Annotated in this window: 91 protein-coding genes, 1 tRNA gene, 2 pseudogenes and 1 riboswitch (1 of these 95 only partly in view); of the genes and pseudogenes, 49 read left to right on the top strand and 45 right to left on the bottom strand. The window is 68.1% G+C overall.

Features of this window, described 5'->3' with window-relative positions; all coding sequences use genetic code 11:
• Positions 1-113, top strand: a pseudogene (locus tag LC039_RS17850) (IS5/IS1182 family transposase); the annotation flags it as partial.
• A 655-nt stretch (positions 114-768) separates the two neighbouring features.
• Positions 769-3,078, top strand: a complete 2,310-nt coding sequence (locus tag LC039_RS17840) for an Ig-like domain-containing protein (RefSeq protein ID WP_226626990.1) — start codon at positions 769-771, stop codon at positions 3,076-3,078.
• A 234-nt stretch (positions 3,079-3,312) separates the two neighbouring features.
• Here LC039_RS17840 and LC039_RS17835 read toward each other — a convergent pair.
• The 3 genes and pseudogenes from LC039_RS17835 to LC039_RS17820 all read right to left on the bottom strand — a co-directional run.
• A pseudogene (locus LC039_RS17835) lies at positions 3,313-3,624 on the bottom strand (ATP-binding protein); the annotation flags it as partial.
• 530 nt (positions 3,625-4,154) lie between these two features.
• Positions 4,155-5,594, bottom strand: a complete 1,440-nt coding sequence (locus LC039_RS17825; RefSeq protein ID WP_226626989.1) for a DUF6880 family protein — start codon at positions 5,592-5,594, stop codon at positions 4,155-4,157.
• Between the two features lie 166 nt (positions 5,595-5,760).
• On the bottom strand, positions 5,761-6,072 hold the full coding sequence (locus LC039_RS17820) for an ETC complex I subunit (RefSeq protein ID WP_095881673.1): 312 nt from the start codon (positions 6,070-6,072) through the stop codon (positions 5,761-5,763).
• Positions 6,073-6,336: 264 nt separating this feature from the next.
• On the opposite strand from LC039_RS17820, the gene uvrB reads away from it, so the two are divergent.
• A complete protein-coding gene (uvrB, locus tag LC039_RS17815; protein ID WP_319003730.1) occupies positions 6,337-8,535 on the top strand; it encodes an excinuclease ABC subunit UvrB in 2,199 nt (732 codons plus the stop codon).
• Between the two features lie 84 nt (positions 8,536-8,619).
• Here the strand turns inward: uvrB and LC039_RS17810 are convergent, their stop codons facing one another.
• Both LC039_RS17810 and LC039_RS17805 read right to left on the bottom strand, forming a co-directional pair.
• Entirely contained in the window at positions 8,620-8,913 is a 294-nt protein-coding gene (locus LC039_RS17810) for a hypothetical protein (protein WP_226626987.1), read from the bottom strand.
• 142 nt (positions 8,914-9,055) lie between these two features.
• On the bottom strand, positions 9,056-9,325 hold the full coding sequence (locus LC039_RS17805; protein ID WP_226626986.1) for an I78 family peptidase inhibitor: 270 nt from the start codon (positions 9,323-9,325) through the stop codon (positions 9,056-9,058).
• A 117-nt stretch (positions 9,326-9,442) separates the two neighbouring features.
• Here LC039_RS17805 and LC039_RS17800 point away from each other — a divergent pair, with 117 nt between their 5' ends.
• Positions 9,443-9,844, top strand: coding sequence for an excinuclease ABC subunit B (locus LC039_RS17800; RefSeq protein ID WP_226626984.1), 402 nt, complete (start codon positions 9,443-9,445; stop codon positions 9,842-9,844).
• A 47-nt stretch (positions 9,845-9,891) separates the two neighbouring features.
• On the opposite strand, the gene LC039_RS17795 is transcribed toward LC039_RS17800, so the two are convergent.
• The 5 genes from LC039_RS17795 to LC039_RS17775 all read right to left on the bottom strand — a co-directional run bounded on the left by LC039_RS17795 (position 9,892) and on the right by LC039_RS17775 (position 15,770).
• Positions 9,892-10,428 carry an HdeD family acid-resistance protein gene (locus tag LC039_RS17795; RefSeq protein ID WP_226626982.1) on the bottom strand — a complete coding sequence of 179 codons (537 nt, stop codon included), beginning with the start codon at positions 10,426-10,428 and terminating at the stop codon, positions 9,892-9,894.
• 81 nt (positions 10,429-10,509) lie between these two features.
• Entirely contained in the window at positions 10,510-11,604 is a 1,095-nt protein-coding gene (locus LC039_RS17790) for an AI-2E family transporter (RefSeq protein WP_226627001.1), read from the bottom strand.
• 75 nt (positions 11,605-11,679) lie between these two features.
• Positions 11,680-13,206 carry a phospholipase D family protein gene (locus LC039_RS17785; RefSeq protein ID WP_226626980.1) on the bottom strand — a complete coding sequence of 509 codons (1,527 nt, stop codon included), beginning with the start codon at positions 13,204-13,206 and terminating at the stop codon, positions 11,680-11,682.
• 214 nt (positions 13,207-13,420) lie between these two features.
• Positions 13,421-15,244 (bottom strand): GMC family oxidoreductase, encoded by a 1,824-nt coding sequence (locus tag LC039_RS17780; protein ID WP_226626979.1) that lies wholly within the window; start codon positions 15,242-15,244, stop codon positions 13,421-13,423.
• 73 nt (positions 15,245-15,317) lie between these two features.
• A complete protein-coding gene (locus LC039_RS17775; protein WP_226626977.1) occupies positions 15,318-15,770 on the bottom strand; it encodes an Lrp/AsnC family transcriptional regulator in 453 nt (150 codons plus the stop codon).
• Between the two features lie 72 nt (positions 15,771-15,842).
• Here LC039_RS17775 and LC039_RS17770 point away from each other — a divergent pair, with 72 nt between their 5' ends.
• The gene (locus LC039_RS17770; protein WP_226626975.1) at positions 15,843-16,436 is read left to right on the top strand and encodes a LysE family translocator; all 594 of its coding nucleotides are present in this window, start codon (positions 15,843-15,845) and stop codon (positions 16,434-16,436) included.
• Between the two features lie 110 nt (positions 16,437-16,546).
• Complete coding sequence (locus tag LC039_RS17765; protein ID WP_226626974.1) at positions 16,547-17,509, top strand: acetyl-CoA carboxylase carboxyltransferase subunit alpha; 963 nt, start codon at positions 16,547-16,549, stop codon at positions 17,507-17,509.
• Positions 17,510-18,397: 888 nt separating this feature from the next.
• Here the strand turns inward: LC039_RS17765 and LC039_RS17760 are convergent.
• The 3 genes from LC039_RS17760 to LC039_RS17750 form a co-directional block, all read right to left on the bottom strand.
• Positions 18,398-19,300, bottom strand: a complete 903-nt coding sequence (locus LC039_RS17760; protein WP_226626972.1) for a DUF1206 domain-containing protein — start codon at positions 19,298-19,300, stop codon at positions 18,398-18,400.
• Between the two features lie 85 nt (positions 19,301-19,385).
• Positions 19,386-20,039, bottom strand: coding sequence for a GntR family transcriptional regulator (locus LC039_RS17755; RefSeq protein WP_092423177.1), 654 nt, complete (start codon positions 20,037-20,039; stop codon positions 19,386-19,388).
• Positions 20,040-20,073: 34 nt separating this feature from the next.
• Complete coding sequence (locus LC039_RS17750; protein ID WP_226626971.1) at positions 20,074-20,766, bottom strand: M48 family metallopeptidase; 693 nt, start codon at positions 20,764-20,766, stop codon at positions 20,074-20,076.
• A gap of 105 nt (positions 20,767-20,871) precedes the next feature.
• On the opposite strand from LC039_RS17750, the gene LC039_RS17745 reads away from it, so the two are divergent.
• Both LC039_RS17745 and LC039_RS17740 read left to right on the top strand, forming a co-directional pair.
• On the top strand, positions 20,872-21,189 hold the full coding sequence (locus tag LC039_RS17745) for a TIGR02300 family protein (protein ID WP_226626969.1): 318 nt from the start codon (positions 20,872-20,874) through the stop codon (positions 21,187-21,189).
• Positions 21,190-21,354: 165 nt separating this feature from the next.
• Positions 21,355-21,430: transfer RNA gene (locus LC039_RS17740), tRNA-Ala, on the top strand.
• A gap of 90 nt (positions 21,431-21,520) precedes the next feature.
• Here the strand turns inward: LC039_RS17740 and LC039_RS17735 are convergent.
• Positions 21,521-21,715: a hypothetical protein gene (locus LC039_RS17735; protein ID WP_226626968.1), complete on the bottom strand. Its 195-nt coding sequence runs from the start codon at positions 21,713-21,715 to the stop codon at positions 21,521-21,523.
• Between the two features lie 182 nt (positions 21,716-21,897).
• Positions 21,898-22,081, top strand: a riboswitch (cobalamin riboswitch).
• A gap of 70 nt (positions 22,082-22,151) precedes the next feature.
• On the opposite strand from LC039_RS17735, the gene LC039_RS17730 reads away from it, so the two are divergent.
• Genes LC039_RS17730 through LC039_RS17720 form a run of 3 tightly spaced genes read left to right on the top strand, consistent with a single transcriptional unit; the run spans position 22,152 to position 24,981 of the window.
• Positions 22,152-23,192 (top strand): ABC transporter substrate-binding protein, encoded by a 1,041-nt coding sequence (locus LC039_RS17730; RefSeq protein ID WP_226626966.1) that lies wholly within the window; start codon positions 22,152-22,154, stop codon positions 23,190-23,192.
• Entirely contained in the window at positions 23,189-24,232 is a 1,044-nt protein-coding gene (locus LC039_RS17725) for a FecCD family ABC transporter permease (protein WP_226626964.1), read from the top strand. Before LC039_RS17730 ends, LC039_RS17725 begins: the two co-directional genes overlap by 4 nt.
• Positions 24,229-24,981 carry an ABC transporter ATP-binding protein gene (locus LC039_RS17720; RefSeq protein ID WP_226626963.1) on the top strand — a complete coding sequence of 251 codons (753 nt, stop codon included), beginning with the start codon at positions 24,229-24,231 and terminating at the stop codon, positions 24,979-24,981. Before LC039_RS17725 ends, LC039_RS17720 begins: the two co-directional genes overlap by 4 nt.
• A gap of 198 nt (positions 24,982-25,179) precedes the next feature.
• Here the strand turns inward: LC039_RS17720 and LC039_RS17715 are convergent, their stop codons facing one another.
• Complete coding sequence (locus LC039_RS17715) at positions 25,180-26,451, bottom strand: NAD(P)/FAD-dependent oxidoreductase (RefSeq protein ID WP_226626961.1); 1,272 nt, start codon at positions 26,449-26,451, stop codon at positions 25,180-25,182.
• 268 nt (positions 26,452-26,719) lie between these two features.
• Here LC039_RS17715 and LC039_RS17710 point away from each other — a divergent pair, with 268 nt between their 5' ends.
• From LC039_RS17710 to LC039_RS17695, 4 genes are all read left to right on the top strand, one after another.
• Positions 26,720-27,661, top strand: coding sequence for a LysR family transcriptional regulator (locus LC039_RS17710; RefSeq protein ID WP_226626960.1), 942 nt, complete (start codon positions 26,720-26,722; stop codon positions 27,659-27,661).
• Between the two features lie 172 nt (positions 27,662-27,833).
• Positions 27,834-29,897, top strand: a complete 2,064-nt coding sequence (locus LC039_RS17705; RefSeq protein WP_226626958.1) for an NAD(P)-binding protein — start codon at positions 27,834-27,836, stop codon at positions 29,895-29,897.
• A 252-nt stretch (positions 29,898-30,149) separates the two neighbouring features.
• A complete protein-coding gene (locus tag LC039_RS17700) occupies positions 30,150-31,118 on the top strand; it encodes an extracellular solute-binding protein (protein WP_226626956.1) in 969 nt (322 codons plus the stop codon).
• A gap of 130 nt (positions 31,119-31,248) precedes the next feature.
• Positions 31,249-32,952: an amidohydrolase gene (locus LC039_RS17695; protein WP_226626953.1), complete on the top strand. Its 1,704-nt coding sequence runs from the start codon at positions 31,249-31,251 to the stop codon at positions 32,950-32,952.
• 130 nt (positions 32,953-33,082) lie between these two features.
• On the opposite strand, the gene proS is transcribed toward LC039_RS17695, so the two are convergent.
• A complete protein-coding gene (gene proS, locus LC039_RS17690) occupies positions 33,083-34,429 on the bottom strand; it encodes a proline--tRNA ligase (protein ID WP_226626951.1) in 1,347 nt (448 codons plus the stop codon).
• A 279-nt stretch (positions 34,430-34,708) separates the two neighbouring features.
• Here proS and LC039_RS17685 point away from each other — a divergent pair, with 279 nt between their 5' ends.
• The 3 genes from LC039_RS17685 to LC039_RS17675 all read left to right on the top strand — a co-directional run bounded on the left by LC039_RS17685 (position 34,709) and on the right by LC039_RS17675 (position 39,895).
• A complete protein-coding gene (locus LC039_RS17685) occupies positions 34,709-35,800 on the top strand; it encodes an AI-2E family transporter (RefSeq protein WP_226626948.1) in 1,092 nt (363 codons plus the stop codon).
• A 142-nt stretch (positions 35,801-35,942) separates the two neighbouring features.
• The gene (locus tag LC039_RS17680; protein ID WP_226626999.1) at positions 35,943-38,117 is read left to right on the top strand and encodes an RNA degradosome polyphosphate kinase; all 2,175 of its coding nucleotides are present in this window, start codon (positions 35,943-35,945) and stop codon (positions 38,115-38,117) included.
• 203 nt (positions 38,118-38,320) lie between these two features.
• Positions 38,321-39,895 carry a Ppx/GppA family phosphatase gene (locus LC039_RS17675; protein ID WP_226626947.1) on the top strand — a complete coding sequence of 525 codons (1,575 nt, stop codon included), beginning with the start codon at positions 38,321-38,323 and terminating at the stop codon, positions 39,893-39,895.
• A gap of 22 nt (positions 39,896-39,917) precedes the next feature.
• On the opposite strand, the gene LC039_RS17670 is transcribed toward LC039_RS17675, so the two are convergent.
• The 5 genes from LC039_RS17670 to LC039_RS17650 all read right to left on the bottom strand — a co-directional run bounded on the left by LC039_RS17670 (position 39,918) and on the right by LC039_RS17650 (position 43,314).
• Positions 39,918-40,379, bottom strand: coding sequence for a hypothetical protein (locus tag LC039_RS17670; RefSeq protein ID WP_226626944.1), 462 nt, complete (start codon positions 40,377-40,379; stop codon positions 39,918-39,920).
• Between the two features lie 55 nt (positions 40,380-40,434).
• Positions 40,435-41,436 carry an endonuclease/exonuclease/phosphatase family protein gene (locus tag LC039_RS17665; RefSeq protein ID WP_226626942.1) on the bottom strand — a complete coding sequence of 334 codons (1,002 nt, stop codon included), beginning with the start codon at positions 41,434-41,436 and terminating at the stop codon, positions 40,435-40,437.
• 4 nt (positions 41,437-41,440) lie between these two features.
• The gene (locus LC039_RS17660) at positions 41,441-42,124 is read right to left on the bottom strand and encodes a molecular chaperone DjiA (RefSeq protein WP_226626939.1); all 684 of its coding nucleotides are present in this window, start codon (positions 42,122-42,124) and stop codon (positions 41,441-41,443) included.
• Between the two features lie 99 nt (positions 42,125-42,223).
• Positions 42,224-42,703 (bottom strand): GNAT family N-acetyltransferase, encoded by a 480-nt coding sequence (locus tag LC039_RS17655; RefSeq protein WP_226626937.1) that lies wholly within the window; start codon positions 42,701-42,703, stop codon positions 42,224-42,226.
• Positions 42,700-43,314 (bottom strand): VOC family protein, encoded by a 615-nt coding sequence (locus LC039_RS17650; RefSeq protein ID WP_226626934.1) that lies wholly within the window; start codon positions 43,312-43,314, stop codon positions 42,700-42,702. The genes LC039_RS17655 and LC039_RS17650 overlap by 4 nt, the downstream gene beginning before the upstream one ends.
• A gap of 146 nt (positions 43,315-43,460) precedes the next feature.
• Here LC039_RS17650 and LC039_RS26880 point away from each other — a divergent pair, with 146 nt between their 5' ends.
• On the top strand, positions 43,461-43,589 hold the full coding sequence (locus tag LC039_RS26880) for a hypothetical protein (RefSeq protein WP_264179594.1): 129 nt from the start codon (positions 43,461-43,463) through the stop codon (positions 43,587-43,589).
• 66 nt (positions 43,590-43,655) lie between these two features.
• Here LC039_RS26880 and scpA read toward each other — a convergent pair whose 3' ends face one another.
• Entirely contained in the window at positions 43,656-45,791 is a 2,136-nt protein-coding gene (gene scpA, locus LC039_RS17645) for a methylmalonyl-CoA mutase (protein WP_226626932.1), read from the bottom strand.
• A 332-nt stretch (positions 45,792-46,123) separates the two neighbouring features.
• Here scpA and LC039_RS17640 point away from each other — a divergent pair, with 332 nt between their 5' ends.
• The gene (locus LC039_RS17640) at positions 46,124-46,588 is read left to right on the top strand and encodes a DUF4174 domain-containing protein (RefSeq protein WP_226626929.1); all 465 of its coding nucleotides are present in this window, start codon (positions 46,124-46,126) and stop codon (positions 46,586-46,588) included.
• 87 nt (positions 46,589-46,675) lie between these two features.
• Here the strand turns inward: LC039_RS17640 and LC039_RS17635 are convergent, their stop codons facing one another.
• The 7 genes from LC039_RS17635 to LC039_RS17605 all read right to left on the bottom strand — a co-directional run bounded on the left by LC039_RS17635 (position 46,676) and on the right by LC039_RS17605 (position 52,666).
• Positions 46,676-48,676, bottom strand: coding sequence for an acetyl/propionyl/methylcrotonyl-CoA carboxylase subunit alpha (locus tag LC039_RS17635; protein WP_226626926.1), 2,001 nt, complete (start codon positions 48,674-48,676; stop codon positions 46,676-46,678).
• Between the two features lie 180 nt (positions 48,677-48,856).
• Entirely contained in the window at positions 48,857-49,063 is a 207-nt protein-coding gene (locus tag LC039_RS17630) for a complement resistance protein TraT (protein ID WP_226626924.1), read from the bottom strand.
• A gap of 460 nt (positions 49,064-49,523) precedes the next feature.
• Positions 49,524-49,886 (bottom strand): hypothetical protein, encoded by a 363-nt coding sequence (locus tag LC039_RS17625; RefSeq protein WP_226626921.1) that lies wholly within the window; start codon positions 49,884-49,886, stop codon positions 49,524-49,526.
• 102 nt (positions 49,887-49,988) lie between these two features.
• Complete coding sequence (locus LC039_RS17620) at positions 49,989-50,132, bottom strand: hypothetical protein (protein ID WP_176806568.1); 144 nt, start codon at positions 50,130-50,132, stop codon at positions 49,989-49,991.
• 214 nt (positions 50,133-50,346) lie between these two features.
• Positions 50,347-50,703 (bottom strand): DUF6497 family protein, encoded by a 357-nt coding sequence (locus tag LC039_RS17615; RefSeq protein ID WP_226626918.1) that lies wholly within the window; start codon positions 50,701-50,703, stop codon positions 50,347-50,349.
• 79 nt (positions 50,704-50,782) lie between these two features.
• The gene (locus LC039_RS17610) at positions 50,783-51,121 is read right to left on the bottom strand and encodes a hypothetical protein (protein ID WP_226626917.1); all 339 of its coding nucleotides are present in this window, start codon (positions 51,119-51,121) and stop codon (positions 50,783-50,785) included.
• Between the two features lie 12 nt (positions 51,122-51,133).
• Entirely contained in the window at positions 51,134-52,666 is a 1,533-nt protein-coding gene (locus LC039_RS17605) for an acyl-CoA carboxylase subunit beta (RefSeq protein ID WP_226626915.1), read from the bottom strand.
• A 176-nt stretch (positions 52,667-52,842) separates the two neighbouring features.
• Here LC039_RS17605 and LC039_RS17600 point away from each other — a divergent pair, with 176 nt between their 5' ends.
• Both LC039_RS17600 and LC039_RS17595 read left to right on the top strand, forming a co-directional pair.
• Positions 52,843-54,075 carry a multidrug effflux MFS transporter gene (locus tag LC039_RS17600; protein WP_226626914.1) on the top strand — a complete coding sequence of 411 codons (1,233 nt, stop codon included), beginning with the start codon at positions 52,843-52,845 and terminating at the stop codon, positions 54,073-54,075.
• 39 nt (positions 54,076-54,114) lie between these two features.
• Positions 54,115-55,518, top strand: coding sequence for a helix-turn-helix domain-containing protein (locus tag LC039_RS17595; RefSeq protein ID WP_226626912.1), 1,404 nt, complete (start codon positions 54,115-54,117; stop codon positions 55,516-55,518).
• Positions 55,519-55,521: 3 nt separating this feature from the next.
• On the opposite strand, the gene LC039_RS17590 is transcribed toward LC039_RS17595, so the two are convergent.
• On the bottom strand, positions 55,522-56,103 hold the full coding sequence (locus tag LC039_RS17590; protein ID WP_226626910.1) for a hypothetical protein: 582 nt from the start codon (positions 56,101-56,103) through the stop codon (positions 55,522-55,524).
• Between the two features lie 411 nt (positions 56,104-56,514).
• On the opposite strand from LC039_RS17590, the gene gatC reads away from it, so the two are divergent.
• The 8 genes from gatC (at position 56,515) to LC039_RS17550 (ending at position 64,180) form a co-directional block, all read left to right on the top strand.
• Positions 56,515-56,802 (top strand): Asp-tRNA(Asn)/Glu-tRNA(Gln) amidotransferase subunit GatC, encoded by a 288-nt coding sequence (gene gatC, locus LC039_RS17585; RefSeq protein ID WP_226626908.1) that lies wholly within the window; start codon positions 56,515-56,517, stop codon positions 56,800-56,802.
• Positions 56,799-58,286, top strand: a complete 1,488-nt coding sequence (gene gatA, locus LC039_RS17580; RefSeq protein ID WP_226626907.1) for an Asp-tRNA(Asn)/Glu-tRNA(Gln) amidotransferase subunit GatA — start codon at positions 56,799-56,801, stop codon at positions 58,284-58,286. The genes gatC and gatA overlap by 4 nt, the downstream gene beginning before the upstream one ends.
• A 44-nt stretch (positions 58,287-58,330) precedes the next feature.
• A complete protein-coding gene (locus tag LC039_RS17575; RefSeq protein WP_226626904.1) occupies positions 58,331-59,023 on the top strand; it encodes a hypothetical protein in 693 nt (230 codons plus the stop codon).
• Positions 58,984-59,691 carry an N-acetylmuramoyl-L-alanine amidase gene (locus LC039_RS17570; RefSeq protein WP_226626997.1) on the top strand — a complete coding sequence of 236 codons (708 nt, stop codon included), beginning with the start codon at positions 58,984-58,986 and terminating at the stop codon, positions 59,689-59,691. Before LC039_RS17575 ends, LC039_RS17570 begins: the two co-directional genes overlap by 40 nt.
• Before the next feature lie 480 nt (positions 59,692-60,171).
• A complete protein-coding gene (ctaD, locus tag LC039_RS17565) occupies positions 60,172-61,845 on the top strand; it encodes a cytochrome c oxidase subunit I (RefSeq protein ID WP_226626901.1) in 1,674 nt (557 codons plus the stop codon).
• A gap of 112 nt (positions 61,846-61,957) precedes the next feature.
• Positions 61,958-62,707 carry a metallophosphoesterase family protein gene (locus LC039_RS17560; RefSeq protein ID WP_226626898.1) on the top strand — a complete coding sequence of 250 codons (750 nt, stop codon included), beginning with the start codon at positions 61,958-61,960 and terminating at the stop codon, positions 62,705-62,707.
• Between the two features lie 47 nt (positions 62,708-62,754).
• Entirely contained in the window at positions 62,755-63,249 is a 495-nt protein-coding gene (locus LC039_RS17555; protein ID WP_226626896.1) for a DUF2244 domain-containing protein, read from the top strand.
• Positions 63,250-63,268: 19 nt separating this feature from the next.
• Positions 63,269-64,180, top strand: a complete 912-nt coding sequence (locus LC039_RS17550; RefSeq protein WP_226626893.1) for a hypothetical protein — start codon at positions 63,269-63,271, stop codon at positions 64,178-64,180.
• A gap of 59 nt (positions 64,181-64,239) precedes the next feature.
• Here LC039_RS17550 and LC039_RS17545 read toward each other — a convergent pair whose 3' ends face one another.
• Positions 64,240-64,707, bottom strand: coding sequence for a GatB/YqeY domain-containing protein (locus LC039_RS17545; RefSeq protein WP_226626890.1), 468 nt, complete (start codon positions 64,705-64,707; stop codon positions 64,240-64,242).
• A 196-nt stretch (positions 64,708-64,903) separates the two neighbouring features.
• On the opposite strand from LC039_RS17545, the gene carA reads away from it, so the two are divergent.
• Both carA and LC039_RS17535 read left to right on the top strand, forming a co-directional pair.
• Positions 64,904-66,049, top strand: a complete 1,146-nt coding sequence (gene carA, locus LC039_RS17540) for a glutamine-hydrolyzing carbamoyl-phosphate synthase small subunit (RefSeq protein WP_226626887.1) — start codon at positions 64,904-64,906, stop codon at positions 66,047-66,049.
• A 97-nt stretch (positions 66,050-66,146) separates the two neighbouring features.
• On the top strand, positions 66,147-68,045 hold the full coding sequence (locus tag LC039_RS17535) for a glycosyltransferase family 2 protein (protein ID WP_226626886.1): 1,899 nt from the start codon (positions 66,147-66,149) through the stop codon (positions 68,043-68,045).
• A 4-nt stretch (positions 68,046-68,049) separates the two neighbouring features.
• Here LC039_RS17535 and LC039_RS17530 read toward each other — a convergent pair whose 3' ends face one another.
• The gene (locus LC039_RS17530; protein WP_226626884.1) at positions 68,050-68,694 is read right to left on the bottom strand and encodes a GntR family transcriptional regulator; all 645 of its coding nucleotides are present in this window, start codon (positions 68,692-68,694) and stop codon (positions 68,050-68,052) included.
• A gap of 146 nt (positions 68,695-68,840) precedes the next feature.
• On the opposite strand from LC039_RS17530, the gene LC039_RS17525 reads away from it, so the two are divergent.
• The 3 genes from LC039_RS17525 to LC039_RS17515 all read left to right on the top strand — a co-directional run bounded on the left by LC039_RS17525 (position 68,841) and on the right by LC039_RS17515 (position 71,070).
• Complete coding sequence (locus LC039_RS17525) at positions 68,841-69,485, top strand: pyrimidine 5'-nucleotidase (RefSeq protein WP_226626883.1); 645 nt, start codon at positions 68,841-68,843, stop codon at positions 69,483-69,485.
• A gap of 120 nt (positions 69,486-69,605) precedes the next feature.
• Complete coding sequence (locus LC039_RS17520; RefSeq protein ID WP_226626881.1) at positions 69,606-69,821, top strand: hypothetical protein; 216 nt, start codon at positions 69,606-69,608, stop codon at positions 69,819-69,821.
• Positions 69,822-69,876: 55 nt separating this feature from the next.
• Entirely contained in the window at positions 69,877-71,070 is a 1,194-nt protein-coding gene (locus LC039_RS17515) for a UbiH/UbiF family hydroxylase (RefSeq protein WP_226626879.1), read from the top strand.
• 28 nt (positions 71,071-71,098) lie between these two features.
• Here the strand turns inward: LC039_RS17515 and LC039_RS17510 are convergent, their stop codons facing one another.
• The gene (locus LC039_RS17510) at positions 71,099-73,048 is read right to left on the bottom strand and encodes a lytic transglycosylase domain-containing protein (protein WP_226626877.1); all 1,950 of its coding nucleotides are present in this window, start codon (positions 73,046-73,048) and stop codon (positions 71,099-71,101) included.
• Positions 73,049-73,188: 140 nt separating this feature from the next.
• Here LC039_RS17510 and dapA point away from each other — a divergent pair, with 140 nt between their 5' ends.
• The gene (dapA, locus tag LC039_RS17505) at positions 73,189-74,064 is read left to right on the top strand and encodes a 4-hydroxy-tetrahydrodipicolinate synthase (RefSeq protein WP_226626875.1); all 876 of its coding nucleotides are present in this window, start codon (positions 73,189-73,191) and stop codon (positions 74,062-74,064) included.
• Between the two features lie 125 nt (positions 74,065-74,189).
• On the opposite strand, the gene LC039_RS17500 is transcribed toward dapA, so the two are convergent.
• From LC039_RS17500 to LC039_RS17480, 5 genes are all read right to left on the bottom strand, one after another.
• A complete protein-coding gene (locus LC039_RS17500; RefSeq protein WP_413463848.1) occupies positions 74,190-75,539 on the bottom strand; it encodes a M16 family metallopeptidase in 1,350 nt (449 codons plus the stop codon).
• A complete protein-coding gene (locus LC039_RS17495) occupies positions 75,536-76,954 on the bottom strand; it encodes a M16 family metallopeptidase (RefSeq protein ID WP_226626873.1) in 1,419 nt (472 codons plus the stop codon). The genes LC039_RS17500 and LC039_RS17495 overlap by 4 nt, the downstream gene beginning before the upstream one ends.
• 102 nt (positions 76,955-77,056) lie before the next feature.
• Positions 77,057-77,578, bottom strand: coding sequence for a DUF3035 domain-containing protein (locus tag LC039_RS17490; protein ID WP_226626872.1), 522 nt, complete (start codon positions 77,576-77,578; stop codon positions 77,057-77,059).
• 50 nt (positions 77,579-77,628) lie between these two features.
• Positions 77,629-78,120, bottom strand: coding sequence for a signal peptidase II (gene lspA / locus LC039_RS17485; protein ID WP_226626870.1), 492 nt, complete (start codon positions 78,118-78,120; stop codon positions 77,629-77,631).
• A gap of 83 nt (positions 78,121-78,203) precedes the next feature.
• Positions 78,204-79,370, bottom strand: coding sequence for a serine hydrolase (locus tag LC039_RS17480; RefSeq protein ID WP_226626868.1), 1,167 nt, complete (start codon positions 79,368-79,370; stop codon positions 78,204-78,206).
• Positions 79,371-79,801: 431 nt separating this feature from the next.
• On the opposite strand from LC039_RS17480, the gene LC039_RS17475 reads away from it, so the two are divergent.
• Both LC039_RS17475 and LC039_RS17470 read left to right on the top strand, forming a co-directional pair.
• Complete coding sequence (locus LC039_RS17475) at positions 79,802-80,101, top strand: glucose dehydrogenase (protein WP_319003728.1); 300 nt, start codon at positions 79,802-79,804, stop codon at positions 80,099-80,101.
• A gap of 58 nt (positions 80,102-80,159) precedes the next feature.
• Positions 80,160-82,187, top strand: coding sequence for a pyrroloquinoline quinone-dependent dehydrogenase (locus tag LC039_RS17470; RefSeq protein ID WP_264179592.1), 2,028 nt, complete (start codon positions 80,160-80,162; stop codon positions 82,185-82,187).
• Between the two features lie 98 nt (positions 82,188-82,285).
• Here the strand turns inward: LC039_RS17470 and purH are convergent, their stop codons facing one another.
• The 3 genes from purH to LC039_RS17455 all read right to left on the bottom strand — a co-directional run bounded on the left by purH (position 82,286) and on the right by LC039_RS17455 (position 87,113).
• Positions 82,286-83,875, bottom strand: a complete 1,590-nt coding sequence (gene purH / locus LC039_RS17465) for a bifunctional phosphoribosylaminoimidazolecarboxamide formyltransferase/IMP cyclohydrolase (protein WP_226626864.1) — start codon at positions 83,873-83,875, stop codon at positions 82,286-82,288.
• Positions 83,876-83,894: 19 nt separating this feature from the next.
• Positions 83,895-85,643, bottom strand: a complete 1,749-nt coding sequence (locus LC039_RS17460; protein WP_226626862.1) for a heparinase II/III family protein — start codon at positions 85,641-85,643, stop codon at positions 83,895-83,897.
• 180 nt (positions 85,644-85,823) lie between these two features.
• On the bottom strand, positions 85,824-87,113 hold the full coding sequence (locus LC039_RS17455; RefSeq protein WP_226626859.1) for an RsmB/NOP family class I SAM-dependent RNA methyltransferase: 1,290 nt from the start codon (positions 87,111-87,113) through the stop codon (positions 85,824-85,826).
• A 100-nt stretch (positions 87,114-87,213) separates the two neighbouring features.
• Here LC039_RS17455 and LC039_RS17450 point away from each other — a divergent pair, with 100 nt between their 5' ends.
• Positions 87,214-87,426 (top strand): DUF1674 domain-containing protein, encoded by a 213-nt coding sequence (locus LC039_RS17450; protein WP_226626857.1) that lies wholly within the window; start codon positions 87,214-87,216, stop codon positions 87,424-87,426.
• A 190-nt stretch (positions 87,427-87,616) separates the two neighbouring features.
• Here LC039_RS17450 and dapB read toward each other — a convergent pair whose 3' ends face one another.
• The gene (gene dapB / locus LC039_RS17445; RefSeq protein WP_226626854.1) at positions 87,617-88,432 is read right to left on the bottom strand and encodes a 4-hydroxy-tetrahydrodipicolinate reductase; all 816 of its coding nucleotides are present in this window, start codon (positions 88,430-88,432) and stop codon (positions 87,617-87,619) included.
• A 156-nt stretch (positions 88,433-88,588) separates the two neighbouring features.
• On the opposite strand from dapB, the gene rbfA reads away from it, so the two are divergent.
• The 7 genes from rbfA to lpxK all read left to right on the top strand — a co-directional run bounded on the left by rbfA (position 88,589) and on the right by lpxK (position 94,632).
• A complete protein-coding gene (gene rbfA / locus LC039_RS17440) occupies positions 88,589-89,011 on the top strand; it encodes a 30S ribosome-binding factor RbfA (RefSeq protein ID WP_226626851.1) in 423 nt (140 codons plus the stop codon).
• A 2-nt stretch (positions 89,012-89,013) separates the two neighbouring features.
• Positions 89,014-89,769 carry a phosphodiester glycosidase family protein gene (locus LC039_RS17435; protein ID WP_226626994.1) on the top strand — a complete coding sequence of 252 codons (756 nt, stop codon included), beginning with the start codon at positions 89,014-89,016 and terminating at the stop codon, positions 89,767-89,769.
• A gap of 118 nt (positions 89,770-89,887) precedes the next feature.
• Positions 89,888-91,261 carry a TldD/PmbA family protein gene (locus LC039_RS17430; protein WP_226626849.1) on the top strand — a complete coding sequence of 458 codons (1,374 nt, stop codon included), beginning with the start codon at positions 89,888-89,890 and terminating at the stop codon, positions 91,259-91,261.
• On the top strand, positions 91,248-92,042 hold the full coding sequence (locus LC039_RS17425; protein ID WP_226626847.1) for an inositol monophosphatase family protein: 795 nt from the start codon (positions 91,248-91,250) through the stop codon (positions 92,040-92,042). The genes LC039_RS17430 and LC039_RS17425 overlap by 14 nt, the downstream gene beginning before the upstream one ends.
• Before the next feature lie 147 nt (positions 92,043-92,189).
• A complete protein-coding gene (locus LC039_RS17420) occupies positions 92,190-92,432 on the top strand; it encodes a DUF4170 domain-containing protein (protein ID WP_066108458.1) in 243 nt (80 codons plus the stop codon).
• 5 nt (positions 92,433-92,437) lie between these two features.
• Positions 92,438-93,646 carry a 3-deoxy-D-manno-octulosonic acid transferase gene (locus LC039_RS17415; protein ID WP_226626845.1) on the top strand — a complete coding sequence of 403 codons (1,209 nt, stop codon included), beginning with the start codon at positions 92,438-92,440 and terminating at the stop codon, positions 93,644-93,646.
• Positions 93,646-94,632, top strand: a complete 987-nt coding sequence (gene lpxK, locus LC039_RS17410) for a tetraacyldisaccharide 4'-kinase (RefSeq protein WP_226626844.1) — start codon at positions 93,646-93,648, stop codon at positions 94,630-94,632. Before LC039_RS17415 ends, lpxK begins: the two co-directional genes overlap by 1 nt.
• A 107-nt stretch (positions 94,633-94,739) precedes the next feature.
• On the opposite strand, the gene LC039_RS17405 is transcribed toward lpxK, so the two are convergent.
• Positions 94,740-96,179 carry an aldehyde dehydrogenase family protein gene (locus LC039_RS17405; protein WP_226626842.1) on the bottom strand — a complete coding sequence of 480 codons (1,440 nt, stop codon included), beginning with the start codon at positions 96,177-96,179 and terminating at the stop codon, positions 94,740-94,742.
• 168 nt (positions 96,180-96,347) lie between these two features.
• Between LC039_RS17405 and LC039_RS17400 the strand changes: the two genes are divergently transcribed.
• Together LC039_RS17400 and LC039_RS17395 are read left to right on the top strand one after the other, a co-directional pair.
• Positions 96,348-97,001: a peroxiredoxin gene (locus LC039_RS17400; protein ID WP_226626841.1), complete on the top strand. Its 654-nt coding sequence runs from the start codon at positions 96,348-96,350 to the stop codon at positions 96,999-97,001.
• Between the two features lie 232 nt (positions 97,002-97,233).
• On the top strand, positions 97,234-98,850 hold the full coding sequence (locus LC039_RS17395; RefSeq protein WP_226626839.1) for a mechanosensitive ion channel family protein: 1,617 nt from the start codon (positions 97,234-97,236) through the stop codon (positions 98,848-98,850).
• A gap of 6 nt (positions 98,851-98,856) precedes the next feature.
• Here the strand turns inward: LC039_RS17395 and LC039_RS17390 are convergent, their stop codons facing one another.
• Together LC039_RS17390 and glyA are read right to left on the bottom strand one after the other, a co-directional pair.
• A complete protein-coding gene (locus LC039_RS17390) occupies positions 98,857-100,479 on the bottom strand; it encodes an MFS transporter (RefSeq protein WP_226626836.1) in 1,623 nt (540 codons plus the stop codon).
• A 235-nt stretch (positions 100,480-100,714) separates the two neighbouring features.
• A complete protein-coding gene (gene glyA / locus LC039_RS17385; protein ID WP_226626834.1) occupies positions 100,715-102,010 on the bottom strand; it encodes a serine hydroxymethyltransferase in 1,296 nt (431 codons plus the stop codon).
• Between the two features lie 193 nt (positions 102,011-102,203).
• Here glyA and LC039_RS17380 point away from each other — a divergent pair, with 193 nt between their 5' ends.
• A protein-coding gene (locus tag LC039_RS17380) for an NAD kinase (RefSeq protein WP_226626831.1) crosses the window boundary here: on the top strand, positions 102,204-102,584 show its 5' portion. The gene runs 381 nt beyond the window's last position; only the first 381 of its 762 coding nucleotides appear in the window; its start codon is at positions 102,204-102,206; its stop codon lies off the right edge, out of view.

Raw genomic sequence — 102,584 nt, 5'->3', positions numbered from 1 at the left:
AACGCCTCATGGCCCGGGATTTCGACCGTCAGCTTGCGGAAGTCCAAGTCCGTATCGCCGTCATGAACGGTCACACCGCGCTCGGCATACCCGTTACTGTGGCCGTGGGATAAGTCCGTCTGGGGAAAGGGGGAGCCTGATCATCAGCCGATTTGTGCAACAGAGTCTTCGGCAGCACCGATCAGCGGCCAAAGAGGGCACGTCTGCACCTGATGGAAAGGTGACGCCGAGCGGCGGAAAGAGCGAAACATCTCGGTTAGGGATGTTCGCCGCCGCGACAAGCGCCGCAACTGAAGCGAGATTACGTTCGGCAGGCGCAAGGATTGGCGGCGGCTCGCATCCAGATACGACAGATGTCCGAAAGTTTTCCGGACCGTCATTGCTCCCGTCACAATCCTCGTCTTCTGGCTTTGAAAATGATTGCACCTCGAGTCGAGTTGGGCGTTTCGAGAACAGCGCACAATGTAAGCGGGATCATTTGCACGCAAACTGTAAACGAACTGTTCTCGATATTGCGCGGCGCGTCTCCAATTGGGTGACAATAATCATATTGGCGTAATAATGTTGCTAATATTTCGTATTGTTTGAAGGGTTTAAATACTTCAAGTTATTCAGCACAACCATTCCGAGAAGATTGGCCGGAAGCCTCGACACGCTGCATCCTTGTGACGGATGCGGTTCAGTACCTAGTGCATCGCCATCCACTATTCATTCAGGTCCGGCCCCCGTTTTGGCGCTGCATTTCTAACTTTCCGGGGAGGAGAGAAAATGGATTGCGTTCGCAGCATAACCTTCGTCATTCCGGGCGTTAAAGGGGCGCCAGATGTTCAGATCACGGCAGTGGAGATCGACGGATCGATCGAGTTTACCGTCGAGGTCCTGACCTCTGCCGAGGGCGTGACAGCCGATCTTCGCGGGCTTTTCCTGAACGTGAATGACGAGTCCGTTCTGGCGGGCCTAGGCTCCACCGGCTCCGATGTGACCGAACTGGCGACCGGCGACGTTATCGACCTCGGCAACGGGGCGAACATGCGCGGCAAGGCCAAGGGCTTTGATGTTGGTGTCGAATTCGGCGGACCGGGCATCGGCAAGGACCACGGCGACATCCAGACCACGACGTTCACCCTCTCCGGCGAGGGCGAGTTCACCCTCGACGACATCGCGAACGTCGAATTTGGCGTGCGTCTGACCAGTGTCGGGGTCTTCGGAAGCGATCGCGACGGTTCGGCGAAGCTGACCACCATCGCGCCCGCCGCGCCGGATGCCCGGGACGATTCCTACGACATCTTCGAGGACGGCCGCCTGGGGCTGGACGATCCGGCGAGTGTTGCCCTGGGCGTTCAATTCGACGTTCTCGACAATGACACCGACGCCGATGGTGACACGCTGACGATCACGCAGGTCTTCGGAGCGATGCATGGCACGGTCGAGATCATCGACGGCGACGACGCTGATCTCCTGCCGGGTGACGCGATCCTCTACACGCCGGATACCGACTACAGCGGGCCGGATGAGTTCACCTACTGCATCACTGACAATAACGGCGGAACGGATTTCGCCACCGTGGCCGTAGCCATTGAGGCAGTTGCGGACATTCCCGACGTGTCCATCCAGGCGTTCGCCACCGAGAACGTCAACGAAATCCGCCTCGTCGTCACCGCGACGCAGACCGACGACGACAACTCCGAATTCATCCGGCAGCTTGTCAGCAGCGCGCTGCCGGAGGGCGTGACCCTGTCGCCCGCAGGACCCGAGGTGATGGCGCCGGGTCAGCAGACCACCTTCATGCAGGATTACCTTCTGACCCTGCCGCTGGACACGGATGCGGATTTCGACCTGACCTTCACGGCGACGTCTGAAGAGTTGTCCAACGGCGACACGGAGACCGGATCGGCGACGATCGACATAACCTACGAGTACAACAAGCTGCTGAGCGCGGTCGCCTTCGAAGCGGACAACCAGAGCATCTGGAATTCGGGCGACGCCTTCCAGTTCATCGACGACAGGTTCCTGGGGTTCGACACCGGCAGCTTCGACAACCGATTGGACGTCGGCCCCTTCTTTGCGGGTCTAGAAGGGCACATAAAACTCGGCTTCCAGTCGACGCTGGTGTTCGACGGTGGCAGCATCGACGCGACGGCGGACTATGAGGTCTGCGTCGAGACCAACTACAACACCACCGTGGACGAGCTGCTCATCGAAACCAGCGCCAACCTGACCGACGCAGGCTTCATGACCGAAGGTCCGTCGGGCAGCTACAACCTGAGCTTCCTGTGGGATATCCTGCTGCAGGCCTATGCCGGGGTGGAGATCAGCTTCGGAGAGCTCGGCTCGCTCAAGGAAACGATCGACTTCCCAGGCATCGCAATTGGCCCGGGCAGCGCCTCGATCATCGATATCGACAGCAGCGACCTGGCGGGCTCGATTGATCTACCGTCACCGTTCGATGTGCTCTCGATCGATTTCGCCTGGCCGGAAATCAGCGCCGTCGGCACGGCACCGCCGCTGGATCCGGTCGAGGCAAACGGGGCAAGCAACAACTTCCTGCAGTTGAACCTCGATGTGGATCAGCTGATCTTCACGCTGCTCGGGGTTCCCAATCCCCTGAACCCCAGTGTCGACCTCGGCCCGTTCTATGCCAGTCTCGACATCCTGAACGTCGTCGCAAGCGCAGGGCTCAACTTCCTGCAGGAATTCCAGATGTCCATGGGGGATCTTGTCGGGGTGCTCGCCTTCGAGGATGGCAGCAACCAACTGTTCACTATCGGGGATAGCCTGCAGATCAGCAATGCCTCAGCCATTGATGCCGCGGGCGATGGTGACGGCGATGTGGAGTACGAGTTCACGGTCATACCCGAGTCCGAGCTGAGCAATCTGACCGAACTCGGCTTTAATCTCGGTGGGGCGGTCGAGATCCTCTCCGCCGAGGCGGGCTACGATATCTTTGGCTTCAGTGACAGCGTCAGCCTCGGCCCGCTGTTCGAGTTCGGGTTCACCGAGCCCATCGCAGATATTGATGTCTTCAATGACACTTTCAATCTCGCCTTCGAGGCAGAGCAGATCCTGGCCTACGCCTGAGTCTGCCGCGTCTGACGGGCAAGGGCCGTCCCGCTTTCTCTTCGAGCTGGCGACATGGACGGCCCCACCGGCTCAACAGGTCCTTGCGCCGAGTTCTGGTCCGAGCGCAACGCCTCGCGCAAGCGACGTGGCTCCCTCTCGATCTGGTTCGATCCACAGATTTGTTGATTTCCACCCAGAACTGACCCGGGGGTTCCGTCGAGAAGTGACCCACCTTGGATTATGATGAGCGGGTCATGTTTGGGTCAAGTCAGGGCTTCCCTCCCTCATTTTCCGCGTTGCTGCAGCCGCGCTGTCCTTGAAGCGGAAGCTGTCGTTTCCGGTCTCGAGGATGTGGCAGCAATGGGTCAGCCGATCGGGGAGCGCGGTGGTCATCTTGGCGTCACCGAACACTGTGGCCCACTCGCTGACGCTGAGGTTCGTGGTGGTGATCACGCTGGTGCGCTCGTAGAGCTTGCTCGGCAGATGGAAGAGCAAGGCGCCTCCTGAAGCGCTGAACGGCAGGTATCCGAGCTCGTCTAGGATCACCAGGTCGAGGTGGTTGAGCAATCGCACTCGCCCGATCCCGGGAGGGCTCGAAGATCGACCGGAGGATTTTCCGCGAGGGCGCCTTGGGGCAGCAGCGCGCTTTCAGCGCTGTCCTGCCTGACCGGGCCGAGCGGCCACCGTCCGCAATTTGCGGCTTGGGCCCATTCTGGCGGCCCGCTCGACCGTTCGGTTCCTGCGCTGAGCGAGCGCTCTGGGCTCTCCGGCAAAGGTTCGCTACCTGCGCGTAGCGGACGCCCTGGGGGCACACGCCCGACCGCCCGTTCTCTGCGCTCAGGTGTCATTCAAGGAATACTTCTTAGGGTCGCACGCTGCAGTGCTCAGTGGGGGGTCGGCCTCGAGCAACTGGAAGTCGTGAACCCAATGCGATCGCGCATCGCCGCGGCGATAGCGCTGGATGCCCGGCAAGCCTCAAAGCCGCGGACAGTCGATCCCAGCCAGGAGCGCTCGAAATGGTAACTCTCTGCACGCAGATCAAATACTGAGGAATGATCCGTGGCTGCTGTCGGACACGTGATGGCCCGAGGGAGCTACCCTTCCCGCAAACGCTCCCAAAACGCTGATTTCCTCGCGTGAGTCGCACGCAGCGCTTCAAGATAGTCCGCGTGCGATAGGTGCATGCCGTAATCGAGGATCTCGGCGTCCGCGGCGGCACAGTCCATCAGGTGCCGGGCGGCGTGGCCATAGCGCCCGGAGCGGGCCCTACCCAGCGCGAAGTCGATCATCGCGCGCCACAGCAGCGCGGCGGCAAGCGGGTGGCCGGGGGCGAGGGCGTCGGCCAGCGGAGTGAGGATCTCGTAGGCTTCGCCGTCGATCTCCTCGCTGCGGGCTTCGATCAATTCAGCCGCCAGCGGCAGGTCGGGGGCCTGCAGGCAGTAGGCGAGCGCTTTCTCGACCGGTTTGCAGGCGAGGACGATGCGGCGCGCGGCGTCCTCGGCCTCGATGTCCTCGAAGTCGGGCAGAAGCTTGAGGTGGCGGCGCAATGCGTCGGAGCAGAGCCGCCGCTCGAAGCGGTTCCAGAGCGCGGCCCGCAGGTCGTCCTTGCGGCCGAGCGCCTCAAGGCAGGCGAAATGCGCTGCGTCCAGTTCGGGCGTGTCGAACCACGGATCGCCGCTGTCGCCGGGGAGAGCGGCCTCGATCAGCCGCAGAGCGTCTTCGGGGCGACCTGCCGCCAGCAGCCGGGTCGCGGCGGAGGGAGCGATCGTCGAGTAGGTCAGCTGCTCGGGGCTGTATTGCGCGAGCCAGCTGTCCACGTCGCCCTCGGCATCTGCCACGTCCTGCAGGAGCATCTCCGCCGTGCGGTTGCGCCCGGCAAGGGCGCGGTCAGCGCGGGCATCGCGGTCGGAGATGAAATCGTAGCGGGCGAAGTCGGCATCGGTCAGCGGCGCTTCGCAGGCCGCTTCGGCCAGTGCCTTGAGGCGGGACAGGCCAGCGCCCCCGAGAGCCTCCGCCAGCGCGGGTACGGCATGATCAAAGGCACCGTAGCCATCGTCCGAGATCGCCTCGAAGACGCTGTCGGCCAGCGCTTCGGGGTCTTTGCTGAGCTTGGGACCCAACTCACTGATCGCCGCCATCGCCTCGCGCATGACGTCGCCGATGGTGCCCCAGCTGTCGTCTGTGCGCTCATGGATGCCGGCAGCGAGCTGCAGCTGCGCCCAGAGCAGATCGAAAGCCGCGTCCGGTGCATCGGGCGCGATGCTGGTCTCGATGAGCGTCGTCAGCTCCGCCAGTTCCTGCGCCAGCTTTTTCTGTGCCTTGCGGGAGATGAAGCTGCGGCCGCGGCGGATCGAGGCGAAGCGCTTACGCACGTCGGCGGTGATCGCCTCCGGGCCCAAATCGGCGGAAAGCGCCATGCGCACCCGCCGCTGGCGCGCAGCGTCGCCTTTCACCGCCTCGAGCAGCAGGTCGGCCAGCGTGTCGGCACCCAGCGCGAGGAGGTTCTTCTTGTTCAGAGCCTTGCCTGCCGCCATCGGGATCCTCCTCGTATGCAATAGCCTTGCGCCGGATCATGCGCCTGGCCGCGCGCTTTGCAAGCATGCGCTAGATATGGAAAGGACGCCCAGCGGGCGCCCTACATGTAGTTTCCGGGAAAAACTCAGCCTTCCGTGGGAAAAACTCAGGTGTCTCTTACAACCCTCAGTGCGTCCAGGCGCTCCGGCGGTCGACCGCGAAGTTCTCGGCATAGCCGCGGGCGCGGAGATTGGGCTTTCGCTTGTTGGGCTCGTTCACCTGCGCCTCGATCCCATGCTCGGCGGCATAGGCCAGCGCGGCCTCCTTGCTGTCGAACTTCAGGCGCACCTGGCTCTGGGTGTCCGAGGACGACGTCCAGCCCATCAGCGGGTCCACCTCGCGCGGGGAGGCGGGGAAGAATTCGAGAATCCAGTCCCTCGTCTTGGCTTGTCCCGAAGACATCGCCGTCCTGGACGGCTGGTAAATCCGTGCGCGCATGGAATCCCTCCTGACATTCATTGGCGTTATCGGGAATTTAGACTGCCGGGGCAAGAGATCGCGGCGCGGCAGTGCGGCAAATCTTCTCGAACCCTTGCGTCTCGCCCATAGAAGAGGAACATTTAGCGAAAATGCCAGCCCCCTCACCCCGAGTCCCCTGCCGCCCGCGGCAGCCCCCGGGGCAGACCCCTTGAAACCGCTGCGCGGCGCGACACGTTTTGCAGGCGCCCGGAGATCCCCCGAGATGACCGCCGAGATAACCCCATGCCCTATGCCCATTCCGACAAGTCGACCCCGATGATGCACGCTCCCGCGCCGGATGTCCGGACGCGGGAGAAGCTCGAGGGCGGCATCCGCTTCCGCATGCAGACCGAGTTCGCCCCGGCGGGCGACCAGCCGACGGCGATTGCCGAGCTGGCGCAGGGGGTCAATGACGGCGAGCGCAGCCAGGTGCTGCTCGGGGCCACCGGCACCGGCAAGACCTTCACCATGGCCAAGATCATCGAGGAGACACAACGCCCGGCGATCATCCTCGCCCCGAACAAGACGCTGGCGGCGCAGCTCTACGGCGAGTTCAAGGGCTTCTTCCCGGACAACGCGGTCGAGTATTTCGTCTCCTACTACGACTACTACCAGCCCGAGGCCTATGTGGCGCGGTCGGACACCTACATCGAGAAGGAAAGCCAGATCAACGAGCAGATCGACCGGATGCGCCACTCGGCCACCCGCGCTTTGCTCGAGCGGGATGACGTGATCATCGTCGCCTCGGTGTCCTGCATCTACGGCATCGGCTCGGTCGAGACCTACGGCGCGATGACCCAGGACCTGCACGCCGGCAGCGAGTACGACCAGCGCAAGATCATCGCCGATCTCGTGGCGCAGCAGTACCGCCGCAACGACGCGGGCTTCTCGCGCGGGGCGTTCCGGGTGCGGGGGGACTCGCTGGAAATTTGGCCCGCCCACCTTGAAGACCGGGCGTGGAAGCTGTCGTTCTTCGGCGAGGAGCTGGAGAGCATCACAGAGTTCGATCCGCTGACCGGCGAGAAGACCGGCAGCTTCGATCGCATCCGCGTCTACGCCAACTCGCACTACGTGACGCCGAAGCCGACGATGCAGCAGGCGGTCATCCAGATCAAAAAGGAACTGCGCCAGCGGCTCGACCAGCTCGTCTCCGAGGGCAAGCTGCTGGAAGCGCAGCGGCTTGAACAGCGCACCAATTTCGACATCGAGATGCTGGAGGCCACCGGGGTCTGCAATGGCATCGAGAACTACTCGCGCTACCTCACCGGCCGCGCCCCGGGCGAGCCGCCGCCCACCCTCTTCGAGTTCATTCCCGACCACGCCATCGTCTTCGCCGACGAAAGCCACGTCTCGGTTCCGCAGATCGGCGCCATGTACAAGGGCGACTACCGGCGCAAGTTCACCCTCGCCGAGCACGGCTTCCGCCTGCCCTCCTGCATGGACAACCGCCCGCTCAAGTTCGAGGAATGGGACGCCATGCGCCCGCAGTCGGTCTTCGTCTCGGCGACCCCGGCAAACTGGGAGCTGGAACAGGCGGGCGGCGTCTTCGCCGAGCAGGTGATCCGCCCCACCGGCCTGCTGGACCCGCAGGTCGAGATCCGTCCGGTGAAGATGCAGGTGGACGACCTGCTCGACGAGATCCGCAAGGTGACGGCGGACGGCTACCGCACGCTCTGCACCGTGCTGACCAAGCGCATGGCCGAGGATCTCACCGAGTACCTGCACGAGCAGGGCATCAAGGTGCGCTACATGCACAGCGACATCGACACCATCGAGCGCATCGAGATCCTGCGCGACCTGCGGCTCGGCACCTTCGACGTGCTGATCGGCATCAACCTGCTGCGCGAGGGCCTCGACATCCCCGAATGCGGGCTGGTGGCCATCCTCGACGCCGACAAGGAGGGCTTCCTGCGCTCCGAGACCTCGCTGATCCAGACCATCGGCCGCGCCGCGCGGAACGCCGAGGGCCGGGTGATCATGTATGCCGACCGGATCACCGGCTCGATGGAGCGGGCTCTGGCCGAGACCGAGCGCCGCCGCGAGAAGCAGATCGCCTACAACGAGGAACACGGCATCACCCCGGCGACGGTAAAGAAGAACGTCGACGACATCCTTGCCGGGCTCTACCAGGGCGACGTGGACATGAACCGCGTCACCGCCACCATCGACCCCAAGCAGCAGGGCTCGAACCTCGAGGCGGTGCTCGAGGGGCTGCGCACCGACATGCGCAAGGCCGCCGAGAACCTCGAGTTCGAGGAGGCCGCGCGGCTGCGCGACGAGGTCAAGCGGCTTGAGGCGGTCGATCTGGCGATCCACGACGACCCGCTGGCGCGGCAATCGGCGATCGAGGCGGCCTCGGAGGCGGCGGTGAAGTCGAAGGGCCGCTCCACCGCGGGTCGCCCCGGCCAGCGCGGCGGCAACGTGAAGCGGCGCAAGCGCTGAGCGGCATCTTCGAAATAGCAAAAGGCCCTCCCCACGGCGCGTGGAGAGGGCCTTTCTTGTTGGAGCTCTTTAGGATCAGGGCGATCAGCCGTCGTTCTTCTCGTCCGGCGGTGTCACGTCGACGTCGGGCAGGGTGACCTCGGCCTCCTTGGTGTCGACCTCGACGTCGACATCCGGCACGGTCACTTCTTCGGTCTGGGTGCCGACCTCGACCGAGCCCACCTCGGCATCGACCTCGGGCATCTCGCCACCTTCGACCGAGACATCCACGTCAGGCAGGCTGCCCTCGTCGGTGACGTCGAAATCGATCATGTAGGCGCCGACGCCGATCACGACGGCGGCGGCAGCAACGAGGGCGACAATGGATCCGGTACGCATTTCAGGTCCCTTCCGGTTGTTGGCTCCGGCGCGGTGAGGCGCCGTGATGTTCGGTAAAGGAACCGTGAGAGCGGCACAGAGGTTCCGAAAATATTCTACGGAACCAATGTGTTATTTTGCGCGTTCAAACGCGCCACGGCGCTCAGCCGCAGAAGGCGCGGAGGATCTGCCCGGTGCTGTCTGTTTCGATGTTCAGACGGTCGGGACGGAAATCCATGGTCATCGGCTGTCCCGGGCTGAGGATGCGCAGCTTCTCCCCCGGCGTGAGCCCCAGCTCCTCGACCGACTGGCCGATGCGGGTCTGGTAGGGTGCGGCGCCGCAGCTGTCCTCGCCGTCGGCCCCGGTCTCCGTCTCGCTGCAGCCTGCGAGACCGGCACAAAGGCCCAGCACGATCGCGATCCGTCCCATCATCTTCTCTCTCCTTGGGTGTTGTTTCAGACAGATAGGTCTCGCGAGCGTGTGTCTCAACGCCGCGCCGATGCGAATGTCGCGCTTGGCCGGTGGCACGATCGGGAGTAGCCTTTCCCCATGCGCCGGTTCCTGCTCCTTTCCCTCCTCGGCCTCGCGGCCTGCGGCACGCCCTACGAGCGCTGCACGCGGGACGCCGCGCGCTTCTACGCCGACGCGCTGGAGGAGCAGAGCCGGATCGCGCGCGACCTGGCGCGCGGCTACACCTATGTCACCGAATGGGAAACCCGCCGCCGCTGGCAGCTCTGCGGCGCCTACGGCGAGCACCCGCACTATTGCTGGCGCACCGACACCGAGCCGGTGACCCGCCGCGTGCCGGTGAATGCCTTCGAGCTGCGCCGCCGGGCCACCGAGATCGAGGCCGCCCTGCCCCAGCTCCGCCGCGACGCCGCGGCGGGCCAGGCGGAATGCCGTCAACGCTTCCCCGAAGAGGTGGACCCCGCGACCGTGCACGCGGACTAGACGCTAAGCCCCGGCCCCGTGGGGCCGGGGTCGGGGCCGGGCCGCGCTCAGGCCGCGGGCTTGCGCAGTTCGGGATGCTGCTTGAGCACCAGCCCGAAGGCTACCAGCGCCACGCCGGTCGACAGCAGCTCGACCGAGAGCAGCACGCCCAGCACCACCGCCGCCGAGGACGGGAAGTTGGTGAAGATCATGATCGCCAGGATCACCGAGATCGCGCCGCTGATCAGCAGCGCCAGCTTGTAGCGGCCGTCGCCGACCGAGAAGGCATAGACCACCTTGGCGATGCCGCTGACCAGGAACATGATCGCCGCGACCAGGGTCAGCGAGACCAGGCCTTCGAGCGGGTTGGCCAGGAAGCTGATGCCGAGCCAGAGGTAGATGATGGTCAGCAGGATGGCGAGCAGGCGCTCCTTCATGCGAGTGACGCGAAAGATGCTGATCGCCTGCACGACGCCGATGATCAGGAAGAACCAGGCGACGATGGTCTGCGCCGCGACCGAGGCGGCAAAGGGGTTAAACAGCGCGAAGATCCCGCCGAGGATGCTCGCGATACCGAGGATGATCCACATAAGCCAATGCTGCATTTCCAAATTCCCTGAATATCACCCGGCGCGAGACCGGTGCCCCGACGGTGCGCCCGCGATCACGGTTCTGTCAACCTCCCGTTAACGTTCGGGAAGTTCACTCTCCCGGGTGACGTGTTCGGGCCCCTCCGGGCCATCGACCCGCTCGGCCAGCAGCAGCGCCAGCCAGCGGGTGTTCGAAAAGCTGGCCAGCACGATGGCGAGGATCGAGGTCAGCGGCACCGCGAGGATCGCGCCGGGAATGCCCCAGAGCGTCGTCCAGAGCGCCAGGGCCAGCAGCACAACGAAGGGGCTGAGGTTGAGCTGCCGCCCGATCAGCCGCGGCTCGATGATATTGCCCAGGGTGATCTGCACCGCGGTCAGCGCCGCCCCGAGCCCGAGCGTCATGCCGATCGAGCCAAACTGCGCCAGCGACAGCGCCACGGGAAAGGCCACGGCCAGCAGCGAGCCGACGTAGGGGATGTAGTTCAGCACCCCGATGACCACCGCCCAGAACAGCGCGAAGTCGACCTCGAAGGCCCAGAGGATGCCGTAGGAGATCGTGCCCAGCACCACGTTGATTAGCGTCTTGAAGGCGAGGTAGCGGCTGATTTTCTCGTTGATCGCCCCGACCACCGCCAGCACCCGCTCGCTCTTCTCTGGCGAGCGCAGCCCGGCGGTCAGCCGGCGCTGGAACGAGCGCCGCTCGACGGTGATGAAGGCGGCGTAGATCACCACCATCAGCACCACCGAGCCGAGGTTGGTGAACCCGCCCAGCACCGCCAGCGAGAAGCGCCGCAGGTCGATCTGCCCCAAGGTCTCCTCGGTGATGCGGTCCCAGAGCGCATCGTCCTCGAAGTGGAAATACCCCGCGATGCCGTCGACCATGCTGCGCAGGTTCTCCTCGTAGGTCGGGGCCACCGCCATGATCTCGCGCACCGTGGCCGAGACCACCGCCGCCAGGATGAAGACCACCGCCGCGGCGAAGACCAGCAGCAGCAGGCGCAGCACGCCGAGCGGCAGGTGCCGCAGCACCGGCAGGCGGCGCAGCGCGCCCGCCACCGACTCCAGCAGGTAGACGAGGATCGTCGCGGTGACGATCGGCAGCAGGATCGTCCGGCCGAGCACCAGCAGCGTGCCCGCCGCCAGCACGAAGATGGTCGACAGCACCAGCGTCTGGAACGGCGTATCCCTCATCGGCACCTTGTCATCCTCCGGGCGGGTCTCGCCGGAGTGGGAACGATGCGGGCGGCGATGTCAACGCGGCCGGGCCTAGAGCTGCCCGCCGATCGGTAACAGACCCGTCAGCCAGGCGGTGGTGGCGCGCATCTTCGACAGGATCGGCTCGGCGCGGTAGAGCCGCCAGCGATTGCCCGCATCATGCTCGAGCCATTGCATCCGCCCGTCCTCGTCGAGCTGCAGGTGAAAGGCTGCCTCGGGCAGCAGCCGCTTCAGCGTCGCCGCGGCCTGCGCCGCCAGCTCGGGCGACTCCACAAGGATACCCATCTCCGAGTTGATCCGCACCGAGCGCGGATCCCAGTTGAACGAGCCGATGAACAGCAGCTTGCGGTCCAGCACGAAGGCCTTCGCGTGCAGCGCCGAGCGCGACAGGCCAAGCCCCGACAGGGTGCGGTCGGGCCGTTCCTTCTCGGCCCGCAGCTCCCAGAGGTCGACCCCGGCCTCGAGCAGGTCGCGGCGCGAATGGGCGTAGTGCGCGTAGACCGCCGGCACGTCGGTGGCGTCGAGCGAATTGGTCAGCACCGTCACCTCGACCCCGCGCTCCTCCAGCGAACTGAGCAGCGCAGTGCCGCTGTCCCGCGGCACGAAATAGGCCGAGACCACGAGGAACTCGCTTTCCAGTGCGTTCACGTAGGGCAGCATCGCGGCGGCAAAGGTCTCGGAGGCGGGCAGATCGCCCGCGGCCTTTTCAGGCGGGTCCGACAGCAGCGTCGCCTGCGCGGCGGTGAACCGCGGCGGCTGCCGCTTCAGTGTCGCGATGTGATCGAGCAGCGCCCCGCCGTAGGGGGCCTGCGCGATGCGCTGGCGGTGCTCCGCCAGCCGCGCCCGCACCGTGGCAAGGTCGGCCCCGTCCTCCTTCGGCGCGATCACCTGCGAGGCCGGGATGGCATAGCGGCTGTTCCAGTAGCTGTCGAAGGTGCGCGCCACGTCGTCCACCACCGGCCCCGCCGCCAGCAGATCCAGGTCGTCGTAGTTCGACTCCTCGCGCGCCGAGAAATACTCGTCGCCGATGTTGCGCCCGCCGACGATGGTCACCCGACCGTCGAAGGTCATCGACTTGTTGTGCATGCGCCGGTTGATCCGCCGGAACTCGAACAGCGCCGAAAGCGCCTTGCTCCGCGACCGCGAGAAGGGGTTGAACAGCCGCACCTCGATATTCGGATGCGTCTCGAGCGCATGAGTGGCCTCGTCGTAGCCGCGGGTGTCCATGTCATCCAGCAGCAGCCGCACCCGCACGCCGCGGTCCGCCGCGCGCAGCAGCGCATCGACGAAGAGCCGCCCCGACTCGTCGTTGTGCAGAAGGTAGTACTGGGCGTCGATGCTGGTCACCGCCTGCTCGGCGAGGCCGAGCCGCAGCGCCAGCGCATCGATGCCGTTGCCGACGATGTGCACCCCCGAAGCGCCGTCGGCGCGGCCCTGCCATTCCTGCGTGAACCGCGAGAGCCACGCGCCCTGCGGTGCCTGCAGCGCGACACTCGTGGGGCGCGGCCCCTCGGGCGGCTGGCTGGTGCAGCCGGCCAGAAGGAGGCAGACCAGAAAGACGCAAAATGACCGGAACATGGGGGGCCTCGGATCTTGTGCTCGGAGGATCAGCCTCGCCGAGCCCAGCCTCTGCGGCAAGCCGACCCCGAAACATGGCCCGCCAAGCGCGGCTTTTGCGCCGCAGCCGCACGGCCCCGCGACGCGCGCCCTAGAGCGGCCATGGAGGCACGCCCAACGCCGCCCCATGCCCGCGACCGGGAACTCACCCCCGCGCAGGCAATCACGGCATGCCTCAGCCCGTGGAGGCCGCCGCGGGCCGCGTCTCGGTCTCGGGCTGCGCGCCCGGCGCCGGCGGTGCGGGCTTTTCCCCGGGCGCATCATCAGGCGCATCATCGGGCGCCGCGTCGACGACCGCAGCCACCTCGCCGTCGGCCGTCTCCGCATCCGCGTCCGCCGCCTCCTCCGCACCGTCCGCCTCAGCGTCCTCCGCGCCACGCTTCGCCGCATCGGCGAGGATGAACTCCGCCGCCCGCAGGGCCGCCGCCATCACCGGGGCGAGCGGGCCGCCTGCCGGCATCTCGGGGAAGATCGAGGCATCGCAGACCCGCAGCCGCGCCACCCCGCGCAGGCAGAGCCGCGCGTCGAGCGGGTCGAGATCGTCCGGGCCCATGGCGCAGCTGCCCACCGCGTGCCCCGCCGAGCGCCCGTAGCGGCGGTAGAGATCGAGGATGTCATCGTCGCTCTTGGCCCAGGCCGAGATTACCGTCTCGCCCTCGATGAACTCGGTGAGCGCCGGGCGGCGCGCCAACTCGCGCAAGCGGCGCAGGGTGGCGATGGCGCGGCCGCGGTCGCGCTCGGTCGAGAGGTGATTGGCCTCGATCTGCGGCGGTGCATCCGGGTCGGGACTGGCCGCGAAGACATAGCCCGAGCTTTCGGGCCGCAGCATATGCCCCGACAACCGCATCCCCGGCTCCGGCTCGAGCCCGGCCACCCCCTGCGCCGCTTCCTGCGAATGCGCCGCCGCGGTGATCATCAGGTCGGGCAGGGTCATTGACTTCTGCGACGCGATGAAGCCCACCAGTTCGGCACCGCCAAGGCCCAGCGCCCCCTCCCCCGAGAGCAGGTAGCGCAGTGCGTTCATCCAGAGCCGCGCGCCGGTGTAGGCGCGGTTGTCGCTGTCGCGCCAGTGCCGCAGCCGCCAATTGGTGGTCAGTGCAAGCTGGTCGCGCAGCCCCCGCCCGATGTTGGGGCTGTGGTGCTTGGTCTCGATCCCGGCACGGCGCAGCGCCATGCCGTCACCGATGCCGGAAAGCATCAGGATCTTCGGGGTGATCACCGCCCCGGCGCAGAGGATCACCTCGCCGCGGGTGCGGAACAGCAGCTGCGCGGTGCCGCGGCGGCCCTCGATGCCATAGGCACGGCCCTCGTCGATCAGCACCCGGTCGACCCGTACCCCGGTCTCGATGCGCAGGTTGGGGCGATCCTTCGCGCCGCGCACGAAGGCGGTCCAGGCGGTAACCCGTCGGCCCTTGTCGTCGATCGTCCAGGCGGCGGGCCCGAGCCCTTCGGGGTCGGCCTCGTTGGGATCCTCGCGGAGGCGCCAGCCGCTTTCCGCCCCGGCCTTCATCACCGCCTGCATCAGCGGCCGCAGGGGCTCGGACAGCCGCAGCGACACCGGCCCGCCGCGGCCGCGTATCTCGCTGCCGCCAAAGGCGTGGTGCTCGAGCTCGCGCAGCGCGCGCGACATCTCGGGCCAGTCCCACGCCTCGCTGCCGGTGGCATGGGCCATCTGTGCCCAGTCGGTCTCGCCGCCGCGCACCCAGAGCATGGAGCCGACCGCGCTGGTGCCGCCGGGCATGCGGCCGCGCAGCCAGCGCTCCGCCGGGCCCCGCGACCCCGGCTCGACGTGGTAGCCGTAGACCCGCGACGGGTCGCGCTGCAGCCAGCCACGCGCCCCCGGCACCCGGCTCGCCCAGTGTCCGCCCGCGCCCTTGCTCTCTTCGAGCAGCAGCACCCGGGTTTCGGGATCCGCCGAGAGCCGTTCGGCCAGCACGCTGCCCGCCGCCCCTGCCCCGACGATGATGTAGTCGAATTCGCCCGCCTGCGCCTCGGTCATAGTCCGGTCAACCTTTTCCGTTTTCTTCCGGCAGCCCTGTCAGGCCCACCGGTGCCGTCCGAATCGGGCTCGCTCAGGCTCTTTCGTCCTTTGGCGACCCCATGACCACGTAGGAGGTTATGGCACTTACCTGCGGCAAGGTGCCGAGCACCTCCGTGTGGAACTCCTTGTAGGCGGCCAGATCGGTCACCTCTATCCGAAGGAGATATTCCACATTCCCGGTAATATTGTGGCATTCCTTGACCTCCGGGGCGCGGCTGATCACCCGCTCGAAGGCAAGCTGCGACTCCTTGGTGTGCACCCCCAGGCCGACGGTGACATAGGCGACGAAGCCGATGCCGGTCTTCTCGGGGCTGAGCACGGCGCGATAGCCGCGGATCACCCCCGATTTCTCCAGCGCCGCCACCCGGCGCAGGCAGGCCGAGGCCGAAAGCCCCACCCGCTCGGCCAGCGCGAGGTTGCTGATCCGCCCCTCTGCCGCAAGGACACGCAATATCCGGTCGTCTATATAATCAAGTTCGCTCATAAATTGCGATAGAAGCCGGACAGCGCCGCTGATTGCAATCTTTCTCCGCGCCGAACGGGCAAGTCTTGCGCCATGACACAGGATCTTCTCCTCGCACTGGCGGGCTTCGCCTTCGTCACGGTGATCTCGCCGGGGCCGAACAACCTCATGCTGCTTGCCTCGGGCGCCAACTTCGGCCTCGCACGGACCGTGCCGCACATGCTGGGCGTGGCGCTCGGCTTCCCGGCGATGGTGCTTCTGGTCGGGCTCGGCGCGATGCGGGTCTTCGAGGCCTTCCCGGTGGTGCGCGGCGCGCTGACGGTTCTGTCCGTACTCTACATGCTCTGGCTGGCGTGGAAGATTGCCCATGCCGCCGCCCCGGGCGAGGCGCAAGCGGGCGCGCGGCCGATGAGCTTCCTGCAGGCAGCGGCCTTCCAATGGGTGAATCCCAAGGCCTGGTCGATGGCGCTGGGGGCGATCACCCTCTACGCCGTCAGCCGAGACTTGCCCGCCGTGCTGCTGGTGGCGGGCACCTATGTCGCCATGGGCGCGATCTCCACCACCACCTGGACCGTGCTCGGCGGCAGCCTGCGCCGGGTGCTGACCAATCCTGCGCGGCTGCGCCTGTTCAACTGGAGCATGGCGGCGCTGCTAATCGCCTCGATGCTGCCGGTGCTGCTGGGCTGAGCCCGCAGCGGACCGGCCCGGGGCCCCGCAGATGCGGCAATCGAGCTTGCTTTGTTGCATCCGCGCGCCTTCGAGGCCATATAGGCCGCGACCAACAAGAGTGCCCGAGCATGACGCATTATCTCGACTTTGAAAAACCCCTCGCCGAGATCGAAGGCAAGGCGGAAGAACTGCGCGCCATGGCGCGGAAGAACGAAGAGATGCATGTGGAGGACGAGGCCGCCGCGCTCGACCGCAAGGCCGACGATCTGCTTAAGGATCTGTACAAGAAGCTGACGCCCTGGCGGAAATGCCAGGTGGCGCGGCATCCCGACCGTCCCCATTGCAAAGACTACATCGACGCCCTGTTCACCGAGTACACGCCGCTCGCCGGCGACCGCGGCTTTGCCGACGACCACGCGGTGATGGGCGGGCTTGCCCGCTTCAACGATCGCCCGGTGGTGGTGATCGGTCATGAAAAGGGCAATGACACCCAGTCGCGCATCGAGCGCAACTTCGGTATGGCCCGCCCCGAGGGCTACCGAAAAGCGATCCGCCTGATGGAAATGGCCGACAAGTTCGGCCTGCCGGTGATCACCCTCGTCGACACCCCCGGCGCCTACCCGGGCAAGGGCGCGGAAGAGCGCGGCCAGTCCGAGGCGATCGCCCGCTCGACCGAGAAATGCCTGCAGATCGGCGTGCCGTTGGTGACCGTGATCATCGGCGAGGGCGGCTCCGGCGGCGCCGTGGCCTTCGCCACCGCCAACCGCGTCGCGATGCTCGAGCATTCGGTCTACTCGGTGATCTCGCCCGAGGGCTGCGCCTCGATCCTGTGGAAGGACGCCGAGAAGATGCGCGAGGCCGCCGAGGCGCTGCGCCTGACCGCGCAGGACCTGCTGAAGCTGGGCGTCGCCGACAAGGTGATCCCCGAGCCGCTCGGCGGCGCGCACCGCGCGCCGCTCGCCGCCATCGACGCGGTCGGCAAGAACATCGCCGCCCTGCTCGAGGAAATGGACGGCATGGCGCCCGCCGATCTGATCAAGGCACGCCGCCAGAAGTTCCTGGACATGGGATCGAAGGGCCTCGCAGCCTGAGCTTACTCGGCTGGCAACAGCCCCGACATCGTAAGCCCCGGAGTGCGGTTCTCGCCGCATTCCGGGGCTTCTTCATGTAAAGGCGGAAGATAAAGGCCGCGGCGCAGTAAATTGGAACTGCGCGATTTATTTAAGTAATGATGTAGACAAATCTGAGACTTGGCGCATAGATCGCCACGCCAAGGCATGCCTCTATTCAGCCCTATTCCCTGAAGACTCCTGACAGGACGGCTTTAAGAATATGGATATATTTAACCTACACTTAATCCTTTGACCGCAATAGGGCTCATTCACGAGCATCATCCAAGAATTCTGCTCCGGAATTCCACAAATATCTTCGCACGGTGCAGATTGACCGAGAAACCGCCTCGGACCCCGAGCGATCCAGCCTCGCTGAAAAACTTACAGACTTGGCCAGCGCAGGCAGGACACTTCCAAAAAAGCCCCGCGATAACAATCGCTCACACCGGGCATCTTGCTCATCGCATGCAAATCAGGTGCGGCAGGGGCTACAACAAAATGACGCTTTCATGGCTTACTACATGGCGCAATTGTCAGCTGACAATTTATTGAGAGCAAAGCAATTTCTAAGCTAGATGCCGTATTACGCGTCAAGTTTTCATCACTATTCTGCGTTCAAGCCCCCTAGGCACCCAATGATTTTCTTAAACCTTCCTTACTTCCAATTTCCGCCTCATCTCACGTCGCACGTAACATTGCCACCGCGGGCTATCGCCCACCATTGCCAATTGCCCCACCTTTCATCCGCAAGAAAAAGTCATCCGCAAGTCTCTGTCAGCGCGCCAACAAGCACCGAAACTTCACGCATTGCCTAACCTCGCGCAGCGCCCGGAACCTCCCCGCCAGTGAGCCCGGGCGCCCCTGCCCTCAGGAGGTCGCATTCTCCGCCGCGGCGCGCAGGCGCGCGCCGACGGACTCGATGCCGCGATCTGCCGCCTTGGGAATGATGCGATAGCCGGCGTTGACGAAGCAGAAGAGCGCGAAGCCCAGCAGGCCAAGGCAGAGCAGCCCGACCAGTACCCGGCCGTAGACCTGCCCCTGCAGCCAGTCGAAGGCCGAACCCAGCCCGCCGGCCTCGGAGGCATTGGCGTGGAGCGCGGCATAGCAGATCAGCATGCCGATGATGCCGATCACCACACCCTGCGCCGCCAGCCCGGCCCGCAGCGCGCCGTTCATATGGGTGGTGAAGCGGTTGGCGCGCAGGTGGTTGCGATACTCTTCCTTATACGCCTTGTGCAGGTAGTAGCCCCCTGCCCCGATGGTCAGCAGACCCGCGACGCCCACGACAAGCTGGCCGCCGGGGCTCTGCAGCACCGTGTCGAGCATCTGCTTGCCGCTGCCGCCGCCGCTGCGCCCGATGAGCAGCGTCACCGCCAGCATGCCGATGCCGAGATGCGCCGCGCCGGTAACCAGCATGCCGACGCGGGCAATGAGCCCCTTGGCGCCGCGGCCATAGGCCTCGAGATCCCAGATGCTGTCGACCAGCCGCCAGACCGCATAGGCGAACATGCCCAGGGCGATCAGCACGATCACTGCCGTGCCCCAGCCGCCCTGCAGGCTCTGCATCGCCTCCGAGGTGCCCTCGGCCTGCCCGCCTTGCAGGATCGACCAGAGCGAGACGCCCGCCACCACGAGGTAGACCAGCCCGCGCCCGGAATAGCCGGCGCGCATGATCGGGATCGACCAGGCGAAGTCCTCGGGGTTCACATCCTCGAGCCGCTTGGCGCGGCGCGAGTCGGGCTTGAGCGAAAGCGAGTCGGCGAGGGTCATGGCAGGCTCCGGGGCTGGCTGAGGATTACCCCCTCAATGCTCCCGCCCCCGCCGGGGTTCCCCTGCGGGTCTCTCTAGGCCCGTGTCAGGTGGCGAGCATCCGCAGCCCCTGCGTCACGTCGGAGCGCACCGCCAGCCGCAGTCCCGGCTCGTCCCCGGCCTTCAGCGCCGCGATCATCAGCCGGTGGTATTGCGGCGCCTCGGTGCGGCGCAGCCGACCGTAGAGCTTGCGCATGGTCGGCCCGAGCTGCAGCCAGACGGTCTCGGTCATCGCCAGCATCGCCGGCGCCTGCGCGCGCAGGTAGAGCGTGCGGTGGAACTCGAGGTTGGTGCGGATATAGCCCACCGCGTCACGCGCCTGGATCATCTCGGAGATCGTGCCGTTGATCGTCTGCAGCCGGTCGATCAGCGCCATGTGCGCGCGCGGCAGCGCGCGCGAGGCCAGTTCGACCTCGATCAGAGCGCGCAGCGCCGCCAGCTCCTCGATCCGCTCGTTCGACAGCTCCGGCGTCGAGACCCGCCCCGAGGAGGACATCGAAAGCGCCCCTTCGGCCACCAGTCGGTTGATCGCCTCGCGCGCGGGGGTCATCGAGACGTCGAACTCGCGACCGATGCCGCGCAGGGTCAGCGACTCTCCCGGGGCGATCTGCCCCAGCATGATGCGCTGGCGCAGCCCGCGGTAGACGCGCTCGTGGGCGGAGAGGACGATATCGGAGGTACGGGGCTGGGGCTGGATCATAATGCGCGCAATCTCCGATGCGGCGCGCGCGGCGTCAATCGCCGAAACGATAGCGGTGCAGCGATGCCCCTTCGTCACGCAGCCAGCGTCGCGCCGGACGCCAGTCACCGTAGAGCTGCTCCACCACCGCCCAGAACGCCGGGGAATGGTTCATCTGCGCCAGGTGCGCCACCTCATGCGCCGCGACGTAGTCGAGCACCTCGGGCGGCGCCATGACCAGCCGCCAGGAATACATCAACCCGCCCTCGGCGGTGCAGGAGCCCCAGCGCGAACGGGTGTCGCGCAGGGTCAGGCGGCTGTAGGGCAGCCCGAGCGCGGCGGCATGGCGATCCGAGGCTTCGGCCAGCCGGTCGCGCGCCTCGGCGCGCAGCCAGCCCATCAGCCGCGCCGCCACCTGCCCCGGCGCGCCGGGCACCTCGAGCCCGCCGTCGCCGCGCCGCACGCTGCGCCCCTGCCCCGGGCGGATCTCATGCACCCGCCCCTCGAAGGGCAGCCGGGCGCCGAGGCCCACCGCAACATCCGCACCGCGGCTTTCGAGGTGGCCGCGCAGCCAGCCTTCTTTCTCGCGCAGGAAGCCGATCGCCTCGGCCTCGGGGAGCCGCCGCGGCAGGGTCAGCGTCACCCGCCCGTCGAGCTGCGAGAGCCGCAGCGACAGCCGCCGGGCCTGCGCCGAGCGGCGCAGGGTGACCGAGATCGGCGGGTTGCCTGGAAGGGTGATCTGCCCCATTTCTGCGCCTCTGGACTGCATCGGCCAAAAGTTTTGACACTGCCCCTGTGTTATGGCAGAGGCTTCAGATTGTCGACCGTACAAGCCAGCTGAAGGGGACCACCCATGCCCAAAGAAGAATGGGGCACGAAGCGCATCTGCCCCACCACCGGGAAGCGTTTCTACGACCTGAACAAGGATCCGATCGTCTCGCCGTACACTGGTGAGGTACTGCAACTCGACACCGGCAAGCGCACCATGCTGTCGGCCGACCAGGCAGATGGCGCCCCGCGCCGGTCCCAGACCGAGGAGACCGAGGAGAGCGATCTGCTCGAAGACGACGTCGAGGTCGAACTCGATGACGATGATGTTCTCGACGATGACGATGACGACAACGTCTCGCTGGACGAGATCACCGACGTCCCCGGAGATGACGAAGAGTAAGCTCCGAACTTTTTTCTGCGGGCGGTGATTTTTTCGCTTGAACCCGCCCGCAGCATCCCATAGATCACGCCGCACAGCGCCGGAGACGGCGCGGCGGACACCGCTCCGGACCGAAGCCGAGACGCCCGAAAGGGCAAGGCGGACAAGGGAACGAGCACCGCGATTGGGGCCTTAGCTCAGCTGGGAGAGCGCTTGCATGGCATGCAAGAGGTCAGGGGTTCGATCCCCCTAGGCTCCACCAATCCTCCTTATGAAAAGCAGCAAGAAGTTCTCGTCAGAGGATTTACCTTTGCGGCACAGACGGCTCGCAGGAGACGTGGCGCAGCCGCATCTAGCGGCCACCCTGCAGATCGCGCGCATCGGCTGCGCGGAACAGCAGCGCTTGGTGATCCTGCGCCTGCTGCTGGTGTTCGTCTTCGTCGATGAACCGGCCTTCCATCGCGACCCGACCGCCCGGCCAGAGGTGAACGACCGTCTTGGCGAAACCGCAAGGCGTCGCGGCGGCGGCATCCTGCGCGCCCGTCATCATCCTGCACGGTGGCCAGAGACCGCCCGCCGAAGGCTTTCGCCCATCACCCGGCGGAGAGGGAGGTCGCGGCAGGACCGGCATGGCCGGGCCCTGCAAGGAGCCCGTCGCGTGGCGAACCGGCAGGCGGATGCGACTGCCGCCGCTTGACAAAGCCGGGCTCCGCCCCGAGGGTCGCCGCGAACGGTTCCCATCCGGGATGAAAAGGGAACCCGGTGGCGCGGCCTTGGGCCGCGGAATCCGGGACTGCCCCCGCAACTGTAAGCGACCGTTCCGAGCCACCCGCCCCTCCGGGCGGAGCCACTGCGCCCTTGGCGCGGGAAGGCGGCCTCGGGACCATGGCCGCAAGTCAGGAGACCTGCCGTTCCGGCCCCGCGACCCCGCGGGGGCGCCACCTGCAGAACCGACCGGGCGGGGCGTCCGGGAAAGGAAATCTATGTCTCTCTTGACCTCGGGCCGCCGCCGCGGCCTTGCGCTGCTGTGCTGCACCCTGCTGCCGATCCCCGGACCCGCGTTCGCGCAATCGAGCAGCTATCCGCTTGAAATCACCAACTGCGACCGCGTGACGACCTACGATCAGCCGCCGGAGCGCGCGGTCTCGATCGGTCAGGGCACGACGGAGATCCTGCTCTCGCTCGGACTTGCGGACCGTATTGCCGGAACCGCCATCTGGCTGTCTTCGCTGCCGGAGTCGCTGGCGGAAGCGGGGCGGGCATTGCCGCGCATTGCCGACACGTCCCCCGGTTTCGAGGCCGTTCTGAAAACCCGCCCCGATTTTGTCGCGGCGCAATGGATCAACGACATCGCGCCGGATCAGGCACGGGTCGGGAGCTTCGCCCAGTTCGACGACTTCGGCATCCGCACCTATGTCTCACCAGCCGAATGTGCCAAGAGCGACTTCCGTGCCGGCAGTGGCGACGGCGCCCGCGCGCAGGCCTGGAGCGTCGCCCTGCTGGACCGCGAGATCACCGAGCTGGCCGAGATCTTCGACGTGCCTTCGCGGGGGGCCGACCTGGTTGCGGCCAATGCGGCCCGGATCGAAGCGGCCATGGCGGACGCGGAACCGATGCAGGCACGCGAGATCTCGGTGCTCTACTGGTTCTCCTCGCCCGAGATCGCCGGTGAGGCCTATGTCGCCGGGCGTTTCGGGGCCCCGGCCTGGATTTCCGAAGCCCTCGGCCTGCGCAATGTCATCACCTCGGACGAGGAATGGCCGCTGGTCGGCTGGGAGACGATCTCTGAGCTCGATCCGGATGTGATCGTGCTCGGCACCATGGAGCGGCGCAACCTTCCCGGCGACGACGTGGCGGCGAAACGCGCGTTCCTGGAAAGCGATCCGGTTGCCAGCAAGCTGCGCGCGGTGCGCGAGGGACATCTGATCGAGATGCCGGCGCATTCGATGAACCCGACGCTTCGGGCCGTCGACGGGGTCGAGGTGCTCGCCCGTGGCCTGAAAGAGATCGGCCTGACCCGGTGAGAGGACTGCGCCGAACCGGCTCCACACCCCTTTCGGGGTTGGGGCACTTCCTGCTGGCGGGAAGCGTCGCACTGACACTCGCGACCTGCTGCGCGCTCCTCTTCGGCGAGATCACCGTGACCCCGCGCGAGGCGCTGTGCACGCTGGCCAACCAGCTCTTCGGGCTCGACTTGCCGGTCGATCCGATCCGCGAGGGCATCGTCTGGCACTACCGGCTGAGCCGCGCGGTGGTCGCCATGTGTGCGGGAGCATCCTTGGCCATTTGCGGCGTCGTGCTGCAGGCGCTGCTGCGCAACCCGCTCGCCGAACCCTACCTGCTGGGGATCTCGGCAGGCGCCTCGACCGGCGCGGTGCTGGTCATCGTGCTCGCGCTCGGTGCCGGGGCCGTCACGGTCTCGGCCGGGGCCATGGCCGGGGCGCTCCTCGCCTTCGGCTTTGTCGCGGCGCTGTCCTTCGGGGCCGGCCGCGGAGCCGAGAGGGTCATCCTTGCGGGCATCGCGGGCTCGCAGCTTTTCAATGCAGCAACCTCCTTCATCGTCACCTCATCGGCCAGCGCCGAGCAGACCCGCGGCATCATGTTCTGGCTGCTCGGCAGCCTTGGCGGCGTTCGCTGGCCGGACGCCGGTCTGGCGCTGCCGGTCCTGCTGCTGGGGCTCTCGCTCTGCCTCTACCGGGCGCGGGCCCTCGACGCCTTCGCCTTCGGCGAGGATGCCGCGGCCTCGCTCGGGGTCGACGTCGGGCGCGTGCGCGCCGAGCTTCTGGGGCTCACCGCGCTGCTCACCGCCTGCGTTGTCAGCATCGTCGGGGCCGTGGGCTTCGTCGGGCTGGTCGTCCCTCATGCAACGCGCTTCTTCGTCGGCCCGGCACATGGCCGGCTCATCCTCGGCTCGGCTCTGGCGGGCGCGGTCTTCATGGTTTTGGCCGACGTGCTGTCGCGCCTCGTGCTTCCGGGACAGGTCTTGCCGATCGGCGTGATGACCGCCCTCTTCGGCGCTCCGGCCTTTGCCGTGCTGCTATGGCGCTCGCGGGGCCGACAATGAGCCTGCGGAGCAAGAACATCTCCTGGACCTCAGGCGGCGCGACCCTTGTTCGCGGCGTGAGCCTGCGCGGGCCAGAGCACGGTGTGCTTGGCCTCGTGGGGCCCAACGGCTCGGGCAAGTCGAGCCTTCTGCGCCTCCTGGCCGGGCTTCGGCGCGGCACCAGCGGCGCGGTGCTTGTGGACCAGCGGCCGATCGAGGCCATGCCGCGCGCGGAGATCGCGCGGCGGCTTGCCCTGGTGGAGCAGCACGCGACAACCGATGTGGCGATGACGGCGCGCGATGTCGTCGCGCTAGGCAGGCTGCCGCACCGCGGTGCCCTGGGCTGCTGGAGCGCACGTGACGAGGAGGTCGTCGAGGGCGCGCTGGCCCGCACCGGCATGACGCGCGCCGCGGATCAATCCTGGGCCACGCTGTCCGGCGGCGAGCGCCAGCGCATCCAGATCGCCAGGGCGCTGGCCCAGGAACCGCGCGAACTTCTCATGGACGAGCCGACCAACCACCTCGATATCCGGCACCAGCTCGACCTGATGCGGCTGCTTCCCAGCCTGGGAATGCAGGTCATCGTGGCGCTGCACGATCTCAACCAGGCGATGGCCTTCTGCGACGAGGTCGCGGTGATGAGCGAGGGGCGGCTTGTCGGCCAGGGACCGCCGGCGGAGATCCTGACCGCCGAGGTGATCCGCAAGGTCTTCGGGGTCGAGGCCATGATCGGCGCCGGTCCGAACGGACCGAGGGTTTCGTTCTTCTGAAGTGCGCCGGGGACATGCCCATGCTGTTCCCCAAGGAAAAATCCAGCGCGGAATGGCAAAGCGAGGTGCCGCGTCCCAGCCCCCCCGTGGCATCGCGGAAACCATCGCGTCGGCCTCCGAGACAACTGCGCGATCTGCCTACTTCGGCATCGCGCTAGGGCATGGCGCTAGGCCGCGACGAGCACCCCATGCGCAGGCTCACCAGTCGAGGTGGTCGCGCAGCCGGTAATAGTGGATCGCCAGCCCCCCGTAGACGCGGTGCAGCGCGTGGAGCGGCAGGGTCCGGATCCGGCGCTCCGGCGGGATCGGCAGCGGCTCGGCGTGCGCGAGATAGGCAGCCATCGCCTTGCCCAGCGAGACCGACAGCGCAACGCCGCGACCGTTGAAGCCGGTGGCCGCGAGCACCCCCGGCGCGGGCTCGCACAGGCGGATACGATGGTCCGGGGTCATCGCGACCCGGCCGAACCAGCGCTGCGCGCCGGCAAACCGCGCACCGAAGAGCGCTTCGAGCTCCGCCTCCAGAGCCGCGAAGTCCGACGGGCGCCGCGGCGCGGCGAAGGTGCCGCGCCCGCCGATCATCAGGCGGTTTTCGGGACCGATGCGGAAATAGGTGCCGACCCGGCGAATTTCGGAGACGCAGACCCCGCCCGGCAGGATGCGCGACAGATCCGCCTCCCCGAGCGGCGCGGTGGCGATCTGGAAACTGTGCGCGGGCACCGTGGCACGCGACAGGGCACGGTCGAGCGCGCCCGGCGTATAGGCATTGGTGGCCAGCACGACGCGCGCGGCCGTGACCTCGGGACCGGCCAGCAGCCGCGCGCGCCAGCCCGTCCCGGCCCGCTCGAGGGCGCCGACGGGCGAGCGGGCATGCATCCTCGCCCCGGCCCGCTGCGCGGCAAGGGCGAGACCATGGGCGAGCTTCAGCGGGTGCACCTTGCCCGCCCGGCGGTCCAGCCAGCCGCCCCTGTAGCCGCACGCGCCGGTCGCCCGCGCCATCGCCGCCGCATCGAGCCAGTCCACGTCGGCACCCCGCGCCTGCCATTGCGCCATGCGCGCCTGCAGCCCGCCCAGGTGGACCCGCTTGCTGCCCGCCTGGATCCAGCCGCCCCGCTGCGCATCGCAGTCGATCCCCAACCGGTCCACCAGCGCAAAGAGCATGTCCGCCGTCGCCCCAGCGAAGGCGGTCGCCTGCGGGCCCCAGAGCGCGTCGAGCGTGTCGGGGTCGTCCTTGAGCCCGGGGATCACCTGACCGCCGTTGCGACCCGAGGCACCGAAGCCGACCTCCTCGGCCTCGAGCAGCATGACGTCGGTACCCGCCTCGGCGAGGTGCAGCGCGGTCGAGAGCCCCTGGAAACCGCCGCCGATCACCAGCACGTCCGCGCGGGTGCTCTCGCGCAGCTCCGGCAGCTGCGGCGCGGCGGGAGCCGTCGCGGCCCAGATCGATTGCAGGTTCAGCGGGCTGGCGGTCATGCGGGTCTCCAAGACGGGGCAGCGCGGCGCAGAACGGGCGCTGCAGCCGGAATAGTGCCGCGCTCACAGAAGCTTGCGGCGCCGTCATCGGTCAAGAGGCGACGGGCGGGCGACCGCCCGCAGCGCCGTCTCCCGCCGCGAGAAGTGGCACATCGCTCGGCACCCCGCCCCTGATGCGTCCTGCCATGCTCCGGCGCGGCCGTGCCACTGGCGCAGCGGCGCGGTGTGCATTAGTTTGTGCCTAACACATGCCACTCCGGAGAAAGACGTGCCCTTACGCTTCACCCTGCGTCAGATGGAATATTTCGTCGCCGTCGGCGAGTGCGGCTCGATCGCGCTCGCGGCGGAGAAGGTGAACGTCTCCTCGCCCTCGATCTCGGCGGCGATCTCGCAGCTCGAGGCCGAGTTCGGCTTGCAGCTCTTCATCCGCCGCCACGCGCACGGGCTGTCGCTGACCCAGGGCGGCGCGCGCTTCATGACCGTGGCGCGCGAGCTGCTGGACAAGGCCAATTCGCTCGGCGATCTGGCCAATGACATCTCGGGACAGGTGCGCGGCCCGCTCAACGTCGGCTGCCTTCTGACCTTCGCGCAGATCGTGCTGCCGCAGCTTCGGCGCAGCTTCGTCGACATCTGGCCGGAGGTCGAATTCCGCCAGTTCGAGCGCGACCAGCAGGAACTGTTCGACGGGCTGCGCTCGGCCCGCATCGACGTGGCGCTGACCTACGATCTGAACGTGCCCTCGGACCTGAACTTCGTGCCGCTGTTCGAGCTGCCGCCCTTCGCCATCGTACACGAGACCCACGCGCTGGCCGAGCGCGAGAGCGTCACCCCCGAGGATCTGTCGAGCTACCCGATGGTGCTGCTCGATCTGCCGATGAGCAGCGAGTATTTCCTGTCGTTCTTCAGCAAGCTCGGCATCACCCCGCAGATCGCCGAGCGCACCCGGGACATCGCCGTGATGCGCTCGCTGGTGGCCAATGGCTTCGGCTACGGGCTGGCCAACACCCACCCCGTCACCGAGCTTGCCCCCGACGGACGCCGCCTGCGCTTCATCCCGCTGAGCGGCCCGGTGCGCAGCCTGCACCTCGGGCTGCTGATGAGCGAAGGGGCGCAGGGCTCGCGCACCGTCCGCGCCTTCGTCGACCACGCCCGGACGCAGATCACCGCGACGCGGGCACCCGGCCTGCGCGCCGCGGGGGATGCGCCCTGACGCAAGGGAATCCCCTGCGCCGAAATCTCCGCAAACCAAGGAAATAGCGGCACATTAATCTGCGATTAGGTTCAGGTTAAGCCTCGCTTCCAGAAGGCTTATTTTACACCGAGCCTCCCGCACAGGATCACTCTCCGCGACCGGCAAGCCACAGCCCGCCAAGGAGACGACGGTGCGAAATCCCAGCTACGACATTCTGTTCGAACCGGCCAAGATCGGCCCGCTCACCGCGAAGAACCGCTTCTACCAGGTGCCGCATTGCAATGGCGGCGGCTATCGCGACCCCTCTGCCGTGGCGGCGATGCGCGGCATTAAGGCCGAGGGCGGCTGGGGCGTGATCTTCACCGAGCAGACCGAGATGCACCACACCTCGGAGATCACCCCCTTCATCGAGCTGCGGCTCTGGGACGACGCCGACATCCCGGCGCTGCGCCGCATGTCCGACGCGATGAAGTCCAAGGGCGCTCTGGCGGGCATCCAGCTGGCCTATTCCGGGATCAACGGGCCGAACCTCTACACCAAGGAAGTGCCGCTGGCGCCGTCGGCCCTGCCGATCCGCACCTTCACCAACGACCCGGTGCAGGCCCGCGCGATGGACAAGAGCGACATCCGCGACCTGCGCCGCTGGTTCGTCAACGCCGCCAAGCGCTCGAAGATGGCGGGGTTCGACCTGATCTGCCTCTACGGCGCGCATGGCTTCGGCATCTTCCAGCACTTCCTGTCGCGCGCCACCAACCAGCGCTCGGACGAATACGGCGGCTCGCTGGAGAACCGCGCCCGCTTCGTCAACGAGGTGGTCGCCGACATGCGCGACGCGGTGGGAGACACCATGGGGCTGACGCTGCGGGTCAGCCTCGACGAGCACATCGGCAAGCTGGGCTTCTCCAATGCCGAGCTGCGCGAGTTCATCGAGATGAACGCCGACCTGCCGGACCTCTGGGACTTGGCGCAGGGCACCTGGGAGGATTGCTCGGGCCCGTCGCGTTTCAAGGAAGAGGCGGCGCAGGAGACGCTGGTCACCGGCATCCGCGAGCTGACCTCGAAACCCGTGGTCGGCGTCGGCCGCTTCACTTCGCCCGACGTGATGGCGCGGCTGGTGAAGCTGGGCGTGCTCGACTTCATCGGCTGCGCCCGCCCGTCGATCGCCGATCCCTTCCTGCCCAAGAAGGTGGAGGAAGGCCGGATCGAGGACATTCGCGAGTGCATCGGCTGCAACATCTGCGTCACCGGCGACATGACCATGTCGATCAGCCGCTGCACCCAGAACCCAACCTTCATGGAGGAATGGCGCAAGGGCTGGCACCCCGAGAAGATGAACTCCAGGGGAGACAGCTCCAACGTGCTGATCGTCGGCGGCGGCCCGGCCGGGCTGGAGGCGGCGCGCGCCGTCTCTCTGCGCGGCTACGACGTGGCGCTGGCCGAGGCGGGCACCGAGCTGGGCGGGCGCGTCAGCCGCGAGCGCCTGCTGCCGGGGCTGTCCGCCTGGGGCCGGGTGGTCGACTATCGCACCTACCAGCTGTCGCAGCGCGCCAATGCCGAGACCTATTTCGACAGCCGCCTGAGCGCCCAGGAGATCCTCGAGTTCGGCTTCGAGAACGTCTGTATCGCCACCGGGTCGCACTGGCGCGCCGACGGCGTGTCGCGCCAGCACGTCGCGCCGATGCCCGCCGATCCCGCCATGCCGGTGTTCACCCCCGATGACATCATGGCCGGCAAGCTGCCGAAGGGCGAGGTCGTGCTCTTCGACGACGATCACTACTACATGGGCGGCGTCCTCGCCGAGCTGCTGGCCAAGGCGGGCTACACGGTGACCTTCGTCACCCCCTCGGCCTACGTCTCGGACTGGACACTGAACACGCTCGAGCAGGCGGAAATCCACAAGCGGCTGGTCGAGGCCGGGGTGAAGATCGTGCTCAACACCGGCATCGCCGCGCTGAAGTCCGGCGAGGTGGTGACCGAATGCAGCTACACCGGCCAGACCTCGGCGATCGGCTGCGAGGCCGTGGTGATGGTCGCCTCGCGAATCTCGGATGACGCGCTCTATCATGAGCTCAAGGCGCGCGAGGCCGACTGGGCCGACGCCGGCATCAAGTCGATCAAGCTGATCGGCGACGCGGCCGCGCCCGGCCCCATCGCCTGGGCCACCTACGCCGGCCATCGCTACGCCCGCGAACTCGACATGCCGGACATCGGCGATGCCCTGCCCTTCCGCCGCGAGGTCACGCAGCTCGCCTGATCTCCGCCCGGCGCCGAAGCGAAATGCCGCGCCGGGGCACTCCCAGGGGATCGCCGGATGACAGGCAGAAAGGCCGCAGAAGCCTTCGTCATCCGGCAGCGCGGCGGCAACCAGGCACCGAGCCGCGCCGCAGCGCCGATCCCGGCGAGGCCGGCCCCCGCCGCATCGCATCATCGCGCCGCCCGCCCGGAGAGGCCCGAGCAGGCGGCGCGCTTGAGACCTCCCAACCAAGAACCAACAGGAGAGACTCCCATGACAACAAGACCCTTTCTCGGCGCGGCCACGGCCATCGTCCTGGCGCTGCCGGCCTACGCGGAGGGCAACCTCAACCTCTACACCTGGTCCGACTCCGTCGCGCCGGAGCTGATCGAGAAGTTCGAGGCAGAGACCGGGATCTCGGTCAGCGTCGACGGCTTCAGCTCGAACGAGGACGCGCTGACCAAGCTGCAGGTGGGATCGTCGGGCTATGACATCGTCATCCCCTCGCAGCACTTCGTGAAGATCATGATCGACGAGGGCCTGCTGATGGACATCGACGCCAGCGCGCTCGATGCCTACGCGCAGGTCGACGACAAGTGGAGGGGCCAGTGGTGGGATCCGGAGAACGCCTACTCGATCCCCTTCGCCTATGGCACCGCCGGTTTCGCGGTGAACCGTGACGTCTACGAAGGCCCGGTCGACAGCTGGTCGGTCTACTTCGAGGCGCCCGAGGGGCTGGAGGGCCGGATCGCCTCGCTGGCGCAGCCCGACGAGGTGATCGGCGCGGCGCAGCTCTATCTCGGCGTGCCCTTCTGCTCGGAGGACAAGTCAGAGATGAAGAAGGTCTACGACCTGCTGGTCGCGCAGAAACCCGACGTCGCGGCCTACAGCTCGGACAATATCGAGAACCGCCTCGGCACCGGCGAGGTCGGCGCGCACTTCTGGTGGGACGGCTCGGTGCTGAAGACCCGCAACGCCGGGGCGCACCTCGAATATGCCGCGCCGAAAGAGGGGCTCGTCGGCTGGCTCGACAGCTTCGTCGTGCCGAAGGACGCGGAGAACGTCGAGAACGCCAAGATGTTCATCGACTTCATGTCGACCGAAGAGAATGCGACGGTGCAGTACAACTACTATGCGCATTCCTCGCCGGTGAAGCTGGACCTGACCAAGGCCAAGTACACCCCCGAGAACGCGCCCGAGCTGTTCCCGACGGTGCCGGTCGAATTCTCGCAGGCCTGCTAGCCCGCCGCGCAGGATCTGGTGACCAAGGTCTGGACCGACCTGCTGCGCTGAGCCTCCGGCAGCCTAAAGATTCCGCCCGGCCGGAGACTCTCCGGCCGGGCGCCTCCCCTTCACGGAAAGACCCGACGCCATGCCCGAGACCTCTGCAAGCACGCCGCCCGGCATCCCCGCCGAAACCATCGAAATCCACAATGCGCGCGACATCTACAGCCGCGCGCCGGTCTCTCTGCGGCTGAAGGACGGGCGGATCGACTGGATCGGCGCCCCCGGCAGCATGCCCGACGGCGAGGCCGAAGACAGCCCCGGGAACAGCGCCGGGGCGCGGCGCATCGAGGCCGAGGGGCTCTGGGTCTGCCCCGGGCTCTGCGACAGCCACCTGCACCTCTTCACCGGCGGCGTCACGCTGACCCAGCTCAGCCTCTTCGGCATCGACACGCGCGAGGATTTCGCCGCCGCGCTCGCCGACTACCGCAGGGGCCGCGAGGCCGACCCGCTGCTCTGCGCGATCTCGGCCAACTACGAGATCCTCGGCCCCGGCACCCGCCCCGACCGCCACGCGCTCGACGCGCTTCTGCCGGACCAGCCGCTGGTGATCTACGCCGTCGACCTGCACACCTCCTGGGCCAATACCGCGGCGCTCACCGCCGCCGGACTGATGGACCATGTGCCCGAGGTGAAGAACGCCGAGATCGTGCTCGGGCCGGACGGCAAACCCAACGGCGAGCTGCGCGAGGGCAATGCCATGCGCCTCGTCGGGCGGCTCTCGGCCAACGGCGGGCGCGACAATGCGGCAATGGCGGGCGACGAGCCGGGCGAGGTAACCGAGACCGAGCGCGCCGCCGACAAGGCCGCGCTCGCCGCGGCGATGCAGGCCTGCGCCGCCTACGGCATCACCACCGGCGTCAACATGGACGGCAACCTCTACCAGGCCGAGCTGCTGTCGGAGATGGAGCGGGACGGCGAACTGCCGATCCGCGTGTCGCTGGCCATGCGCCTGTCGCCCGCGCATGACGAGGCGCGCATCGCCGAGCTGATCGAGGCCGCCACCCGGCCGGGCTCGGAGAAGCTGTCCTTCGGACGGATCAAGATGTTCCTCGACGGGGTCTTCGACACCTGGACCGCCTATCGGACCGACGACTACCCGGACCGCCAGGGCTTCCGCAGCGAGCCGCTCTTCGCCCCGGACCGTTTCGAGGCGATCTGCAAGGCGGCGGATGCCAGGGGGCTGCAGATCCAGGTGCATTGCGTCGGCGACGCGGCGGTGAAGACCGCGCTCGACGGCTACCAGGCGGCGCGCGAGGCCAATGGCGCGCGCGAGTCCCGCCACCGGGTCGAGCATATCGACATGCTGCACCCGGACGACCTCGCCCGCTTCGCGGCGCTCGACGTGGTCGCCTCGATGCAGCCGGTGCACCCGCCGGGCTCCAGCGGCCTGCCGCTCGAGCCGACCGTCTCGATCATGGGGCGCGCGCGCTGGAAGGATACCTTCCCATGGAAGACGCTGCAGGACGCCGGCGCCAGCCTTGCCTTCGGCACCGACTGGCCGACCGCGCCGCTCTCGCCGTTCAACGCCATCCACTCGGCGCTGGCGCGCGAGCCCTGGGCCGCGGATGTGCCCGACCAGCGCATCCCCTTCGAGGCGGTGATCGACGCCTATACCGCGGGCGGCGCCCATGCGCTCTTTGCCGAAGGCACCCGCGGCAGGCTCGCGCCCGGCAAGGCGGCGGACGTGGTGCTGCTGCAGGGCGACCCGCGCGAGCTGCTCGGCGGCCCCGAGGCCTGCCGCGCCCACACCACGATCTGCGACGGCCGCGTCATCTACGAACGCGGCTGACGCGCGCACTCCCGAACGCAAACGGAAAGGGCCGGTCACGCATCTCCGCAACCGGCCCTTCGTCTAGACCCAAATATCCCGGGGGTGAAATCGCCGCAAGCGATGAGGGGGCAGCGCCCTCTCGCCCGGCTCAGCCCTTCGCGGCGACGCCGTAGATCTGCGCGATGCGCTCCACGGCGGCCTCGGGCGCCAGCTCCTCGCTCTCGCCGGTGCGGCGCGAGGTCAGCTCGACCACGCCGTTCTTCAGCCCGCGCGGGCCGACGGTGATGCGCCACGGCAGGCCGATGAGGTCCATGGTGGCGAACTTCGCACCGGCACGCTCGGACCGATCGTCGTAGAGCGGCTCCAGCCCCAGCGCGGAGAGCGCGGCGTAGAGCTTTTCGCAAGCCGCGTCCGCCTCGTCGTCGCCCTGCTTGAGATTGACGATGCCGCAGTGGAACGGGGTGACGCCCTCGGGCCAGATGATGCCCTTGTCGTCGTGGCTGGCTTCGATGATCGCGCCCAGCAGCCGCGACACGCCGATGCCGTGCGAGCCCATGTGCACGGGCACCTGGTTGCCGTCCTTGTCGGCAACGGTGGCGCCCATCGGCTCGGAGTACTTGGTGCCGAAGTAGAAGATCTGGCCGACCTCGATGCCGCGCGCGGTGCGGCGGCGCTCTTCGGGAACCTCGGCAAAGACCGCCTCGTCGTGAGTCTCGTCGGTGCGGGCGTAGCGCGAGGTGAACTCCTCGAGCACGGCCTGGCACTGCTCGACCGAGTCGTAGTCGATTTCGCGGTCGCCGAACTTCAGCTCGGTGATCTGGCTGTCGTAGAAGACCTCGGACTCGCCGGTCTCGGCCAGCACCAGGAATTCGTGGGTGTCGTCGCCGCCGATCGGGCCGCTGTCGGCGCGCATCGGGATCGCCTGCAGGCCCATGCGCTCGTAGGTGCGCAGGTAGCTGACGAGGTGACGGTTGTAGGCGTGCAGCGCGTCTTCCTTGGTCAGGTCGAAGTTGTAGCCGTCCTTCATGTAGAACTCGCGGCCGCGCATCACGCCGAAGCGCGGGCGGATCTCGTCGCGGAACTTCCACTGGATCTGGTAAAGCGTCAGCGGCAGGTCCTTGTAGCTGCCGACGTGGCTGCGGAAGATGTCGGTGATCAGCTCTTCGGCGGTGGGGGTGAACAGCATGTCGCGGTCGTGCCGGTCGCGGATGCGCAGCATTTCCTCGCCGTAATCGTCGTACCGGCCGCTCTCGCGCCACAGGTCCGCCGACTGGATCGTCGGCATCAGCATCGGGATATGACCGGCGCGCTTCTGCTCCTCGTGGATGATGTCCTCGATCTTGCGCAGCACCTTGAAGCCCAGCGGCAGCCAGGAATAGATCCCGGCGCTCGATTGCTTGATCATGCCGGCGCGCAGCATGTAGCGGTGCGAGACGATCTGCGCCTCGGAGGGCGTTTCTTTCAGAACGGGCAGGAAATAACGGCTCAGACGCATGCGGGCCTCCCGGAAATTGGCGTTTCGCCCGGGTTAGGCGAAGGCCGCGCCAAGAGCAAGTGCCCTGCGCGGATGGCAGCGACCGGGGCCGCCCCGCGGGCGAGGCCGAACGCCCCGCGCCGACACGGCAAAATCGAAGATGCCCCGGCCGCTCCGGCACCGGCGGCTTTGCGCCCGCGGCAGGCGTCACCCCTCCCGCAATTGCCGCAACAGTCTCTCGGGCTTGTAAAAAAGTGGCGGAGCGGCGATCAAGGGCAGACCGCAAGGAGAAGGATTCCCATGGCGTTGCCCGTGCGCGATCAGATGAAGTACTGGGGCGTGGCTGCCGTCGTCTTGGCCGTGGTGCTCTGGTACCTCGGAAACGTGCTGCTGCCGTTCATCCTCGGCGGCGCCATCGCCTATTTCCTTGACCCCGTGGCTGACCGGCTCGAGCGCATGGGGCTGAGCCGCGCCATGGCGACCATGGTGATCACCCTCGCCGCGATCCTGATCTTCGTCATCCTCGCGCTGGCGGTGGTGCCCGCGCTGGTGCGCCAGGCCGCCGACCTGATCGAGACCGCGCCGCAGCTCTTCCGCGACCTGCGCGATTTCCTCGGCACGCATTTCCCGACGCTGGTCGACGAGGGCAGCCCGATGCGCGAGGCGCTGGCCTCGATCGGCGAGACCGTCAAGGAGCGCGGCGCCGAGCTGCTGAACACCGCGCTGAGCTCGGCGATGTCGGTGATCAACATCCTGATGCTCTTCGTCATCGTGCCGGTGGTGGCGGTCTACCTGCTGCTCGACTGGGACCGCATGGTCGCCCGCATCGACGAGCTGCTGCCGCGCGATCACGCGCCGGTGGTGCGCCAGCTCGCCCGGGACATCGACGCGACGCTCGCCGGATTCGTGCGCGGCATGGGCTCGGTCTGCCTGATCCTCGGGTGCTACTATGCCATCGCGCTGGCGCTGGTCGGGCTGAACTTCGGCCTGGTGGTCGGGGTGATCGCCGGGCTGCTGACCTTCATCCCCTACGTCGGCGCGATCATCGGCGGCGCGCTGGCCATCGGCCTGGCGCTGTTCCAGTTCTGGGGCGAATGGTACTGGATCGCGGCGGTGGCCGGGATCTTCTTCCTCGGCCAGTTCCTCGAGGGCAACTTCCTCACGCCGAAGCTGGTGGGCAACTCGATCGGCCTGCACCCGGTGTGGCTGATCCTCGCCCTGTCGGTCTTCGGCACGCTCTTCGGCTTCGTCGGCATGCTTGTGGCAGTGCCGCTGGCCGCCGCGCTGGGGGTGATCATGCGCTTCGTGATCGACCAGTACAAGGACAGCCGCCTCTACCGCGGCCTCGAGACCGACAGCTACCGCTCGACCAAGGGGCCGGAGGCCCGGTGAACCTGCCGCCCCGCGCGGCACCGGCCCGCGGTGTCTTGCTCTCGCGCGACCGGCGCGTCTCGAGGACCTTGCGCCGCCGACTTCGGTCGGTCATCCTTGCCCTTTCATCAAGCTGTTGCAATTCGTGACGCATATGCCCCACATGACCATCGCCGATTTTCTCAAAGCCCCGATCCCGGAGCCCCAGGACCTGCCCGACACCGACCTGTCGGGCCCCGGCCGCTATTTCAACCGCGAGCTCAGCTGGCTCGGCTTCAACTGGCGGGTGCTGGAAGAGGCGGAGAACACCAAGGTGCCGCTGCTCGAGCGGCTGCGCTTCCTGTCGATCTCGGCGACCAACCTCGACGAGTTCTACACGGTGCGCGTCGCCGGCCTGCGCGAGCTGGCCCATGCCGGCAACACCACCCCGGCGGCGGACGGGCTGACCCCGGCGGAACAGCTTGTTCTGATCGACGAGGACGCGCGGCAGCTGATGGCGCATCAGCAGCGCGTGCTGGGGGCGCTGCAACTGGAACTGGAAGCGGCGGGCATCAGCCTCGTCGAGCGCGACGATCTGCAGCCCGAGGATCTCGAGCACCTGCAGACGCAGTTCCTCGAGCAGGTCTTCCCGGTGCTCTCGCCGCTGGCGATCGACCCGGCGCACCCCTTCCCCTTCATCGCCAACATGGGCTACTGCCTCGCGCTCGAGCTGGAACGCAAGCGCGACCGCCGCACCCGCCAGGCTCTGCTGCCGATCCCGCATCAGGTCGACCGCTTCATCGCCCTGCCCGCCGGCGAAGACGCGAAACGCTTCATCTTCCTCGAGGACGTGCTGCTGCTGCACATCGAGAGCCTGTTCCCCGGCTACCGGGTGAAGGATCACTTCGGCTTCCGCGTGCTGCGCGACAGCGACATCGAGGTCGAGGAAGAGGCCGAGGACCTGGTGCGCGAGTTCGAGGTGGCGCTGAAGCGCCGCCGCCGCGGCGAGGTCGTGCGTCTGACCGTCACCACCGGCGCCCCGAAGCAGCTGCGCAGCATCGTCATGCGCGAGCTGCTGGTCGGCGAGGACGAGGTGATCGAACTCGACGGGATGATCGGCATGGCCGATCTCAAGGAACTGGTGCTCGACGACCGCCCCGACCTGCTCTGGCCCACCTTCACCCCGCGCGTGCCCGAGCGGGTGCAGGACCACGAAGGCAACATGTTCGAGGCGATCAAGCAGAAGGACATGCTGCTGCACCACCCCTACGAGACCTTCGACATGGTGGTGCGCTTCCTGACCCAGGCGGCGCTCGATCCCGACGTGGTGGCGATCAAGCAGACGCTCTACCGCACCTCGCGCAACTCGCCGATCGTCGAGGCGCTCTGCGAGGCCGCCGAGGACGGCAAGTCGGTGACCGCGCTCGTGGAGCTGAAGGCGCGCTTCGACGAGGCCGCCAACATCCGCCAGTCGCGGCGGCTCGAGCGCTCGGGTGCCCACGTGGTCTACGGCTTCCTCGACTGGAAGACCCATGCCAAGATCTCGAGCGTGGTGCGCCGCGAGGGCGACAAGCTGGTGACCTATACCCACTGGGGGACCGGCAACTACCACCCGATCACCGCCAAGATCTACACCGACCTCAGCTTCTTCACCTGCGATGCGGCGCTTGGCCGCGATGCCTCCAAGATCTTCAACTACCTGTCGGGCTACGCGATGCCCGAGGGACTTGAGAACCTGGTGATCTCGCCGCACACGCTGAAACCGCGCATGCTCGAGCTGATCGAGGCCGAGGCCGAGCACGCCCGCCAGGGCCGCCCGGCACAGATCTGGCTGAAGATGAACTCGCTGATCGAGCCCGACATGATCGACGCGCTCTATGCCGCCAGCCAGGCCGGCGTGAAGATCGACTGCGTGATCCGCGGCATCTGCGGCCTGCGCCCCGGCATCAAGGGCCTGTCCGAGAACATCCGGGTCAAGAGCGTCGTCGGCCGCTTCCTCGAGCACTCGCGCATCGCCTGCTTCGGCAACGGCCACGGGCTGCCGCACAGCAAGGCGCGGGTGCTGATCTCCTCGGCGGACTGGATGGGGCGCAACCTCAACCGGCGCATCGAGACCGGGGTCGAGATCATGAACCCCACGGTGAAGGCGCAGATCGTCAGCCAGATCATGGCGGCCAACCTCGCCGACACGGCGCAGAGCTGGGTGATGGAGCCCTCGGGCAAGTTCACCCGCCACGCGGTGCCGGAAGGCGAGTTCTCGTTCAACTGCCACCGGTTCTTCATGGAGAACCCCTCGCTCTCGGGCCGCGGCTCGGCGGGGGCCAAGGACGTGCCGAAACTCACCCACGCCGGCGACTGAAGGCGCGGCGCGCACACGGATGCGGGAGGGGGCCTCGCCCCCCTTTCTTCTAGGCGAAAATATCCCGGGGGCGCGGCACGCAGGTGCCGCGGGGGCAGAGCCCCCGATTGGCCGCTTGCCCCGCCCGTGACGTGCCCTAACCTCTTTTGCGCCATGCGCTCTCCATGCTAGAGGGAGGGGCGAGACAAATGCCGGAGGAGCAGATGGACGGTAACGGCGACTCCAGCCAGGGCGACACCGGACTTTTCGGACGCCCGCTCTTCGAGGATCCCCGCGCGCGGCGCCTGTCCAAGGTCGGCGTCGTGGACATCGGCTCCAACTCCGTGCGCCTCGTGGTGTTTGACGGCGCGGCACGCAGCCCCGCCTATTTCTACAACGAGAAGATCATGTGCGGGCTCGGCGCCGGCATGTCAGAAACCGGGCGGCTCAACCCCGAGGGCAAGGCGCGCGCTCTGGCGGCGCTGCAGCGCTTCCAGACGCTGGCCCAGGGCATGGAACTGCCGCCGCTCACCGCCGTCGCCACCGCCGCCATGCGCGAGGCCGAGGACGGCCCGGCCTTCCGCGCCGAGATCGAGCAGGCGACCGGCCTGAAGATCTGGGTGATCGACGGCGACGAGGAGGCCCGGCTCTCGGCGCAGGGCGTGCTGCTCGGCTGGCCCGGCGCCAATGGCCTCGTCAGCGACATCGGCGGCTCGTCGATGGAACTGGCCGAGATCCGCGGCGGGCAGATCGGCAAACGCGCCACCTCGGCGCTGGGGCCGCTGAAGTTCAAGGACATCGACGGCGGCCGCAAGGCGCGCGAGAAATACATCGCCAAGGCGATCGAGGGGCTGGCCGAGCGCATGGGCACCGAGCCCGCGCCGCTGTTCCTCGTCGGTGGCTCCTGGCGCGCCATTGCGCGCATTGACATGGAACGGCTCGGCTACCCGCTGCACGTGCTGCACGAGTACCGGATGACCGTGGAGTCGGCGCAAGAGACGCTGAAGTTTATCCACGATGCCGATCTCGACGCGCTGCGTGGCGCCTGCGGCATCTCCTCGGCGCGGATGAGCCTGGTGCCCTATGCGGCCGAGGTGCTGGCCGAGCTGCTGAAGGTGTTCAAGCCGACCGGCATCGCCATCTCCAGCTACGGCATCCGCGAGGGGCTGCTCTACGAGCAGATGCCGCAGATGCTGCGCGACCGCGACCCGCTGATCGAGGCCTGCCGCTTCGCCGAGGCGAAGGACGCGCGCCTGCCCGGCTTCGGCAAGAAGCTGTTCCGCTTCGTGCTGCCGCTCTTTCCCGGCGCCTCGGACGCCACGCTGCGCATCGTCAAGGCGGCCTGCCTGCTGCATGACGTGAGCTGGCGCGCGCATCCCGACTACCGGGCAGAGACCTGTTTCGACAACGCCACCCGCGCCAACCTCGGCGGGCTCGACCACCCCGAGCGGGTCTATCTGGGTCTGGCCCTGCTGCACCGCTACCGCAACAAGCGCGAAGGCACGCGCTTCGAGGATTTCTACACGCTGCTCGACAAGGAGCGCACGCAGGAGGCCGAGATCCTCGGCAAGGCCATGCGCTTCGGCTCGATGCTGTGGATGTCGGACATCACCAAGGAAGACGGCGCGCAGTTCGACTGGGAGCCCGAGGAGCGCCGCCTGCGGCTGCACCTCACCGAGGAGGCCGCGCCGCTCTACGGCGAGGTAGCCGAGGCACGGCTCCTGTCGCTGGCCAAGGCGCTCTCGGCCAAGGCGCTGGTGGTCGACATCGACGGCTCCGAGCCGCGGGAGCTGCTCTGAGGCCGCGCCGGGCTGCCCGAGGTCAGAGCTCGATTTCGCCGCCCGGCCCGGTTTCCGGCATGTCGGGATCGTTTTCCGGCAGCATCTCGGGCATCTCCGGGTCGAGCTTCTCGCGGCGGCGGATCAGGATATCGCCATTCGGCAGCATCTCGGGCGCCTCGTAGAGCGTCCAGTCCTCGATCTGCTCGGAGAGCTGCGCCATGGCCGGGCCCATCTCGTCGACGAAGCTCTGCAGCGCCGGGCCCATCCGGTCGGCCAGCCCCCGCAGATCCTGCAGCGCCGGGTCGAGCTCGTCGCGCAGGCCGCGCAGGAACATGTCGGCGCCGCGCTCCATCAGGCTGGCGCCGCCGTCCGGTGACTCATCCATCTCGCCGGGCATTTCGCCGGGCGTGTCCGCCTCCTGTGCGGCGGCAGACGTGGCAAGCGGCGCAAGCGCGGCCGCGACGAAGTATGCCGCGAGGGCAAAAGGAAAAATCCGGATCATACCGGCACTATAGGCGGCTTGCTTGAGTCGCGACAGCGAAACCCGGGTGCCCCTGTCAGACGGCAAGATCCAGCGTGACCGGGAAGTGGTCCGAGGCGGTCAGCAGCGCCGTGCACAGCTCGGGCGTCCGCCAGCAGTGGGCATCCTCGAAGGGGTGCCAGATACGCCACGCGCGGGCCACCTCGCGCAGGTCGCGCGAGACCATCATGTAGTCGAGTAGCGCCTGGAGGTAGCGCTTCTGGGGCTCGATGTAGAAGCGTGCCGTGCTGGGCTGCGGCGCCAGCCGTCCGCGCAGTGCTTCCGCCGCGTGCGGATCGTAGAGCGCCATGTCGCCGGACCCGAGCAGGACCTCGACCGAACTGCGGCCGAACAGCGCCTCGTATTCGTCCTGCCCCGGGCCGTCGTTGAGATCGCCCATGACGATGACGCTCTCGCCGTCCTCGAGCAGCGCATCGACCCGCCGCCGCAGCCACACCGCCTCGGCGAGTTGCTTGCGCCGGTTGGCGATCGACGCGCGCTCGATCTCGTCCCTGCCCTTGGCCCCATGCGGCGCCTTGGATTTCAGATGCGCGCCGATCAACCGCAGCACGTTGCCCCGGGCGGTGGTCAGCTCGACCTCGAGCGGTGGCTTGGAAAAGGTCACCACGTCCTCGGTGCCATCGACGTGAAGATCGACGCGAAACTCCTCGTCGAACCGCGGTGCGCGATCGCTCTGCCCCGGCAGGTGACGCGCCCGCATCCGGTCGGGATCGTAGAGCAGCGCGATCTCCTGATGCGTGTCGTTGACGAAGCCGACCAGCACCTCGCGCGTGCGCAGCTCGAAGGCGCTGGCGAAATTGCCGAGCGCGCGGCGGGTGTCGCGGTGGGTGCCGGTGTCCGGCGCCTCGATGATCATCACCGCGTCGGCATCCATGGCGGTGAACACCATCCCCAGCGCCTCGGCCTGCTGGGCGCGGGTGATGTCGCGGCGCCCGGACCAGTGATCGTCGATCAGCAATTCGCCCTGCTTGCTGAAAAGCTCGTCGAACCACTCCACGTTGTAGGTGGCGAGGCGCATCGCCTCAGACCTGTTCGCGGGCCGAGATCTCTTCCCACGCCTGGTTGATCGCGATCAGCCGCTTTTCCGACAGCTTGATCGCCTCTTCCGGCAGGCCGCGGGCGCACATCACGTCGGGGTGGCTCTCGCGCACCAGCTTGCGCCATTGCTTGCGGATTTCGTCCAGCGGCATTTCGGGGCTGACGCCCAGCACGGTGAAGGGATCGGGGGCGGCATCGGGCACGAAGCGCGCGCGCAGCGCGCGGAAGGCCGCGTCCGGCATCTCGAAGATCTCGGCCACCCGCTCGAGAAAGGCATTCTCGGCCTTGTGGTAGTCGCCGTCTGCCATGGCAATGTAGAACAGCCCCTCCATGAGGTCGGAGAGCTGCTGCGCGTTGCCGTCGAACATGCGGCGGATGCGGCGGGCGTATTCCTCGAAGCCGGCGACGTCCTGCCGGGCGAGGTTGAACACCCGCGCCGCCGCGCCCTCGTCCTCGGGGGCGATGGTGAAGATCTCGCGGAAGGCGGCGACCTCGTTGCGGGTCACCTGCCCGTCCGCCTTGGCCATCTTGGCCGAGAGCGCGATGACCGCGATGGTGAAGGCGACGCTGCGCTCGGGCGGCTGACGCAGACGCTCGAAGACAGCGGTGAGCCCCTCGCCCTTGGCAAGGGCGGCAAGCGCTTCGGAGATGCGGGACCAGATCGACATGGCGCCAGTTTACGCGGCAATGCGGCAACTGTCAGTGCGACAACCGAGAAGTCACGAAAAATTCTGTGCGGTGTCAGCGGATCGTGGCACCGGCGCCCGTCAGAGAAACTTCTGCATGAGCACCAGATCCATCCACCGCCCGAACTTGAAGCCGACCTCGGGCAGCCGCGCCATTTCACGGAAGCCCAGGGCGGCGTGAAAGTCGATGCCTGCCTGGTTCTCTCCGGACACACCGGCGAACAGGCAATGCGCCCCCTGCCCCCGCGCCTCGGTCATCAGCGCTTCCATCAACGCGCGCCCCACGCCGCGCCCGCGCGCCGCCGGCCCGAGGATCACCGTGTGTTCGAGCGTCTTCGCGTAGCCCGGCCCGCTGCGGAACTGGAAAAAGGTGGCAAAGCCGAGCACCAGCCCGGCGTCCTCGGCGACGAGGAACGCCGGACCGCGCGCGGCGATGTCGGCCTGCAGCCCCTCAGGCGTCTTGCGCAGGTTGGTGAAGGTGGCGGCGCTGTCGTCGATGATCGGGTTCCAGATCGCCGCCACGGCGGCGGCATCCCCGGCGGTCGCGGGACGGATGATCATTGCAGGACCCGGCGACCGGACTGCGTGGCAAAGGTGGCGCGCAGGGCCGGCTTGGCCTCGACCGCGAAATCGATTTGCGGGGAGGTCAGCGCCGGGCCGATCAGCGCCTGAAGCTCGTCCGCGCGCGGGTGGGCGACGGTGAGCTGCTCGAGCCGCGTGCCCGCACCGGCGAGGGACACGCCGGGCGGTACAGGGCTCTGCCATTCGATCAGCGCCGGGAACAGCCCGTCGAAGGGCAGCATCCCGTCGCGGGGCACCGAGATCTTCCAGCTCAGCGACCCGCGGGTGACGGCGACCGCCTCGCCGGCCATGGGAAAGCGCGCCAGCGCCGCGTCGATGTCGGACACCCGGCAAATCCACTTGTCGAGCCGCGGCGGGCCGGAGAAGGTGTCGAGGCCGAACCAGCGTGCCCGCCCCGGCGCAGGGGCCGAGAAGTCCACGGCGATGGCCTCGAGGTAGAGCTCGTCTTCCAGCCCGATCAGGAAGTTGTGCGTGCCGAAATCGGGATGCACCCCGCCCGGCGACAGCGGCTGACCGAGCGCGCTTTCGGCATGGCTCACCGCCTCTGCCAGCGTCTCGCCAAGAACCGCCACGTGATCAAGCTCGAGCATCGTCCCTCCGATGTGACTGCATCGGATCACGATAGCCGGGGGCGCGGGGGGTGCAATGGCGAAATGGCGCTCTTTGCTGCGGGGCAGCATGGTCAGCGATGTCTTGCGGTGGTCAATCGCGCGCGCCGCGACTAGGGTGCCGCGGAATGGCGCGGCAGCCAAGACCGCGCCCCGAGGCAAGGACAGACCCGATGAAGACCCGCACTCTGCTGCTGATGCTCGCTGCAACGCTCGGCCTCGCCGCCTGCGGCGTGCCCTTCGTGCCCTTCATCTGAGCACGCATCTGCCGCCCTGCACGGGCGGCAGCAAGGCTCACGCGGGCCGCGTGAGCCGACGCCCCGTCATTCCGCCGCGCGCGGCGCGCCGATGAGGCCAAGGATCTCCTTGGCCGCGGAGGGGATATTGGTGCCCGGACCGAAGATCGCCTTCACCCCGGCCTTGTAGAGGAACTCGTAGTCCTGGTGCGGGATCACCCCGCCGCAGATCACGATGATGTCCTCGGCCCCCTGCTCCTTCAGCGCCTGCACCAGTTGCGGCGCGAGCGTCTTGTGACCGGCGGCCTGCGACGAGATGCCGACGATGTGCACGTCGTTGTCGATGGCGTCCTGCGCCGCCTCTTCCGGGGTCTGGAACAGCGGGCCGACGTCGACGTCGAAACCGATGTCGGCAAAGGCGGTGGCGATGACCTTGGCGCCGCGATCGTGGCCGTCCTGCCCCATCTTCACTACCAGCATGCGCGGGCGACGGCCTTCGGCCTCGGCGAAGCTCTCGACGTCCTTCTGGATCTGGGCGAAGCCCTCGTCGCCCTCGTAGGCCGCGCCATAGACCCCGGCGAGGGTCTTCACCTCGGCGCGGTGACGCCCGAATTCCTTTTCCATGGCCATGGAAATCTCTCCGACAGAGGCCCGCGCACGGGCGGCTTCGACCGCGGCTTCCAAGAGGTTGCCGCCCTCCTTCGCGCGCCGCTCCAGCTCGGCCAGCGCCGCGTCGCATTTCGCCTGATCCCGCTCGGCACGGACCTTTTCCAGCCGCGCGACCTGGCTGTCGCGCACCTTGGCATTGTCGATGTCGAGAATGTCGATCGGGTCTTCCTTGTCCTTGCGGTACTTGTTGACCCCGACGATCACCTCGTCGCCGCGGTCGATCTGCGCCTGACGGCGGGCCGCGGTCTCCTCGATGCGCAGCTTGGGCATGCCGGAGGCCACGGCCTTGGTCATGCCGCCCATTTCCTCGACCTCCTCGATCAGCGCCCAGGCCTTCTCGATCAGCTCGTTGGTGAGGCTCTCCACGTAGTAGGAGCCCGCCAGCGGATCGACCACATTGGTCACCCCGGTCTCTTCCTGCAGGATGAGCTGGGTGTTGCGCGCGATCCGGGCCGAGAACTCGGTGGGCAGCGCAATCGCCTCGTCGAGCGCGTTGGTGTGCAGCGACTGTGTGCCGCCGAGCACCGCGCTCATCGCCTCGTAGGCGGTGCGGATGACGTTGTTGTAGGGGTCCTGCTCCTGCAAGCTCACGCCCGAGGTCTGGCAGTGGGTGCGCAGCATCTTCGAGCGGTCGGACTTGGCGCCGAACTCGGTCATGATGCGGTGCCAGAGCGTGCGCGCGGCGCGCAGCTTGGCGGCCTCCATGAAGAAGTTCATGCCGATGGCGAAGAAGAACGACAGCCGCCCGGCGAATTTGTCGACATCCATGCCCGCCTCGATCGCCGCGCGCACGTATTCGCGCCCGTCCGCCAGAGTGTAGGCCAATTCCTGGACGAGGTTCGCCCCGGCCTCCTGCATGTGGTAGCCGGAGATCGAGATCGAGTTGAACTTCGGCATCTCGTTCGAGGTGTACTCGATGATGTCCGAGATGATCCGCATCGAGGGCTCGGGCGGATAGATGTAAGTGTTGCGGACCATGAACTCCTTGAGGATGTCGTTCTGGATGGTCCCCGAGAGCACGGCGCGGTCGTGGCCCTGTTCCTCGCCCACGACGATGAAGCTGGCGAGGATCGGGATCACCGCGCCGTTCATGGTCATCGAGACGGAAATCTTGTCGAGCGGGATGCCGTCGAAGAGGATCTTCATATCCTCGACGCTGTCGATGGCGACGCCCGCCTTGCCGACGTCACCGACCACGCGTGGATGGTCGCTGTCATAGCCGCGGTGGGTGGCCAGATCGAAGGCCACCGAGACCCCCTGCTGCCCCGCTGCCAGCGCCTTGCGGTAGAAGGCGTTCGACTCCTCGGCGGTGGAGAAGCCCGCGTATTGCCGGATGGTCCAGGGACGGCCCGCGTACATGGTCGCCTTCACCCCGCGGGTGAAGGGCCCGAAGCCCGGCAGCGTGCCCATGTGCGGCAGCTCCGCCGTGTCCTCGGCGGTATAGAGCGGCTGCACGTCGATCCCCTCGAGCGTGTGCCAGGTCAGATCGTCCAGCGGCCGTCCGCGCAGTTCCTTCTCTGCGAGCTGGCGCCAATCGTCCTTCTTCGCCGTCATCGTCTCGTCCTCTCTCCTCTGCGGGCCAGTCGCCGGGCGGTCCCGGTGCGCGCGCCCCTGTCGTGCGTCATCCGTCGCGCCGGGGGCGCGCGGTGGTTGAAATCTGTCCGGCGCGGGACTTGGCGGCGCCATTGCAGCCCAAGCCGGTCCGGCGCCCGCCCGTGGGGTGGCGCCGCGGCCTTCGAGCTCCGCGCGGTATGCCGACCGCATCCGGCTGCCCTTCTTCCGATGCCCGCGGGCGCCAAAGCGCCAGATCGCCGCGCCGCGAAAAATTGGCACAGTCGGTCATCAAGCCCTGTGCAGCCACGCCAACCATGCCTATATCTGGAAGCATGATGCGCCGTACCGCCCTCGCCCTGATCGGTTTTTTCACGCTCACCGCCGGGATCGGAGCGGCGCAGGGCGCCGAAACGCCCAGCCTCGACGAGCCGATCCGCCCGGCGGGCGAGACCACGCTCGACGCGTTTCTCTGGCTCAAGCGCCCGCTGCTGGTCTTTGCCGACAATCCCAGCGACCCGCGATACGTGCAGCAGATGCAGCTGATCACCGAACGGCTCGACGCGCTGGTCGACCGCGACGTGGTGGTGATCACCGACACCGACCCCGCGGCGCGCAGCCCGATCCGCCGCGCCATGCGGCCGCGCGGCTTCATGTTGATGCAGCTGGCCAAGGACGGCTCGGTCATCATCCGCAAGGCCAGCCCGTGGGACGTGCGCGAGATCACCCGCTCGATCGACAAGCAGCCGCTGCGCCAGCAGGAAGTCCGCGACCGTCGCGACGCGCTGCGCGAGCCGTAAGGGCCGGAGAGGCAGACGGCAGCAGGCAGGCCGGGGCGCATCGCCCCCACCCTCCGTGCCGCCATGTGCCCCTCCCGCGCCATGGGATCACTCGAACTCCATGATCACATCGTCGACGGCGAGGCTGTCGCCGGGGCCCGCGTTGATCTTGGAGACCTTGCCCCGGCGCTCGGCGCGCAGGATGTTCTCCATCTTCATCGCCTCGACGGTGCAGAGCGCCTGGCCCTCCTGCACCTCGTCGCCCTCGGCCACGTTCACCTTCACGATGAGACCCGGCATCGGGCAGAGCAGCATCTTCGAGGTGTCGGGCGGCAGCTTCTCGGGCATGAGACGCGCCAGTTCGGCCTGCCGCGGCGTGCGCACGTTGACCTTGAGGTCGGCACCGCGGGTGCGGATGCGGAAGCCCCCCGAGATCTTGCCGACCTTCAGCATCAGCGGCTTGCCGTTCAGCTCCATCCGCGCCAGCGCGTGTCCCGGAGTCCAGTCGCCGGTGACGCGAACCTCGCCGCCGTCCTCGAACTTCACCGTCGTGCCCTGCTTGTCGGCCGACAGCACCACGTCGATGCTCTCGCCCTGCAGCGAGACGTTCCAGTGATCGCCCACCTGCCGCTCGTGGTTGTCGAGCGTGCCGGAGATGCGGGTGCGCCGGATCTCGGCAACGCGGTTCATCGCGGCGCAGGCGGCGGCGACATCGCGCAGCGCGTCCGTGCCCAGCGTGACCCCCTCGAAGCCGTCGGGATATTCCTCGGCGATGAAGGCGGTGGTGATATTGCCGGTGATGAAGCGCTCGTGATCCATCACCGCCGCAAGGAACGGCAGGTTGTGACCGATGCCCTCGACCTCGAAGCTGTCGAGCGCGTTGCGCATGACCTCGATCGCCGCCTCGCGGGTCGACGCCCAGGTGCAGAGCTTGGCGATCATCGGGTCGTAGTACATCGAGATCTCTCCGCCTTCGTAGACGCCGGTGTCGTTGCGCACGATGCCGCCGTGCAGCTCGCCCTCGGCGGGCGGGCGGTAGCGGGTGAGACGGCCGATCGACGGCAGGAAGCCGCGATAGGGATCCTCGGCGTAGAGGCGGTTCTCGATCGCCCAGCCGTTGATCTTCACGTCGTCCTGGGTGATCGTCAGCGGCTCGCCGTTGGCGACGCGGATCATCTGCTCGACCAGATCGACGCCGGTGATCAGCTCGGTCACCGGGTGCTCGACCTGCAGGCGGGTGTTCATCTCGAGGAAGTAGAAGTTCTTCTCGCCGTCGACGATGAATTCCACGGTGCCGGCGCTGGTGTAGCCCACGGCCTTGGCCAGGGCGACGGCCTGATCGCCCATTGCCTTGCGGGTCTCGGGGTCGAGGAAGGGGCTCGGCGCCTCTTCGACAACCTTCTGGTTGCGGCGCTGGATCGAGCATTCCCGCTCGTTCAGCCAGATGCCGTTGCCATGCGCGTCGCAGAGCACCTGGATCTCGATGTGCCGCGGCTGGGTGACGAATTTCTCGATGAAGATGCGGTCGTCGCCGAAGGAGCTCGCCGCCTCGTTCTTCGAGCTCTGGAAGCCTTCGCGCGCCTCCTCGTCGTTCCAGGCGATGCGCATGCCCTTGCCGCCGCCGCCGGCGGAAGCCTTGATCATCACCGGGTAGCCGATTTCGCCCGAGATCTTCACCGCCTCGTCGGCATCCTCGATCAGCCCCATGTAGCCGGGCACGGTCGACACGCCCGCCTCCTGGGCGATCTTCTTCGAGGTGATCTTGTCGCCCATCGCCTCGATCGCACCCTTGGGCGGGCCGATGAAGGCGACGCCGGCGGCCTCGAGCGCATCGGCGAACTTGGGGTTTTCCGACAGGAAGCCGTAGCCCGGGTGCACCGCCTGCGCGCCGGTGTCCTTGATCGCCTGCATGATCTTGTCGATCACGATATAGGACTGGTTGGCCGGCGGCGGGCCGATGTGCACGCCCTCGTCGGCCATCTCGACATGCAGCGCGTGCTTGTCGGCTTCCGAGTAGACCGCCACGGTCTTGATGCCCATCTTGCGGGCGGTCTTGATGACCCGGCAGGCGATCTCGCCGCGGTTGGCGATCAGGATCTTGTCGAACATGTCTGTCCCTTTCGTTGCGTTTCTTGGCCGGCGGTCGGCGCTTGGGCGTGAGGCAGGGCCGTGCGCGACACGCCGGGGCGGCCGCGCACAGCAAAAAGGCCACCGGAGCGAAACGCTCCGATGGCCCTCTTGGACGTGTAAGTTTGCGTGCGGCCCAGGCCGCCGCAATCTTGCGTCAGATCAGTTGCAGTATTGCGGCGTAACGTCGTCGCAGACGACACCAGCAGTTGCACCGACGGCTGCGCCGACCATGCCGTCACCACCGACGGCGCGGTCGATGAGGTAGCCGCTGCCTGCGCCAATGCCGGCGCGGCTGAGGTCGGAGTTCTCACAGGCGGCGACGCCAAAGACACCAAGCACAGCGAGAATACGGACAACGTTTTGCATGTGGGAAACTCCCCGTTTTGTGTAAGTCGAACTTGCCACTCAACGCCACGAAAATGGTGAAGGTTCCATAGACCTTTCGATTTTTCGAAAAGGTCGGCGCCACTCCGCCGAGACCGGGGGGCCTGCGGGCGCAACGCCGCCAATCCGCGCCCTGCCTGACGCAACGACATGCGGTGGCGCGCTGCACGCCGGACGCGGCAGGGCGCGGCCTGTCGCTGGCTGGGGCGGGTGTGATTTGAACGGTCGTTGCCCGAAAGAAAAGAAGCGGGCGCGCGGTCAGGGGATGTGCCGCAACGCCCGCGAGGGGAAGGGTAACGGTGAGCAATGGCCGCAGCCGATGGATGCGTCATTGCCCGCAACAACTTAAGAGTGCACGACTCGCCGGCACGGTCAAAGCCATATCCAAAAGGATAGGCCCGACCGGCCTCTTTCCGCGCATGGCGCGAAAGGGAAGGCGAGTTTACGCCCATTCGTCGTTCTCGTCGAAAGCTTCGGGGAAGGAGGCCCGCGCCGCGTTCTCGTCGATCACGAGCATCGCATCATAGCTCTCGGGGTCGAAGGGATCGTCGTAGGGCAGAACCTCGCGGCCGAAGAGCCAGGACAGCCGTCCAGCGTCGAGATTACCGCGTTCGAAAGGTTCGGTGCCGAAATGCGCCCAGAGCGAGGCCATGAAGGCCAGATCGGCGCGTTTGTCCGCCGCCTTGCGGTCGCGGTAACGCTCCCGCCGGATGATGGCGGTGATCCCCTTGGGGTTCGCTCGGCGGATGGTGAATTGAAAGTCCGTGCCGGGAAGTCGGCTCGGAAAGCCGCGGTGCTTCAGCATACCGGGCCCCCCTCTATAAGGGCCCGTGGAAGCGGGCGGTGAAGAACGGCCCTGCGGGGCCGGGAGTGCGGGACGGACCCGAAGGCCCGTCCCGGCGACAAGTTACTTGTACTTGCCGGTGTAGACGGGCTCCGCGGTAACGGGCTCCGGATCCACGACCACGTATTCTTCTTCCTGCTGGCCGCCGCAAGCGGAAAGGGTTGCGACGAAGCCAAGCATTGCAAGCAGTTGGATGCTCTTGGACATCTTATTCTCCTGTCAGATTCTTCAGGACTAACGGAACCTCTCGGCCCGCCCCGCCCTCGTTCGGGTGTTTCGACTGCATGTTCGCAATCTCCTCCCAACATAGCGCAAGTTACGAAAAAGAAATACGTAACTCGCTTCGCCGGCAAATTTTCCCGATCCGACGGCTGAAAACAGGGAGAATCTGAGCGGATTTCCGCGCATTCAGAGAACAACATCAGAACGCCTCCCAGACACAGGCCCCGTTTCGGGGGCTATAGGCCTCGAAGTATTGGCGGATTTCCGGCGACATGACGCCGGCATCGACCGGCTCGGCCATGAACGAGATCACGATGAGCTCCGGAATCACCCCCGACTGCCCGACTCGCGGCAGCGCGAAGCTGTCACACAGGTGCTGCATGTCGGCGGCGACCTCGTCGAAGCTGCGGGGGGCGGCGCCTCCGATCTGCGGCGCGAGAAAGCGGAAACGCTGCACCGTCGCCGATTCCGCCAGAGCCTCGTAGAAGGTGACGGGCATGCCCGAGGGCACTGCCACGGCGCTCTCCTCCTGCGCCGTGGCCAGGCCCGGCGTCATGGCAAGCGCCAGAGCCAGAATCCCGTTTCTCCTCACCCTCGTCACAAGGATCTCCCCATTCCTCATCCTTCGCGGCCGCTCAGGCCGCCCAGGTCACCCAGCGCGCCCGGTTGCCTCGGTCTTCCAGAACTTCGGCGATGCGCGCCTCGACCACCTTGCGCGGCAAGGCTCCGGCCACTTCGCCGCCCGCCTCGACGGTCACCCCGCCGGCGCAGGGCTGCACCCGCACCACCGGCGCGAAACCACGCAGGTCGCGCAGGGCCCGCCACATGTCCTGCCGCACCTGATGCGCCAGCCGCTCGAGCCGGGCCACCGGCGGCAGCAGCGTCTCGACCCTCAGGTCGAAGCGCGCCGGGCTGCGCCGGGCCAGGGTCACCACCTCGCCCTCGCGCTGCATGTGCCATCCCTTCACCTGCATCGGAGCCTCCGGTCAGAGCGGAATGTTGTCGTGCTTCTTCCACGGGTTGCTGAGGCTCTTGTTCCTCAGCATCGCGAAGGCGCGGCTCACGCGGCGGCGGGTCGAGCGCGGCTGGATCACCTCGTCGATGAAACCGCGCTCCGCGGCGACGAAGGGGTTTGCAAACCGGTCTTCGTAATCCGCCGTGTGCTTGGCGATCTTCTTGGCGTCGCCGAGATCGGCGCGGTGGATGATCTCGGTCGCGCCCTTGGCGCCCATCACCGCGATCTCGGCGGTGGGCCAGGCGTAGTTCACGTCGCCGCGCAGGTGCTTGGAACTCATCACGTCATAGGCGCCGCCATAGGCCTTGCGGGTGATCACCGTGACCTTGGGCACCGTCGCCTCGCCAAAGGCGAAGAGCAGCTTGGCGCCGTGCTTGATGACGCCGCCGTATTCCTGCGAGGTGCCCGGCAGGAAGCCCGGCACATCGACGAAGGTCAGGATCGGGATCTCGAAGCAGTCGCAGAAGCGCACGAAGCGCGCGGCTTTCTTCGAGCTGTCGATGTCGAGACAACCCGCGAGCACCATCGGCTGGTTGGCCACCACGCCCACCGTCTGCCCCTCGAGGCGGATGAAGCCGGTGATGATGTTCTTCGCGTGCTCTTCCTGGATCTCGTAGAAGTCGCCCTCGTCCGCGACCTTGGTGATCAGCTCCTTCATGTCGTAGGGATGGTTCGCGTTCTCCGGGATGATGGTGTCGAGCGAGCTTTCCACCCGTTCCACCTCGTCGAAGAACGGCCGCACGGGCGGCTTCTCGCGGTTGTTGAGCGGCAGGAAATCGACAAGGCGGCGCACTTCGGCCAGCGCTTCGACGTCGTTCTCGAAGGCACCGTCGGCGACCGAGGACTTGCGGGTGTGGGTGGTCGCGCCGCCCAGCTCCTCGGCGGTCACCACCTCGTTGGTCACCGTCTTCACCACGTCGGGGCCGGTGACGAACATGTAGGAGGTGTCCTTCACCATGAAGATGAAGTCGGTCATCGCGGGCGAGTAGACCGCGCCGCCGGCGCAGGGCCCCATGATGACGGAGATCTGCGGGATCACCCCCGAGGCCATGATGTTGCGCTGGAAGATCTCAGCATAGCCCGCGAGGCTGTCGACCCCCTCCTGAATGCGCGCGCCGCCGGAGTCGTTGAGACCGATCACCGGCGCGCCGTTCTGCATCGCCATGTCCATGATCTTGCAGATCTTCATGGCGTGGGTGGCCGAGACCGAACCGCCGAGGACGGTGAAATCCTGGCTGAAGACATAGACCATGCGGCCGTTGATCGTGCCCCAGCCGGTGATCACCCCGTCGCCGCTGGGACGGTTGTTCTCCATGCCGAAGTCGGTGCAGCGGTGCGAGACGAACATGTCGTATTCTTCGAAACTGCCCTCGTCGAGCAGCAGCTCGATGCGCTCGCGCGCGGTGAGCTTGCCCTTGGCATGCTGCGCATCGATCCGTCGCTGCCCGCCCCCGAGGCGCGCATCGGCGCGGCGTGCCTCCAGTTCGTGAAGAATGTCTTTCATGGCCAGTCCTCTCCGTTTGCCCGGGACCATACAGTGGGGGACCGACCGCTCAAGTCAAATTCGGCAAATTTGCAAATTCTGAAAATACCCCAGCCAGCAAATAGCAAACTCGCAAATATCGTCTCACAAAAGTGATACACGTAGACTTTGCGTGAAACCCGGCCTACGGGAAACTCATGAGCACATCTTCGCGCGGGCGCTTTCTCGACCCCTCGACCCCTCCTCATCTTGCCACCCTTGTCCTGCTGGCGGGACTCTCGGCTCTGGCAATGAACGTCTTTCTGCCGTCATTGCCGCAGATGACGGCGTATTTTGAGACCGAATACCGGCTGATGCAGCTTTCGGTGGCGATTTATCTCGGGGTCAACGCGGCGCTGCAGGTGGTGATCGGGCCGGTCTCGGACAAGCTCGGACGCCGGCCGGTGATTCTGTGGGGCGTCGCGCTGTTCATGCTGGCAACGCTGGGCTGCATCTTCGCGACGGACGTCACGCTCTTCCTGCTGTTCCGCATGTGCCAGGCGGTGATCGTCACCGCCATGGTGCTGAGCCGCGCGGTGGTGCGCGACATGGTCGGCCAGGAAGAGGCCGCCTCGATGATCGCCTATGTCACCATGGGCGTGGCCGTGGTGCCGATGGTCGGCCCGGTGATCGGCGGCGCGCTCGGCGAGCTCATGGGCTGGAAGTCGATCTTCTGGATGCTGTTCCTCCTCGGCGGCGCGGTGTTCTGGCTGAGCTGGCGCGACCTCGGCGAGACCTCGACCGCCAGCGGCCTGTCGCTGGCCGCACAGTTCCGCGAGTATCCCGAACTGCTCAAGAGCCCGCGCTTCTGGGGCTACGCCCTGGCCTGCGCGCTCTCCTCGGGCGCCTTCTTTTCCTACCTCGGCGGGGCACCCTTCGTTGGCTCCGAGGTCTTCGGCCTGAGCCCGGCGTCGCTGGGTGTGCACTTCGGCGCCCCTGCCGTCGGCTATTTCCTCGGCAATTGGATCTCGGGAAAATATTCGGCCAGGGTCGGGCTCAACCGCATGATCCTCTGGGGCTCGCTGATCCTGGCAGCCGGTCTCGCCGCGGCGCTGCTCACCTTCGCGCTGACCGACGGCGGCTCGGCGCTGATCTTCTTCGGCTTCATGAGCCTCGTCGGCCTCGGCAACGGCATGACCATCCCCAACGCCACGGCGGGCACCCTGTCGGTGCGCCCGCATCTGGCCGGCACCGCATCGGGCCTCGGCGGGGCGATCATGATCGGCGGCGGCGCGGCGCTCTCGGCGCTGGCGGGCGCGCTGCTGCAGCCCGGCACCGGCGCCTGGCCGCTGCTCTGGCTCATGCTGAGCACCTCTGTGGGCTCGGTGATCTCGATCCTGCTGGTGATCCGGCGCGAGCGCCGCCTCGCGGGGCTGGACGCGGCCAACTGAGTTTGCAAAATTGCCGTGACGCGGGGCAAAGGTGCAAACATGGCGACACGCAAACTCTACGCAGGCGCGAAGCTGCGCGACCTGCGCGGGCGCCTGGGGCTGACCCAGAAGGACTTCGCGAGCAAGCTCGGCGTGTCCCTGCCCTATCTGAACCAGATGGAGAACAACAACCGCCCGGTTTCGACCACGGTGGTGCTGGCGCTGGCGCAGGAGTTCGGCTTCGACGTCACCGAGCTGGGCCAGGGCGACTCGGAGCGGCTGATCTCGGACATGCGCGAGGCACTGGCCGACCCGGTGTTCGGCGAACATGCGCCGCCGCTGGCGGACCTGCGGCTCACCGCCTCCAACGCCCCGGCGCTCGCGCGGGCCTTCCTCGAGCTGCACCGCGCCTATCGGCAGACCCATGAGCGGCTCGCCTCGCTCGACGAGGCGCTGGGGCGCGAGGGCACGCAAATGCAGCCATCTCCCTGGGAAGAAGTGCGCGACTTCTTCCACTATTGCGACAACTACATCGACGCGGTGGACCGCGCCGCCGAGCACTATGCGCACTCTCTGGGACCGGGCGGCGCCGATCTGCGCGCCGCGGTGATCGCCCACCTGCGCGAGCGCGGCATCACCGTCGAGTTCCACCAGTCCGCGCCGCTGCGCAGCTATGACGCCGAGCGGCGGGTGCTGACCATGTCGTCGCTGGCGCAGCCCGAGACGCTGACCTTCCAGATGCTGATCCAGGTGGCGCTGCTGCGGCAGGAAAAGCTGCTCGAGGCAACGCTCGATCTGGCCCGGTTCCAGTCCGACACCGCCCGCGCCATCGCCAAGCTCGGGCTCGCCAACTACTTCGCCGGGGCGGTGATGATGCCCTACATGCGCCTGCTCGAGGCAGCGCAGGAAACCCGGCATGACCTGGAGCTTCTGGCGGCGCGTTTCGGCGCCTCGGTCGAGCAGGTGGCGCACCGGCTGTCGACGCTGCAACGCCCCGGCGCCAAGGGCATCCCGTTTTTCTTCGCTCGCGTCGACCAGGCCGGGACGATCACCAAGCGCCACTCCTCGACCCGGTTGCAGTTCGCCCGTTTCGGCGGCGCCTGCCCGCTGTGGAACGTGCACCAGGCCTTCGAGACGCCGAACCAGTTTCTGCGCCAGCTCGCCGAGACCCCCGACGGGGTGCGCTACGTGTTGCTGGCGCGCGATGTCACCAAGCCCGCGGGCCGCTTCGGCGCCCCGGTGCGGCGCTTTGCCATCGCGCTGGGATGCGAGGTGAAACACGCCGGCGCGCTGGTCTATGCCGACGGGCTGGATCTCGGGCGCGACAGCGCCTTCGAGCCGATCGGCATCTCGTGCCGGATCTGCGAGCGAACCGATTGCCACCAGCGCTCGGTGCCGCCGCTCGAGAAGCGGATCTCCATCCGCCCCGAGCGCCGTGACATCCTGCCGTATACGCTGGAGTAGCCCTCAGCCCTCCTGCAGCCGCAGCGCGCGCTTGGTGGCAAAGACCTCCTGCCGCTCGACCCAGGGGTACTTGTGGTCGTCGACTACCGGCCCCCAGTAGAGCTCGCCGCCGAAGCGCCACGGGTCGAGCACGATGCCCTCCTTCATCGTGCCGCCCTTCTGGCTGACGATGACCGAACTGTGCTCGATGCGGAACGTCTTCAGCGCGTTGGCGATGCCCCGGTGAAGGTCGAGAGTCTGGAAATTCTCCTGCTCGAGCCGCGCCTGCAGGTCATCGGCCCACTGGTAGCAAAGCCCGCGGGGGCGGGTGCCATTGTTGACCTTGATGTTGTGGATGTAGGCCGGGTCGGTGACGTTCCAGGCCACCGCCAACTCGCGCGGGTAGTCGAGCGAGATGCGCGCCATGCGCCGCGCCTCTTCCGGATCGACGTTCGGACCGAGCGCCTGGATCGACTGCGCCAGCGCAGCGTATTCCGAGGCCGGCGGGGCCGGGACATGCGGATCGCGGGCGCCTGCACAGGCCGAGAGAAGCGAGGCGGCCAGCAGCAGCGGCAGCAGGGAGAGTCGGGAAAGGAACTGGGGCACGGCTCGGGAGGTCTTGTTGCTGGGAAATGGAACTGAGACTGACCTAGCGCGAGGGACGATGGCTGTCGAGCCGGGAGAGGTGCCAACAGGCGCAGCATGGGCTGCGCGCGTGCCCGTGGCGCTGGCGCTGTGACGATTGTGATCTTCACTTTATCTCGGCCATGTCCGGAAAGCCTTCGCGCGTTGCCCACCGTCCGCAAAGCGCCAGCCCGCCCCGCACGCCAGAGGCGTGCCGTCTTTGACCGCGCGCCTCCGGTGCAACGGGCAGGCGCTCGCCTGGCGCCTGCGGCTTGATTCCGGGCGACTTGCTCCTGCTACGCGCCTCCTCGCCGTCACCGCGCCTTGCGGGGCGCAGCGCGGGGGGGTAAAGGCAACGGGACTTTGACGGACATTCACGGACAGGGGGAACCCATGTCGATCGACATTCAGACGGCGGCACGTGTCGCCAAGCTGGCACGCATCCGCGTGGAAGACGAGGCGCTCCCGGCGCTGGCACAGGAATTCAGCAATATCCTCGAGTTCATCGAGCAGCTGAACGAGGTGGACGTGGAGGGCGTCGAGCCGATGGTCTCGGTGACCCCGATGCGCCTCAAGCGCCGCGCCGACGGCGTGACCGACGGCAACATGCAGGACAAGATCCTCGCCAACGCCCCCGATGCCCGCGAGGGCTTCTTTGCCGTGCCGAAGGTGGTGGAATGACCGATCTGACCAAGCTGAAACTGGCCGAGGCCCGCGACGCGCTGCGCAAGGGCGACGTGACCTCGGTGGAGCTGACCGAAGCCTGCCTGACGGCCATCGAGGGCGCGGATGCGCTCGGCGCCTTCGTGCACAAGACCCCCGAGATCGCGCTCGAGCAGGCCAAGGCCGCCGACGCGCGGATCAAGGCCGGAGATGCCCCCGCCATGTGCGGCCTGCCGATCGGCGTGAAGGATCTCTTCTGCACCAAGGGCGTGCCGTCGCAGGCCGCCTCGTCGATCCTCGAGGGGTTCACCCCCGAGTACGAGTCGACCGTGACCAGCCAGCTCTTCGACGCGGGCGCGGTCATGCTGGGCAAGCTCAACATGGACGAGTTCGCCATGGGCAGCTCGAACGAGAACACGTGCTATGGCGCCGCGGTGAACCCGTGGAAGCGCACCGGCGACGACACCAAGCTCACCCCCGGCGGCTCGTCGGGCGGCTCGGCCTCGGCGGTTGCGGCGGACCTCTGCCTCGCGGCCACCGGCACCGACACCGGCGGCTCGATCCGCCAGCCCGCCGCCTTCACCGGCATCACCGGCATCAAGCCGACCTACGGGCGCTGCTCGCGCTGGGGCATCGTCGCCTACGCCAGCTCGCTCGATCAGGCCGGCCCGATGACCAAGGACGTGCGCGATGCGGCGATCATGCTGCAGGCGATGTGCGGCCACGACCCCAAGGATTCGACCTCGGCCGACCTGCCCGTGCCCGACTTCGAGGCCATGCTGACCGGCGACATCCGCGGCAAGACCATCGGCATTCCGAAAGAGTACCGCGTCGAGGGCATGCCCGAGGAAATCTCCAAGCTCTGGGACGAGGGCGCGAAGATGCTCGAGGACGCGGGCGCGAAGGTCGTCGAGATCTCGCTGCCACACACCAAGTACGCGCTGCCGGCCTACTACGTGATCGCCCCGGCGGAAGCCTCGTCGAACCTCGCCCGCTATGACGGGGTGCGCTACGGCCACCGCGCCAAGCTCAGCCAGGGCGAAGGCATCAACGATATGTACGAGAAGACCCGCGCCGAGGGCTTCGGCCTCGAGGTGCAGCGTCGCATCATGGTCGGCACCTACGTGCTGTCGGCGGGCTTCTACGACGCCTATTACAACCGCGCCCGCAAGGTCCGCACGCTGATCAAGAAGGACTTCGAGGATGCCTTCGCCGCAGGGGTCGACGCGATCCTCGCGCCGGCCACCCCGTCGTCGGCCTTCGGCATCGGCGAGATGAAGACCGCCGACCCGGTGCAGATGTACCTGCAGGACGTTTTCACCGTCACGCTGAACCTTGCCGGGCTTCCGGGCGTTGCAGTTCCGACCGGGCTGGACTCCAAGGGCCTGCCGCTCGGTCTTCAGCTGATCGGCCGTCCGTGGGAGGAAGGCGATCTTCTGAACACCGCCTACGCGCTGGAGCAGGCCGCGGGTTTTGTGGCAAAACCGGCGAAATGGTGGTAAAGGCCCTTTAAAAAAGGCGCCAAAAAAGGACTAGGGCAGCGGTTATGACACGCATTCTCCTCGGTGGCGCGGCCTTGCTGGCCCTCGCCGCCTGCACCACGCCGATCCCCGACAGCGGGGCGGGTTTCAACGACTACGGCAGCTATCAAGCCGAGCGCGCACAGCGCGACGCCATGCTGGAAAGCAGCCCCGAGGTCACCTCGTCGCAGCTGCCCCCGTCGGGCCGCAGCGACGATCCGGCCATCGCGGCCGCGACCTCGGTGCTCGACGGGCCGCAGGCGACCGAAGGCGCCCCGCTGCCCACCGCGGCGGGCACCCCGGCGCCGCAGTCGGTGACCGATTCCGCCGGCCTGTCTGAAGAGAACAGCTTCGACGCGGTCTCCGCCGAGCGCTCGATCGAGGACGACAAGACGCTGATCCAGCAGAACCGCGCGCAATACGAGGTGGTCACTCCGACCGACCTTCCGGCGCGGCCGGACTCGAACGCGCCGAACATCGTCGCCTACGCGCTGCAGACCAACAACCCGGTCGGCACGCCGCTCTACAGCCGGTCGGCCTTTGCCTCCGAGGAGAAGGGCCAGCGCAACTGCGCCAAGTACGAGACCACCGACCGCGCGCAGGAAGCCTTCCTCGCCGATGGCGGACCCGAGAAGGACCGCAACGGGCTCGACCCCGACGGCGACGGCTTTGCCTGTAGCTGGGATCCCGCGCCCTTCCGCGCGGTGCGCGGCTACTGATCCGGGCCTTGCAGCCGATCTGGACCCCGTCCGACAATTTCGGGCCGCGACGCCTCGGCGCGCGGCCCGATCTCGTTGTGCTGCATTACACGGCGATGAAGACCGCCGAGGCGGCGCGCGACTGGCTCTGCAACCCCGAGGCCGGCGTCTCGGCCCACTACGTGCTTGGCTATGACGGCACCTGCTGGCAGCTGGTGACCGAGGAGATGCGTGCCTGGCACGCCGGGCTCGGCGCCTGGGGCTCGGTGGCCGAGGTCAACTCGCGCTCCATCGGCATCGAGATCGCCAACACCGGCGACGAGCCCTTCCCCGAGCCGCAGATGGCGGCGCTGGAAAGTCTGCTCGCGGGGATCCTCGCGCGTTGGTCGATCCCGCCCGAGCGGGTGATCGGCCACGCCTGCATGGCGCCGGGGCGCAAGATCGATCCCGGACCTCTGTTCGACTGGCCCCGCCTCGTCGCGAAGGGCCTTGCGGTGAGCGCCGCCCCCGCCGCGCCGGGCGACTTCCTCGAAGATGCCCATAGGTTCGGCTACCGCGTCGCGCCGGAGCAGATGCCTGCGCTGCTGACGTCCTTCCGCGACCGGTTCCGCCCCGGCGCCACGGGGCCGCTCTGCGATGGGGATCGCGCGCAGATGGCCGGGCTCGCGGCGCACTGGCCCGCCGCCTGACGCGGCGCGCGGCACACGCTGCGGTTCAAGGATTCCCACCAGGATCGAAGGAGCCGCCCCTGCCGCGGGCTGGGAGATGGCGCGCGTGTGCAGGGGCGGGGAGGCGCCGCCCGACACGGAGGCCGGGCGCGCCGTGCCGCTCCGGAAGGAGCCCAAAGCACAGGACTGACCGGGGAACGGGTTGCCTGGGACGCTGAATTTCCGGCGGCAACCCGGGTGGAGACGAACGGCACGCGATCAGGATAGCGCCGCCACCTGCGCCGCGCAGGTCCGGAATACCCGACCCGAGCCCGCTCGGCCCGGCGCCGCCCGCGGAAAACGCAAGAGGGGGGTGCGACAATTAATTTTGATCTGGATCAAAGGAGATGATTGCCCGGTCGCTGGTCGGCAACTAAAAGGATTGTCAGACGAGGGGCGTGGAGGAGTTAGTGCGCGCCCTTGCGAGGGACGTACCTAATAAAGACCAACAGGAGGCACGCAATGGCAGATGCAGCCATTCACGGCCACGAGCACGAGGACGACCGCGGGTTCTTCACCCGTTGGTTCATGTCCACGAATCACAAGGATATCGGGATTCTCTACCTGATTACCGCGGCATTCGTGGGTCTCATCTCGGTGGCCTTCACGGTTTACATGCGCCTGGAGCTTATGAGCCCGGGCGTTCAGTACATGTGCATGGAGGGCGCGCGCCTCTTCCCGACTTCGGTCGAGAATTGCACCCCCAACGGGCATCTGTGGAACGTGATGATCACCGGCCACGGCATCCTGATGATGTTCTTCGTGGTCATCCCGGCGCTGTTCGGCGGTTTCGGCAACTACTTCATGCCGCTGCAGATCGGCGCGCCGGACATGGCCTTCCCGCGGATGAACAACCTCAGCTACTGGCTCTACGTCGCCGGCTCGACGCTGGCGGTCTGCTCGGTCTTCGCGCCGGGCGGCAACGGTCAGCTCGGCTCGGGCATCGGCTGGGTGCTCTACCCGCCGCTGTCGACCAACGAGGCAGGCATGTCGACCGACCTCGCGATCTTCGCGGTGCACGTCTCGGGCGCCTCGTCGATCCTCGGCGCGATCAACATGATCACCACCTTCCTGAACATGCGCGCCCCGGGCATGACGCTGTTCAAGGTGCCGCTGTTCTCCTGGTCGATCTTCGTCACCTCCTGGCTGATCCTGCTGTCGCTGCCCGTTCTGGCCGGCGCGATCACCATGCTGCTGACCGACCGCAACTTCGGCACGACCTTCTTCAACCCCGCCGGCGGCGGCGATCCGGTGCTCTACCAGCACATCCTGTGGTTCTTCGGCCACCCGGAAGTGTACATCGTGATCCTGCCCGGCTTCGGCATCATCTCCCACGTGATCGCGACCTTCTCGCGCAAGCCGGTGTTCGGCTACCTGCCGATGGTCTGGGCGATCATCGCGATCGGCGCGCTCGGCTTCGTCGTCTGGGCGCACCACATGTACACCGTGGGCATGTCGCTGACCCAGCAGAGCTACTTCATGCTGGCCACGATGGTCATCGCGGTGCCGACAGGGGTGAAGGTCTTCAGCTGGATCGCCACGATGTGGGGCGGCTCGATCGAGTTCAAGACGCCGATGCTCTGGGCCCTGGGCTTCCTGGTCCTCTTCACCATGGGCGGCGTGACCGGCGTGGTGCTGAGCCAGGCGGGCGTCGACCGCGCCTACCACGACACCTACTACGTGGTGGCACACTTCCACTACGTGATGTCGCTGGGCGCCGTGTTCGCGATCTTCGCGGGGATCTACTTCTACTTCCCCAAGATGACCGGCAAGATGTACCCCGAGTGGGCCGGCAAGCTGCACTTCTACGTCATGTTCGTCGGTGCGAACCTGACCTTCTTCCCGCAGCACTTCCTGGGCCGCCAGGGCATGCCGCGCCGCTACATCGACTACCCCGAGGCCTTCGCCCTGTGGAACCACGTGTCGAGCTGGGGCGCGATCATCTCCTTCGCCTCCTTCCTGTTCTTCTTCTGGATCATGTGGCACTCGCTGCGCAAAGGCGCCGCCTGCACCGCCGCGAACCCGTGGAACGAATACGCGGACACGCTGGAGTGGACCCTGCCGTCGCCGCCGCCCGAACACACCTTCGAGCAGCTGCCGAAGCGCGAAGACTGGGACAAGCATCACGCCCACTGAGCGCCTGACGCTGCAGACGCGTGAGCGTTCAGAGAATTGACAAGAGCCGGCCCCGGGGAAATCCTCGGGGCCGGTTCTCCTTTGCGGGGGCCCTTCTCCCGAGGACCTGACCATGACCCTGCCCGACCGCTTCGCCGCGATCGCCGACATCCACGGCAATGCCGACGCCCTGCAAGCGGTTCTGGCGCGGATCGACGCAATGGGCCTCGGCACGGTGGTCAACCTCGGCGACATGTTCAGCGGCCCGCTGGCGGCGGGTGAGACCTGGGAGGTCCTGCGTGCCCGCCCGATGCCGACGGTGCGCGGCAACCATGACCGCTACCTGGTCACGCAAGAGCCCGACGCGATGGGCCCCTCGGACCGCGTGGCGCACGATCAACTGCCGCCCGAGGCATTGGACTGGCTGCGCTCGCTGCCGATGACTTTGGACCTGGGGGGCGCCCTCCTGTGCCACGCCACCCCCGGCGCCGACGAGACCTACTGGCTGCACGAGGTGGACCGCGGCGGCACGGTGCATCCCGCGGGCGCCGCGCATGTCGCGCAGCATCTGGACGGCGTGGTGCAGGGGCTCGTGCTCTGCGGCCATACCCACCTGCCCCGCGTCGTGAGCTGGCGGGGGCAGACCATCGTGAACCCCGGCAGCATCGGCTGCCCGGGCTACACCGACACCCACCCGGTGCCACATGTGGTGGAGACCGGCACGCCCGCCGCCTGTTTCGCGACGCTTAAACGGCAGGGCCCCGGCTGGCAGGTGACGCACCACCACGTGCCCTACGATCCCGCCCGCATGGTCGCCCTGGCCCGCGCGCAGGGCCGCGACGACTGGGCCGAGGCGCTGGAGACCGGCTGGATCAGCCGCTGACCGGCAATTCCCTTCGACAGCCCGCACGCCAGTGCTACTGTCCCGGCATGCCCTACAGGTGGACCCCAACCCCGGACGACACGGGCGGCGAGCTCACGCTCTGGCCGTACCAGTCGCTTTCGGCCAAGGGTTTCGTCACTTTCATCGGGATCTTCTTCTTCATGGCGCTGATCCCCTTCTACGCGCTGCTCGGCACCTTTCTGCTCTGGGGGCTGCTGCCCTTCATGCTCGCGGCGCTCTGGGGCATCTGGTACGCGCTGCGCCGCAACGAGAAGGATCGCCAGATTGTCGAGGTGCTGACCCTCACGCCCGAGACCACGCATCTGGTGCGGCACAATCCGCGCGGCCCGGCGCAGGACTGGCAGAGCAACACCTACTGGGTCAGCGCGCAGATGCACGAGGCCGGCGGGCCGGTCCCCTATTACGTTACGCTCAAGGGCAGCGGGCGCGAGGTTGAGATCGGCGCCTTTCTGAGCGAAGAGGAGCGCAAGACGCTCTATCTCGAGCTTTCCGACCGGCTGCGGCTTCTGGCGCGGCCCTGACCGCCCGCGAAAGGTTCCCATGGCCCAGGCCCCCGCCACCAAGAAGATGAAGCGCCGTGCCCTGCGCCTCGCCGCCGCGCTGAGCCCGGCACTGGCCGAGAAGCTGTCGCCCGTGGCCTCGGAGCGCGCCGCCCTGGCGCTGCGGGCCGCGACCGCGGGCAAGACCCGCCGCCGCGCCGAAGAGGTGGTCTTTCTCATGCCCCTGGTCGGCCCGCATCACGTCGGAGACTGGCAGGCGGTGACGGCGCGGCTGGCGCAGACGCTGGAGAGCTTCCACCGCCAGGACGGCGCATGGCGGGCGGTGATCTGCTGCCAGGAGCGGCCGCCGCTGCCCGAGGGGATGGCCGAGGACACGCGCATCAGCTGGCTGCCCTTCGACGACCCCACGCCCGGCAACGACAAGTGGCGCAAGCTGGCGGCGCTCTGCGCGCACCTTGGCGAGACGGTCACGGTCCCGTCCTACGTCATGAGCTTCGATGCGGACGACCTGCTCCGCGACGGCGCGGTTGCCGAGATTCTCGAGCGGCAGGAGGCGGGCTACCTCGTCGAAGAGGGCTACGTCATGGACCACGCCACCGGCGACGTCGCGCTGGCCGGCCCGCCGACCGCCGCCCTGCCGCTGCGCAAGCCGTTCTGGAAGCTCTGCGGCTCCTGCCTCGCGCTGCATCACGACCCGGCGCTGCCGCAGAGCGCGGCCTTCCTGCGCGAGATGACCCAACACGAGCACCGGATGTTCCCCTACCTGGCGGCGCTGGCCGGCCGGGTGCCGGTGCCGTTCCGCGAACCGGCGGTGCTCTACGTGCTCAATCACGGCGAAAATTTCGGCGCGCGGCGCGGGCGCGTGGGGTTCAAGACGCGCTTCGTGCAGCGCTTCCGGATCACCGATCCGAAAGAGCTGGCAAGGGTGGCGGAAGACTTCCCCGCCCCCTGATACCCCCGGCCCGCAGCTCTCTTCGAAGAGCGCTGCAAAGTCCTTCGAAGGAATTTGCCTCAGCCGGCCGCGGCGAGCCGGTCCTTGACCATCGGGCCCACGGCCCCGAAATCCATGCGGCCTTGGTAACGCGTCTTCAGCACGCCCATCACCCGGCCCATGTCGCGGATCGAGCTGGCGCCCACTTCCTTGACCGCGGCATCCACCGCCTTCGACACGTCCTCGTTGCTCAGCGGCTTCGGCAGGAACTCCTCGATCACCGGGATCTCGGCCAGTTCCGCCTCGGCGAGATCGAGACGCCCGCCCTCTTCGTAGGTGCGCGCGCTCTCACGGCGCTGCTTGACCATCTTGGCGAGGATCGAGAGCAGCTCGGTATCCTCGACCCCGGAGTCATTGCCCTCGGCGCGGGCGGCGATGTCGCGATCCTTCACTGCGGCAGAGATCAGTCGCAGCGTCGAGAGCCGCTCGGAGGCCTTGTCTTTCATGGCCTGTTTCGTGGCAGCCGTGATGCGTTCGCGCAAATCCATCGGAAAGGATATCCCCTAACGTTTCCAAGCCCTGACACTACAGAAACCCTCGAAAGGGCGCAATCCCGGCCTATACCAATGGAAGTTACTGTTTTTGCTTGATTTATTCTGAAAAATCAGCGCTTGACCCTTTCCGGCGCTTCCCTTAGGCATGGCGCGATTTGCTTCCCGCCCAGATCCGTACAGGAGTCGCGCCATGTCGCTCGCTACCCCCCAGAAGCCCACTGCATGCCTCGCGCTCGCCGATGGGACGCTTTTTTACGGACAGGGGTTCGGCGCCACTGGCGAGGCGCAGGCCGAGCTCTGCTTCAACACCTCGATGTCCGGCTACCAGGAAATCATGACCGATCCGTCCTACGCCGGGCAGATCGTCACCTTCACCTTCCCGCATGTCGGCAACGTCGGGGTGAACCCCGAGGATGACGAGACCGGCGATCCGGTCGCGGCGGGCATGGTGGTGAAATGGATGCCGACCCAGTCCTCGAACTGGCGCGCGGTGCAGGAGCTTTCGGAATGGCTGGCGGCGCGCGGCCGCATCGCCATCGGCGGCATCGACACCCGCCGCCTGACCCGGGCGATCCGCCAGCAGGGTGCACCGCACGTCGCCATTGCGCACAACCCCGAGGGCGTCTTCGACGTCGAGGCGCTGATTGCCTCCGCCCGCGCCTTCCCCGGGCTGACCGGTCTCGACCTCGCCAAGGACGTGACCTGCGCGCAGAGCTATCGCTGGGACGAGATGCGGTGGGCCTGGCCGGACGGCTACCAGCCGCAGACCAACCCGCGCAAGAAAGTGGTCGCCATCGACTACGGTGCGAAGCGCAACATCCTGCGCTGCCTGGCCTCTGCCGGCTGCGAGGTGACGGTTCTGCCCGCGACGGCGACGAAAGAGGACGTGCTGGCGCACAGCCCCGACGGCGTCTTCCTGTCGAACGGCCCCGGCGACCCCGCCGCCACCGGCGCCTACGCCGTGCCGATGATCAAGGGCATCCTCGACGACACCGACCTGCCGATCTTCGGCATCTGCCTCGGTCACCAGATGCTCGCGCTGGCGCTCGGCGCCAAGACCATCAAGATGAACCACGGCCACCACGGTGCGAACCACCCGGTGAAGGAGCTCGAGACCGGCAAGGTCGAGATCACCTCGATGAACCACGGCTTCGCGGTCGACGGCCAGACCCTGCCCGCGGGCGTGGTCGAGAGCCACGTGAGCCTCTTCGACGGGTCGAACTGCGGCATTCGCATGACCGAGCGGCCGGTGTTCTCGGTGCAGCACCACCCCGAGGCCAGCCCCGGCCCGCAGGACAGCTTCTACCTGTTCGAACGGTTCGTGAACAACATGTGACCTTTCCGCGAATTGTTTCGCGGAAAGCCACTACTTAAGACTCGTTTTACCAGAATCGTCCTGAACTCTCTGCATCCAGAGAGTTCAGGAGCCTGTCATGCAGGACACGCCTCCAAGGCCCAGAACCCGCCGGCGTGCCGGCGGGCTGCCCGACCTCGGCCGCCCGGTTTCCGCGCTGCTGATGGAAGACGGGGCGCTCGACGCGGTGCGGGCGCTCGAGGCCCTGGCCCGCAGTCGGCATGACCGCAGCCCGCTCTCGCGTCTGCTGCAGGCCGAGGGCACGGTCACGCCGGAGCAGTTGCGCGATGCACTGGCCCGCAGCCACGGGGTGCCCGCCCTGTCACGCCAAACCGCGCCGCCCTCCCCCGCGCTTGCGGAGCTTCTCCCACCCGACGTCTGCCTGCGCCACGGCGCCTTGCCCTGGATGCGCCGCGACGACGGGCTGGTGCTCGCCATGGCCCATCCCGAAGGATTCGCGCAGGTCCGCGCCCTGCTGCCCGAAAGCGAGACGCGCGTCGTTCTCGCCCTTGCCAACGAGGCGGATATCGTCGCCGAGGTGACCGACCGCCACGCCGCAGAGATGGCGCTGCGCGCCGAAACCGCCCTGCCCTCCGATCTCAGCTGCCGGGACATGAACCGCCTGACCCCGGCGCGCGCCGCCGTGCTCGCCGGTGCAGGTTCCACGCTGCTCGCGCTGCTCTTCGCGGCGCCAGGCGTCTTCTTCGCCAGCGCCCTCGGGCTTGCCGCGGCGACCATGGTGATCTCGCAGCTCGCCAAGCTGAGCGCCTTTGTCGCCGGGCTGAAACCCCTGCCCCCGGGCCCGCCTGAACCGGCGGGCGGGCGACCCGAGACCCCGACCGTCTCCCTCATCGTTCCGCTGCACCGCGAGGAGAGCATCGCCGCCACGCTGGTGGACCGGCTTGACCGGCTCGACTACCCCCGCGCCGCGCTCGAGGTTCTGCTGGCGCTCGAGGCGGAAGACCGGATCACCCGCGCCACGCTGGAGGCCACCGCGCTTCCGCCCTGGATGCGCATCGTCGAGGTGCCGCCCGGCGGGGTGACCACCAAGCCCCGGGCGCTGAACTACGCGCTGAACTTCGCCCGCGGCACGCTTATCGGCATCTATGACGCCGAGGACAGCCCCGCGCCGGACCAGCTGCGCCGCCTCGCCGCGCATTTCAGCCGCGCCCCACCCGAGGCCGGCTGCGTGCAGGGCATCCTCGATTTCTACAACCCCCGCGCCAATTGGCTGGCGCGCTGCTTCACCATCGAATACGCCTCCTGGTTTCGCATCCTGCTGCCCGGTTTCGCCCGGCTCGGCTTTGCCATCCCGCTGGGCGGCACGACGGTCTTCTTCCGCCGCGAGGCGCTCAACCGCGTCGGCGGCTGGGACGCCCACAATGTCACGGAAGACGCCGATCTCGGCGTCCGGCTCGCCCGCTTCGGCTACCGCACCGACCTGCTGCCGCTGGTCACCCGCGAGGAGGCCAACTGCCGGCTCTGGCCCTGGATCCGCCAACGCTCGCGCTGGCTGAAGGGCTACCTGATCACCTGGCGGGTGCACATGCGCCACCCCCTGCGCTGCCTGCGCGATCTCGGACCGTGGCGGATGCTGGGACTGCAGCTGGTCTTTCTCGGCGCGCTGATGCCGCTGCTGCTCGCGCCGCTGCTCTGGGGGTTCTGGCTGTTCCAGCTCGGGGCCTCCTATCCCATTCTGGGCCCAAACACGCCGGCACTGCTGCCCGGCCTGACGCTGCTGCTGCTCGGCTCCGAGGCGGTGATGCTGATCGTCGGCCTCGGCGGTGTGCTGCGCAGCCCGCATCCGCGGCTGCTGCTCACCGTGTCGACGCTGTTCCTCTACTTCCCGCTGGCCACCATCGCGCTCTACAAGGCGCTGTGGGAGATGCTGCACCGCCCCTTCTACTGGGACAAGACGAGCCACGGCCACTCGGCCCCCGACCAGGCGGGCGCCGATGTCGCGGGCGAAGGCCCCTAGCGGATCAGGCGGTCTTGCGGCTGTCGAGCTTGAGCCGGGTGACGAAGGCCACCGAGATATGCTCGCGCAGCGCCTTGTCGGCCGCCTCCTCGTCGCGGCGCGCGATGGCATCGACGATGGCCGCGTGCTCGGCAAGCGCGTTGGTGCCGCGCCCCTCGGCTGCCAGCGAGGTGGTCGCCATCAACGCCATGGATCGGTGCACGAGGTCGAGCTGCTGCACGAGGTAGCGATTGTGCGAGGCGAGCTGGATCATCCGATGGAAGCGGCGGTTGGCCCGGGCCAGCGCCGCCGGGTCGTTGAGCAGGGCGCGGTCTTCCTCGATCATGTCGCGCAGCACCTTCACCTCTTCCTCGGTGGCGTGGCGCGCGGCCAGCCGGGCCGCCAGCCCCTCGAGCTCGGTGCGCACCACGTAGAGCTCGGCCATCTGGTTGTGATCGAGCGAGGCAACGATCAGCGAACGACCGTCGCGCGCCAGCAGCGACTGCGTCTCGAGCCGCTGCAGCGCCTCGCGGATCGGCGTGCGCGAGACGCCGAATCGCTCCGCCAGCTCGCTTTCCACCAGACGATCCCCGGGGCGGTAGACGCCCTGGTCGATGGCCTCGAGGATCAGCGTATAGGCGTCCTTGTTCGGCGTCCGGATCTGGCTCATCTGGGGTGGTCCTTCGTAAGTGATGCAGCAAGATAGCGGTAGCAGGGGTCCGGGATCAACGCCCCGCTTCGTCGCATGTCCCATGCTGCGTCCCTGCGGCCTCGGCGCCCATTGCCGCCCGCCGCGCCCGGGCGTAGGTTGCGGCCATGGTAAAGCAGCATTTCTCCCACGTGCGCCACTGGGTCTTCGACCTCGACAACACGCTCTATCCGCCCGCCGCGCGGCTCTTCGACCAGATCGAGCGCAAGATGACCGATGTCGTCATGCGCGTCACCGGCGCCGACAAGGCCGAGGCCAACACCCTGCGCAAGCGCTGGTGGATGGACCATGGCACGACGCTGGCCGGGCTGATGGCCAACCACCAGCTCGACCCCGACGCCTACCTGACCGAGGTGCATGACATCTCCTTCGATGTGCTCGAGGCCGACCCACATCTGGCCGAGCTGATCTCGAACCTGCCGGGACGCAAGATCGTCTACACCAACGGCAGCGCCCCCTATGCCGCGCGGGTGCTGGAAGCGCGCGGGCTGGAGGCGGCCTTCGACGCGATCTACGGCGTGGAGCATGCGAACTACCGCCCCAAGCCCGAGCCGCAGGCTTTCGAGACCGTCTTCGCGCTCTCGGGCACGGATGCGGCAACCGCCGCCATGTTCGAGGACGACCCGCGTAATCTTGCCGCACCCCACGCCATGGGCATGCGCACGGTGCACGTCGCACCCGAGCGCGGAGAAGGCGCGCATATCCAGCACCATACGAACGATCTGACGGCTTTCCTCGCGCGGCTTTCCTGAGCCGCGGACGAACGGCAGAGGCCCCTGCGGTGGCGCGGCGCGGGGGCTGCGACACTTTTCGCCATGGGAGCAGCGCCCCTCCCTGCCTATCTCCTGCCCGACCTCAAACAGGAGATTCCGATGACCGCAGCCGACATCACCACAGTTCAGGACACCCACGCCCCCGCCAAGCGCGAGTCGCGCGGCGAGGCGGTGCTTTTCCTCGTGGCGGCGCTGCTGCTGGTTGTTGCCGTGTTCAACACCGTGGCCTTCGGCCTCGCGGGCCTGTCGATGACCGCACTGGCGCTGGTGCCGGTGTGCTACTTCATGATCCTGTGGATCACCGTCGGCAAGTAAGCCGCATGGTCATGCCCGCCGACCTGCCCTAAATAGGGGCCAAAGGAGAGCGGTCATGGACTACGACATTCTCATCTCGGGCGGCGGCATCGCCGGGCTCACCGCGGCCGCCGCCTTCGGCAACGCCGGCTTCTCCGTGCTCTGCGTCGATCCGGCGCCGCCGGTGACCGAGCGCGAGGCGCAGGGTGCCGACCTGCGCAGCACCGCCTTCCTGCAGCCCGCGCAGGCGTTCCTCGCCGAGGCCGGCCTCTGGGAGTGCCTCGCCCCGCACGCCATGCCGCTGCAGGTGATGCGCATCGTCGACGCCGGCGGCGAGCTGCCGGAGCCGCGCATCGTCAAGGATTTCGACAGCGCCGAGATTTCCGAGCTGCCCTTCGGCTGGAACCTTCCCAACTGGCTGCTGCGCCGCGAGCTCTCCGCGCATCTGCACGGGATGGACAGCGTCACCTTCCTGCCCGGCACCGCCACCACGGCGCTTTTCACCCGCGAGGCCGAGGCCCGCGTCACGCTGAGCGACGGCCGCCGCATCCGCACCCGGCTGGTGATCGCCGCCGACGGGCGCAATTCGCCGATGCGGCAGGCGGCGGGGATCGGCGTGAAAACCACCCGCTTCGGCCAGAAGGCGCTGGCCTTCGCCACGACGCACCCGATCCCGCATGGCAACGTGTCGACGGAAATCCACCGCACCGGCGGGCCGTTCACGCTGGTGCCGCTTCCGGATTACGAGGGGCAGCCCTCCTCCGCAGTGGTGTGGATGGAGGAAGGCCCCAAGGCCGAGGCGCTGATGGCGCTGGATGAGGCGGACTTCGAGGCCGCCATGTCCGAGCGGTCCTGCCACCACTTCGGGCCGCTGAAACTGGCCTCGCGCCGCACCATCTGGCCGATCATCGCCCAGCACGCCGAGAGCCTCATCGGCCAGCGCCTCGCGCTGGTGGCCGAGGCCGCCCACGTGGTGCCCCCCATCGGCGCGCAGGGTCTGAACATGTCGCTGGCAGACATGACGGTGCTGCGCGACCTGGCCGTGGCACGTCCCGAGGCGCTTGGCGAGGCCGCGATGCTCGACGCCTACGCCCGCAAGCGCATGCCCGACATCCGCGCCCGGGTTGCCGGGATCACCGCGCTGAACCGGGCCTCGATGTTGTCGACCCCGCTGCTGCGCGACGCCCGCGCGACGGCGCTGGACGCGCTCTACGGGGTCAAGTCGGTGCGCAAGACGCTGATGCAGATGGGTCTCGGCGCGAAGGGCTGAGGCCCGGCACGGCCGCCAGGCGTCTGCCCTACTGCCCCACCCGCAGCGTATGCCCCTTGAGCTCCTCGCTGAACGGCACCGGGTGTGGGTCGAGGCCGAGCCGGGCGCGGTAGACCGGCAGACTCTCGGTGACCCGCATCACGTAGTTGCGGGTCTCGTTGAAGGGAATCAGCTCGATCCAGTCGATCATGTCGATCTCGCCCTTCAGCGGGTTCCCGAAGATCTCCATCCAGCTCACCGGCCGCGACGGCCCGGCGTTGTAGCCCGCCGCCATCATCACCGGGTTGCCGTCGAACTGCTCCGACAGGCTCTGCAGGTAACGCGCCCCGAGCCTCGCGTTGTAGCCCGGGTTGTCCAGCAGACCGTCGAAGCTGTAGGCGACGCCGAGCCAGCCCGCGACCTCCTTGGCGGTGCCGGGCATCAACTGCATGAGGCCCCGCGCCCCCGCCCCGGACACGACGCGCGGGTCGAACTCCGACTCGCGCCGCGCGATGGCCAGCACCATCTCGCGCGGCACCGGGAAGTCGGGGGTCAGCAGGTCGGGGTGCAGCGCGTAATAGGGCCCTGCCAGCTCCATGCCGTATTGCGCCGCGCGCTTGCCGACCATGACCTCGACATGCGGGCGCTGCATCTGCGCCAGCATCTGCCCGAGCTGGCCGATCTGCTGCCGGTCGAGCCCCTCGGCGAGGTGGGTCAGGAAGCGCTCGCCCAGCGAGGTCTCGCCCGAGGCGAGCAGCAGGATCGCCGCGCTATAGACGCTGCTCTTGGTAAAGGGCGCCTCGCGCCAGTCGGGGAAGCTCTCGGTGCCTGCCAGCTTCGGATCGGACGCGATGCCGCCGCGCTCCGCCGCGAGCAGCCCGTAGAAGGAGGTCTGGTAGCGCGCGCCCTGCGCATAGGCCTGCTCGGCCCCCTCGGCATCGCCCAGCTCTTCCAGCGCGCGGCCCATCCAGTAGCCCGCGCGGCCCTTGGAGATCGGCGAGGTCACCGCCCCGTCGTGGTTGCGGAAATGGCGCAGGGCGCTCTGCGGATCGTCGAGGAAGCGCAGCGCAATGAAGCCCGAGAGCCATTCCAGCGCGGCGTATTGGTCGCCCTCGGTCAGCCCGTGGCGCGAGGCGATGGCATAGGCGGTCTCGGCATCGCCGCGGCGCATCTTCTGATGCGCGAGATCGTCGCGCCGTTCGGCCCACGCCCAGGGTTCACCCAGCGCATCAGCGCTGCTGGACCGCTCCAGCAGCAGCGAGATGGCATCGTCGTCGCGCCCCTTGCGGAGCCGCCAGAGATAGCGCTCGTAGGCCAGCCCGGGATCGTTCGCCAGCGCCGCGGGCACCGCCTCGATGCGGGCATCGACGCCCGGATCGAGCGCGCGCAGCGCCAGCCGCGCCTCGGCCAGCTTGCGCCAGCCGTCGGAGACCAGCGGCAACAGCGCCCGCGCGTTGTCCTCCCAGCCCTGCCAGAGCGCCATGTCGAGCCGCGCCTCGTGGTGCGGCTTCAGCAGATCGGACCAGTCCCGCAGGAAGGTGGCGCGCTCCTCGGAGCTGAGCGGCAGGGTGCGCCAGGCCATGACGATATCGGCCTCGGCCGCACCGCGCGCGCCTTCGGCCAGATGGGCGCGCGCCAGCGCAAGCGCTCCGGCGCCGGTTTGCGGCATGTAGCCGGAGAAGAACTGCCGGATGGTCCCGAGATCGGATTCGGAGATCGCGATCTCCGACTTCTCGCGCAGGTAGGGCATGCCCGGCCAGTCCGGGTTGCGCTGGAGGAAATCCATCACCTGCGCGGCGTTGCCCCGGCTGGCGCGCAGGTAGTGCCAGAGCACCACGTCGAGCGCCGCCTGGCCGTCGCCGCGCGACTCGATGAGGGCGGAGGCCCAGTTGCCGGAGCGCATGTCGCCCATCGCCTTCGCGAGCGGACGGTCCTGAGACAGCGCCGGCGTGGCAATCAGGGCAAGAAGCAGGAAGAGAGCGGCGCGGAGGCGCGACATGAGCTTGCAATTTCCCCGTCGAAAAGGAATAGACACGCCGCGGAGATTACCGCGGGGCCGGGGGCGATCCAATTCACATTCCCTCAAGGCCGGCGCTCCGCAGCTAGGAAACGAACACATCAACATTCAAGGAGCGTGTCATGTTCAAAGGTTCGATGCCAGCACTGGTCACGCCGTTCAAGGACGGCGCCGTGGATTTCGACGCGCTCAAGAAACTCGTGGACTGGCACGTGGCCGAGGGCAGCTCGGCGCTGGTGCCCGTGGGGACGACCGGCGAGAGCCCGACCCTGAGCTACGAGGAACACGAGGCGGTCATCGACTGCGTGGTGAAAACCGCCGCGGGCCGCATCCCGGTGATCGCCGGTGCCGGCTCGAATTCGACCGCCGAGGCGATCCACTTCATGCAGTTCGCCGAGAAGGTCGGCGCGCAGGCGGCGCTCGTGGTGACCCCCTACTACAACAAGCCGACCCAGGCCGGGCTGATCGCGCATTTCACCGCCGTGCATGACGCCGCGGACCTGCCGATCATCATCTACAACATCCCCGGCCGCTCGGTGGTCGATATGACCCCCGCCACCATGGGCGAGCTGGCCAAGCTGCCGCGCATCGTCGGCGTCAAGGACGCCACCGGCGATCTGGCGCGGGTCTGCCAGCAGCGCATGACCTGCGGGCCGGACTTCCTGCAGATCTCGGGCGAGGACGCCACGGCGCACGGCTTCAACGCCCAGGGCGGCATCGGCTGCATCTCGGTCACCGCCAACGTCGCCCCGGCGCTCTGCGCGCAGATGCAGGCGGCCACCGCGGCGGGCGACTACGCCAAGGCGCTGGAGCTGCAGGACAAGCTGATGCCGCTGCACCAGGCGATCTTTGCCGAGCCGGGCGTCTGCGGCGCGAAATACGCCATGAGCCGCCTCGGCCTCTGCGCCGAGGAAATGCGCCTGCCGCTGCTGCCGGTGACCGAGCCGGTGCGCACCCGCATCGACGCGGCCCTGCGCCACGCCGGCCTGCTGGACTGACCCCGTAGCGGGGGCGCTGCCCCCGCACCCCCCGGGATATTTTCGTCTAGACGAAGATGCGCGCCAGAAAAAAAGGGCGGACCCGACCAGGTCCGCCCTTTCCTGTTTCGCAGTGCAGGCCGGTCTCAGCCCGCGTCGTCGCTCTCGACACCCTCGGGCTGGCCGACCACCACGAAGCGCAGCGCATCGGGCTTGAGCACGCGGGCGGCGACGCGCTTCACGTCGTCCAGGGTCACCGCCTCGATCTTGTCGTTGCGGGTGGCGATGTAGTCGGGGGTGAGCCCGTCCATCTGCATTCCCACGAGGATCCCCGCGATCGGCCCGTTGCCGTCGAAGCGCAGCGGGTAGGCGCCGGTGAGGTAGGTCTTGGCCTGCTCCAGCTCTTCCTCGGAGACGCCGGACTCGGCCATCTTCGCCCATTCGTCCTTGATCACGTCGATCGCCTCACCGATGCGGTCATTGGCCGAGGCGACCTGACCGAGGCAGAGCTCGGCGTGGTCCATTGGCACGAGATAGGAATAGACGCCGTAGGTCAGCCCGCGCTTTTCACGCACTTCGTTCATCAGCCGCGCCTCGAAGCCGCCGCCGCCGAGGATGGTGTTCATCACGTAGGCCGCAAAGAAGTCCGGATCGTCGCGCTTCAGCCCCTTGTGCCCGAAGAGCGCCACCGACTGCGGCGTCTCGAAGGGCACCACGGTGACGCCCGCCTGCGTCTCGACATCGACGTCCTCGGGCATCGGCGCGCCGGTTTCCGGCAGGTCGGCGAGCAGGGTGTCGATCAGCGCCGACAACTCCTCGGGGGAAATGTCGCCGGTGGCGGCGATATAGACCCGGTCCTTGGCCATCGCCCCCTTCCAGGCGTCGACGATATCGTCGCGGGTCAGCGCGCTGACGCTCTCCACCGTGCCCGAGGGATCGGTGGCATATGGGTGATCGCCGAAGACCTCGGAATCGAAGGTGGCGCTGGCGATGCTGCTCGGATCCTTGGCATCGCTGCGAATGCCGGAGATCACCTGCGCGCGGACGCGCTCGATGGCGGCTTCGGAGAAGCTCGGCTCGATCAGGCTCTGCCGTAGCAGCTCAGCGGCCTCGTCGCGATTCTCGGTCAGGAAGCGCGCCGAGACCGAGACCGCATCCTGATTGGAGTCGTAGCTGAAGCTGGCGGCGAGCGACTCGGATTCCGCCGCGAAGCCCTGCGCATCATAGGCGCCCGCGCCCTCTTCGAGCAGCCCGACCATCAGATTGGTCGCGCCGCGATTGCCCGGTGCGTCGAGCGCAGCCCCGCCCCTGAAGCGGATCTCCAGCGCGGTGAAGGGGATCGACGGCTCTTCGACCAGCCAGGCCTTGAAGCCCATGGGGGTCTCGACCTGTTGTATGTCGACCGCCGCGGCGGCCGGAAGCGCCAGCCAGAGCGAGACGGCGGCGGCGATCAGCGGGCCGGTCACGCGGCGACCCATGGTGAAAGTCAGGCTCATTGGGTCACCTCGTCTGCATCGGTCTGCGGCAGCGTGGCAGCCGCCGGCTCCGCGGACGGCTCGGCGTCCGCCGGTGTGGTCAGGTAGCCGGTGACCGCGTGCCGCTTGTCGAGCGCCTTGCGGGCCGCGGCGACGATCTGCTCGCTGGTTACGCCCTGCAGGATCTCGGGCCAGGCCTGCACGTCCTCGACCGTCAGGCCCGAGGTCAGCGCATTGCCGTAACGCTGTGCCACGCTGGCCACATCATCGCGCTCGTAGATTTCTGAGGCGCGCAGCTGGAACTTGATCCGCTCGAGCTGATCCTGGTCGCAGCCGGTCTCGAGGAAAGCCGCGAGCTCGGCGTCGAGCGCCGCCTCCGCCTCTTCCAGCGTGACGCCGGGCGCGGGCACGATGCCGAAACCGAAGCTGCCGTCATCGTAGGAGGTGCCGTCGTAGAACGCGCCGACGTAGATCGCCTTGTGCTGCTCGAACTGCAGCTTCTGGTTCAGCACCGAGGTCTGTCCCCCGCCGAGGATCTTGGCAAGCAGGGTGAGCGCCGCCGCCTCTTGCTGATCACCGGGATCGCGCTCGGGCGCGAGGTAGCGGCGCATCACGTAGGGCTGCGCGACCCGCGGGTCCTCGAAGCGCAACCGGCGCTCGGCCATCTGCCGCGGCTCCTGCGGGCGGACGCGCGGCGCACCGACCTCGGGGTTGGCAGGCAGCTTGCCGTAGGTTTCCTCGGCCAGGGTCCGCACCTCCTCGGGGGTGGTGTCACCCGCCACCACGAGGATCGCGTTGTTGGGCGCGTAGTTGTGGTGGTAATAGGTCAGCGCATCGTCGAGATCGAGGGTTTCCATCTCCTCACGCCAGCCGATCACCGGCACGCCGTAGCGGTGGTTGAGATAGAGCGATGCGCCCATCTGCTCGCGCAGCAGCGCGCCGGGGTCGTTCTCGACCCGCATGTTACGCTCCTCGATGATCACGTCGCGCTCGGTGAGGATGTCTTCCTCGTCGAGCTGCAGGTTGACCATGCGGTCGGCTTCCATCTCCATCATCAGCCCGAGCCGGTCGGCGGCGACGCGCTGGTGATAGGCAGTCTGGTCAAAGGAGGTGAAGGCATTGTCGGTGCCGCCGTTGCGGGCGACGATCTTGGAGAACTCGCCCGGCGCCAGCGTGTCGGTGCCCTTGAACAGCAGGTGTTCGAGGAAATGCGCCACCCCCGAGCTTCCGGCGGTCTCGTCCGCCGAGCCGGCCTTGTACCAGACCATGTGCACCACGACGGGGGCGCGGTGATCCTCGACCACGACCACGTCCATGCCATTGTCCAGCGAGAAGGTGCTGACGGGCGTTTTCTCGGCGACGCGCGCCGGCGTCTCCGCCCGCAGCGGCATCGCCGACAGCACCATCACGGCCAGCGCCGCACTCCATGACTTCATCTGCAAGCCCCAATCCTACGGTGAAACGAAATCTGCCCCCAACCTACGGGGCGGGGGCAGTCATTCCAAGCTGGGCTTGCGGTATCGTGAACGAACGCGCGTTCACTCGGCGGCGGGCGGCGCCGAGGGGGTGCGCGCCCCCGCGCCGCGATAGGCATTCAGCGCCGCATAGGGGTTGAGGATCTGGTCGCGGTAGACCTTGTTGTACTCGTCGTCCTTGAAGAGCTTCCAGTTGAACGCCGAGCTGTCGCGGCGCAGCTGCGCGTCTTCGACGGCGAGCTGCGTGCGGATATTGCCCTCGCGCCCGAAGCGCGATGCGCGGTTCACCAGCGCGGCATCGCGGCCGGGCACCTCGCCCACCGCAAGCTGCGCCGGATTGCCGCCGAGAGCCGCCACGGCGTCGGCCACGGGGGTCTGATCGGTGCGGTTGGCGCTGCCCGGCGTCGGCGTCGGCAGCTCGGCAAAGCTCTGCGGCATTTGCAGCGGCTTGTTCGGCACGATGGCAAATTCCTCGGGCGTGCCGCGGTTGTTGCGCATTTGATGCAGCGTGCGATCACTCGTCGTGCAGGCGACGAGCCCGGTCATTCCGAACATCAGCACGAGATGCGGCAGCTTCATGGCCATACTCCGGTTCTTGCCTTTTGGCCCAGATCTATACGATCCGGCCCGCCCCGTCACGGGGCCTTTTTCCTGCGCTTGCCTGTCTCGGTTCCGCCCGAGAACAGCACCAGCCCGATCGCGCCGGCGAAGATCGCGATATCCGCGACATTGAAGGCGAAGGGGTTGTTCAGCCCGCAGCAGGACATGTTGAGGAAATCCGCCACCGCGCCGTAGAGCAGCCGGTCGACCACGTTGCCGAGCGCGCCGCCGATCAGCAGCCCGCCCGACACCAGCCCGAGCGCGCCCGGCGGATCGCGCCGCAGCCAGACAGAGACAAAGAGCACGATCCCCAGCGCCACGGCGATCAGCGTCCAGCGCGCCGCGGCGGCATCGTCGGCGAAGAGGCCGAAGTTCACGCCGCGGTTCCACGCCATGCGGAAATTGAGGAACGGCGGCAGCACGTCGATCGACAGGCGCTGCGCCAGCCCCATCACGTGCACAACGAGCCATTTCGAAAGCTGATCCACCACGAAGGTGATCACTGCCGTCACCAGTACCAGCCGCATGAGGTCTCCTGTTGCCGGGGCCTGCCCCGGGGTTTCCGGAGAGGTCTACAGGCAGCGCCGCGCGAGGGAAAGCCCCGCGCGACTCACGGCTGCGCCAGCGCGCGCTGCAACAGCGCGCGGAACGCGCCGATCGCCGCCTGCTCGTCGATCACCCCGGGATCGTTCACCGTCAGTGCCGCGCAGATCGGGCGGCCTTCCGCATCGGGCAGCGCGGCGGTGAAGTTGAGCACCCCGGGTTCCGAGCCGCCCTTGTAGGCGACCGACCCAAGCCCGTAGGCCGGACCGGGGTTGAGCTGCAGCATCGGCAACTGCGCCATCGGCGCGATCAGCGCGCAGAGGCGATCGAGCGACACGTGCCACTCGATCCCCGGCACCGCATGCCCCGAGGCCGCGGCGGGATCGAGCGGCTGCACCGCCGCCTCGGCGGCGATGACCGGCCGCTGCTCGGGATCCGCGTCGCGCCAGGCCTGCGCCGCCGCCGGGTCGCTCTTGAGCGCAAAGAACTCGCGGGTCGAAAGCAGGTCGCCGGGGGCGATCTCCAGCTCCTCGGCCACGACATCGCGGCCCAGCAGGTCGAGCAGAAGGTCGGTGGCGGTGTTGTCGCTCTCGGCGATCATCAGCAGGGCGGCGGTGTGCAGGGTGATCGGGGATTCCTCGGGGAAGTCCTGCAGCCGTCCCGAGGGCAGCGAGCGATGCACGTCGCCGAGCCGCAGCACCCGGTCCCAGTCGGTCTTGCCCGCGCGCACGTCGCGGTCCAGCACCGAAAGGATCCCCAGCTTGAAGGCCGAGCCCACCGCCAGCGGGTGCGACGCCCCGCCCGCCGCCAGCACCTCGCCCTCGCGCGTCACCAGCCAGGAAACATCTTCGCCGAGCTCCGCCAGGCCCGAAACCGCGGCGCGCAAGTCGGCGACCAGCGGTTCGGGCGCGCCGAAGCGCAGCCCGGCGATCCGCTTCTCGCCGTCGAGAACGATGCGGACCGGCACCCGGAACCTCGCGCTGCGCAGCATCCCGCTTCCGCCGTCGAGATCGATCTCCTCGACCGGCCCGATCTGGGCACGCAGCGACTCGAGCAGCCCGTCGAACTGCGCCCGGGGAACCGCCTGCGCAAAGGCTTCGGTGACCTCGATATCAGAGGTTTCACCCGACAGCAGCGCCTCCAGCACCGCCCGTTCCGCATCCTGTGCCCTTGCTGCCAAAGGCTGGCTGGCAAGAATGACCACCGCCAGCGCGGCCCCGAGAAAGACTCTCACCCGAATAACTCCCTGAAAATGCGAAGGGCCTACGCGGCCCTGAGGCGTATCTTTCCACGAATCGCCACCGGGGTGAATTGTTCGATGCCGGAACCGCCGCGCCGCAGACCGCCTACAGCGCCAAAGAGCTTGAAGAGTGGCTGGTTGTCACTGCGCGCCGACGCGGGCGCGAGACACGCAAAGGCCGCAAATCCAAGCGACGTCGCGGCGCGACTTTCGCCGCCGCGCACACGGGTTCGGATTCTTTGCCGGCCGCGGCGCAATGCAGGCTTGCAGTGACGGCTGCCGTTGCAAATAGTTGAGCCAAGGCCAGCCAATTCGGCCCGTCCCGATTGTTCTTCTTGTTTGCGAGCGAATTTGTGAGAAACGTTTCCTCTCAGTCTGCAAGGTCTCCAGTTGGATGGGGCGTCAAACTCCTCGGCTGGGTTTGCGTGATCCTCGGCCTCACCCTGTTCGGCGGCGGTGCCTGGCTGATCTCGCTCGGCGGAAGCTGGTATTACGCCCTGGCCGGGGTCGGACTGGTCCTCACCGGGGTGCTTCTCAACCACGGCAGCATGAAGGCGTTCTGGCTCTACCTCCTGGTCTGGGCCGGTACGCTGGCCTGGGCCTGGTGGGAAAGCGGTGCCGACGGGTGGGCGCAGGTGCCCCGCATGCTCTCTCCGACCGTGATCCTCCTGCTGATGCTGCTCTGCATCCCGTCCCTGTCCCGTGCCGGACAAGACCGGAACTGAGCGGCACTCACTCTTTCCCGAAGGCCCGGACCACAGCCCAAGTGCCAGGAACACGCCGATGACCTTTGCCCTTCCCCGCCACCGCCACCTGACGCGTTGCACCATGAACGCCGTGCTCGGGCTCGCGGCCCTGCCTGCGCTTGCCCAGATGCCGGAACCGGATACACCGCCCGCTCCTGTCGCGGCGGCGATGCCCATCCCGGTCGGCACCGACTGGCCCTATTACGGCGGCGACGGCAACGCCCAGCGCTTCTCTCCGCTGTCCCAGATCACCCCCGGCAACGTCGGGTCGCTCGAGCGCGCCTTCGTCTACCACACCGGCGACCTGCCACCCGGCGACACCGCAGGGAAATACGCGCCCGAGACCACCCCGCTGAAGATCGGCGACAGCCTCGTGCTGTGCACGGCGATGAACATGCTGATCTCGATCGACGCGGCGACCGGCGAGGAGAACTGGCGCTTCGATCCCGAGGTTGCCCCCGAGGCAGTCCCCTATGGCGCCACCTGCCGCGGCGTGGCGGCCTATACCGACCCCGAAAGCCCCGAGGAGGCGCCTTGCAAGGTCCGGGTGATCGAGGCCACGCTCGACGCCCGGCTGATCGCGCTCGATCTCGGCACCGGCGCACCCTGCGCCGGGTTCGGCACCGGCGGGCAGGTCGATCTCTGGCAGGGCATCGGCGAGAAGGTGCCCGGCTTCTACGCGGTCACCGCTGCGCCCACAGTGGTCGGCGGGGTCATCGTCACCGGCGCACAGGTCAAGGATGGCCAGGCCGAGGACGCGCCGTCGGGCGTGGTGCGTGCCTTCGACGCCGTGACCGGCGAGCTGGCCTGGGCCTGGGATCTCGCCGCGCCCGAGGACATGCGCAACGGCCCGCCCGAGGGCCAAACCTACACCCGCGGCACGCCGAACATGTGGACCACTGCCACCGCCGACGAGGCACGCGGCATCGTCTACCTGCCACTCGGCAATTCCGCGGTCGACTACTACGGCTCCAACCGCTCCGAGACCGAGAACACATATGCCACCTCGCTCGTCGCGCTCGATGCCGGCACCGGCGAGGAGCTCTGGCACTTCCAGACCGTGCGGCACGACGTCTGGGACTACGATCTCGGCTCGCAGGCCACGTTGCTGGAGTACAAGGGCCAGCCCGGCATCCTGCTGCCCTCCAAACAAGGCGATCTCTACATTCTCAACCGCGAGACCGGGACGCCGCTAACCCCGGTGGGCGAACTCACCGAGTTGCCGCAGGGCGACATCGAGCCCGACTTCGTCGCCGACAGCCAGCCGGTGTCGCTCTGGGCCACGCTGCGCAAGCCGCCGCTTACCGAGAAACGCATGTGGGGCTTCACCCCCATCGACCAGCTCTATTGCCGCATCCGTTTCCGCCAGGCGGTCTACGACGGCTATCTCACGCCGCCCTCGACAAAAAACTACATCCAGTACCCCGGCTATACCGGCGGCAGCGACTGGGGCTCGGTCGCGGTGGATCCGAAGCGCGGGCTGCTGATCGCCAATTACAACGACATCCCCAATCTCAACCGCCTGGTGACTCGCGCCGAGGCAGATGCCGAGGGCATGCGCCCGCTCGGCGGACCCGGGGGCCATGTCACCAGCCGCGGTCAGCCCCAGGTCGGCGCCCCCTACGGCGTCAAGACCAACGCCGGATGGCGTTCGGGCCTCACGGACCTGCCCTGCACCCAGCCGCCCTATGGCGGGATCACCGCCATTGACCTCGAGACCGGCGAGACGGTCTGGGACGTGCCGCTCGGCACGGCGCGGCGCAGTGGGCCGTTCGGCCTCCCCTCGCTGCTGCCCTTCACCATCGGCACCCCGAACAACGGCGGCGCCGTGGTCACCGCTTCGGGGCTGATCTTCATCGGGGCGGCGACGGACAATCTCTTCCGCGCCATCGACACCGAGACGGGCGAGACGCTCTGGACCGACGCGCTGCCCGCCGGCGGGCAGGCGAACCCGATCAGCTACGAGGTGGACGGGCGGCAATATGTGCTGATTTCGGCCGGGGGGCACCACGCGATGGAAACCGGCACCAGCGATGCGATCATCGCCTACCGGCTGCCGGACTGACCTCTCGACCGGACAAATCTACCGGGCAGGTCTACCGGGCAAAAAGAAAGAGGCGGGCCATGGCCCGCCTCCCTGAAAATCTCGCGATCGGCGCCGGATCAGTGGCGGAAGTGGCGCATGCCGGTGAAGACCATGGCAAGGCCCGCCTCGTCGGCCGCGGCGATCACCTCGTTGTCGCGCATCGAGCCGCCCGGCTGGATCACGGTGGTCGCGCCGGCTGCCGCCGCTTCCATCAGACCGTCGGGGAAGGGGAAGAAGGCGTCGGAGGCCACGGCAGAGCCTTGGGTCAGCGGCGTGTCGAGGCCGAGCGCCTCGGCCATGCGCTCGGCCTTCTTGGCAGCGATCAGCGCCGAGTCCACGCGGCTCATCTGGCCCGCCCCGACGCCGACGGTGGCGCCGTTCTTGACGTAGACGATGGCGTTCGACTTGACGTGCTTGGCGACCTTCCAGGCGAAGAGCAGGTCCTGCAGTTCACCGTCCGACGGCTGCTTCTTGGTCACCACCTTCAGATCTTCCAGCGTGATCAGGCCGTTGTCCTTGTCCTGCACCAGCATGCCGCCCGAGACCTGACGATAGGCGAGACCCGGCTCGGCGGTGTTGGCAAGACCGTTGGTGGTGAGCAGGCGCAGGTTCTTCTTCTTGGCGAAGATCTCTTTGGCCGCGTCATCGGCGCCCGGCGCGATCACCACCTCGGTGAAGATCTCGGTGATCGCCTCGGCGGTCTCAGCATCCAGCGGCTTGTTCAGCGCGACGATGCCGCCGAAGGCCGAGGTGCGGTCGCAGTCGAAGGCCTTCTGGTAGGCTTCCAGCAGGGTCGCGCCCTTGGCGACGCCGCAGGGGTTGGCGTGCTTGATGATCGCACAGGCCGGGCCGTCGGCGGGCAGGAACTCCGAGACCAGCTCGAAGGCGGCGTCGGTGTCGTTGATGTTGTTGTAGGACAGCTCCTTGCCCTGGTGCTGCACGGCGGTGGCCACGCCCGGACGGTCCGAGCCGTCGCGGTAGAAGGCAGCTTTCTGGTGCGGGTTCTCGCCGTAGCGCAGGGTCTGGGCGATCTCGCCCGAGAACACGCGGCGGCGCGGGGCGTCGTCGTTCAGCGCGCCGGCCATCCAGGTCGAGACCGCGGCGTCATAGGCACCGGTGCGGGCATAGGCGACCTGCGCCAGCTTTTGGCGGAAGGCATAGGTGGTCGCGCCGTCATTGGCGTCGAGCTCGGCCAGCAGCGCCTCGTAGTCCGCCACGTCGGTGACGACGTTGACGAAGGCGTGGTTCTTGGCCGCGGCGCGGATCATCGCCGGGCCGCCGATGTCGATGTTCTCGATGCAGGTGTCGTAGTCGGCGCCCTTGGCGACGGTTTCCTCGAACGGGTAGAGGTTGACCACCAGCAGGTCGATCCCGGTGATGCCATGCGCCTTCATCGCCTCGACGTGCGCGGGGTTGTCGCGCAGCGCCAGCAGGCCGCCGTGGACGCGCGGGTGCAGCGTCTTGACGCGGCCGTCCATCATCTCGGGGAACTCGGTCACGTCCGACACGTCGCGCACCTTGAGGCCCGCCTCGCGGATCGCCTTGGCGGAGCCGCCGGTCGAGAGCAGCTCGACACCCCTTGCGCTAAGCGCCTTGGCCAGGTCGATGAGACCGGTCTTGTCCGAAACGGAAATGAGGGCGCGGGCGACGGGGGAGAGATCAGGCATGAGGAGAGTCCCAGATGGTTCAGAGCGTCACATCCGGCTCGTCCTGCCCAAGGTCTCGGATCGCGATGGCGGTGTCCTGCGCCTTGGCCAGGGACCAGCGGATGCGCGTCGCATACTCCATCACGCGCCCGGATAAAACGACCTGTTGCCCCCCGCGGGGCCGAAGCCGGCCATTTTCCAGGTAAACCGAGTCTTCCAGGGACATTTTCGCCCCCGGTTCAGGGCGGAACACCCAGATTTCGCCCGAGCGCAGCGCCAGAGAGACCACCGTGCCGGCCATGTCGAGCTCGGCGTCGACGTCGGGATGCAGGTGAAAGCGAATCTCGTAGGGGAAACCTTCGAGACCGCCCCGGTCCAGCCGCTTGTCGAAGCTCTTGCGATCCTTGGCGTCGAGCGCAAACAGCATGTCCTCGCCCTCCAGGGCCCGGCCGTCGAGGCTCAGCTCCAGCTTGCGCGCATGGGTCAGCCCGTGGCTGCGCTTGTAGCCGTCATGCGCCGCCTCGAAGCGCCAGCCCGCGGCCTCCTGCTCCAGCTCGACCGGCACCTCCTGCGGCCCTTCGACGATCAGCTCGCGCTCGATGCCGCCGATGCGCTTGCGCTCGCCCAGGCGGGCGCTCGACATGCCATCGAGGCAGAGCGTGGAATGCGACGGCGTGGCCCGTGCCGCCCGCCGCCATTCCTCGCCGAACACCGAGCCGGCACCGCAGCTGACGATCAGCGGGCGGCGGCCAGAGGTCAGCTCGAAGGCCAGCGTCGAAGCGTGCGCCCCGGCCGAGGCCCGCCCCTGCGGCGGCGGCGCGGCGTCGACGATCACCGTGCTGCGCCCGCCCGCCAGCCGCGCGCAGCCCATGGCCAGCCCCTCGACCGGGCGGCGACGCACCCCCGAGGCCGCCAGCGCCTGGTCGAGCAGCCCCTCGGCACCGCGGCCGCCGCCGTGGAACCGCGCCAGCCCACCATCCGCATGGCGCAGCGCCCGCAGCGTCGGCGCGATCCGGGTGATGGCGTTGAGATGCGCCGCGCCCGGTTCCAGGTCGGTCTCTTCCAGCGCCGCCCGCGTCCAGGTGAGCAGGGTGAAGACTTCCAGCAATTCCTCGGGGTTGCGCGTCGGCAACCCGCCCGCCACATCCACCTGCCGGGCACATTCGCCCTCCAGCGCCTGCCGCGCCGGATCGAGATGCGCCCGCATCCCCTCGAGCGAGAGCGCCGCGTAGATCAACCCGGTCAGCGCCTCGAAGCGCGGCAGCCCCGGCAGCGCCGCGCCGCGCCGCTTGGCGAGAAACCGCGTCTGCGCCGCCAGCGCCCGGTAGAAGGCCGCGGAGTCCTCGGCGCTCATGCCTCGGAGCAGGAAGAGCGCATGGTGGATCCAGCGGATCAGCCGCCGCCCGGCCAGCTCGGGCACCCAGCCCGGCCCGGTCCCGCGCCCGTAGCGCGCGATCCAGCCCATCAGCCAGTCCTGCGCCAGCTTGCGCGCGTCCGGATCGCCCACCGCGGCGAGATCGTCGAGCCAGCGGAAGGCATGGATCTCTTCCTGCCAGGCACTGTCGTCGACCTCGATGTCCCAAATCATCGTGTCCGGCGCCTCGGCAAGGTAGCCGGCGAACATCAGGTTTCCGGCGCAGAGCTGGCGGCCCTTGGCGAACTGTCCGGTGGTGCGCGGCTCGGGCTGCGAGACAAAGGCCGTGGCGCTGCCCGCGCGCGCGGCGAGCCGCGAGTGCACGCGGTTGAGAAACTGCGTGGCGGTGACCGACCAGCTCGCCATATCTACCATGCCCTGCCCTTCCGCCCGCTCCGGGGCTTTTGCGGCAAGGGTAGTCCCCGGCGCGGCGCAAGTCACCGGGCAAGCGCCCGGAATCGCGGAAACGCGATGCCATGCGGTCCGGTTTGCGACCTGCGCGCAACGGCTGCTGCGCGTCATAGGCTCAAAGGCGCCGCCCTGCGGAGCGGTTCGTCAGCCCGCGGGCGTCTGCAGCACGGCGACGTAGAAGCCATCCATGCCGCCGCGTTCGGGCCAATAATCCGGGCGCAGCCGCAGCCCGCCCTCTTCCGAGCGCCACTTCGGCTCGATCCATGCGGCCTCGAGCGGCAGCACGGTGAGCCCGTCGTGACGCCCCAGCGCCTCTTCGACCTGGCATTCGCCCTCGTCCGGCAGCAGCGAGCAGGTGCAGAAGACCAGACGTCCGCCCGGCTTCAGCAGCCCCAGCGCGTGGTCGATCATCGCCGCCTGCAGGCCGATCAGCTCCGAGATCCCTTCGCCCTGCTTGGCGTGCGGCAGGTCGGGGTGGCGGCGGATGGTGCCGGTGGCGGAACAGGGCGCGTCGAGCAGGACGGCATCGTAGCTGCCCTCCGCCTCCAGCGCATCGCCGACCCGCGTCTCCGCCTTCAGCCCGGTGCGCAGCAGGTTCTCTGTGATCCGCGCCATGCGGCTTTCCGACAGATCGAGCGCGGTGACCTCGGCCCCCGCCGCGGCGAGCTGCATGGTCTTGCCCCCCGGCGCGGCGCACATGTCGAGCACGCGCAGCCCCGCCACGTCGCCAAGCAACTTCGCCGGGATCGCCGCGGCGGCGTCCTGCACCCACCATGCACCCTCGTCGAAGCCCGGCAGCGCCGAGACCTGCCCCGGCTCGGCCAGCCGCAACGAGCCGGTGGGCAGCAGCTCGGCGCCGAGTTTCCCGGCCCAGCCCGCGGCATCCGAGGCCACGGTGATGTCGAGCGGCGCGCCGGCGGCATGGGCAAGCTCCATGGCCGAGACCGCCTTGCCGCCCCAGGCCGCGGCCAGAGGCTCGCGCAGCCAGCGCGGCAGCCGCGGCGCGCGCAGCTTGGCCCATTGCTCCGGGCCTTCCTCGGACAGGCGGCGCAGGATGGCGTTGACCAGCCCCGACATGGTCTTCGTCTTGCGGTCCGCCGAGATCAGGCTGACGCAATCGTTGACCACGCCATGCGCCGCGCCGCCGGTGCAAAGCTCAAAGGCGCCGAGCCGCAGCACGTTGCGCACGAAGAGCGGCGGTGCCTTGCGCAGGCGCGACTTCAGCATCTGGTCGCAGCGTCCGAGGTTGCGCAGCACGCCGGTGGCCAGCCGCTGCGCCGCCGCCCGGTCCGCCGCGCCCAGCTTGGCAAACGGCCCGCCCTGCATCGCCTCGCTGAGCAGCCGCCCCTGCCCCAGCACCTGCCCGAGCAGCGCCACCGCCGCCGCCCGTGCCGGGCTCGCTGCCTCTGCCTTTTCCGCGCCTTTGCCTGCCATGGCCCCACTCCGCAAACCTGCGGGTCTTGCCCGCGCATGATCCACGGGCCTATATCAAGCGGACCCACGCAAGGAAAGCACGCCCGAGGAGGGCATGGCCATGAGCGACGACACCAGCCCCGAGCAGACCGAAACCCCCGCGGAACTTCCTGCCGCCGCGCAGCGCGCGCTGGCCGAGGCCGCCGAGCGCCGCAAGGCCGCCGAAGACGCGCTGGCCAGGGAGCCGCGCGCCAAGGAATACGGCGGCCGCGACGGGCTCGACCCGGCGCGCTACGGCGATTGGGAAAAGAAGGGCATCGCGATCGATTTCTGATCGCCGTCCGGAGCACGGACGCGCTGACGCGCGTGTGGGGGCTCTGCCCCCGTCCGCGATGCGGACTCCCCCGGGATACTTGGGCCTAGAAGAAAGGCCGGTGGAGCGAAGGGGGAGCGCGATGCCCCCCTTCTTCTCTTTGAAAATACGCCCGCCGGAGGCGGTCCCGCGCTTTCGGCCGGGCGCGGCGTCAGTCGCCGAGGCCGAGCACGTCGAGCATGTCGTACTCGCCCGGCGCCTTGTCCTGACCCCAGACGGCGGCCTTCAGCGCGCCGCGGGCAAAGAGCGCACGGTCCGAGGCGATGTGCTTGAGGCTGATGCGCTCACCCGCGGCGGCAAAGATCACCTCGTGTTCGCCCACCACGTCGCCGCCGCGCAGCGCGGCGAAGCCGATGTTGCCGCGCTCGCGGGCGCCGGTGATGCCGTCGCGGCCGCGGTCGGAAGCCTCCGAGAGGGTGACGCCGCGGCCCTCGGCCGCCGCCTCGCCGAGCATCAGCGCGGTGCCCGAGGGCGCATCGACCTTGCGGTTGTGGTGCATCTCGACGATCTCGATGTCCCAATCCTCGTCGAGCGCCGCCGCGACCTGCTTGGTCAGCTTGGTCAGCAGGTTGACCCCGAGGCTCATGTTGCCGGCGCGCACGATCACCGCGTGGCGGGCGGCGGCGCGGATCTTCTCGAGATCGCTCTCCTCGAGCCCGGTGGTGCCGATCACGTGCACCGCCCGCGCCTGCGCCGCCAGCTCGGCGAATTGCACGGTGGCCGCGGGGGCGGTGAAATCGAGCACCGCCTGCGCCTTGGCGAAGGTCTCCAGCGGATCGTCGCTGACGGTGATGCCGAGCTCGGTGCCGCCCATGCAGGTGCCGAGATCGCGGCCCACCCAGTCGCTGCCGCTGCGCTCGACCGCGCCGACGAGTTTCAGCTTGTCGCTGGCCAGCACCTCGCGCACCAGCATCTGGCCCATCCGTCCCGACACGCCCGTGACGACAACACCCGGCAGTTCCGACATTTCGCTCTCCGATCTTTACCTTCCCGCAGGGCATACTCCGGCGGCGGCGCGATGGCAAAGGCGATGTCGGCGCCGCCCCGCCCGAAGTGCCCAAAGCCCCCGACGCTATGCGTTCGCGTTCTTGGCAAACCCCTGCAAGGCGCCTATGTCTGCGCCATGGCAAAGAACAGATTCCACGAGGGCTCCGGCCCCAGCCAGAGGCAGCTCCGTGTCGGCGAACTCATTCGCCGCACCCTGGCGGACGTGCTCAACCGCGGCGACGTGCACGACCCCGAGCTGAACCGGCTCTCGATCACCGTCGGCGAGGTCCGGGTGTCGCCCGATCTCAAGGTCGCAACCGCCTATGTGGTGCCGCTCGGCGGCAAGCAGGAAGGCAATATGTTCGAGCTGCTCGAGCGCAACAAGTCCGAGTTGCGCCGCGCGGTCTCGAAGGAGCTGACGCTGAAATACGCGCCGGACCTGCGCTTCCGCCTCGACGAGACCTTCGACCGGCTCGACGAGACCCGCCGCATCTTCTCGCAGGAGGCGGTGCGCCGCGACGTCGAGGGGCAGGACGCGGGCGAGGACGACGACGCGTGAGCCTGCGCGCCGTTCTGACCGCGCTGTCGCTGGCCGCGGCGGCGCTGGTGCCGTCGCTGCTGGCCTCGCAGGCCGGGGCCGTCAGCTGCGAGGGCGCCAGCCACGAGGGCAGGCGCTACACGCTCTGCACGGTCAGCGCGGATGAGGATCTGCGCACCTTCCTGCGCGCCCCCGACGGCTCGGTCTGGGGGCATTTCTCGCCCCTCGACGCGGCGCTGCGCGAGAAGGGCGAGACCCTCGCCTTCGCGATGAACGCCGGCATGTACCACGAGGACCGCGCCCCGGTCGGCCATTACGTCGAGAACGGCGAGGAGGAGATGCGCGTCATCTCCAGCCCCGGGCCCGGCAACTTCGGCATGCTGCCCAACGGCGTCCTGTGCATCGGCGAGGGCGAGGCGCAGGTCTACGAGACCCGCGATTTCCTCACCCGCAAGCCCGTGTGCCGCTACGCCACGCAGTCGGGACCGATGCTGGTGATCGACGGCGAGCTGCACCCGCGTTTCCTGCCCGACAGCACCTCGCGCTATATCCGCAACGGGGTCGGCACCTCCGCCGACGGCAAGACGCTGGTCTTTGCCATCTCCGAGGAGCCGGTGAGCTTCTACGAGTTCGGCACGCTTTACCGCGACGCGCTGAAGATGCCCAACGCGCTGTTCTTCGACGGCAATGTCTCGCGGCTCTTCGCACCCCAGATCGGCCGGGCCGACATCGGCCGCACGCTCGGGCCGCTCATCGGCGTGGTGGTTCCGGTCGAGTGAGCCCTGCGGGGCACGCTGCGCCCCGCCGCGCCCGCTGGCGTGCCAAAGCGGCCTCCGGAGCTTGCCTTGCAGCGCCCCGGGGCCTACCCAATCAATCAGACGACATACCGGAGGCGACATGGACGGCACAGAGCGCAACCACCCGGCGGCCCGGGACCTGCAGGAGCTGACCGCGCAGCTGCTCGAGGCCGCGCGCAAGGCCGGCGCAGACTCGGCGGACGCCATCGCCATCGACGGCACCTCGCTCAGCATCGACGTGCGCGCCGGCGCGCTGGAGCACGCCGAGCGCTCCGAGGGCATCGACGTCGGCCTGCGGGTGCTGCTCGGTCAGCGCAGCGCCGTGGTCTCTACCTCGGACGTGAAGTCCGCGACGCTGGCCGCCATGGCCGAACGCGCCGTGGCCATGGCCCGCGAGGCGCCCGAGGATCCCTACGCCGGGCTCGCCGATCCGTCGCAGCTGGCGACGGACTGGGATCTCGAGGCGCTGGAACTGGCCGATCCCGCCGCCGACCCCGCGCCCGACGCGCTGCAGCGCGATGCGCTGGAGGCCGAGGCGGCGGCGCTGGCCGTGGACGGCGTCAGCCAGGTGCAATCGGCCTCGGCCTCCTACGACGCGCAGCGGGTGTTCCTGGCGGCCAGCAACGGCTTTGCCGGCGGCTACGCCCGCACCGCCCGCTCGACCTCCTGCGTGGCCATCGCCGGCAGCGGGCTGGGGATGGAGCGCGACTACGACGGCGACAGCCGCACCTTCCAGTCGGACCTGCGCAGCCCCGCCGAGATCGGCCACCGCGCCGCGACCCGAGCGCTCGACCGGCTGAACCCGCGCAAACCCAAGACCGGCGCCTACCCGGTGCTCTTCGACGAGCGCATCGCCTCCTCGCTGATCGGCCATCTCGTTGCCGCGGCCAATGGCGCCGCGGTGGCGCGCGGCGGATCGTGGCTGCGCGATGCGCTCGGCGAGCCGGTGCTGCCGGACGGGATCTCGCTGATCGAGGATCCGCACCGGCCGCGCATCTCGGGCTCGCGCCCCTTCGATGCCGAGGGCCTGCCGACCCGCCGCCGTGCGCTGGTCGAGGACGGGGTGCTGAAGGGCTGGACGCTCGATCTCGCCAACGCCCGCAAGCTTGGCATGGCGCCCACCGGCAACGCCGCGCGCGGCACCTCCTCGGGCCCGTCGCCGACGGTCTGGAACCTCGAGCTGACGCAGGGCGACAAGTCGCCGGAGGAGCTGATCGCCGAGATGGGCCGCGGACTCGTGGTCACCTCGATGATCGGCGCGACGATCAACCCCAATACCGGCGACTACTCGCGCGGCGCCGCTGGCTGGTGGGTGGAGAACGGCGAGATCGCCTACCCGGTGTCGGGCGTCACCATCGCCGGCAACCTGCGGCAGATGCTGCGTTCCATGGTGCCCTCGAACGACGCGCGGCCCTGGCTGTCGCGGGTGGTGCCCTCGCTGCTGGTCGAGGGGCTCACGCTTGCCGGCGAGTGATCACGCCGCCGACCGCGCTCTGCTCGAGCGCGCGGCGCGCGAGGCGGGCGCGGTGGCGCTCTCCTTTTCCGGGGATGCGCTCGACGTGCGCTACAAGGCCGCCGACGGCAGCCCCGTGACCGCCGCGGACCTCGCGGTCAATGCCCGGCTCGAAGCGCTGCTGCGCGGCGCGCAGCCGGACTATGGCTGGCTTTCGGAGGAAAGCGTCGACAATGCCGAGCGCCGCGCCGCCGAGCGGGTGTTCATCGTCGATCCGATCGACGGCACGCGCTCCTTCATCGCCGGCGAGGACACCTGGGCACATTCGCTGGCCGTGGCCGAGAACGGCGTGGTCACCGCCGCTGCCGTCTACCTGCCGAAACGCGACCTGCTCTACAGCGCCGCCCTGGGCCAGGGCGCGGTGTTGAACGGCGTGCCGCTGCGCGCGACCGCCACCGGCACGCTGGAAGAGGCCGAGGTGCTGGCGCCGCGCCCGGTGATCGACAGCCCCTACTGGCGCGTGCCGCTGCCGCCGATCCGCCGCGCGCACCGGCCCTCGCTCGCCTATCGCCTGGGGCTGGTGGCCGAGGGGCGCTTCGATGCCATGCTGACCTTCCGTCCGACCTGGGAGTGGGACATCGCCGCGGGCACGCTGCTGCTGCAGGAGGCCGGGGCCAGGGTCACCGACCGGCTGGGACGCCCGCTGCGGTTCAACGCGCGCCACCCGCAACATCCCGGCGTCGTCGCCGCCAACCCGGCGCTGCACGGCGACATCATGGGGCGGCTGACGCTTGCCCCCTGAGGCTCGCCCCATCGCACCTGCCCCCGTCGCCGACCGGCCCGAATGCCGAACAGGTGATCCGGCGGCGTAACGCTGACCCGCGGTAGAATCTTGACGCTGCGGGTGCAGAAAGTAGGTTGCCCGCGTCTGTACGGGAAAGGACCCCCCATGCCTCAACGTCTCCACCTCGTCTTCGGCGGCGAGCTTGTCACCCCCGAGAAGTCCGTCTTCAAGGACGTGAACGACATCCACATCGTCGGCATGTACCCCGATTACGCCTCCGCCTATGACGCCTGGAAGGCCGAAGCGCAGCGCACCGTGGACAACGCCCACATGCGCTACTTCATCGCCCACATCCACCGCCTGCGGGACGAGGAAACCGAGGTCTCCCCGACCGAAGAACTCGGCTGACACCCGTGGCGCGCAGGCCGTTCTCCCTTTCGGCCTACCTGGCCTATGCGCGCGGCCGGGGGGCGGCGCCGCTCGCGACGCCCCCGACCCGGCCCGACGGGCCGCTGCTCTGGCTGCACGCCGGTGGCCCCGGCTCCGGGCAGGCGCTCTCCGCGCTCGCCACGCGGATGAAGATCCAGCGTCCCGAACTGACGCTGCTGGTAACCGGCGAGTCGGACCATCCCCCGGAGGGCGCGCTGCGCGCCGACCTGCCCGGGGAAAGCCCGGCCGAGATCGCCGCCTTTCTCGAGCATTGGCGCCCGCAGGTGGGCTTCTGGACCGGCCAGGAGCTGCGCCCGGCGCTGCTGCAGAAGCTGCACGAGGCCGGCACGCGGCTGGTTCTGCTCGACGCGCGCGATGCGCCCTGGACCAGCCCCGCGCCGAACTGGGTGCCTGATCCCTCCGCCGCCACGCTGCAGTTCTTCGACCGCATCTGCCCGGTGGACGAGGCCGCCCGCCGCCGGCTGCGCCGCGCCGGTGTCGAGGACAGCACCATGCCGACGCTCGGCCCGCTCACCGACAGCGCGCCGCCGCTCGAGTGCAACACCAAGCTCTACGAGGAGATGTCCGGGGTGCTCACCGGGCGGCCGATCTGGCTCGCGGCGAAGCTGCGCAGCGCGCAGGAGGCCGAGGAGGTGCTGCACGCCCACAAGCGCGCCGTGCGGCTCGCCCACCGCCTGATGCTGGTCCTCGTGCCCGCCACCTTTGACCTCGCCCCCGCGGTGGCCGAGGTCGCCCGCGACTCGGGCCTGCGGCTCTGCGCCTGGGAGGCCGGCGAGATGCCCGACGAGAACACCCAGGTTCTGGTCACCGAGGACGCCTCGGAGCTCGGGCTCTGGTACCGGCTGGCGCCGGTGGCCTTCCTCGGCGGCTCGCTGATCAACGGCCACGGCGGCGAGGATCCCATGGAGGCCGCCGCCCATGGCATCGCGCTGCTCTACGGGCCCAACGTCGGGCGCCACCTGCCCGCCTATTCCCGGCTGGCCGAGGCCGGGGCGGCGCGCATCGTGCGCGATTTCGACTCGCTTGCCGGGGCGCTCAGCCAGCTCGTCGCTCCCGACCGCGCCGCCGCCATGGCGCATGCGGGCTGGGACGTGACCACCCAGGGCGCCGAGCTGACCGACGAGATGATCGCGCTGGCCTGCGGCTGGCTCGACGAGGCAGAGACCGCCTGATGCGCGCGCCCGGCTTCTGGCAGACCAGCCCCGATGCTCCCGCCTGGCAGGCCCGCCTGCTCGCGCCGCTCGGCGCGCTCGCCGCCCGCGCCACAGCGCGGCGCATCGCCTCGGGTCCGGGCGAGAAAGTCCCAGTCCCGGTAATCTGCGTCGGCAATATCAACGCCGGGGGCACCGGCAAGACCCCCACGGTGATCGCGCTGCTCGAGCGGCTGCGCGAGGCCGGGGCGCATGTGGTGTCGCGCGGGCATGGCGGCAGGCTGACCGGGCCCGTTCAGGTCGACCCACGCGCGCACAGCGCGGCAGATGTGGGGGACGAGCCGTTGCTGCTCGCCGCCTTCGGCCCGGTCTGGGTGGCCCGTGATCGCGCCGCCGGAGCCCGCGCTGCCATCGCCGCCGGGGCAAAGGTCATCATCCTCGACGACGGGTTCCAGAACCCGGCTTTGGTCAAGGATCTCTCGATCATCGTGGTCGACGCCGGCTACGGCTTCGGCAACGGCCGCTGCCTGCCCGCCGGGCCGCTGCGCGAACCGGTGACCGTAGGGCTGGAACGCGCCGACTTGCTGCTCTCGATCGGCACCGAGGAGACGCAGCGGGGCTTCGACGCGCAATGGGGCAGAGAGATCTCCCTGCCCCGCCTGCGTGGCGCGCTGGAGCCACTGCAGACCGGCATGGATTGGGACGGGCTGCCCGCCCTCGCCTTTGCCGGGATCGGCCACCCCGAGAAGTTCTTCGCCACGCTGAAGGGGCTCGGCGCCAATATCCTCCGGGCCGAGGCGCTGGACGATCACCAGCCCTTCACCGCCGCACTGCTGACCCGGCTGGAGCGCGAGGCGCAGATCTTGGGCGCGCAGCTGGTGACCACCGAGAAGGACGCCGCGCGCCTGCCCGAGAGCTTCCGCCCCAAGGTGCTGAGCCTGCCGGTGCGCCTGCGGTTCCAGGACCCTGCGCCGCTGGAGAGCGCTTTGACGACGCTGGGGCTCTGACCTTCGTCTTTCCCTCAGAGTCCCCCGCCGGAAACAGCCTGCGCCAAACGCGAACGCGGCGCCCGTGAAGGCGCCGCGCCGAGAGTATTGTCGGAAAGATAAACGCCTTATTCGGCGGCCCAGCCGCTGACCGACTTCACCTCGAGGAAGTCGAGGATGCCGAAGGTTCCACCCTCGCGGCCATTGCCCGACTGCTTCATGCCCCCGAAAGGCGCGCCCGCGGCGCGGCCGGTGCCATTGTTCTGCACCATGCCCGAGCGCAGCTGCCGGGTCAGCCGGTTGACTCGCGCCGGATCTGTGCTCTGCACGTAGTTGGTCAGCCCGTAAGGCGTGTCATTGGCGACTCGCACCGCCTCTTCCTCGGTGTCGAACTTCATCACCGAGAGCACCGGCCCGAAGATCTCCTCGCGGGCGATGGTCATCTCGGGGGTGACGTCGGCAAAGACGGTGGGGCGCACGTAGAAGCCCTTGTTCAGCCCCTCTGGGCGGCCAAGGCCACCGGCCACGAGTCGCGCGCCCTCGTCGATGCCCTTCTGGATGAGATCCTGGATCTTGCCCCATTGCACCGCGTTGACCACCGGGCCGATGTGATCGCCCTCCTGCTGCGGATCGGCGACCTTCACCGCTGCTGCCGCCTGTGCGGCCTGCTCGACCGCCGTGTCGTAGAAGGGCGCTTCGACCATCATGCGCGAGGGCGCGTTGCAGCTCTGGCCGGAGTTTTCCATCATGTGCAGCACGCCGCGTTTCACCGCCTCTGGATCGGCATCAGCGAAGACGAGGTTGGCGCCCTTTCCGCCGAGTTCGAGGTGGACGCGCTTCAGCGTGTCGGCGGCTGCCTTGGAGATCGCCCGGCCCGCGCGGGTCGAGCCGGTGAAGCTGACCATGTCCACGTCGACGTGCGACGACAGCTGCGTGCCGACGCCCGCGCCGTCCCCGTTGACGAGGTTGAAGACGCCCTTGGGGAAGCCGGCCTCATCCATCATCTCGGCGAAGAGGATGGCGTCGAGCGGGCTTTCCTCGGAGGGCTTCAGCACCATGGTGCAGCCCGCCACCGCGGCGGCGCCGACCTTCAGCGTGACCTGGTTCATCGGCCAGTTCCACGGGGTGATCAGCGCTGCGACGCCCACCGCCTCGTGGATGATGCGGTGCTCGGGAAGGTCGTCGCGCAGGGAATGCTCGAAGGTAAATTCCTTGGCGGCGCGGATGAAGTTGGTGAGGTGGAAGGTGCCGGCCCCGACCTGGTCCGAGCGCGACAGCGAGATCGGCGCGCCCATCTCGAGGGTCATCGCCTGCGCCATCTCCTCGGCGCCCGCCTTGTAGACCTCGAGCAACTTCTCGACATAGCCGATGCGCTCGGCGACCGGGGTCGCCATCCAGCCCGGCAGTGCGGCCTTGGCGGCGGCAACGGCGGCATCGGTGTCGGCCTGGTCGCCCAGCGATATGACGGCGCAGGGCTCTTCTGTGGCGGGGTTGATCACCGCGTGATCGCGCGGCGCGGCCGGGTCCACCCATTGGCCGTCGATGTAGAACTGGCGCTTCTCGATCATGTTAGTCTCCGCAAGTCTGGACTGAGTCCGAATTTGATCAAATTACTCCCAAGCGTCACAGTGTCACTGTGCCGCGACCGGCGCAAGCGAGCTCTTTACATCGTGACTCCGGCCCGTATCTATTTCGCGAGACCCAAGGCCGATCATTCGGACAGGAAAGGATATTCCATGGCTCTGCGTATCAACGACACCCTCCCGAACCTCCATGTGACCACCGATCAGGGCGCGTACGACCTGCACGACTGGATCGGCGACAGCTGGGCGATCCTCTTCTCGCACCCCAAGGATTTCACCCCGGTGTGCACCACCGAATTCGGCGCCGTCGCGCAGCTTTCGGACGAATGGGCCAAGCGCGGCACCAAGGTGATGGGCATCTCGGTCGACGGCGTCGAGGAGCACAAGAAGTGGAAAGGTGACATCGAGACCGTCGCCGGCACGGGCGCGGGCTTCCCGATCGTGGCGGACGAGGATCTCGCCGTCTCCAAGGCCCTCGACATGCTGCCTGCCGAGGCCTACCTGCCCGACGGACGCACCCCGGCCGACAGCGCCACCGTGCGTTCGGTCTTCATCATCGCGCCGAACAAGAAGGTGCAGCTGATGATGACCTACCCGATGTCGGTGGGCCGCAACTTCGCCGAGGTGCTGCGCGCGCTCGACGGGCTGCAGCGTACCTACGAGCAGCCGCTGGCGACCCCGGCGAACTGGGAAACCGGCCAGGACGTGATCGTCGCCCTGTCGCTCAACAACGAGCAGGCAGCCGAGAAATACGGCGCGCTGGACATCAAGCTGCCCTACCTGCGCTTCGCCAAGAACCCGGAGTGATCCGGCCCGCGGCCCGACGCGGCCGCCATCGCAGCTGACCAGCACCCGCCGGGCCTCCGGCGGGTGTTTTCTTCTCCGGGGTGCTTCGCGTTGCACCTGCTCTCGCCGAGGGTACCACGGCGAGAGGCTCGCCCCAGGGTGGTGCCCTTCCGCCGGGCAACCTGCTAAACTTCCGGCATAGCGATCTGAATACCTTTAGCCCTTTGAAAAACCTATTTTAAACGAGGCCCGCATGCCGCGCGCGATACTGCCATTGCTCCGTGTTTTCCTTGTCTTCCTGATGGTCCACGCCGCCACCGACCTGGCCGCGCAAGAAACCGCCGACGCCCCGGCGCCCGCCGACAGTGGCGCGGCGGAAAGCCCGCCCACCCCCGCCGAGGCGGCCATCGGCAGCGCCGAGGAACGCGGCCGGCAGGCGCTCATGTCGAACCCCGAGGTGATCGGCGCGCGCGGCGCCGCCGACGCGCCGCTGCCCGCCGAGAGCGACGAGGCGCTGATCGCGGCGCTCACCGATCCCGCCATCCCCTCGGAAGAGCTCGCCATCCGCGCGCTGCCGCTGACCGCCGCGGAAATGAGCCAGCTCGCGCAGGCCTGGCAGAACATGGCCAAGGGCATGACCAAGGCCGTGGTCGAGGAACAGCTCGCCGTGCTGGCCAAGGAGAATGCCGGCCAGGAAGAGGTGCCGCGGGAGCGCCTGACGCAGCTGATCGAGCTGCGCAACAACGCCTTCGAGAACCTCTCGACCGTGGTCGACGGGCTCGAGGCCAAGGGCGGCGACGCCGCCGAGGTCGCCGGTTACCGCGCCTACCGCGGCGCGATCCACGTGGACGAGACCCAGCGCGCCGATTGGCGCACCCTGCTCGCACAGGCGGCGAACTGGGCTACCGATGAAGACGGCGGCCTGCGGCTGGCGCTGCGCGTGGCGGTCATCGTCGGCTCGCTGCTGGCTCTCCTGATCATCGCCCGCGCGGTGCGCGGCGTGGCGCGTCGCGGGCTGTCGCGGGTGCCGGATCTGTCGAAGCTGCTGCAGGCCTTCATCGTCATGGTGATCTACTGGCTGACCATCGCCTTCGGGCTGATGATCGTTCTGAGCGCGCTGGGGATCGACGTGACACCGCTCTTCGCCCTGGTCGGCGGCGCTTCCTTCATCATCGCCTTTGCCATGCAGGACACGCTGGGCAACCTTGCCGCCGGGCTGATGATCATGATCAACCGCCCCTTCGACGAGGGCGATTACGTCACCGTGGCGGGCACCGGCGGCACGGTGCAATCCGTGTCGATCGTCTCGACCACCGTGGTCACCCCCGACAACCAGGTGATCGTCATCCCGAACTCCAAGGTCTGGGGCGACGTCATCACCAATGTCACCGCCAGCGACACCCGCCGCGTCGATCTGACCTTCGGCATCGGCTACGGCGATTCCATCGAAAAGGCGCAGGAGGTGCTCGAGAAAGTCGTGTCCGAGCACCCGCTGATCCTCGACGATCCGGCGCCGGTGGTGCGGGTCAATGCACTGGGGGCGAGCTCGGTGGACTTCATCTGCCGCCCCTGGACCAAGGTCGACGACTACTGGACGGTCTACTGGGATCTCACGCGCCAGGTGAAGGAAGCCTTCGACCGCGAGGGCATCTCGATCCCCTTCCCGCAGACCGATATGCACGTGCACATGGCCGCGCCGGCCGCCCTGCCCTTCGGCGATCCGGGCAAGGGCGAGGCGGCCAAAGCAGGGGTAGACACGTCCGCCGATCCCACGCCCGAGGAGGGAGAGCCCTACTACGCGCGCGAGGACCGGGTGACCTCCTTCCGCCGCGGCGACGAGGGCTACGACGAGGACTCGGACAACACCTGAGCCGGCTCAGAGGTTGAAGTCGTAGACCCCGCCCCTGCGGCGGGGGATCGACTGGCGCTCGATCATCCGCCGGGTGTGCGGGCGCTCCGGACCCCGGTGCAGGGCCATCAGCCGCTCGAAGGTGCCGCCGTCGGCCTTCGTGCGGCGGGTGTTGTGGCGGATGTACTCGACCCAGGTGGGCACGTGGTAGGTCTCTTCCCAGATGCGCGGATCCTCCAGATCGCGCATCAGCACCCAGTTCTGCGCCCCGTCGCGGATCCGCACCCGCCGCCGCTCGGCCATGATCGCGAGGAACTCCGGCACATCGTCCGGATCGATCTCGAACTGCGTCACCGCCACGATGGGGCCGCTGCGCATCTTCAGGTCGAGTTGCAGGGCCGGCTCCTTGAACAAATCGAGCGGCGAGAGATCCAGATCGCTGTACTCGGGCAACGGCATCTTCAGGCCGACCAGCGCCGCCACCGCCAGCAGGCCCGCCGCCCCCGCCAGCGCCGTACCGAGCCCCCAGCCGTCGGAGACCGAGCCCCAGACCCAGCTGCCCGCCGCCATGCCGCCGAAGCTGGCCGACTGGTAAAGCGCGATCGCCCGGCCCACCACCCAGCGCGGGGTCGAGAGCTGCACCGTCACATTGAGCAGCGACAGGGCGACCGTCCAGGCCATGCCGTTGAGCATCAGCGCCGGCAGGCAGGCCCAGAGCGTCGGGGCCACCGCCAGGATCGCCGTGCCGATCGTCGCGGCGGCGGCGGCAAAGCGCACGAGATGTTCGTTGTCGAAATGGTCGCGCAGCCGCGCGTTGTTGAGCGCGCCGATCACCGCGCCGACGCCGAAGCAGCCCAGCATGATGCCGAAGGTCGAGGCGTCCCCGCCGAGCCGCTCATGCGCGATCAGCGGCAGCAGCGACAGCACCGCCACCGAGCCGAAGCCGAACAGGAAGGCGCGGGCCATGACGTTCATCAGGTTGGGCGACATCGCCACGTAGCGCAGCCCCGAGCCCACCGCGAAGCGCATCGGTTCGGGCGGCAGCTTGCTGTCCGGCGGGGGCGACTTCCAGCGCCAGAGCACGGCGATCATCGGCAGGTAGCTGACCGCGTTGAGCGCGAAGGCCGCCGCGGCCCCGGCCGCCGCGACGATGATGCCGCCGATCGCCGGGCCGATCGAGCGCATGGCGTTGAACGCCATGGAGTTGAGCGTCACCGCCGAGGGCAGATCCGTGCGCGGCACGATATCCCCGAGCGAGGCCTGCCACGACGGGTTGAAGAAGGTCGAGCCGGTGCCGATCAGGAAGGTCAGCACGAGCAGCAGCCAGGGCGTCAGCAGGTCGAACCAGGCCAGCGCGCAGAGCAGCGAGGCCGAGGCCATCATGAAGAGCTGCGCGCCGATCATCACCCGGCGGCGGTCGAAGTTGTCCGCCAGCGTCCCGGCAAAGACCGCGAACAGCATGGTCGGCACCGTCACCCCGGCCTGCACCAGCGCCACCATCGCGTCGCTGTCGGAGATCTGCGTCATCATCCAGCCCGCGCCGACCGACTGCACCAGCGTGCCGAGATTCGAGGCCATGGAGGCGGTCCAGCGCGCCCGGAAGGCCGGAATGCGCAGGACGGTGAGGGGCGACGCGGATTTGGTGGGCATGAGGCTCGGGGGCTGGTCGCCGGCCCGGGGGAGCGACAGGTATACGGGCCTGCCGCCAAGGTAGAGCGGGTTTTTGCGGTGTCGCCAAGGGGGCGGCGGAAAAATAGATGCCGGGCGCATGTATTTGCCGAGCGTGCCACGCAGTGCAGCATGAGCCGGGCCGACGGACTGCGGTGCACAATAGAAAAGGGCGGGCCTTGCGGCCCGCCCCCTCAATCTCGCACCGAAGCGAAGCTCAGAGCGTCGGGTAGATCGGGAAGCCCTTGAGGAACGCCTCGACTTCGCCCTTCACCTTGGCCTCGACCTCGGCGTTGCCCTCTTCACCATTGGCTGCGAGACCGTCGACCACCTCGATGATCCAGTCGGCGATCTTGCGGAACTCCGCCTCGCCGAAGCCGCGGGTGGTGCCGGCGGGCGAGCCCAGGCGGATGCCCGAGGTCACGGTCGGCTTTTCCGGGTCGAACGGCACGCCGTTCTTGTTGCAGGTGATATGCGCGCGACCCAGGGCCTTCTCGGTGGCGTTGCCCTTCACGCCCTTGGGGCGCAGGTCGACCAGCACCACGTGGGTGTCGGTGCCGTGGGTCACCGTGTCGAGGCCACCCTTGATCAGCTGGTCCGACAGCGCCTGCGCGTTGGCGATGACCTGCTTGGCGTAGTCCTTGAACTCGGGGCGCAGCGCCTCGCCGAAGGCCACGGCCTTGCCGGCGATCACGTGCATCAGCGGGCCGCCCTGGATGCCGGGGAAGATCGCCGAGTTGACCTTCTTTGCGATGGTCTCGTCGTTGGTCAGGATCATGCCGCCGCGCGGGCCGCGCAGGGTCTTGTGCGTGGTGGTGGTGGCCACATGCGCGTGCGGGAAGGGCGAGGGATGCGCGCCACCGGCCACGAGGCCCGCGAAGTGCGCCATGTCGACCATCAGGTAGGCACCGACGCTGTCGGCGATCTCGCGCATCTTGGCGAAATCGATCTGGCGCGGGATGGCCGAGCCGCCGGCGACGATCAGCTTGGGCTTGTGCTCGTTGGCCAGCTCCTGCACCTGATCGTAGTCCAGCAGGTTGTCCTGCTTGCGCACGCCGTACTGGATGGCGTTGAACCATTTGCCCGACTGGTTGGGCTTGGCGCCGTGGGTCAGGTGACCGCCGGCGTCGAGGCTCATGCCGAGGATGGTGTCGCCGGGCTGGATCAGCGCCTGGTAGACGCCCTGGTTGGCCTGCGAGCCGGAGTTCGGCTGCACGTTGGCGAATTCGCAGCCGAAGAGCGCCTTGGCGCGGTCGATGGCGAGATTCTCGGCTACGTCGACCCAGTCACAGCCGCCGTAGTAGCGCTTGCCCGGGTAGCCTTCGGCATATTTGTTGGTGAGCACCGAGCCCTGCGCCTGCATCACGGCGCGGGAGACGATGTTCTCGGAGGCGATCAGCTCGATCTCGTCGCGCTGGCGGCCGAGCTCGCCGGTGATGGACGCGAAGAGTTCGGGATCGCGGGAGGAAAGCTCTTCGGTGAAAAAGCCGGTGTCGCTGGGCGCGGCGGTCATGGGCAGTCTCCGGGTGTCAAGGATTCGAGTTCCGCGGCCTGAGTAAAGGAAACCGCGGCCAACGCAAAGACGCCAATGCGACAGCTTGTGTTTCTGTACCGGCGTCTCTGGCGGCGCAGGAAAACTTGTGATTGTTTCGGAACATCCCGGACGCGACCGGAAACCGCGCGACAGCCAGAAAGACCCCGGACCCATGTCTCTGAGAATAGCCTTCTGCGCCTCGCGCGCGCCGATCGCCCAGGCGGCCCATGCCGCCCTGACGCGCCGCTACGGCGATCACGCCGAGCGCGGCGCCGACGTGATCGTGGCGCTGGGGGGCGACGGGTTCATGTTGCAGACCCTGCACCGCACGCAGGAGTTGAACGTGCCGGTCTACGGCATGAACCGCGGCACGGTCGGATTCCTGATGAACGCCTATTCCGAGCACCGGCTCGAGGAGCGACTGGAAGAGGCCGAGGAGGCCGTGATCAACCCGCTGTCGATGTCGGCCACCACCGTCGATGGCAAGGTGCACGAGGCTTTGGCGATCAACGAGGTCTCCTTGCTGCGCACCGGCCCGCAAGCGGCGCGGCTG

The organism is Alloyangia pacifica, assembly GCF_020524285.1.
In the GTDB taxonomy this organism is placed as follows: Bacteria; Pseudomonadota; Alphaproteobacteria; order Rhodobacterales; family Rhodobacteraceae; genus Salipiger; species Salipiger pacificus_B.
Note: the sequence above shows the minus strand (reverse complement) of the source record. Positions and strands in the feature narration are given on the sequence as shown.

What these genes read in the sequence shown, in the direction of transcription:
- LC039_RS17840 (WP_226626990.1), top strand. Translation starts at nt 769, where the DNA reads ATGGATTGCGTTCGCAGCATAACCTTCGTCATTCCGGGCGTTAAAGGG.
- LC039_RS17825 (WP_226626989.1), bottom strand. Translation starts at nt 5,594, where the DNA reads ATGGCGGCAGGCAAGGCTCTGAACAAGAAGAACCTCCTCGCGCTGGGT.
- LC039_RS17820 (WP_095881673.1), bottom strand. Translation starts at nt 6,072, where the DNA reads ATGCGCGCACGGATTTACCAGCCGTCCAGGACGGCGATGTCTTCGGGA.
- uvrB (WP_319003730.1), top strand. Translation starts at nt 6,337, where the DNA reads ATGCCCTATGCCCATTCCGACAAGTCGACCCCGATGATGCACGCTCCC.
- LC039_RS17810 (WP_226626987.1), bottom strand. Translation starts at nt 8,913, where the DNA reads ATGCGTACCGGATCCATTGTCGCCCTCGTTGCTGCCGCCGCCGTCGTG.
- LC039_RS17805 (WP_226626986.1), bottom strand. Translation starts at nt 9,325, where the DNA reads ATGATGGGACGGATCGCGATCGTGCTGGGCCTTTGTGCCGGTCTCGCA.
- LC039_RS17800 (WP_226626984.1), top strand. Translation starts at nt 9,443, where the DNA reads ATGCGCCGGTTCCTGCTCCTTTCCCTCCTCGGCCTCGCGGCCTGCGGC.
- LC039_RS17795 (WP_226626982.1), bottom strand. Translation starts at nt 10,428, where the DNA reads ATGCAGCATTGGCTTATGTGGATCATCCTCGGTATCGCGAGCATCCTC.
- LC039_RS17790 (WP_226627001.1), bottom strand. Translation starts at nt 11,604, where the DNA reads ATGAGGGATACGCCGTTCCAGACGCTGGTGCTGTCGACCATCTTCGTG.
- LC039_RS17785 (WP_226626980.1), bottom strand. Translation starts at nt 13,206, where the DNA reads ATGTTCCGGTCATTTTGCGTCTTTCTGGTCTGCCTCCTTCTGGCCGGC.
- LC039_RS17780 (WP_226626979.1), bottom strand. Translation starts at nt 15,244, where the DNA reads ATGACCGAGGCGCAGGCGGGCGAATTCGACTACATCATCGTCGGGGCA.
- LC039_RS17775 (WP_226626977.1), bottom strand. Translation starts at nt 15,770, where the DNA reads ATGAGCGAACTTGATTATATAGACGACCGGATATTGCGTGTCCTTGCG.
- LC039_RS17770 (WP_226626975.1), top strand. Translation starts at nt 15,843, where the DNA reads ATGACACAGGATCTTCTCCTCGCACTGGCGGGCTTCGCCTTCGTCACG.
- LC039_RS17765 (WP_226626974.1), top strand. Translation starts at nt 16,547, where the DNA reads ATGACGCATTATCTCGACTTTGAAAAACCCCTCGCCGAGATCGAAGGC.
- LC039_RS17760 (WP_226626972.1), bottom strand. Translation starts at nt 19,300, where the DNA reads ATGACCCTCGCCGACTCGCTTTCGCTCAAGCCCGACTCGCGCCGCGCC.
- LC039_RS17755 (WP_092423177.1), bottom strand. Translation starts at nt 20,039, where the DNA reads ATGATCCAGCCCCAGCCCCGTACCTCCGATATCGTCCTCTCCGCCCAC.
- LC039_RS17750 (WP_226626971.1), bottom strand. Translation starts at nt 20,766, where the DNA reads ATGGGGCAGATCACCCTTCCAGGCAACCCGCCGATCTCGGTCACCCTG.
- LC039_RS17745 (WP_226626969.1), top strand. Translation starts at nt 20,872, where the DNA reads ATGCCCAAAGAAGAATGGGGCACGAAGCGCATCTGCCCCACCACCGGG.
- LC039_RS17735 (WP_226626968.1), bottom strand. Translation starts at nt 21,715, where the DNA reads ATGACGGGCGCGCAGGATGCCGCCGCCGCGACGCCTTGCGGTTTCGCC.
- LC039_RS17730 (WP_226626966.1), top strand. Translation starts at nt 22,152, where the DNA reads ATGTCTCTCTTGACCTCGGGCCGCCGCCGCGGCCTTGCGCTGCTGTGC.
- LC039_RS17720 (WP_226626963.1), top strand. Translation starts at nt 24,229, where the DNA reads ATGAGCCTGCGGAGCAAGAACATCTCCTGGACCTCAGGCGGCGCGACC.
- LC039_RS17715 (WP_226626961.1), bottom strand. Translation starts at nt 26,451, where the DNA reads ATGACCGCCAGCCCGCTGAACCTGCAATCGATCTGGGCCGCGACGGCT.
- LC039_RS17700 (WP_226626956.1), top strand. Translation starts at nt 30,150, where the DNA reads ATGACAACAAGACCCTTTCTCGGCGCGGCCACGGCCATCGTCCTGGCG.
- LC039_RS17695 (WP_226626953.1), top strand. Translation starts at nt 31,249, where the DNA reads ATGCCCGAGACCTCTGCAAGCACGCCGCCCGGCATCCCCGCCGAAACC.
- proS (WP_226626951.1), bottom strand. Translation starts at nt 34,429, where the DNA reads ATGCGTCTGAGCCGTTATTTCCTGCCCGTTCTGAAAGAAACGCCCTCC.
- LC039_RS17685 (WP_226626948.1), top strand. Translation starts at nt 34,709, where the DNA reads ATGGCGTTGCCCGTGCGCGATCAGATGAAGTACTGGGGCGTGGCTGCC.
- LC039_RS17680 (WP_226626999.1), top strand. Translation starts at nt 35,943, where the DNA reads ATGACCATCGCCGATTTTCTCAAAGCCCCGATCCCGGAGCCCCAGGAC.
- LC039_RS17675 (WP_226626947.1), top strand. Translation starts at nt 38,321, where the DNA reads ATGGACGGTAACGGCGACTCCAGCCAGGGCGACACCGGACTTTTCGGA.
- LC039_RS17670 (WP_226626944.1), bottom strand. Translation starts at nt 40,379, where the DNA reads ATGATCCGGATTTTTCCTTTTGCCCTCGCGGCATACTTCGTCGCGGCC.
- LC039_RS17665 (WP_226626942.1), bottom strand. Translation starts at nt 41,436, where the DNA reads ATGCGCCTCGCCACCTACAACGTGGAGTGGTTCGACGAGCTTTTCAGC.
- LC039_RS17660 (WP_226626939.1), bottom strand. Translation starts at nt 42,124, where the DNA reads ATGTCGATCTGGTCCCGCATCTCCGAAGCGCTTGCCGCCCTTGCCAAG.
- LC039_RS17655 (WP_226626937.1), bottom strand. Translation starts at nt 42,703, where the DNA reads ATGATCATCCGTCCCGCGACCGCCGGGGATGCCGCCGCCGTGGCGGCG.
- LC039_RS17650 (WP_226626934.1), bottom strand. Translation starts at nt 43,314, where the DNA reads ATGCTCGAGCTTGATCACGTGGCGGTTCTTGGCGAGACGCTGGCAGAG.
- LC039_RS26880 (WP_264179594.1), top strand. Translation starts at nt 43,461, where the DNA reads ATGGCGCGGCAGCCAAGACCGCGCCCCGAGGCAAGGACAGACCCGATG.
- scpA (WP_226626932.1), bottom strand. Translation starts at nt 45,791, where the DNA reads ATGACGGCGAAGAAGGACGATTGGCGCCAGCTCGCAGAGAAGGAACTG.
- LC039_RS17640 (WP_226626929.1), top strand. Translation starts at nt 46,124, where the DNA reads ATGATGCGCCGTACCGCCCTCGCCCTGATCGGTTTTTTCACGCTCACC.
- LC039_RS17635 (WP_226626926.1), bottom strand. Translation starts at nt 48,676, where the DNA reads ATGTTCGACAAGATCCTGATCGCCAACCGCGGCGAGATCGCCTGCCGG.
- LC039_RS17630 (WP_226626924.1), bottom strand. Translation starts at nt 49,063, where the DNA reads ATGCAAAACGTTGTCCGTATTCTCGCTGTGCTTGGTGTCTTTGGCGTC.
- LC039_RS17625 (WP_226626921.1), bottom strand. Translation starts at nt 49,886, where the DNA reads ATGCTGAAGCACCGCGGCTTTCCGAGCCGACTTCCCGGCACGGACTTT.
- LC039_RS17620 (WP_176806568.1), bottom strand. Translation starts at nt 50,132, where the DNA reads ATGTCCAAGAGCATCCAACTGCTTGCAATGCTTGGCTTCGTCGCAACC.
- LC039_RS17615 (WP_226626918.1), bottom strand. Translation starts at nt 50,703, where the DNA reads ATGACGCCGGGCCTGGCCACGGCGCAGGAGGAGAGCGCCGTGGCAGTG.
- LC039_RS17610 (WP_226626917.1), bottom strand. Translation starts at nt 51,121, where the DNA reads ATGCAGGTGAAGGGATGGCACATGCAGCGCGAGGGCGAGGTGGTGACC.
- LC039_RS17605 (WP_226626915.1), bottom strand. Translation starts at nt 52,666, where the DNA reads ATGAAAGACATTCTTCACGAACTGGAGGCACGCCGCGCCGATGCGCGC.
- LC039_RS17600 (WP_226626914.1), top strand. Translation starts at nt 52,843, where the DNA reads ATGAGCACATCTTCGCGCGGGCGCTTTCTCGACCCCTCGACCCCTCCT.
- LC039_RS17595 (WP_226626912.1), top strand. Translation starts at nt 54,115, where the DNA reads ATGGCGACACGCAAACTCTACGCAGGCGCGAAGCTGCGCGACCTGCGC.
- gatC (WP_226626908.1), top strand. Translation starts at nt 56,515, where the DNA reads ATGTCGATCGACATTCAGACGGCGGCACGTGTCGCCAAGCTGGCACGC.
- gatA (WP_226626907.1), top strand. Translation starts at nt 56,799, where the DNA reads ATGACCGATCTGACCAAGCTGAAACTGGCCGAGGCCCGCGACGCGCTG.
- LC039_RS17575 (WP_226626904.1), top strand. Translation starts at nt 58,331, where the DNA reads ATGACACGCATTCTCCTCGGTGGCGCGGCCTTGCTGGCCCTCGCCGCC.
- ctaD (WP_226626901.1), top strand. Translation starts at nt 60,172, where the DNA reads ATGGCAGATGCAGCCATTCACGGCCACGAGCACGAGGACGACCGCGGG.
- LC039_RS17560 (WP_226626898.1), top strand. Translation starts at nt 61,958, where the DNA reads ATGACCCTGCCCGACCGCTTCGCCGCGATCGCCGACATCCACGGCAAT.
- LC039_RS17555 (WP_226626896.1), top strand. Translation starts at nt 62,755, where the DNA reads ATGCCCTACAGGTGGACCCCAACCCCGGACGACACGGGCGGCGAGCTC.
- LC039_RS17550 (WP_226626893.1), top strand. Translation starts at nt 63,269, where the DNA reads ATGGCCCAGGCCCCCGCCACCAAGAAGATGAAGCGCCGTGCCCTGCGC.
- LC039_RS17545 (WP_226626890.1), bottom strand. Translation starts at nt 64,707, where the DNA reads ATGGATTTGCGCGAACGCATCACGGCTGCCACGAAACAGGCCATGAAA.
- carA (WP_226626887.1), top strand. Translation starts at nt 64,904, where the DNA reads ATGTCGCTCGCTACCCCCCAGAAGCCCACTGCATGCCTCGCGCTCGCC.
- LC039_RS17535 (WP_226626886.1), top strand. Translation starts at nt 66,147, where the DNA reads ATGCAGGACACGCCTCCAAGGCCCAGAACCCGCCGGCGTGCCGGCGGG.
- LC039_RS17530 (WP_226626884.1), bottom strand. Translation starts at nt 68,694, where the DNA reads ATGAGCCAGATCCGGACGCCGAACAAGGACGCCTATACGCTGATCCTC.
- LC039_RS17525 (WP_226626883.1), top strand. Translation starts at nt 68,841, where the DNA reads ATGGTAAAGCAGCATTTCTCCCACGTGCGCCACTGGGTCTTCGACCTC.
- LC039_RS17520 (WP_226626881.1), top strand. Translation starts at nt 69,606, where the DNA reads ATGACCGCAGCCGACATCACCACAGTTCAGGACACCCACGCCCCCGCC.
- LC039_RS17515 (WP_226626879.1), top strand. Translation starts at nt 69,877, where the DNA reads ATGGACTACGACATTCTCATCTCGGGCGGCGGCATCGCCGGGCTCACC.
- LC039_RS17510 (WP_226626877.1), bottom strand. Translation starts at nt 73,048, where the DNA reads ATGTCGCGCCTCCGCGCCGCTCTCTTCCTGCTTCTTGCCCTGATTGCC.
- dapA (WP_226626875.1), top strand. Translation starts at nt 73,189, where the DNA reads ATGTTCAAAGGTTCGATGCCAGCACTGGTCACGCCGTTCAAGGACGGC.
- LC039_RS17500 (WP_413463848.1), bottom strand. Translation starts at nt 75,539, where the DNA reads ATGAGCCTGACTTTCACCATGGGTCGCCGCGTGACCGGCCCGCTGATC.
- LC039_RS17495 (WP_226626873.1), bottom strand. Translation starts at nt 76,954, where the DNA reads ATGAAGTCATGGAGTGCGGCGCTGGCCGTGATGGTGCTGTCGGCGATG.
- LC039_RS17490 (WP_226626872.1), bottom strand. Translation starts at nt 77,578, where the DNA reads ATGGCCATGAAGCTGCCGCATCTCGTGCTGATGTTCGGAATGACCGGG.
- lspA (WP_226626870.1), bottom strand. Translation starts at nt 78,120, where the DNA reads ATGCGGCTGGTACTGGTGACGGCAGTGATCACCTTCGTGGTGGATCAG.
- LC039_RS17470 (WP_264179592.1), top strand. Translation starts at nt 80,160, where the DNA reads ATGACCTTTGCCCTTCCCCGCCACCGCCACCTGACGCGTTGCACCATG.
- purH (WP_226626864.1), bottom strand. Translation starts at nt 83,875, where the DNA reads ATGCCTGATCTCTCCCCCGTCGCCCGCGCCCTCATTTCCGTTTCGGAC.
- LC039_RS17460 (WP_226626862.1), bottom strand. Translation starts at nt 85,643, where the DNA reads ATGGTAGATATGGCGAGCTGGTCGGTCACCGCCACGCAGTTTCTCAAC.
- LC039_RS17455 (WP_226626859.1), bottom strand. Translation starts at nt 87,113, where the DNA reads ATGGCAGGCAAAGGCGCGGAAAAGGCAGAGGCAGCGAGCCCGGCACGG.
- LC039_RS17450 (WP_226626857.1), top strand. Translation starts at nt 87,214, where the DNA reads ATGAGCGACGACACCAGCCCCGAGCAGACCGAAACCCCCGCGGAACTT.
- dapB (WP_226626854.1), bottom strand. Translation starts at nt 88,432, where the DNA reads ATGTCGGAACTGCCGGGTGTTGTCGTCACGGGCGTGTCGGGACGGATG.
- rbfA (WP_226626851.1), top strand. Translation starts at nt 88,589, where the DNA reads ATGGCAAAGAACAGATTCCACGAGGGCTCCGGCCCCAGCCAGAGGCAG.
- LC039_RS17430 (WP_226626849.1), top strand. Translation starts at nt 89,888, where the DNA reads ATGGACGGCACAGAGCGCAACCACCCGGCGGCCCGGGACCTGCAGGAG.
- LC039_RS17420 (WP_066108458.1), top strand. Translation starts at nt 92,190, where the DNA reads ATGCCTCAACGTCTCCACCTCGTCTTCGGCGGCGAGCTTGTCACCCCC.
- lpxK (WP_226626844.1), top strand. Translation starts at nt 93,646, where the DNA reads ATGCGCGCGCCCGGCTTCTGGCAGACCAGCCCCGATGCTCCCGCCTGG.
- LC039_RS17405 (WP_226626842.1), bottom strand. Translation starts at nt 96,179, where the DNA reads ATGATCGAGAAGCGCCAGTTCTACATCGACGGCCAATGGGTGGACCCG.
- LC039_RS17400 (WP_226626841.1), top strand. Translation starts at nt 96,348, where the DNA reads ATGGCTCTGCGTATCAACGACACCCTCCCGAACCTCCATGTGACCACC.
- LC039_RS17395 (WP_226626839.1), top strand. Translation starts at nt 97,234, where the DNA reads ATGCCGCGCGCGATACTGCCATTGCTCCGTGTTTTCCTTGTCTTCCTG.
- LC039_RS17390 (WP_226626836.1), bottom strand. Translation starts at nt 100,479, where the DNA reads ATGCCCACCAAATCCGCGTCGCCCCTCACCGTCCTGCGCATTCCGGCC.
- glyA (WP_226626834.1), bottom strand. Translation starts at nt 102,010, where the DNA reads ATGACCGCCGCGCCCAGCGACACCGGCTTTTTCACCGAAGAGCTTTCC.